75 protein-coding genes, 6 tRNA genes, 1 rRNA gene and 4 pseudogenes (1 of these 86 cut by a window edge) are annotated in these 115,343 nt (G+C 30.3%); 53 read left to right on the top strand and 33 right to left on the bottom strand.

The annotated features are described in order from the left end of the window. The 6 genes from rplL to ECH_RS03870 form a co-directional block, all read left to right on the top strand. Window positions 1–109 carry the 3' portion of a 50S ribosomal protein L7/L12 gene (gene rplL, locus ECH_RS03895; protein WP_006010859.1) on the top strand. Its footprint begins 293 nt before the window's first position, so only the last 109 of its 402 coding nucleotides appear in the window; its start codon lies beyond the left edge, outside the window; its stop codon occupies window positions 107–109. A 48-nt stretch (window positions 110–157) separates the two neighbouring features. Further along, the gene (gene rpoB / locus ECH_RS03890; protein ID WP_011452916.1) at window positions 158–4,300 is read left to right on the top strand and encodes a DNA-directed RNA polymerase subunit beta; all 4,143 of its coding nucleotides are present in this window, start codon (window positions 158–160) and stop codon (window positions 4,298–4,300) included. A gap of 19 nt (window positions 4,301–4,319) precedes the next feature. Then, window positions 4,320–8,552 carry a DNA-directed RNA polymerase subunit beta' gene (gene rpoC, locus ECH_RS03885; RefSeq protein WP_011452915.1) on the top strand — a complete coding sequence of 1,411 codons (4,233 nt, stop codon included), beginning with the start codon at window positions 4,320–4,322 and terminating at the stop codon, window positions 8,550–8,552. A gap of 259 nt (window positions 8,553–8,811) precedes the next feature. Beyond that, window positions 8,812–9,915 carry an aminotransferase class I/II-fold pyridoxal phosphate-dependent enzyme gene (locus ECH_RS03880; RefSeq protein ID WP_011452914.1) on the top strand — a complete coding sequence of 368 codons (1,104 nt, stop codon included), beginning with the start codon at window positions 8,812–8,814 and terminating at the stop codon, window positions 9,913–9,915. Window positions 9,916–10,647: 732 nt separating this feature from the next. Continuing rightward, window positions 10,648–10,721: transfer RNA gene (locus tag ECH_RS03875), tRNA-Arg, on the top strand. A gap of 26 nt (window positions 10,722–10,747) precedes the next feature. Next, window positions 10,748–11,164 carry a hypothetical protein gene (locus ECH_RS03870; protein WP_011452912.1) on the top strand — a complete coding sequence of 139 codons (417 nt, stop codon included), beginning with the start codon at window positions 10,748–10,750 and terminating at the stop codon, window positions 11,162–11,164. A gap of 123 nt (window positions 11,165–11,287) precedes the next feature. Here ECH_RS03870 and ECH_RS03865 read toward each other — a convergent pair whose 3' ends face one another. Continuing rightward, entirely contained in the window at window positions 11,288–11,917 is a 630-nt protein-coding gene (locus ECH_RS03865; RefSeq protein ID WP_011452911.1) for a ribonuclease HII, read from the bottom strand. A gap of 689 nt (window positions 11,918–12,606) precedes the next feature. On the opposite strand from ECH_RS03865, the gene ECH_RS03860 reads away from it, so the two are divergent. Next, window positions 12,607–16,656 (top strand): polymer-forming cytoskeletal protein, encoded by a 4,050-nt coding sequence (locus ECH_RS03860; RefSeq protein WP_011452910.1) that lies wholly within the window; start codon window positions 12,607–12,609, stop codon window positions 16,654–16,656. A 98-nt stretch (window positions 16,657–16,754) separates the two neighbouring features. Here ECH_RS03860 and ECH_RS03855 read toward each other — a convergent pair whose 3' ends face one another. Then, a complete protein-coding gene (locus tag ECH_RS03855) occupies window positions 16,755–17,246 on the bottom strand; it encodes a Na+/H+ antiporter subunit E (protein WP_006011325.1) in 492 nt (163 codons plus the stop codon). A 90-nt stretch (window positions 17,247–17,336) separates the two neighbouring features. Between ECH_RS03855 and ECH_RS03850 the strand changes: the two genes are divergently transcribed. Further along, on the top strand, window positions 17,337–18,014 hold the full coding sequence (locus ECH_RS03850) for a MotE family protein (protein WP_006011324.1): 678 nt from the start codon (window positions 17,337–17,339) through the stop codon (window positions 18,012–18,014). A gap of 255 nt (window positions 18,015–18,269) precedes the next feature. Here the strand turns inward: ECH_RS03850 and ECH_RS04905 are convergent. From ECH_RS04905 to ECH_RS03840, 3 genes and pseudogenes are all read right to left on the bottom strand, one after another. Continuing rightward, window positions 18,270–18,409 (bottom strand): annotated as a pseudogene (locus tag ECH_RS04905) (pantothenate kinase); the annotation flags it as partial. A gap of 61 nt (window positions 18,410–18,470) precedes the next feature. Further along, window positions 18,471–19,241: a type III pantothenate kinase gene (locus tag ECH_RS03845; protein ID WP_006011322.1), complete on the bottom strand. Its 771-nt coding sequence runs from the start codon at window positions 19,239–19,241 to the stop codon at window positions 18,471–18,473. Between the two features lie 10 nt (window positions 19,242–19,251). Then, window positions 19,252–20,304 (bottom strand): quinone-dependent dihydroorotate dehydrogenase, encoded by a 1,053-nt coding sequence (locus ECH_RS03840; RefSeq protein ID WP_011452908.1) that lies wholly within the window; start codon window positions 20,302–20,304, stop codon window positions 19,252–19,254. A 163-nt stretch (window positions 20,305–20,467) separates the two neighbouring features. Between ECH_RS03840 and ECH_RS03835 the strand changes: the two genes are divergently transcribed. Further along, a complete protein-coding gene (locus ECH_RS03835; protein ID WP_006010567.1) occupies window positions 20,468–21,052 on the top strand; it encodes a peptide deformylase in 585 nt (194 codons plus the stop codon). Window positions 21,053–21,495: 443 nt separating this feature from the next. On the opposite strand, the gene argH is transcribed toward ECH_RS03835, so the two are convergent. After that, window positions 21,496–22,908 carry an argininosuccinate lyase gene (gene argH, locus ECH_RS03830; RefSeq protein ID WP_011452906.1) on the bottom strand — a complete coding sequence of 471 codons (1,413 nt, stop codon included), beginning with the start codon at window positions 22,906–22,908 and terminating at the stop codon, window positions 21,496–21,498. A 1,004-nt stretch (window positions 22,909–23,912) separates the two neighbouring features. Between argH and ECH_RS03825 the strand changes: the two genes are divergently transcribed. From ECH_RS03825 to pdxH, 4 genes are all read left to right on the top strand, one after another. Further along, entirely contained in the window at window positions 23,913–24,554 is a 642-nt protein-coding gene (locus tag ECH_RS03825) for an alpha/beta hydrolase (protein ID WP_011452904.1), read from the top strand. A 365-nt stretch (window positions 24,555–24,919) separates the two neighbouring features. Continuing rightward, entirely contained in the window at window positions 24,920–25,474 is a 555-nt protein-coding gene (locus tag ECH_RS05035) for a patatin-like phospholipase family protein (protein ID WP_226988397.1), read from the top strand. Next, window positions 25,467–25,883, top strand: coding sequence for a hypothetical protein (locus tag ECH_RS05030; RefSeq protein ID WP_226988396.1), 417 nt, complete (start codon window positions 25,467–25,469; stop codon window positions 25,881–25,883). The genes ECH_RS05035 and ECH_RS05030 overlap by 8 nt, the downstream gene beginning before the upstream one ends. A 460-nt stretch (window positions 25,884–26,343) precedes the next feature. After that, on the top strand, window positions 26,344–26,943 hold the full coding sequence (gene pdxH / locus ECH_RS03815) for a pyridoxamine 5'-phosphate oxidase (RefSeq protein ID WP_006010577.1): 600 nt from the start codon (window positions 26,344–26,346) through the stop codon (window positions 26,941–26,943). 401 nt (window positions 26,944–27,344) lie between these two features. Here the strand turns inward: pdxH and ECH_RS03810 are convergent, their stop codons facing one another. Then, window positions 27,345–27,623, bottom strand: coding sequence for a BolA family protein (locus ECH_RS03810; protein ID WP_043881619.1), 279 nt, complete (start codon window positions 27,621–27,623; stop codon window positions 27,345–27,347). A 179-nt stretch (window positions 27,624–27,802) separates the two neighbouring features. Here ECH_RS03810 and ECH_RS03805 point away from each other — a divergent pair, with 179 nt between their 5' ends. The 9 genes from ECH_RS03805 (at window position 27,803) to ECH_RS03770 (ending at window position 40,594) form a co-directional block, all read left to right on the top strand. Then, entirely contained in the window at window positions 27,803–28,621 is an 819-nt protein-coding gene (locus tag ECH_RS03805) for an EndoU domain-containing protein (RefSeq protein ID WP_006010579.1), read from the top strand. A 1,028-nt stretch (window positions 28,622–29,649) separates the two neighbouring features. Then, window positions 29,650–29,784: a hypothetical protein gene (locus tag ECH_RS05085; RefSeq protein WP_011452899.1), complete on the top strand. Its 135-nt coding sequence runs from the start codon at window positions 29,650–29,652 to the stop codon at window positions 29,782–29,784. A 353-nt stretch (window positions 29,785–30,137) separates the two neighbouring features. Further along, window positions 30,138–30,374 (top strand): hypothetical protein, encoded by a 237-nt coding sequence (locus ECH_RS04700; protein ID WP_043881620.1) that lies wholly within the window; start codon window positions 30,138–30,140, stop codon window positions 30,372–30,374. 1,070 nt (window positions 30,375–31,444) lie between these two features. After that, the gene (gene dnaE, locus ECH_RS03795; protein ID WP_011452896.1) at window positions 31,445–34,807 is read left to right on the top strand and encodes a DNA polymerase III subunit alpha; all 3,363 of its coding nucleotides are present in this window, start codon (window positions 31,445–31,447) and stop codon (window positions 34,805–34,807) included. Window positions 34,808–35,172: 365 nt separating this feature from the next. Then, complete coding sequence (locus ECH_RS03790) at window positions 35,173–36,459, top strand: 3-phosphoshikimate 1-carboxyvinyltransferase (RefSeq protein ID WP_011452894.1); 1,287 nt, start codon at window positions 35,173–35,175, stop codon at window positions 36,457–36,459. Between the two features lie 230 nt (window positions 36,460–36,689). Beyond that, window positions 36,690–38,197: ribosomal RNA gene (locus ECH_RS03785) — 16S ribosomal RNA — on the top strand. 163 nt (window positions 38,198–38,360) lie between these two features. Next, window positions 38,361–38,747: a succinate dehydrogenase, cytochrome b556 subunit gene (sdhC, locus tag ECH_RS03780; RefSeq protein ID WP_006010731.1), complete on the top strand. Its 387-nt coding sequence runs from the start codon at window positions 38,361–38,363 to the stop codon at window positions 38,745–38,747. A 12-nt stretch (window positions 38,748–38,759) separates the two neighbouring features. After that, window positions 38,760–39,116, top strand: coding sequence for a succinate dehydrogenase, hydrophobic membrane anchor protein (gene sdhD / locus ECH_RS03775; RefSeq protein ID WP_006010742.1), 357 nt, complete (start codon window positions 38,760–38,762; stop codon window positions 39,114–39,116). A 215-nt stretch (window positions 39,117–39,331) separates the two neighbouring features. Then, the gene (locus ECH_RS03770; protein WP_011452893.1) at window positions 39,332–40,594 is read left to right on the top strand and encodes a hypothetical protein; all 1,263 of its coding nucleotides are present in this window, start codon (window positions 39,332–39,334) and stop codon (window positions 40,592–40,594) included. A 678-nt stretch (window positions 40,595–41,272) separates the two neighbouring features. Here the strand turns inward: ECH_RS03770 and thiD are convergent. Both thiD and ECH_RS03760 read right to left on the bottom strand, forming a co-directional pair. After that, a complete protein-coding gene (gene thiD / locus ECH_RS03765; RefSeq protein WP_006010735.1) occupies window positions 41,273–42,082 on the bottom strand; it encodes a bifunctional hydroxymethylpyrimidine kinase/phosphomethylpyrimidine kinase in 810 nt (269 codons plus the stop codon). After that, window positions 42,075–42,731: a DnaA ATPase domain-containing protein gene (locus ECH_RS03760; protein WP_006010737.1), complete on the bottom strand. Its 657-nt coding sequence runs from the start codon at window positions 42,729–42,731 to the stop codon at window positions 42,075–42,077. The genes thiD and ECH_RS03760 overlap by 8 nt, the downstream gene beginning before the upstream one ends. Before the next feature lie 328 nt (window positions 42,732–43,059). On the opposite strand from ECH_RS03760, the gene rpsD reads away from it, so the two are divergent. The 4 genes from rpsD (at window position 43,060) to iscX (ending at window position 46,197) form a co-directional block, all read left to right on the top strand. Next, entirely contained in the window at window positions 43,060–43,668 is a 609-nt protein-coding gene (gene rpsD, locus ECH_RS03755) for a 30S ribosomal protein S4 (RefSeq protein WP_006010739.1), read from the top strand. Window positions 43,669–43,675: 7 nt separating this feature from the next. Beyond that, window positions 43,676–43,764 (top strand) — tRNA-Leu (locus ECH_RS03750). 422 nt (window positions 43,765–44,186) lie between these two features. Continuing rightward, window positions 44,187–45,308, top strand: coding sequence for an AI-2E family transporter (locus ECH_RS03745; RefSeq protein ID WP_044148133.1), 1,122 nt, complete (start codon window positions 44,187–44,189; stop codon window positions 45,306–45,308). A gap of 688 nt (window positions 45,309–45,996) precedes the next feature. Further along, entirely contained in the window at window positions 45,997–46,197 is a 201-nt protein-coding gene (gene iscX / locus ECH_RS03740) for a Fe-S cluster assembly protein IscX (protein WP_006011805.1), read from the top strand. A 35-nt stretch (window positions 46,198–46,232) separates the two neighbouring features. Here iscX and ECH_RS03735 read toward each other — a convergent pair whose 3' ends face one another. From ECH_RS03735 to ECH_RS03725, 3 genes are all read right to left on the bottom strand, one after another. Continuing rightward, a complete protein-coding gene (locus ECH_RS03735) occupies window positions 46,233–47,354 on the bottom strand; it encodes a hypothetical protein (RefSeq protein ID WP_226988395.1) in 1,122 nt (373 codons plus the stop codon). A 65-nt stretch (window positions 47,355–47,419) separates the two neighbouring features. Next, on the bottom strand, window positions 47,420–48,208 hold the full coding sequence (locus tag ECH_RS03730) for a GNAT family N-acetyltransferase (protein ID WP_044147686.1): 789 nt from the start codon (window positions 48,206–48,208) through the stop codon (window positions 47,420–47,422). 1 nt (window position 48,209) lies between these two features. Beyond that, window positions 48,210–48,716, bottom strand: a complete 507-nt coding sequence (locus tag ECH_RS03725; protein ID WP_011452888.1) for a phosphatidylglycerophosphatase A family protein — start codon at window positions 48,714–48,716, stop codon at window positions 48,210–48,212. A gap of 499 nt (window positions 48,717–49,215) precedes the next feature. On the opposite strand from ECH_RS03725, the gene ECH_RS03720 reads away from it, so the two are divergent. The 13 genes and pseudogenes from ECH_RS03720 (at window position 49,216) to thiE (ending at window position 61,748) form a co-directional block, all read left to right on the top strand. After that, window positions 49,216–49,288: transfer RNA gene (locus tag ECH_RS03720), tRNA-Lys, on the top strand. Between the two features lie 181 nt (window positions 49,289–49,469). Then, window positions 49,470–49,551, top strand: a tRNA-Leu gene (locus ECH_RS03715). 28 nt (window positions 49,552–49,579) lie between these two features. Further along, on the top strand, window positions 49,580–50,899 hold the full coding sequence (gene tig, locus ECH_RS03710; RefSeq protein ID WP_011452887.1) for a trigger factor: 1,320 nt from the start codon (window positions 49,580–49,582) through the stop codon (window positions 50,897–50,899). Window positions 50,900–50,969: 70 nt separating this feature from the next. Then, window positions 50,970–51,569, top strand: coding sequence for an ATP-dependent Clp endopeptidase proteolytic subunit ClpP (gene clpP / locus ECH_RS03705; protein ID WP_011452886.1), 600 nt, complete (start codon window positions 50,970–50,972; stop codon window positions 51,567–51,569). Between the two features lie 16 nt (window positions 51,570–51,585). Continuing rightward, window positions 51,586–52,806, top strand: coding sequence for an ATP-dependent Clp protease ATP-binding subunit ClpX (gene clpX / locus ECH_RS03700; protein ID WP_011452885.1), 1,221 nt, complete (start codon window positions 51,586–51,588; stop codon window positions 52,804–52,806). A gap of 9 nt (window positions 52,807–52,815) precedes the next feature. Then, window positions 52,816–55,224 (top strand): endopeptidase La, encoded by a 2,409-nt coding sequence (lon, locus tag ECH_RS03695; protein ID WP_011452884.1) that lies wholly within the window; start codon window positions 52,816–52,818, stop codon window positions 55,222–55,224. Between the two features lie 887 nt (window positions 55,225–56,111). After that, window positions 56,112–56,185, top strand: a tRNA-Ile gene (locus ECH_RS03690). 299 nt (window positions 56,186–56,484) lie between these two features. Then, window positions 56,485–57,396, top strand: a complete 912-nt coding sequence (fmt, locus tag ECH_RS03685; protein ID WP_011452883.1) for a methionyl-tRNA formyltransferase — start codon at window positions 56,485–56,487, stop codon at window positions 57,394–57,396. 406 nt (window positions 57,397–57,802) lie between these two features. Then, complete coding sequence (locus ECH_RS03680; RefSeq protein ID WP_006010486.1) at window positions 57,803–58,630, top strand: rhodanese-related sulfurtransferase; 828 nt, start codon at window positions 57,803–57,805, stop codon at window positions 58,628–58,630. 474 nt (window positions 58,631–59,104) lie between these two features. Beyond that, the gene (locus ECH_RS03675; protein ID WP_006010485.1) at window positions 59,105–59,926 is read left to right on the top strand and encodes a pyruvate, water dikinase regulatory protein; all 822 of its coding nucleotides are present in this window, start codon (window positions 59,105–59,107) and stop codon (window positions 59,924–59,926) included. Window positions 59,927–59,980: 54 nt separating this feature from the next. Beyond that, window positions 59,981–60,132 (top strand): annotated as a pseudogene (locus ECH_RS04900) (kinase/pyrophosphorylase); the annotation flags it as partial. 54 nt (window positions 60,133–60,186) lie between these two features. Next, window positions 60,187–60,339, top strand: a pseudogene (locus ECH_RS04790) (kinase/pyrophosphorylase); the annotation flags it as partial. A 362-nt stretch (window positions 60,340–60,701) separates the two neighbouring features. Beyond that, window positions 60,702–61,748: a thiamine phosphate synthase gene (thiE, locus tag ECH_RS03670; protein WP_044147695.1), complete on the top strand. Its 1,047-nt coding sequence runs from the start codon at window positions 60,702–60,704 to the stop codon at window positions 61,746–61,748. A gap of 55 nt (window positions 61,749–61,803) precedes the next feature. On the opposite strand, the gene ECH_RS03665 is transcribed toward thiE, so the two are convergent. Then, window positions 61,804–63,105 carry an HlyC/CorC family transporter gene (locus ECH_RS03665; RefSeq protein ID WP_006010481.1) on the bottom strand — a complete coding sequence of 434 codons (1,302 nt, stop codon included), beginning with the start codon at window positions 63,103–63,105 and terminating at the stop codon, window positions 61,804–61,806. 148 nt (window positions 63,106–63,253) lie between these two features. Here ECH_RS03665 and ECH_RS03660 point away from each other — a divergent pair, with 148 nt between their 5' ends. Then, complete coding sequence (locus ECH_RS03660; RefSeq protein WP_011452880.1) at window positions 63,254–63,538, top strand: YggT family protein; 285 nt, start codon at window positions 63,254–63,256, stop codon at window positions 63,536–63,538. Continuing rightward, window positions 63,513–65,996, top strand: coding sequence for an FtsK/SpoIIIE family DNA translocase (locus ECH_RS03655; RefSeq protein WP_006010479.1), 2,484 nt, complete (start codon window positions 63,513–63,515; stop codon window positions 65,994–65,996). Before ECH_RS03660 ends, ECH_RS03655 begins: the two co-directional genes overlap by 26 nt. 399 nt (window positions 65,997–66,395) lie before the next feature. Here the strand turns inward: ECH_RS03655 and ECH_RS03650 are convergent, their stop codons facing one another. Then, window positions 66,396–67,457, bottom strand: a complete 1,062-nt coding sequence (locus ECH_RS03650) for a hypothetical protein (RefSeq protein WP_226988394.1) — start codon at window positions 67,455–67,457, stop codon at window positions 66,396–66,398. Between the two features lie 1,012 nt (window positions 67,458–68,469). Continuing rightward, window positions 68,470–69,648, bottom strand: a complete 1,179-nt coding sequence (locus tag ECH_RS03645) for an aspartate aminotransferase family protein (protein WP_011452876.1) — start codon at window positions 69,646–69,648, stop codon at window positions 68,470–68,472. Between the two features lie 146 nt (window positions 69,649–69,794). Here ECH_RS03645 and ECH_RS03640 point away from each other — a divergent pair, with 146 nt between their 5' ends. Both ECH_RS03640 and mutL read left to right on the top strand, forming a co-directional pair. Next, entirely contained in the window at window positions 69,795–71,207 is a 1,413-nt protein-coding gene (locus ECH_RS03640; protein ID WP_011452875.1) for a sensor histidine kinase, read from the top strand. Window positions 71,208–71,458: 251 nt separating this feature from the next. Beyond that, window positions 71,459–73,480: a DNA mismatch repair endonuclease MutL gene (gene mutL / locus ECH_RS03635; protein ID WP_011452874.1), complete on the top strand. Its 2,022-nt coding sequence runs from the start codon at window positions 71,459–71,461 to the stop codon at window positions 73,478–73,480. A 565-nt stretch (window positions 73,481–74,045) separates the two neighbouring features. Here mutL and dprA read toward each other — a convergent pair. The 5 genes from dprA to ECH_RS03610 form a co-directional block, all read right to left on the bottom strand. After that, window positions 74,046–75,173, bottom strand: coding sequence for a DNA-processing protein DprA (gene dprA, locus ECH_RS03630; protein ID WP_011452873.1), 1,128 nt, complete (start codon window positions 75,171–75,173; stop codon window positions 74,046–74,048). Window positions 75,174–75,512: 339 nt separating this feature from the next. Next, a complete protein-coding gene (gene fabF, locus ECH_RS03625) occupies window positions 75,513–76,781 on the bottom strand; it encodes a beta-ketoacyl-ACP synthase II (RefSeq protein ID WP_006010809.1) in 1,269 nt (422 codons plus the stop codon). Between the two features lie 14 nt (window positions 76,782–76,795). Then, on the bottom strand, window positions 76,796–77,071 hold the full coding sequence (locus tag ECH_RS03620) for an acyl carrier protein (RefSeq protein WP_006010807.1): 276 nt from the start codon (window positions 77,069–77,071) through the stop codon (window positions 76,796–76,798). 591 nt (window positions 77,072–77,662) lie between these two features. Then, entirely contained in the window at window positions 77,663–80,110 is a 2,448-nt protein-coding gene (locus ECH_RS03615) for a hypothetical protein (RefSeq protein WP_011452871.1), read from the bottom strand. 716 nt (window positions 80,111–80,826) lie between these two features. Next, window positions 80,827–82,059, bottom strand: coding sequence for an ECH_0878 family protein (locus ECH_RS03610; RefSeq protein ID WP_006010803.1), 1,233 nt, complete (start codon window positions 82,057–82,059; stop codon window positions 80,827–80,829). A 320-nt stretch (window positions 82,060–82,379) separates the two neighbouring features. Here ECH_RS03610 and ECH_RS03605 point away from each other — a divergent pair, with 320 nt between their 5' ends. Then, complete coding sequence (locus ECH_RS03605; protein ID WP_011452869.1) at window positions 82,380–85,004, top strand: ankyrin repeat domain-containing protein; 2,625 nt, start codon at window positions 82,380–82,382, stop codon at window positions 85,002–85,004. On the opposite strand, the gene rpmG is transcribed toward ECH_RS03605, so the two are convergent. After that, window positions 84,982–85,152 (bottom strand): 50S ribosomal protein L33, encoded by a 171-nt coding sequence (rpmG, locus tag ECH_RS03600; protein ID WP_006010047.1) that lies wholly within the window; start codon window positions 85,150–85,152, stop codon window positions 84,982–84,984. The two genes, ECH_RS03605 and rpmG, sit on opposite strands and share 23 nt — an antisense overlap. Window positions 85,153–85,345: 193 nt before the next feature. Between rpmG and ECH_RS03595 the strand changes: the two genes are divergently transcribed. Genes ECH_RS03595 through ECH_RS03585 form a run of 3 tightly spaced genes read left to right on the top strand, consistent with a single transcriptional unit; the run spans window position 85,346 to window position 87,033 of the window. Next, window positions 85,346–86,053, top strand: a complete 708-nt coding sequence (locus tag ECH_RS03595) for a phosphatidylglycerophosphatase (RefSeq protein ID WP_193327829.1) — start codon at window positions 85,346–85,348, stop codon at window positions 86,051–86,053. Window positions 86,054–86,063: 10 nt separating this feature from the next. Beyond that, complete coding sequence (locus ECH_RS03590; protein ID WP_011452868.1) at window positions 86,064–86,537, top strand: disulfide bond formation protein B; 474 nt, start codon at window positions 86,064–86,066, stop codon at window positions 86,535–86,537. Then, window positions 86,521–87,033 (top strand): demethoxyubiquinone hydroxylase family protein, encoded by a 513-nt coding sequence (locus ECH_RS03585; RefSeq protein WP_006010054.1) that lies wholly within the window; start codon window positions 86,521–86,523, stop codon window positions 87,031–87,033. Before ECH_RS03590 ends, ECH_RS03585 begins: the two co-directional genes overlap by 17 nt. Window positions 87,034–87,675: 642 nt before the next feature. Here ECH_RS03585 and mnmA read toward each other — a convergent pair. The 7 genes from mnmA to ECH_RS03550 all read right to left on the bottom strand — a co-directional run bounded on the left by mnmA (window position 87,676) and on the right by ECH_RS03550 (window position 98,899). Next, window positions 87,676–88,779, bottom strand: coding sequence for a tRNA 2-thiouridine(34) synthase MnmA (mnmA, locus tag ECH_RS03580; RefSeq protein ID WP_006010056.1), 1,104 nt, complete (start codon window positions 88,777–88,779; stop codon window positions 87,676–87,678). A gap of 304 nt (window positions 88,780–89,083) precedes the next feature. Continuing rightward, window positions 89,084–90,097, bottom strand: coding sequence for a hypothetical protein (locus ECH_RS03575; protein ID WP_006010058.1), 1,014 nt, complete (start codon window positions 90,095–90,097; stop codon window positions 89,084–89,086). 1,308 nt (window positions 90,098–91,405) lie between these two features. Beyond that, complete coding sequence (locus tag ECH_RS03570; RefSeq protein ID WP_011452863.1) at window positions 91,406–92,398, bottom strand: ECH_0866 family protein; 993 nt, start codon at window positions 92,396–92,398, stop codon at window positions 91,406–91,408. Between the two features lie 205 nt (window positions 92,399–92,603). Beyond that, window positions 92,604–93,659, bottom strand: coding sequence for a hypothetical protein (locus ECH_RS03565; protein WP_044147713.1), 1,056 nt, complete (start codon window positions 93,657–93,659; stop codon window positions 92,604–92,606). 484 nt (window positions 93,660–94,143) lie between these two features. Next, complete coding sequence (locus tag ECH_RS03560) at window positions 94,144–95,136, bottom strand: hypothetical protein (RefSeq protein WP_006010062.1); 993 nt, start codon at window positions 95,134–95,136, stop codon at window positions 94,144–94,146. 408 nt (window positions 95,137–95,544) lie between these two features. Continuing rightward, window positions 95,545–96,756 (bottom strand): hypothetical protein, encoded by a 1,212-nt coding sequence (locus ECH_RS03555; protein WP_011452860.1) that lies wholly within the window; start codon window positions 96,754–96,756, stop codon window positions 95,545–95,547. A gap of 223 nt (window positions 96,757–96,979) precedes the next feature. After that, complete coding sequence (locus tag ECH_RS03550) at window positions 96,980–98,899, bottom strand: ATP-dependent helicase (RefSeq protein ID WP_006010066.1); 1,920 nt, start codon at window positions 98,897–98,899, stop codon at window positions 96,980–96,982. Window positions 98,900–99,393: 494 nt separating this feature from the next. Between ECH_RS03550 and gyrA the strand changes: the two genes are divergently transcribed. The 5 genes from gyrA (at window position 99,394) to htpG (ending at window position 105,869) form a co-directional block, all read left to right on the top strand. Next, on the top strand, window positions 99,394–102,090 hold the full coding sequence (gene gyrA / locus ECH_RS03545; protein WP_006010068.1) for a DNA topoisomerase (ATP-hydrolyzing) subunit A: 2,697 nt from the start codon (window positions 99,394–99,396) through the stop codon (window positions 102,088–102,090). 17 nt (window positions 102,091–102,107) lie between these two features. Next, on the top strand, window positions 102,108–102,740 hold the full coding sequence (gene nth / locus ECH_RS03540; protein ID WP_006010070.1) for an endonuclease III: 633 nt from the start codon (window positions 102,108–102,110) through the stop codon (window positions 102,738–102,740). After that, window positions 102,737–102,874 carry an endonuclease III gene (locus ECH_RS04785; RefSeq protein ID WP_011452857.1) on the top strand — a complete coding sequence of 46 codons (138 nt, stop codon included), beginning with the start codon at window positions 102,737–102,739 and terminating at the stop codon, window positions 102,872–102,874. Before nth ends, ECH_RS04785 begins: the two co-directional genes overlap by 4 nt. A 407-nt stretch (window positions 102,875–103,281) precedes the next feature. Beyond that, on the top strand, window positions 103,282–103,884 hold the full coding sequence (locus ECH_RS03535; protein ID WP_006010072.1) for a hypothetical protein: 603 nt from the start codon (window positions 103,282–103,284) through the stop codon (window positions 103,882–103,884). Between the two features lie 71 nt (window positions 103,885–103,955). Next, a complete protein-coding gene (gene htpG, locus ECH_RS03530) occupies window positions 103,956–105,869 on the top strand; it encodes a molecular chaperone HtpG (protein ID WP_011452854.1) in 1,914 nt (637 codons plus the stop codon). Between the two features lie 148 nt (window positions 105,870–106,017). Here htpG and ECH_RS04895 read toward each other — a convergent pair. Together ECH_RS04895 and purB are read right to left on the bottom strand one after the other, a co-directional pair. Further along, window positions 106,018–106,125: pseudogene (locus ECH_RS04895) on the bottom strand (tRNA pseudouridine(38-40) synthase TruA); the annotation flags it as partial. A gap of 570 nt (window positions 106,126–106,695) precedes the next feature. Then, window positions 106,696–107,994 (bottom strand): adenylosuccinate lyase, encoded by a 1,299-nt coding sequence (gene purB, locus ECH_RS03525; RefSeq protein WP_006011170.1) that lies wholly within the window; start codon window positions 107,992–107,994, stop codon window positions 106,696–106,698. Between the two features lie 262 nt (window positions 107,995–108,256). On the opposite strand from purB, the gene ECH_RS03520 reads away from it, so the two are divergent. Beyond that, window positions 108,257–108,332 (top strand) — tRNA-Gly (locus tag ECH_RS03520). 1,217 nt (window positions 108,333–109,549) lie between these two features. Here the strand turns inward: ECH_RS03520 and ECH_RS03515 are convergent. The 3 genes from ECH_RS03515 to ECH_RS03505 form a co-directional block, all read right to left on the bottom strand. After that, the gene (locus ECH_RS03515; protein ID WP_011452852.1) at window positions 109,550–112,759 is read right to left on the bottom strand and encodes a Cpg1 family polymorphic protein; all 3,210 of its coding nucleotides are present in this window, start codon (window positions 112,757–112,759) and stop codon (window positions 109,550–109,552) included. Window positions 112,760–113,532: 773 nt separating this feature from the next. Then, entirely contained in the window at window positions 113,533–114,288 is a 756-nt protein-coding gene (locus ECH_RS03510; protein WP_011452851.1) for a biotin--[acetyl-CoA-carboxylase] ligase, read from the bottom strand. 138 nt (window positions 114,289–114,426) lie between these two features. Further along, window positions 114,427–115,104 (bottom strand): glutathione S-transferase family protein, encoded by a 678-nt coding sequence (locus tag ECH_RS03505; RefSeq protein ID WP_080502268.1) that lies wholly within the window; start codon window positions 115,102–115,104, stop codon window positions 114,427–114,429. Window positions 115,105–115,343: the final 239 nt, after the last annotated feature.

Genomic DNA, 115,343 nt, shown 5'->3' with positions numbered 1-115,343 from the left:
AAAAGAAGGTGCAAAAGAATTGATAGAAGGTAAAAAGTATAAGAAAGAAGAAGCTGAAGAAATCAAGAAAAAGCTAGAAGATGCTGGAGCAAAAGTTAGTATCAAATAGTTTTTAATGTAGCTTTTATTTGTAATTTATTAATCTTGAGGGATTTTAATGTCTTCTTCTGTAACTTCTACTAAATATGTATTAAATTCTTTTAATTCAGTGCCTAGATTATCTTATGCAAAGTCAATAGATATAAAAGATTCGTTAACTGATTTAATAAAAATACAGAGGGATTCATACAATGCATTTATTGGGATAGATCAAAATACTGAAAGTGGAATAAAGAATATTTTCCAATCTATGTTTCCTATACAAGACTTATTAGGTCGGGCTGTTCTTGAGTTTGTAAGTTATAGTATTGGTGAGCCACAGTATGATGAGTATGAATGTATAAAAAGGGGTATTACTTTTTCTGTACCTATACGTATAGTTCTGCGTTTTATAGTATGGAAGGTTCAGGAAGTATCTTTCAAGGAAGTAAAATATGTAGTAGATGAAGAAACATCAGAAAAGAGTATAAAATATATAAAAGAGCAAGAGGTTTCCATAGGAGATCTTCCTACCATGACTTCTCATGGGACGTTTATCATAAATGGAATAGAAAGAGTGATAGTATCACAAATGCATCGTTCTCCTGGTGTATTTTTTGATAGTGATAAAGGAAAAACTTATAGTTCTGGGAAATTAATTTATTCGGCCAGAATTATTCCTTATAGAGGTTCATGGTTAGACTTTGAATTTGACATAAAAGATATACTTTATTTTCGCATTGATAGGAAGAGGAAGCTACCAGTCTCTTTACTTTTAAGAGCTTTAGGTTTATCTAATAATGATATTTTGGATACTTTCTATGATAAAATACGTTATGTAAAATCTGAAAAAGGATGGGTTGTTCCATTTGTTGCTGATAGATTTAGGGGTGTTAGATTATCTCATGATCTTATGGATTCAGATGGTAATGTATTGGTGAAAGCTAATACCAGAATTACTTTAAGAATGGCTAGAAAATTAGCTAATGATGGGCTTACGAAGTATTTAGTTCCATTTAATGAAATTCAAGGATTATTTATTGCTAATGATTTATTAGATTCAACTGGAAATGCTTTAATTATATCTGCAGGAGAAAATATTACTAGCGAGCATATAAACAAACTAGAATTGTTTAATATAGAGGAAATCTTTGTTTTAAATATAGATTTTCTAACAGTTGGTCCATATATTTTAAATACCTTATTTTTAGATAAAAATGTATCTTATGAAGATGCGCTGTTTGAAATATATAAAGTTTTACGTTCTGGTGAATCACCTAGTTTAGATACTATAAAAGCCTTTTTTGATGGGTTATTTTTTGAAAAAGAAAGATATGACCTATCTACTGTTGGAAGAATAAAGTTAAATGATCATCTTGGGTTAAATGTTAGTGAAGATATTACGGTACTAACTAAAGATGATATAATTCATGTCATAAAGAAATTAGTGTTATTGCGGGATGGTGAAGGTTCTGTTGATGATATCGATCATCTTGGTAATCGTAGAGTAAGATCTGTTGGTGAGTTTATTGAGAATCAGTTTAGGATTGGTATATTGCGACTTGAAAGAATGATCATGGATTATATGTCTTCGGTCAATTTTGATAATGCAATGCCATGTGATTTTGTAAATCCTAAGGTTTTGGCTACTGTTTTGAAAGATTTCTTTAGCTCTTCTCAGCTTTCCCAATTTATGGATCAGACTAATCCATTATCTGAAGTTACTCATAAACGTAGATTATCTGCTTTAGGTCCAGGTGGTTTAACTAGGGAAAGAGCAGGTTTTGAGGTTAGAGACGTACATCCAACACATTATGGAAGGATTTGTCCAATTGAAACTCCAGAAGGCCAAAATATTGGATTGATCAGTAGCTTGGCTATTTATGCCCGTATTAATAAGCATGGGTTTATTGAGAGTCCTTATAGAAAAGTGGATAAAGGAGTTGTTACTGATAAAGTAGAATACCTGTTAGCTATGCAGGAAAGTAATTATTATATAGCTGATGCTAGTGCTACTCTTGATGAGAATAATCAGTTTGTTGATGATATGCTTTATTGTAGGCATGATGGAAATTTTGTAATGGTTAAGAGGGAAGAAGTTGATTATATAGATGTTTCTCCAAAGCAAATAGTTTCAGTTGCTGCGTCTTTAATACCTTTCTTAGAGAATAATGATGCAAACCGTGCCTTAATGGGTTCTAATATGCAACGTCAAGCAGTACCTTTATTAAAAGCAGATGCTCCTTTGATTGGTACTGGTATGGAATCAATAGTTGCTGCAGGATCAGGAACAGTTGTTTTAGCTAAACGTGGAGGTATTGTTCATAGGGTAGATGGACTGTATATAGTTATTCGTGCGTTTGATCAGGAAAAAAATGAATATTTAGGTGTTGATATTTATAACTTAAGGAAATTCCAACGTTCTAATCATAATACTTGTATTAATCAGCGACCTTTAGTTAAACCTGGAGATTATGTAAAAGCAAATGATGTTATAGCTGATGGATCAGCAATTGATCAAGGTGAGCTTGCTTTGGGTAAGAATGTGTTGGTTGCGTTTATGTCTTGGCAGGGATATAACTTTGAAGATTCAATAGTTATTTCAAGTGAAGTTGTAAAGAAAGATGTATTTACTTCAATACATATAGAAGAATTTGAATGTGTAGTTAGAGATACAACGCTTGGTCCGGAAAAGATTATGAGGTCTGTTCCTGATATCAATGAGGATAGTTTATCTCATTTGGATGATGTTGGAATTGTTAATGTTGGAGCTGAAGTTTCTGCAGGAGATATTTTGGTTGGTAAAGTGACACCTAGACCACCAGTTTCTTTACCTCCAGAAACAAAATTGTTAGTTACTATTTTTGGTGAAAAAGTATTTGATTGTGTAGATTCTTCACTATATTTGCCACTTGATGTTGAAGGGACAGTAGTTGATGTGCATGTTTTTGTGCGTCGTGGTGTTGAAGAAAATGATAGATCTCTTTTAATTAAACAAAATGAAATCAATGGTTTTATAAAAGAAAGGGATTATGAAATAGATGTAGTTAGTGAGTATTTCTATGATGAATTGAAAAGAGTTTTGGTGAGTTCTGGTGTACAGTATAATAATCAGAATATAGATGATTATTTAGCATCTATTCCAAAGAAGGAATGGTGGGATATTAACTTATCTGATGAAGCTATGTTGCTTCAAGTTAAGGACTTGAAAGAAAAATTTGATTCAATGATTCAAAATGCTCATAGTAAGTTTGATCAAAAGATAGATAAATTAAACTATGGATATGATTTACCTCAAGGTGTTTTGTGTATAGTTAAAGTTTTTGTTGCAGTAAAACATAATTTACAGCCAGGAGATAAAATGGCTGGTAGACATGGTAATAAGGGGGTGATTTCTCGTATTGTACCTGTTGAAGATATGCCATACTTAGAGGATGGCACTCCTGTTGATATTATACTGAACTCTTTGGGTGTACCTTCTCGTATGAATGTTGGGCAGATTTTAGAGACGCATTTAGGATGGGCATCTGTTAATTTAGGGAAAAAGATAGGGCATATATTAGATAACCTTGATGAATTGACGGTATCTCATTTAAGAAACTTTTTATATCAAGTATATGATGGGCAAGATTTAAAAGATAATATTCAGTCTATGAGTGATGAGGATCTTTTGGTTTTTGCAGAAAGATTGCGTGATGGCGTGCCTATGGCTGCACCAGTATTTGAAGGGCCAAAAGATAGTCAAATTTCTAACTTATTAAGATTAGCTGATTTAGATGTTTCAGGGCAAGTAGATCTTTATGATGGAAGAATTGGTGAAAAATTTGATCGTAAGGTTACTGTAGGATACATATACATGTTAAAGTTACATCACTTAGTGGATGATAAAATACATGCAAGATCTGTTGGTCCATATGGGTTGGTAACTCAGCAACCATTAGGTGGAAAATCTCATTTTGGTGGTCAACGTTTTGGAGAAATGGAATGTTGGGCATTGCAAGCTTATGGAGCTGCTTATACCTTACAAGAAATGCTTACAGTAAAATCTGATGATATTGTTGGAAGAGTTAAGATTTATGAATCTATCATTAAGGGTGATAGTAATTTTGAATGTGGAATACCAGAATCCTTTAATGTAATGGTAAAAGAGTTAAGATCATTGTGTTTAGATGTTGCTTTAAAGCAAGATAAGGATTTCTTAAGTAATGAAGTGAAAGATTAATAATTAAAGGTAGTAGTATATGAAGATGTTGGATTTGTATGGCTATACTAGTATTGCGCAATCGTTTGATAAGATTTGCATATCTATAGCTAGTCCTGAAAGCATTAGAGCAATGTCGTATGGTGAAATTAAAGATATTTCTACTACTAATTACCGTACGTTTAAAGTGGAAAAGGGAGGTCTTTTTTGTCCTAAAATTTTTGGGCCAGTTAATGATGATGAATGTTTGTGCGGTAAGTATCGAAAAAAGCGTTATAGAGGCGTAGTTTGTGAAAAGTGTGGAGTTGAAGTTACATCATCTAAGGTGCGTAGAGAAAGAATGGGACATATAGAACTTGTATCTCCTGTAGCACATGTTTGGTTTTTGAAATCTCTGCCTTCGCGTATAGGTGCATTACTTGATATGCCGCTTAAGTTGATAGAAAATATTTTATATAGTGGTGATTTTGTAGTTATTGATCCAATTGCAACTCCATTGTCTAAGGGTGAAGTTATTAGTGAAAGTGCTTACAATCAAGCAAAAGATAATTATGGAGAAGATAGTTTTCTTGCTTTAACTGGAGCTGAAGCTATTAGGGAGTTGTTAGTGCGGTTGGATTTGCATGCAATTAATGCAAATCTTAGAGTAGAGTTGGAATCTACAACTTCAGAAATGAAGAGAAAAAAAATAGTAAAAAGATTGCGTATTGTTGAGAATTTTATAAATTCTGGTAACAAACCTGAGTGGATGATATTAACAGTTATACCAATTTTGCCACCTGATTTAAGACCACTTGTTTCTTTAGAAAATGGAAGACCAGCAGTTTCTGATTTAAACCATCATTATCGGACAATTATTAACCGTAATAATAGATTGGGTAAGTTATTAAAATTAAATCCACCTGCGATTATGATCCGTAATGAAAAGAGAATGCTACAAGAAGCAGTAGATGCTCTTTTTGATAGTACACGTCGTAGCTATGTTTCTAATAAGGCAGGGAGTGTAGGGTACAAGAAATCATTAAGTGATATGTTAAAGGGCAAGCAAGGGCGTTTTAGACAAAACTTGCTAGGAAAAAGGGTAGATTATTCTGGTAGATCAGTAATAGTTGTTGGTCCTAACTTAAAATTGCACCAATGTGGATTACCTAAGAAAATGGCGTTAGAATTGTTTAAACCGTTTATTTGTTCAAAGTTAAAAATGTATGGTATTGTGCCAACAGTAAAATTGGCAAATAAAATGATACAAAATGAAAAGCCAGAAGTTTGGGATATCTTAGATGAAGTAATACATGAACATCCAATATTATTAAATAGAGCACCTACTTTGCATAGATTAGGTATACAAGCATTTGATCCAGTTTTGATAGAAGGTAAAGCAATACAATTACATCCTTTAGTGTGTAGTGCTTTTAATGCTGATTTTGATGGTGACCAAATGGCAGTACATATTCCATTATCATTGGAAGCTCAACTTGAAGCTAGGATATTAATGATGTCTACTAATAATATCTTAAGTCCTTCTAATGGTAAGCCAATAATTGTTCCTTCAAAGGACATAGTGCTTGGAATATATTACTTAACTTTACAAGATCAAGTTCAATCTGAAGATGAGATATTATTCTTTGGTGATTTTAGTCATGTGGAATACGCTTTACATAACAAAGATGTGCATTTATGTAGTCAAATTAAGTATAGAATGACTTATTGTAATTATGATACATCGGATGGGAAGCCTTCATATTATTCTAAAATAATTGAAACAACTCCTGGTAGGTTGATATTATGGCAGATATTTCCACAACATAAAAATTTGACTTTTGATTTAATAAATCAAGTTTTAACTGTAAAAGAGATTACATCTATAGTTGATTTGGTATATCGTAGTTGTGGTCAAAGTGAGACTGTTGAATTTTCAGATAAGTTGATGTCTCTTGGTTTTAAATATGCTTCGCAGTCTGGTATTTCATTTGGATGTAAAGATATGATTATTCCAGATACAAAGACAATGCATGTAGATAATGCTAGTGAAAAAATCAAAGAATTTGCTGTTCAATATCAAGATGGTTTAATTACAAGAAGTGAAAGATACAATAAAGTAATAGATGAATGGTCTAAGTGTACTGACTTGATAGCTAAAGATATGATGAAAGCTATTTCTGTATATGATGTAGAAAGTAAATTAAATTCCATTTACATGATGGCTCATTCTGGTGCTAGAGGATCTGCATCACAGATGAAACAATTAGCAGGAATGAGAGGATTAATGGCTAAACCATCAGGTGAAATTATTGAAACTCCTATAATATCTAATTTCCGTGAAGGGTTGAATGTATTTGAATATTTCAATTCGACTCACGGAGCAAGAAAAGGTTTAGCAGATACCGCTTTGAAAACTGCGAATTCCGGATATTTAACTCGTAGGCTTGTTGATGTTGCTCAGGATTGTATAGTTGTTGAGTACGATTGTAAAACACACAATGGATTTGCAATAAGGTCTGTTGTTGAAGGTGGGACTGTAGTTGAAACATTAGATAATATAATACTTGGAAGAGTTGCTGCTGTTGATGTTTATAATCCTATTACTGAAGAGTTACTTGTTAAAGCTGGAGAGTTAATAGATGAAGCTAAAGTTGAAAAAATAAAAATAGCAGGATTAGATGCTGTAAAAGTGAGATCTCCTCTTACTTGTGAAGCGAAGAAAGGTATTTGTGCTTTGTGCTATGGTAGAGATCTTGCTATTGGTGATGTTGTATCAATAGGTGAAGCTGTTGGTGTAATAGCAGCTCAGTCTGTTGGTGAACCTGGAACACAGTTGACTATGCGTACTTTCCATGTAGGTGGTACTGCAATGAGAGGTGTTGAAACTTCAAACTTAATAGCGTTATTAGATGCTAAGGTAAAGTTAGTAAACAGTAATATCGTTGAAGACAAGCATGGTAATAAGATTGTCATGAGTAGATCTTGTGAAGTAGTGTTACTTGATAGTGTAGGCAATGAAAAAATGCGTCATAATGTACCTTATGGAGCAAGACTTTATGTTGATGATGGTCAGTTAGTAAAAATTACAGAAAAAATTGCTGAGTGGGATCCATATACAATGCCTATTATTACAGAAAAAACAGGTATCATTAAGTATATGGATTTAATAGATGGTGTGTCTATCAATGAAGTCTTGGATGAATCTACTGGTATTTCTAACAGAGTAGTAGTTGATTGGAAATTACATTTACAGGGTGCTAACCTCAGACCTAGGTTAGTTCTAATTGATGATAATGATAATATAATAACATTATCCAATGGTTTGGAGGCAAATTATTTCATACCAATAGGGGCAGTGTTAAATGTTCAGGATGGACAAAAAGTTCATGCTGGAGATGTAATAACAAGAATTCCAAGAGATTCTATAAAAACTAGAGATATTACAGGGGGGTTACCAAGAGTAATTGAATTGTTTGAAGCACGTCGTCCAAAAGAACATGCTATAGTAAGTGATATTGATGGTTATGTTGAATTTGGAAAAGATTATTATAGATCTAAAAGACGTATATTTATTAAGCCAGTCAGTGATACCTTATCACCTGTTGAGTATTTAGTACCTAAAGGTAAGCATACTATTGTAAATGAGGGAGATTTTGTACATAAAGGGGATTTATTAATGGATGGTGATCCTGATCCTCATGATATATTACGTGTTTTAGGAGTTGAAGCATTAGCAAATTATATGATTTCTGAAATTCAGCAGGTTTATAGGTTACAGGGTGTGCGTATTGATAATAAACACATAGAAATAATCTTAAGACAAATGTTGCAAAAAGTTGAAATATTTGAACCAGGAGACACTATGTATTTGGTTGGTGAAAATATAGACATGGAAGAAGTAATAAAGACTAATGATAATATGGTAAAAATGGGTAAATCTCCTGCTAAATATGCTCCAATACTTCAAGGTATTACTAGAGCGAGTCTTGATACTAACTCATTTGTTTCTGCAGCGTCATTCCAGGAAACAACAAAAGTATTAACAGAAGCAGCCTTTTCTGGTAAGGAAGACTCTTTATATGGGTTAAAAGAGAATGTAATAGTAGGTCGATTAATACCTGCAGGTACAGGGTTCTTAATGAATAAGATAAAGAAGTTGTCTTTATTAAATAAAGAGGACTATTCTATGTATTATAATAATGAATATCAAGATTCAGCATTACTCCAAAATGATAATAATGCTTTTAACCAGGAACTGCATAAAGATACTGGAAATATTGTTGATTATTAAAGCATCTAAGTCTTAATTATTGATGGGTGGAGAGGTGGTTCTTCTTCTTGTGAAGAGATGTAAATTATATGGTAGTGTTTCTTTCTGTTTGTGGGTGCATCTCAATTAAAAGGATGATATGTAAAGTAAATTATTACTTCTTACTATGTTTCGATAGGGTTTTTTTGTAGTGAGAACTTGTATTTGAGTGTATTTTGTCAAAAGTCCAAAATAGGGGTAGCTGATAAATATTAAGTTACAGTGCTGTGGAGTTTTTCATATGTTGGATGAAATATTAAATCAAGAACTTATTAAATTAAAGGTTGATAATTTATATAGAGAACCTTCTACTGTAACTAGATCTGAAGTAGGTTGTTTGGTTTGTCAAAATAACGAGAGATTAGTTTCCTTCTCTTGTAATGATTATTTAGGGTTAATAGGTCATCCTTTATTAAAAGAGTCAGCTATAAATGCGATAAATAATTATGGTGTAGGTGCTGGTGCCTCACGCATGGTTACAGGGAATAATATCCTTTATCAATGCTTAGAAGATAAATTAGCAAAGTTATATCATACAGAAATGGCTTTAGTATTTAGTAGTGGTTATTTAACAAATGTAGGTGTTATTTCTGCTTTAGTGCATAGACATGATATGATCATTTCTGACAAATTAGTACATTCTTCTATTATAGATGGTATTAAACTTTCTTCTGCTAAGCATTATAGGTTTGAGCATAATGATTATGGACATTGTGAAGATATATTAAAAAAATATAGGAGGTTACATAAGTACTGTTTTATTGTAGTTGAGCAAGTGTATAGTATGAATGGTGATATTGCTCCAATTGATCAGTTAAAAAAATTGGCGGAAAAATATAGTGCGTGGCTTATTGTGGATTGTGCTCATGGATTTGGATTAATACCTTGTGCTAATTCAGATATATACATTGGTACTTTATCTAAAGCAGTTGGTGTTTTAGGTGGATATGTATGTGCATCGGAGGTTGTTATAAAGTATATACAGAATAAAGCTAAAACTTTTATATATACGACTGCTCTACCTCCGATGGTTATTGCTGCTGCGAATGCTGCGTTGGATATTATAAGTGCATCTGTTAATGATATACCTATTAAATTGGCTAAATTTTTTTGTAAAAATCTGAATCTTGCTGAACCTAGTAGTCATATAGTACCATTAATTATGAAAAATATGAATAGCGTTTTACATGCACAGCAAGTGTTAAGGGAAGCAGGTTTTCTTGTTGTGGCAATACGTCCTCCTACTGTACCGACTCCAAGACTGAGATTTGTATTTAGTGTGAATCATAGCTTATCAGATATAGAGAAATTGTGTGAAGTTATAAAACGAAATAAGTTAGCCTAAACAACTGCTATTGCATGAAAACATAATATTAGTATTTATCTTAGTATAAAAGTGATAAGTGGACCTGTTTATTATCATTAAAAAGTAAAGCATGTTACTTTGTATTAATTGTGAAGTTATAAAATGAAATAAGTTAGCCTAAACAACTGCTATTGCATGAAAATATAATATTAATATTTATCTTAGTATAACAGTGATAAGTGGACCTGTTTGTTATCATTAAAAAGTAAAGCATGTTATGTTTGTATTAATTGTGAAGTTATAAAATGAAATAAGTTAGCCTAAACAACTGCTATTGCATGAAAATATAATATTAATATTTATCTTAGTATAACAGTGATAAGTAGATCTGTTTATTATCACTTAAAAGTAAAGCATGTTACTGTTTATATTAATATTGAAGAAGGTTTAAGTGGTGTTACTCATATTTAATTACATGTTATATAGAATATTTTTGTAGATTTAAAATCGTAGCATATTTTTGGCTAATATTGGAATGAGGATTGTTTTGTTATTTGAATAATAATATTAGAGTCTGTTGATAATTTAGGAATATTAATAATAGATGCTAAAGAGACTTTAGGAATTCTCTGTAAAATTTGTGTTATGACATTAATAAAATAAAAGGAAGTGCAAAGTGCCTATTATATGAAATATCTGCTGTGGATTTGGAATGAAGAGTTGAAAATTTGTTTACATTGTATAGATAATCTATATGATTGAAAGTGTGTTGGGGCTGTAGCTCAGTAGGATAGAGCGTTGGATTCCTAATCCGAAGGCCGTGCGTTCAAATCGCACCAGTCCCGTGGAATATGTGATAGTGTATCTATAGATGATAGAAATTTATAGTTTATTATTCGTTGATAGTTTTGTAGCTGCTCTTATTTTACCATTAAATAAAATATTGATATTTAAAATAATGGCTTATTTTGGGGGTTATAGTTATCCTTTGATGCTTTTAGTATCAACGTTAGGTGCAGTTATAGGAGGGGTGATTAACTGGGTATTGGGTAGAATGATAATTTTTGCACGTGTGGAGTATCATAAAGTGCAGGATGATTATGGAAAATTAGGTGTTTATATAAAGTTAGCCTTAATGTTGTTAACATTGCTATGTTCTTGGATTCCAGTATGGGGAGGCATAGTTAATGTATTATCAGGATATTTCAGAGTAGAAATGTTGAAACTAGTAGTATTACTTTTTTTATCATATTTAGGGTATCTTACTTATTGTATAATAACTTTATAAATAGCTGGTGTTAAGGAAATTAGAAGTTGAGTACTTTTATACAGTGTTGATTAAATAGGTGGTATTTAGAGTATAGTGTGAATTTATAGAGTGTGTTTTAAATCAATAGTAGTGAGGTTTTTATCATTTATTGTAAAGTTTAGTTATCCCTGATGCTGGGGCAAATGTATTTCTGTGGTGTATAGTTTTACCATACTTATGTAAAGACTCTAAATGATGTTTAGTACCATACCCTTTATTTTTGTTCCAGTTGTATTGTGGGAATTGTATGTGTAGTGTTTCCATTAGTTTATCTCGTGTGACTTTTGCAATTATAGATGCTGCTGCAATTGATATACTTATGTTATCTCCATCTACAACGGCTTTTGCATTCCATGGTAGCTCTGGAACTTTATTTCCATCTACTATTACATAATCTATATTAGAATTTAACCCTCTAAGTGCCCTTTGCATAGCAATATGTGTAGCATTTAGTATATTATACTGGTCAATTTCATGCACTTCAGCAAGCCCTATACTCCATTTTACCATAGGAGTGATTATATTATAAATTTCTAGCCTTTTTTTTGGAGTGAGTTTTTTTGAATCTTGAATATTGTATGTGATGTGATTGTCATGTTTTGGAAAAAAAACAGCAGCTGATACTACAGGGCCAGCTAATGAACCATATCCTACTTCGTCAACTCCTACTATAGTACAGTGTTTATTATTTATTAATTTTGATATTTCATTTTCTATAGAAAAATCTGGCATAAAGCTTATTTTAGGTTTTAGTAAGGATTAGTTGTAAAGTATATTTATACTTTAGATTTGCTTGTGAAGAAAGTTTTTTAGCGTTTAAAGGTAGAGGATTATGTATTAATACATATTATAGAAAGTTGTAGTTTAAATGAAAGCTACAAAGTGATATTAATATTTTTACTTATTATATTAATTTTTATATTGACCATTATCTTTTCTTATTCATATAATAGCATGCTTATATGTTAATTAGTGTAAAGGTAGAAAAATTTGTGTAAATAATGTTGTATAAAGAAAATTGATATAACGGTTTTTTTAAATATGGTAGCATATTTTTGATTAATATTGAAGAATGTACTGTTTTGTTGTTTGAAGGATGATATTAGAGTCTGTTGATAATTTAGTTCTAGATTCTAACTATGGCTTTATCTAACTTTATAATGACAAGGGCTTTTTTAAGAGTTTTGATCTGTAGTGTACTGTTTAGTGAGCTAATTAAGTAGTGTTCAATATACTTGTGTTTATTTGAGCACAGCTTTGTATTGCGTAAGTTTTTACCAATCAATTTTATAAGTTTAATGCGGATGTGTAAGTAAGAGCTGACAATTGTTTAATGGAAAATAGATGAGGGAACTTTTGTATAAAAATAGTAAAGATATTAATTATCATAGTAAAATTTTTGATAATTTGAGTTTGTGCTGATGTTAAAATATTGTGTTACTGATAGTAGTAGAGAACGTTCTATCCCGCAATGTACTACTCAATGTGATAAAACAAGCCGTACTATTACTGATTTTAATGGTCGAAAGCCGTATATGATAAAAAGATATTTTGTTCAATTTGGTTCTCATAAAGAGATTATAAAAGACTTAAATGATAGGGTAAGACACGTATATATTGAAATGTGTGATCTTATTAATCAGTTGTCTAAAGAAGATAGTAGGGCTTTCTTTTCTACTTTGTGCTCTTCTTGTATGACAAGTTTTTTTTATGACTTGAGCTATCTTCAATATGACTTGAGTATTTTTCTTGGATGTCAATCGCGTTTATTGGAAAAGGTACCTAATATTGTAATCAGTGAAGATACGCTGTGTAAATTGTGTGAAGATCTTGTATCGAATTACTTTAGTATTAATAATATTTTGTTATCAGATGCAGCTGTTTCTTCAGAACAAGCAATAGAAAGTGCAGGTAGTGCTACTGCTTCTACTGGGGTAGGCTCTGTAAGTAAACAGCAAGATATGGGTGGTGGTCTTGGTGTTGTTAGTGATGGTAACACATTGTTGATAGGCGGACAGATGGAATCTGTATTATGTGTAATGAGACAGACGCAAAATATTTTACTAAGATTGCAACGGCAATGTCATAGTTCTAATCAATTTATGGCGAGTTCTGTAGATTTTCCTTCTGAACAATTTAGCGATGTAAAAGTAGGGATACATAATTTTCAAATATCTCTGGATAATATGTTTAGGATATTGAAAAGGTTAAATAGTGTGTTGAATATAATATTATTGGAAAATGAAGAAAAAAAGTCGGAATTTTCAGCCATAGAATCAAGCATATGTCAGAATGGTAGTGACCCTAGATTGGTTAAAGTATTGATTCTAAATCATATGTTAAATCAAAAGAGATCTAGATTATCTAGGATGAGTTATCAAAGTGTGTCTAGCTCAAGAGAAAGAGAATCGTGTGATTCTATAGATATGAATGAAACGGTTGAACATGTGGTACTAACGAGTGAAGAATATAGTACTCAATTCTCAGAGATTAGTTATGGTAGTGATGAATGTTTTGAGGAAAATAAATCAGGTAGTGCTAGCAGTGTAGCAGATGGCAGAAGTATAGCAGATGGCTTAAGATATGATATTCCTTTGAAAAAGCCTATACCTGTGAATGTTGTTGATCAGAAGATGAGTGGTACGGATGTTCCATCATGTGGTGGGGAATGCGATATCCATTCTTCAAAAATTAATGATAGTAGTAGTCAACGTTTTGGAAAGTATAAGTTGAATAGTACTAGTAGTGTAGCAGATGGCTTAAGATATGATATTCCTTTGAAAAAGCCTATACCTGTGAATGTTGTTGATCAGAAGATGAGTGGTACGGATGTTCCATCATGTGGTGAGGAATGCGATATCCATTCTTCAAAAATTAATGATAGTAGTAGTCAACGTTTTGGAAAGTATAAATTGAATAGTACTAGTAGTGTAGCAGATGGCTCAAGATATGATGTTCCTTTAAAGATGCCTATGCCTGTGAATATTGTTGATCAGAAGATGAGTGGTATGAATGTTCCATCATGTGGTGAGGAATGCAATATCCATTCTTCAAAAATTGATGATAGTAGTAGTCAACATTTTGGAAAGGACAAATTGAATAGTACTAGCAGTGTAGCAGATGGCTCAAGATATGATGTTCCTTTAAAAAAGCCTATACCTGTGAATGTTGTTGATCAAAGAATAACTGATATGAGTGTTCCATCAACTAGTGGAGAAACTAACGTTGATTTCTTTTCGTCAATAGATGGTCATTTTACTATTACAAGTGAATCTGGTCAGCTGGTGGAGTCTGCAACGTTACACTTTGGTTCAGATGTTAAGGTAGAATGCGGTCAGAGTATCTCAAGTAATATCCAAAGTAGCTTTGTTGTACAAGATGGAGTGACTAGTGAAAGAGATTGTATTTCTGATAAGATGTGTACGCTTGTAAATCATCAAGTATTTCAGTACATGAAAAGTGAAGAAGGTAGGAATGATTTGTTAAAAATATTGATTGATGATGTGGGTGGTATTGATCGATTAGTTAAGGTATTAGTTCCAGAAATAGGTAAGGATGCTCTTATAGATATGTTCCCTACTATGTCTTTATTTGATATTGAAAGTAACCTAAGTGATGTTGTTATGAAAGATGATGAAGGTGTTTTTATAAGGTATTGTAAGGATGGTAAATTGAAGCCAATGCATTTATTACAAGAGTTTATCTCTTATGTGAATACCAGAAATCAGGGGGAAATTGAAGAGACTGTAGTATCAGAACAATTGCATGGTACTATAAGTAAGCATTTGAGATCTAATATAAGAAGCTACAGTAGAAGTAGAGACGTTGTTTTAAGAAGAAGTAATTCGGCTAGAATAAGTGGTGAACAACGTTTTGAAAATATTATGGTTTGTCAAGATATTAATGTCACAGATGATATTGCTGGTCATATAAAATGTAAAAGTTCGGATGTTGTGTTAACAAATAGTGGGACTAGAAAATCACAGTCTTTTAGAGGTGTATCTCAATTGTATTCTAAAGAACGCCCTTTACTTGTTGATTATGCAAGATCATATGACTGTTCAAGTAGACAAGATGTTTCACTTGGTTGTGTTTCAAGTTTGAAGAGATCTATATTTAACAAAGGGAGTAATTTAAGCTGTAGGTATGTAATTTATAATGATGTTATGTTAGGGGATTTTGTAAAAAATACATTTGATAATTTGCGTAAATCTGTCAGCACGGTTTTAAAGTTTACAGATAAACTATCTATGCAAGATGATAGTATCTTATTGCATTGGGTCTTGTTCTGTATAATAAATAACCCAAATTTTGATAAGTGTGAATCTGTTATTATGAACGATTTAAAGTCGTGTCGTTTGTATTATAAAATGATTATTTCAGTATATCATTTGTATTATAACAAAATTACTTCAGTGCCTAATTGTCAAAATTTACTTTTACATGTTAAGAATCTACAAGATATGTGCTGGGTAGGTTCTTATGTGAAACCTATTCATACTTTATTTCATAAAGGAGAAATGAAGGGTGTATATTTTTGTGTTGGTAAGGATTATGTAAAATGTAAAATACAACAATATATAGGTACGATAAATGTAAGTAGTGTTGCTAAGTTAAGAGAGGTCTTTAAGGTTATCGATTTAGAAAGTATTACTCAAGAGAATCTTGATTCATTTGTAGTAAAGGATAATTTAATTGTCTCGTTTAAGTATTTTAAATCTGCTAGTGGTAATTGTCGGTTAGATGCATCTAAATATAGTAATGTAATTATAAAAGGTGACATTCCTGTACATGTGACTTTGCATTGTAATAATGTTTTTGTATATGGTAATGTGAAGGGAAGATTGTTGTCGTGTCGTGATTCAGTAAGAATTGAGGGATCAGTTAGTGGGAGTATTGAAGCTAAACACAGTGGAATAGATACATCTATGGTTTTCATTGCAGGTAATGTAGAAAAATCTTCAATAGTAAAAGTTGAAAACAGTGTAGTGGAAGTTTGTGGCAATGTTTATGGTAATATTGAAGTAAGAAGTAGTAATGTCATACTAAGGGGAAATGTATATAAAGGAAGTTGTGTAGTTGTTATGCTTGGAATGTATTTATATTTTTCTTCCATTGCTAAGGGTAATTTTTTTCTAAGGGGAATAAAGCACGTATTTATTAATGGAATTATTGACACTAGTAATTTATGTGCGCATGAATGTAATTTTTATATTAAAGAAAATAGAATATTTAAACTTAGTAATGCATGTATAGATTGTGAAGTCAAGTTTTTATCTCGTGACCTTGATGTACTAGAGTTACAAAGTGTAATGAATAAAAAAGTGCTTGAGAGAGATACTGAAAGTATACAAACCAAAGCTCTGTGTAATCAAGCAATTAACATAGATCAGGGTAGTCATATGCAGCAAGTTAGTCACTGTGTTCATGATGTCAAAATTAATCACTTGTCAGATTTAATGACAATATGAATTTACAACTTTAGATTATTTCTATGACAATTACTAAATTGTTGTATGAACACCAAAGGATATATTATTGTCTATTATTACGAGTATTTATTGAAGATTTATATACTTGCAATTTTATTATCAATATCTATTACACCAGACATTGACTCTTCATCTATAGCTAAAACTGTTATTTTGTATGGGCTAGAATATTCTGTAACATTTATACTTACTGTGCCAGGAGTAAGTGTAATAGAATTTGCAACTGTTGATATATTTAAGCCGGTAATTTGCTTGGTTTCTATTACTCTAAAAATTGGTGGATTGATTGTTATACTCAAATTCCATATTTTTTTTATTATGTGTATATTAGACAGTACAACCTGTTGCATGATCCAAAAAAAATAACGTAAAAAGTGAAATGTGAAAGGAAGGAATTGTTTTTTTGATATGTAGTAAGTGTAATTCTTATTTGCTGGTATAACATTCTGTAGCATTCTTGCTATGACTAGTGTAATAATACAGCTTGTAATACCTGATGTTATAAAAAATAGATCAAGATACCCTGATAGGGCAAACCAAAATATGAACAATGTGAAAAACGCCTTCATTAATTTTATGTTCTTAAAGTATTTTAGATATAAGCAGTATAAGCAGTGTCAATATAAATACTACTAATTATTTATTGCTAAATCACAATAGTGTTTTATTATAACATACTTGATTCTAAGGCATTGTATAATAGTTTTATTAATAGTATGCAAGTGATTTATATTGTTAATGTGATATTAATATTCTGTATAACTGGGGTTGTATTACATAATTTTTATGGCATTGATAATGATAAAATTGTGGAATTTGGTTTGTTGAATGATGTGGAATTTGTAAAAAGTGATGATTGTTTTTTTAGAGATTCAAATCAAAAAATAAAATTGTTTCCAGTAAATAGTGAGCTTATATCTGTTGTAGATTTGCAGGATTGGTATTATCGCTTGTTGGAGCAAGAAAATAGTTTAAAAGATAAAGAGGCTTTGCTAAAAATTGCTGGGCAGCATAATAATGATCAAATGTTATATTTAGAAGAGATGAAAAAAAATTTAGTATCATTGATTAATATTAGTACTCAAAATTATGATGAAAAAGTGCATGGTTTAGTAAAAATATATGAAAGTATACCTGTAGAATTGGCTGCTGAAGTCTTTGAATTGTTGGATATAGATTCATTAATGTTAATAGCTAATAATATTGATAAGGATATTTTGTCGGATATATTGTTACATGCAAGTACAAATGTAGTTGAAAAGATTAAAGAGATATCTGCAAATATATCTAAGCAGCAATGTAATTATAATAATGGTGTTGTTAAAAATAACGTTTAGTTATTGTACTACATCATATAAGTTAACAATGAGTTATTTGTTCTCAGATTTTGTACCAGATAATACAGTATGTAATTGCATAAGATCCTTTATGGTTAAGTCTACTTCGATGTTGTGAATAGCAGTTTTGTGGTCAAAAAATAAGTTGAATTTCCTCCTATTGCTATTATGTATAAGTCTTTTTCCTCGTCCTTTTTAGTTATTGTACTATATCATATCAGTTAGCAATGAGTTATATTATTTCAGGGTTTGGTATCAAGATAGTACAGTATGTAATTGTATGAGACCCTTTATGGTTAAGTCTACTTCGATGTTGTGAATAGCAATTTTGTGGCAAAGAATAAGTTAGAATTTCCTCCTGTTGCTATTATGTATAAGTCTTTTTCCTCGTCCTTTTTAGTTATTGTACTATATCATATCAGTTAGCAATGAGTTATATTATTTCAGGGTTTGGTATCAAGATAGTACAGTATGTAATTGTATGAGACCCTTTATGGTTAAGTCTACTTCGATGTTGTGAATAGCAGTTTTGTGATTAAAGAATAAGTTAGAATTTCCTCCTGTTGCTATTATATATAAATCTTTTTCCTCTTCCTTTATTATTTTTTCAATCATTCCGTTAATCATGGTAATATATCCCCAGTATATTCCTGATTCCATTGCGTGGTATATATTATCATGTATTACTTTGTCTTGTTTTGAAATTAATACTTCTGGTAATAGGGCAGTGTATTGTCTCATACTTTTTGCTAAAATATGTGCTCCAGGTGCTATAGCTTGTCCATATATGCATTTATCTTTATTTAATAAGTTAAATACTGTTGCAGTTCCCATACCTATTATGAGTAAATCTTTATGGGGATATAAACTGCTTGCTGCAATTATATCTGCTAACCTATCTGATCCTAATACTTTGTTTTGTAAGCTTATCTTAATATTAAAAATGTCTGCATGATGGTTACTCAAAATTGTGGGATCTATATTAAAATAATTTTGACTTAATTCGATAATTGGCTTTGTTATACTTGGAACTACACTTGATATGATAATATTATTTATATTTTTGTAATCAAGGTTTAATTGATTCATTGTAGAATTTAAATATATGAAGTATTCATCAGCTGTTCTCCTAGATTGTGAAGAGATAGTTATCCTTTTTATAATTTTATTGTTTGCACAGATTGCTAATTTTATGTTTGTATTACCTATATCTATTGCTATTAACATGTTAAACCTGCTAGTGATTATGGCCTATTGCATGGCGTACTGTAGGAAACCCATCTGCGGCTAAAAGATCAGCTAACTCTAAGCTTATCTTATTAGCTATATTGAATCCATTGTAAACTATAGCAGTGTATAACTGTACTAATGATGCACCAGCTTTTATTTTTTCATATGCATGATATCCAGTACTTACTCCACCACATCCTATTAGTAAAAGTTTTCCTTGGGAAGCTTGATATATTTCAGACAATACTTGTGTTGATAAATCAAATAGTGGTTTTCCGCTTAATCCTCCATGTATGTTTGTATTCATATTTAATAGTTTGTTATGTTGTGATGAAGTGTTACTGATTATTAAACCGCTAATTTTATATTTTATTGCTAAATCTACAATATCTTGTTTTTTGTTATCATTAATGTCTGGTGAAATTTTGAGCATTATAGGAACAGATTCTGCATAATCTGCTAGCTTTCGAACTTGAGATATAGCTGTTAATAATTCTGAAAGAAGATCTTTTTTTTGAAACTCATCTAATCCTGGGGTATTGGGAGATGATATATTAATTGTAATATAATTACTTAGACCATATACTTTCTTTACTGAATCGAAATAGTCTTGGATAGGATCACTGGATTTTTTGTTAAATCCTATGTTAATTCCAAATATACAATGGTTAAGTTGAATGTTATTTACTTTCTTTATTAAGAAATTTATCCCCTTATTATTAAAGCCTAGACTGTTAATTATTGCTTCTTTACTAATTAATCTATGTACACGTGGTTTTTTATTACCATTTTGAGGGTGTTTTGTTACCGTTCCTACTTCAACAAATCCAAACCCAATAGACAATAAGGGTTGAATTACTTCTGCATTTTTATCAAAACCAGCAGCAACCCCTATAGGGGTTCTGAGAAGCTTATTGAAGACTTGTATATTAAGAGATCTTGGAATTTCAATTTTTTTTGTGGGGATGAAATTGTTCTTTAGTGCAAAAATTACTAGTTTATGTGCAATTTCTGGTGGTATACAAAATAGCGGATTGGTAAATATATGTTGTAGTGACACAATATTTGGTGGTTAGTTTATACTTAATATGCACTGATTATATCAGTTTTTTATAAAAATACTACTTATATAACTAATAAATGTGTATAACAACTGTTAAGATAATGAAATATATAGAATTATACTGTAAATTGCTTATACTAAAAGTTGAGAGGAATATAATATGAATATCTTATCTGTTGATAATGTTCAAGATTTACAAAATTTGCATGCTATATCTCACCCTATTGAAAAGATAGATCAAGAAATTATAGCGTTAGCTAATGATATGATGAAGGTTATGGAACATAGTAAGACTGTAGGGTTATCTGCAGTTCAACTTGGTAATCATAGTAGAATGTTTATCATAAATATGTTTAGTGGTTTATTTGATATTGCACAGGATATAAAAGTTTTATCTGGACATCATTCATTACATGGTAAAAATATGATATGTATAAATCCTGAAGTTCTCAGCTTCTCTGCTGAAACTGTTGATTTATTTGAAGGATGTTCATCTGCTAAATCCTATGGATTGATTAATATTACAAGACCAAAACATATGGATTTGAGGTATACAGATTTGTTAGGGAATGAATGTATAGTGAGGGTCTATGGTTGGCTTTCTAGATGTATACAACATGAACTTGATCACTTAAATGGAATATTATTAGCTAATGTTGTAGATAATATAAAAAATAATTGTGTACATAGTATTTCTCAGGAAGATCATAGTGTAGTACATATATTACTTGTAAATAAAAAATGATGTTCTTATTTATAGGAAATTTATGTAAGTAGTGCTATATTCTCACAGAAAACAGTGAATTATTTAAAAATGCATTATACATATGATAACGGTGCTAAATAGCATTTAATAAAATACTGATGTGTGTGTTACAATCAAAGTAAGATTAATAAGGTGATAGACTGTAAATAGCTTATTGATCTAGTTAATTAGGTCCTCTTATTTAATATAAAGTCTATGTTAGATTATGATATTTGATATTGCATAGACTTCTATATTGAATGTGGCACTTGTACTTAATTATTTAGTTAGAGATATAAGGTCAGTACTCAGGTGTGGTTTGCATGTGTTTAATATAAAAATGAATAGGAGTAGTATTCTTCAAAACAGTAATCTTGCTATATCTAGTTTACATGTACTGCATTTTCTCTAAATGTGTAATAGGTACTGATTGCTAGAAAAAATTACATATTGTTTTCTGAATGTAAAGTAGTAATATTGCTGAGATATAACTTTCCTCTTTTTATTGCTTCGATTACATTTGCAGGAGCAGTTCCTCCATAGCTCGTTCTACTGTCTACTGAGTTTTTTACCGATAATATTGAAAAGACGTCTTCAGTTATAGAAGGGATGATCGTTTTCATTTGTTCTAGAGTTAATTCATGTAGTTTACAGTGGTTTTGCTCTGCTAACTTGACTATTTGTCCAGTAGTTTCATGAGATTCTCTAAATGAAAGATTAAGATTTTTGACTAGCCAGTCTGCAAGATCTGTTGCTGTTGAATAGTCATGCTCTGCTGCTTTTAGCATATTACTTTTGTTAATGGTAATATTGTTTAACATGCTGTTCATTGCTTCTATACATAACATTAAGTTGTTTGCTGCATCAAAGACAGGTTCTTTGTCTTCTTGCATATCTTTGCTATATGCTAGTGGTAGTCCTTTCATGACGACTAATATTTGGTTTAATGATGCAAAAATCCTTCCAGTTTTTCCTCTGATAAGTTCTGCTGCATCTGGGTTTTTCTTTTGTGGCATTATTGAACTTCCGGTTGTGATATTATCGGAAAGTGTTATAAACTTAAAATTGTAGCTGCACCAAAGTATAATTTCTTCTGCTAACCTTGATAAATGCATTATGCATATTGAAGCATTTGATAAAAATTCAATAACATAGTCTCTGTCTGATACTGCATCTATAGAATTTTCTGTTGGGCTGTCAAATTTTAGTTCTTGTGCGATGAAATGTCTGTCTATTGGAAAAGATGTTCCTGCTAATGCTGCAGATCCTGCAGGACATTGATTCATGCGTTTGTGTAAATCTTGCCAGCGTGAACAGTCTCTTTTTAACATTTCAAAATATGCCATTAAATGATGACCTAATGTTACAGGTTGAGCAATTTGTAAGTGTGTAAATCCTGGCATGATAGTATCGTAATTAGCTTCAGCTATATTAAGTATAGTCTGTTGTAATTCATGTAATAGCGTTTCTAATTTTACTATTGATTTCCGTATCCAAAGTTTAAAATCTGTTGCAACTTGATCATTACGAGATCTTGCAGTATGCAACTTTCCTGCAATGTTACCTATCATTTTCTTTAAGTGGTGTTCTATGTTCATGTGTATGTCTTCTAGGTCTGTGCTGAATTCAAAAGTGCCAGATGAAATTTGGTTTTGTATAACTTCTAGTCCATGAATAATAAGTTGACCTTCATATTTGCTAATGATTTTTTGGTTAACTAACATTTTACAGTGTGCTATTGACCCAGATATATCTTCTTCATATAGTATTTTGTCAAACGATATTGATTCATTAATCTTTTTCATAATGTCACTGGGGGATACAGTAAACCTTCCTCCCCATAAAGGATTTTTCATATAGTTGCTTTTTGGTATGGTTTATTGAGATATTATCTTGTAAATAACTAAAAATTACAATGATATTTATTTTATGGTTATTTAATGTCATTGATGTATGTTTTGTATTATAAGGTATTGTAATGTGGAAAAAATTGTTAAAGTTTGTAAAGAGTTACAAAAAACCTTCCTCTCCACCATAAAGGGTTTTTGATATGGTTGCTTTTTATTATGGTTTATTGAGGTATTATCTGTAAATAACTAAAAATTACAATGATATTTATTTTATGGTTATTTAATGTCATTGATGTATGTTTTGTATTATAAGATATTGTAATGGAAAAAATTGTTAAAGTTTGTAAAGAGTTACAAAAACCTTCCTCCCCGTAAAGGGTTTTTGATATGGTTGCTTTTTATTATGGTTTATTGAGGTATTATCGTAAATAGCTAAAAATTACAATAATATTTATTTTATGGTTATTTAATGTCATTGATGTATGTTTTGTATTATAAGATATTGTAATGGAAAAAATTGTTAAAGTTTGTAAAGAGTTACAAAAACCTTCCTCCCCATAAAGGGTTTTTGATATGGTTGCTTTTTATTATGGTTTATTGAGGTATTATCGGTAAATAGCTAAAAATTACAATGATATTTAATAATATGGTTATTTAAGTCATTGATGTATATTTTGTATTATAAGATATTGTAATGGAAAAAATTGTTAGAGTTTGATAAAGAGTTACAAACATGTATAGTGCATAGTAGAAAATAAGTATAAGTAATGGTTTGAATATCTTATGTTGGGTAAAGTAAGATTGTTGTATTAGTTTTGTATTTTACATGCGTATGTTAAAGTGTGATGTAAGTATAAGTATTTTAATTTGTGTGATTTGATTGTAGTGTAGCTATAGTACAAAAATTTTTTGTATTGGTCATGCTATTACTGTTATTTATGCAATAATGTTTTTTGTTCAGTAAGTAGTGACCTATCATTTAAGTTGTTTAATATATAGGGAGAGATATTATGAGTATAGTTATTGATGGACCTAGTTTTACTTCTGGTGACTGTGCTAATGTTTTGGTTGTATTGCTTCATGGAAGAGGAGCAACTGGTAATAGTATACTGTCAGTAGGACGTTTAATGGGTGAACTATTGCCTAATGCTCACTTTATAGCTCCTAATGCTCATATGAAGTATGGAGATGCAGGGTATGCATGGTTTAATGGACGTGATTTTTCTGAAGATGTGATATTTGCTGATATGGAAAAAACAGCTTTGATTGTGAATAATTTTATAGATTTACAATTGAAAAATACTGGATTGAGTGATGATAAGTTAGTTTTAGCTGGGTTTTCTCAAGGAGCAATGTTAGCAGTACATATAGCATTGTTGAGGAAAAGAAAATGTGCTTCTGTAATATCTTATTCAGGGGCTATAATATGTCCAAATTACTTGAAACATAATATAAATGTAAAACCTGATATTTGTATAGTTCATGGTACAGAAGATGATGTAGTGCCGTTCTCATTTTTTAATGATGCAGTTGGATTTTTGTTAGATCATAATGTGCCTTTAGAAAGTCATGCAATTCCTGGTTTAGATCATAGCATAAGTAATGCTTGTATAGAGATAGGAGCAAAATTTATAATGAATAAGATTTCTTGAATCTTTAATCTCTAATTAGTTTTTTAATAAGTTCTTTAATATTTGATATGTGTTTTTACTGATGTATGAAATGCATTCTACATAGTAGTACTTTTCTTGATAAATCTATGTAGAGTCATATTATGTTTTATTAGTATTTTTAGTTAAAAAGTTAATAAGTAATGTAAAAATAGTTAAGAACACAGAAAATACTATAAATGTTACCAAATATATAATCTATTGTATGTTAGGAAATATAGTTTAATTTTTCATAAAAGAAGGGTTATTGTATTGATATGCTCAACAAAAAGTTGTACGTATCAGCTGTATTGTTTTATATTATTTCAAATCTGATATTAGTTTGTATTTATTAACAAGTTAATAATATGGAGGATATAGTTATGACTAGATATATTTTATCGATAGATGGTGGAGGAGTTAGGGGCATAGTAGCAGCAACTATACTACAAGAGATAGAAAAGAGAATAAATAAACCGTTAAGTAAGATATTTGACTTAGTATCAGGTAGTTCAGTTGGTAGTCTTGTAGGTGGAGCGCTTTGCCTTAAGAATGCTGATGGTATGCCAAGATATAATACAAGGGATTTATTAGACTTGATGTTAAAGTATTCTGGTAAAATTTTTTCCAATTCTGCTGCTAGAAATGCTTTTGCATTAATTTTTGGTCCTAAATATTCTGATAAAAATTTGAATTCAGTACTAAAAGAAATATTTGGGGATGTTGCAATGAAGGACTTGATGACAAATTTTATTGTACCAAGTTATGATTTATGTTCTAATCAAACAGTAATGTTTAGAAGTTGGGTAGATAAGTATCATGATATAAAAGTATCTGATGTGACAAGGGGTGCTGTAGCTGCTCCTACTTATTTTACTCCTAAAAAAATAATTGTAGAGGGTAAAAAAAACATTATTGATTGATAGTTCTATTGTATGTAATAACCCTATAATAGCAGCATATGCTGGAGCACAAGTATTATATCCAAATGAAAAGTTATGTTGTTTGTCTGTAGGATGTGGTACTGTAAATAAGGATTTTTCAGATTTGCAAAATTCGTTGTTGTATTGGTCTAGTAAGATACTTTTTGTTATTATTGATGCTGGTTTGGATGCTATAGATTATCAAATGGCTAGACTTGTAAAAGGAGAGGATACGTATTGTAGGATTTCTGGTGATATCATATATTCTACGTGTGATTTTAGTGATGCTTCTCCAGGAAATATACAAAATGTACAAAAAGATGCTCAAAAGATTGTGCAAGAGAATGAGAAAAATATAAATGATTTCTGTGAGGTGCTTTTAAATGATGAAAGAATTCAACGTTTATAGGTTATATGTTGAAGAGTCAATGATGATATGTTGTGTACTTTTGACTGTGTTACATTGTGTCATTATGATATGCTTTTTATAAAATTTTGTAGGCTGAAAATGTCTAAATGATTACATATTTGCTTTAGCAGGTAGATATGTAATCAATAGTTAAGGACATATTTGGTACAGAGTGCTTTTGCCTATTCATATTTTTTATCTTTATTTCAGAGATACGTTGTCAGTGCTGCTGTAAATTAGGAAATACATAAAAAATATCTGAAAGGTGTAAGTGAATATTTTTTATTATTATGTGCTGTAAAATGGCTAACGTGTTATTCTTAAAAATCAATGCTACTAATTTATAATGAGAGTACAATAAATATCTTAGATCATTAAATAAGTAAGATAACCTTATTATGTATTAAATAATTAAGTAGAGTGTGAAAATGTCTGTGTTGGTTGATGTTAAAGGTAGAGTATGATTAAGAAAGATCCTATTGAATTGTTTGATTTATGGTATAATGAGGTATTAGCAGTTTCTTTACAAGATAAAAAAGATCCTACAGCAATGGTGCTTGCTACATGTAGTAAAGATTTGAAACCTTCAGCAAGGGTTGTTCTGTTAAAAAAGTATAGTGATCAAGGTTTTGTATTTTTTACCAATATGAATAGTCGGAAAGGAAAAGAAATGGCAGAAAATCCTTCTGTTGCTCTTGTTTTTGATTGGAGTCGTATTTCAAAGCAGGTTAGAATTGAAGGGAGAATAAAAATGCTACCTTGTAATGATGCAGATGAGTATTATGCATCTAGACCTCGTGGTAGTCAGATAGGTGCTTGGTGTTCTAAGCAGTCAAGTGTTTTAGAAAATAGGGAAGATTTTGTTGAGTTAATAAAAGAAATGACAATAAAATTCCATGAAAAACCAATACCTAGACCAGATTATTGGGTTGGAATAGTAGTGGTTCCAATGTTAATGGAATTTTGGCAGGAAGGTTTAAATAGGATTCACACTAGATATCAATATACTAGGGATAGTAATAATATGGATAAATGGAATGTTGTATCGCTGTATCCATAACTGTAGGGTTAATGATGAATATGTTTACAGTAAAACTTAAGTGAAATTTTTATAGTGAATAGAATTTGTTTGAATAATTAATACATCTTGGATAATGTTCATAAATAAAGAGTATAGTTGCTTGTGTTCATGGTGTAAAATTAATATGATATGATTTTATAAGTTTACCTAAAGTTATAAATTTATATACAACAATTAATTGCTTTTAAAGCTTTATATGATAATCTGTTAGTGTTAGTATTGTTTTGGTTTACTTCGAAAACTTAAGTGTTAAAATTCTGATTATACTAGCTACTAGAATAGCTTATTTACTATATAGGGGATGAAATAAGTAAATATTTATTGGTTTTATCAATGTTGTTTATTGATGCATGACTGATATAGCAATACTTATCTGCTTGTTATAAGAGCTTGTTGTACTCTACTTCTGTATAAAGTAAAAACGAAATTGAGTGTATTAATTTTATTTCATTCTCTAAAACTTTGTGTAGTAACTTGTGTCTATTGATTTGGCTTACTTCTAAAAAATCATTAGATACTACCTGTATTTTTAGATGTGAAATATTGGAGATGGAATGGAAATTATGACCCTTATGTTTTTGGGACTCATCTGTTATTTCGAGTTTTAATACGTTTAATGATGATGTAATTTTATTCCCTATTTTTTGAATGATATCCATTAGTTTTTGCAATGTTAACTTTGTTGTATTGTAACATTTTTATTTTGCGTAGTTAATGGTTTTTTAAATAATAGCAAATTTACTATTAATAAAAATTTTAATGAATAATATGATATTTGGCATTTTTATGCTAATAAGAGATATGTTAATTTTTTTTTTGTTATGTGAGGAATAATATTATGAGATTGTATAAGTATATATATGTATGTTTTTTTCTATTGCCATTTAGCCTAATGGCATGTGTGACTGTTGTTGATACGCCTGATGAATGTGTGAATAATTCATCTGGTATAAATCCTTTTTTCAAAACAGAGGAATATTCTAAGTGTGGTACTCTGCCTAGTCCTCCTCTGCTTAATGAATTTGATAAAGCTGTCTTAGATGTTTGTGGTGATTGGGGTAGTACTCCAGGAGTAGAGGATTTTAAAAATATATTAAATGAAGAAAAATATAAAGAATATGTTGATGAGTTATATCAAAAATTAGATCATCAAGTGTTTACTCCAAATGCGGATCTTGAGACATTTAAAAATGAGTTAGCAGAGTTGTGGTTTAATAGAGATGGATTTACTCATATAATGTGTGGACAGCCTAAACTAGGTAGATTAGGTGGTATGCATTTCTTTGGACGTTACTTGCAGGCTCAAGAGAATAAGTGGGTTGGTAGATATTATGATGATGATTTGACTGATGAAGTTAGTGATAAAGTATTTACTATTGGAGTTATGTTTAAAAATGTTAATGGGCAATTAGTAGTTGATCCTAGAAAGGGTTATGATTTCTTACATGCTAATGAAATTATATTACATGCTACAAGTGCTTACAAGGGGTTGTCTCAAAATTCTCAATTAGCGGAACAAAGAAATAGGCATTGTCTTTATGGTAATGAAGATGTTACTTATGTATTTGTAGCTCGTAAAAATTCTATTGTTACATTTTTTGCAGATTTAACTCCAAATTGTAGAAGAGGTGAAACAGAATGTAGCTGTATCAAATAGTCAGTATCAATTTATTGTGCTACTGTACGTTAATTATGTAGTAAACTGTACAGTAGCGCATTATTATTGGTTTTGTTTTTACTGAAGAGATATTAATTGCTTAGCTATTACTTGCTAAAGTAGTTTTTAGTGTGTATGTAACATAGGTAAAATTTTAAGTATTGTTTAGCCATTTTATTTTGTAACTTTTGATTGTGTTTTACTAATGAATAATAGTACTAATATAGTTTTATGTAATACAATGGTGTATATCTGTTCATGTAGCAGAGGTGTTAGTTTTGTTTTCTAGTAGATGGTTTTATGATTAAGGGTTATTGAGTACCACTGTTACTTGTAAGATTATGGGTTTTTTATATTGTTGTAGTTATATCTTAATTATAAGGTTTAGTACGTTATACAATATTATGAAATAAGTATATAGGATGTTTTTTTAAATGAGTGGTTATCTTGCAATGATAGTTTTGCATGCTGAATCTTATGTTTGTTATGTATGTTTAAGGTAGTGTTATGGAAGTTTTCAGATATATTTGGGTTCTTTTGTTACAGTAAGTTTTATTGTTTGTTCATGCACTAGTGTTCCTGATGAAAGCTTAAAAAAACATCAAGTAAAATATTCTGGATATTTAAGGAATGAATCATAATGAATACTATTTTTGAATCTGCTGGTGGGAATATTAACTGTAATTTTCCTTGTTCCTCCAGAACTTAATGAATTTGTTGATAGGGAAATCCTAAATGTTTGTAGGAACTAGGTTAATACTCCTAAAGCAGGCCTTTTTAGAATTATGTTAGATAATACAGAATATATTGATAAGCTTTATGAGAATTTGCACCATCAAATATTTACTCCTAGCACAAATGTTGCACATGGGTTAATACTTCTAGAGTAAACCTTTTTAGAATTATGTTAGATAATACAGAAAGAGAATATATTGATAGGTTTTATGAGAATTTGCACATCAAATATTTGCTCCTAATGCGAGTATTACACATGGGTTAATACTTCTAGAGCAGGCCTTTTTAGAATTATGCTAGATAATACAGAATGTAAGGAATATATTGATAAGCTTTATGAGAATTTGCACCATCAAATATTTACTCCTAGCACAAATGTTGCACATGGGTTAATACTTCTAGAGCAAACCTTTTTAGAATTATGTTAGATAATACAGAATATATTGATAGGTTTATGAGAATTTGCACCATCAAGTATTTACTCCTAGCACAAATGTTGCACATGGGTTAATACTTCTAGAGCAAACCTTTTTAGAATTATGTTAGATAATACAGAATATATTGATAGGTTTATGAGAATTTGCACCATCAAATATTTACTCCTAGCACAAATGTTGCACATGGGTTAATACTTCTAGAGTAAACCTTTTTAGAATTATGTTAGATAATACAGAAAGAGAATATATTGATAGGTTTTATGAGAATTTGCACATCAAATATTTGCTCCTAATGCGAGTATTACACATGGGTTAATACTTCTAGAGCAGGCCTTTTTAGAATTATGCTAGATAATACAGAATGTAAGGAATATATTGATAAGCTTTATGAGAATTTACACCATCAAGTATTTACTACTAATGCAAATATTGCACAATTTAAATATGAACTAACAGAATTATGGTTTAATCAACAAGCTTTTGTCCATGTTGTTTGTGGACAACCCGAAAAACTTAAATTGGGTTGGTGTAAACTTTTTAGCTGTTATGTTCAAGCTCAGGGGAATCATTGTGCTTGGTAGGGATTATGATAGTGCTATTGTTGATGTTACAAATTGGGGTAATATTTAGAATAATCACTTAACTATTGATTATAAGAAAAATTATGATTTTTTACGTGCTGATGAAATTATATTGAATGCAGTAAAAGCTTATAAAGCGTTTTCTAAGCGTGCGAAGTTGAGTGATTAGGATATGAAAATGTCTGTATAATAATGGTATAACTTATGTTTTTGTAATAAAGAACGGTGGTATTTTTTGCTTTTTATTCAACCTTAACGCCAAAATGTGATCTAGGGGGAAACGAAATGTAATTGTATAAAAAGAGAATACAGTATTTAAAGTGTCTTTGTTGTTTATTACTAAAAATAGTAATTGCATATATTAATTTATATATAATTTTTGTAGTGAATTAAGTTATTCATTAATAGATGTTTAATGATTTTGGAATGTTAATGCTTGATGGGAAAGATATAGTGTAAAAATACTGCATTATTGATGTTACTATTAATCATATATCAAGTGTTTAATGCAGGTAACATGATTGTTTTTTCTGATCATTTAATTTGTGTATTGGTATAGCACTCTAAAGTGTAAATAATTTGTACAAATCCCATGTTTTTAAACAAAATAAAAAGCTCTAAAATACCTATAGTTTATCAAACTCACCAACATTCATTCTTAAATTCATAGTTGTTTGCATTTGTATAATAACTTAAGTTATTGTTTTTGATAAATATTTAATCGTTTTAAATTTGGACTGCTTAATGAAAAACACGGTGGTGTTGAGGATACTACTTTATTGATTTTAGTGGAGTTATGTATTGTTAATGTAGAGTAAGCTGTTGATTTCCTAGTTATTAAAAGTAAGCGTTCGACAATTTTGTAACACTTTGGTTATAGTCATTTTTATTACCAATTTTGCTTTTTAATTTGTTGTTACAAATTATTATTGTATATCTGTCTATTAAATGTAAATTAAGTATTGCTTAGCATACAATAGTTTTGAGGGTGATTACATAAATTTATAACTCTCGCGAAAATATGTTTGTGTTATTTACACTATAAAGGTTGCTTATTAAATTTGGTGATTATGAGTCAAATATTTGTTCATCTTAGGTCTCATAGTGATTATTCCTTACTTCATGGAATGATAAAAATAGATTCTTTGGTGAACTTATGTGTGCAGTATAATATGCCTGCATTAGCATTAACAGATTCAGGTAATTTATTTGGATCTTTGGAATTTTCTGATTATGCATCGAGTTTAGGTGTACAGCCTATTATAGGCTGTAACATAATGATGAGCTATAATGGTGATAGTATTGGAGAACTGGTATTATTAGTAAAAGATCAAATAGGATATAATAATATCGTTAATCTTGTTAGTAATTCATTTAAGGATAGCCAGTCCAACAAAGTTAATAGAGTAGATTTAGAAAAACTTATTGATCTGAAAGATGGTATTATTGTTTTAACAGGAGGTCATGATGGATTTTTATCCCAACTTTTGTTAGGTAATGTTATTGACTATGGCATTATAGATAAGTTGTTACTTGCTTTTAATGGGAATCTTTATGTTGAACTTCAACGTCATGGAATGGAAGAGGAAAAAATCATAGAAAAAACACTTGTTAATTTTGCTTATGAGAAAGATTTGCCATTGGTTGCCACGAATGATGTGTTGTTTGCTAAGAAAAATGATTTTTTAGCGCATGATGTTTTATCTTGTATATCAGATGGTAATTATATTGCACAGGAAGGCCGAAAGATGTTCACAGAAGAGCATTATTTTAAGTCTTCTGATGAGATGTATAGGTTGTTTAAGGATATTCCTGAAGCAGTTTCTAATACTGTGTTAATAGCACAGCGTTGTTCTTTTATGCCAGAAACCAGGAAACCTATGTTACCTCATTTTCCTTGTTCAAGTGGTAAAAATGAGAGTCAAGAATTAATAAGTCAAGCTATTAATGGATTGGATAATCGTTTAAAAAGTAAAAGTTTATCTACAGAACAAGTTTCCAAGTACTATGAAAGACTGCATTATGAATTAGATATTATTATCTCAATGGATTATGCTGGGTATTTTTTGATAGTATCGGATTTTATATGTTGGAGTAAAAGAAATGATATAATGGTAGGTCCTGGTAGAGGATCTGGAGCTGGTTCTCTTGTTGCTTGGTCTTTGCAAATTACTGATCTTGACCCTATAGAATTTGGTTTAATTTTTGAAAGATTTTTAAATCCTGACCGTATTTCAATGCCAGATTTTGATATTGATTTTTGTCAGGAAAAGAGAGATTACGTTATAGAGTATGTAAGAAAGAAATATGGTTACGTTGCTCACATTATAACTTTTGGAAAATTACAAGCTAAGGCTGTGCTTCGTGATGTGGGTAGAGTTATGCAGATGCCTTATTTCCAGGTGGATAGAATCTGTAAAATGATTCCTCACAACCCAGTTAAGCCTGTTACTTTATCTGAAGCAATAGAGATGGATAAAAATTTGCAGAAAGAGCAGGATGATGATGAAACAGTTGCTAAATTATTAGAAATATCATTAAAGCTTGAAGGGCTGTATAGACATGTTTCGATACATGCTGCAGGTATTGTAATTTGTGATAGAGAATTGGAAGAATTACTGCCTTTATATTATGATAGCACGTCTTCTCTTCCTATTACACAGTATAATATGAAATATACTGAGAAAGCAGGATTAGTGAAATTTGATTTTTTGGGATTGCGGACTTTAACTGTAATAAATCAAATTTGTCATTTAGTTAATAGGGGAGGTCACAGTGTTGATATATCACGTATTCCTTTAAATGATAGAAAAACATATGAAATGTTGTCTGCAGGTGATTCTGTTGGTGTATTCCAGCTTGAAAGTTCGGGTATGAGGGAAGTAATTAGTAAGCTGAAGCCAGATAATATAAATGATATTATAGCATTGATTTCTCTGTATAGGCCAGGTCCTATGGATAACATTTCTATATATATAGCACGCAAGCATGGGTTTGAAAAACCAGATTATATACATCCAATTTTAGAAGATGTCCTTAGAGAAACTTTTGGGGTTATAATTTATCAAGAGCAAGTAATGGAAATTGCCAAGATTATGGCTGGATATAGTTTAGGTGAAGCAGATTTGTTAAGGCGTGCTATGGGAAAAAAGATTAAGGAGGAGATGGATAATCAACGCAGAACTTTTATAAATGGTGCTGTTAGCAATGGAATAGAGGAAGAGAAGGCAAGCTATATTTTTGATTTAGTAGCAAAATTTGCGGGATATGGGTTTAATAAATCACATGCTGCAGCTTATGCTTTGATCAGTTATCAGACAGCTTATTTGAAAGCTAATTATACGTTGGAATTTTTTACTGCTTCGATGAATTTAGATATAATGGATAAGGATAAGTTAGAAATGTTGTGTCATCAAGCAAAGTTGCATGGTATTGAAATATTACCTCCGGATATTAACTCTTCTAAAGTATTGTTTACTATTGAGGGTGCATCGTCTATTAGATATGCCCTTGGAGCTCTTAAGAATGTAGGACAGCATTCAGCAAAAGAGATAGTAGACGATGTTGCTTATAAAGACATATGGGATTTTATTGACAGAGTAAGTACTAAATGTGTGCACAAGAGAATACTGGAAAGTATTATTAAAGCGGGGGTTCTGGATAGTATTCATAGCAATAGAAAGCAGCTTTTTGAATCAGTATTTTTATTTTTAGATATTATTGAATATAATAAGTATAATGCTAATTTTAACCAATTTAGTTTGTTTAATGATAAAAATCATTATAAGTTATCAGAAACTGATGATTGGACTAAAGAAGAAAAGCTGAATAATGAGTTTTCCTCTATAGGTTTTTATCTTAATCATCATCCCATGGAAAACTATAAGTATCTTTTAGACAAATTGAATATAGGTTTTATTCACTACGATGATAAATCTTCTTATAATAATGTGATTGTAGGTATAATTTCTAATGTTAAAGTGCGTTCTACAAATAAGGATAAGTTTGCAGTTGTAACTCTTTCTGATCCTTTTAACATTCATGAAATAGTTTTTTATAATGGAAATATAATAGAAGATAATAAAGACTTATTTACTACTGGTGCATCTGTAATTATTGAGATGGATAATACTTTTTATAGTGCCTCAGTACGATTACTTGGTAAAAATATCTATAGTTTTGAAAACAAAATTTCTTCTATTATAAAAACTATGGTTATACATGTTAATGCTAAGAATAGTGTTGTAATAAAAGAGCTATCTAGTTTGTTGCAGAATAGGGGATCTACTGTTGTATTAATTGATCTGGTTCTTCCAAATGATCATGTGACAATTCAATTGCCAAATAGCTTTTTAGTTACTCCTTTAATTTTTGCACAAATTTTTAAGTTAAATTGGGTAAAGGATATTGAGATTAATAGCATTTTAGTTTAATGTTGCTTTAATTTATGGTGAGTTGTATTTAAAAATAGATAGCGTATTTCTTTTTAAATGTTTGATAACACAAAATATTTTACCTAAATAATTGTTGTATTAATTGGTAATTGTAATGTTTAGAAATGTATTATATGTATTCAGATGTATCGCTGGTAGTACTTTTCGTGTTTATGATTGGGTGAGTGTATAAGATATAACTTTGTATTTAATAATGTATTTTAGATTTTCTGATGTGTTGTACACTTTTAATATAATTTATTGATGATATCTCTAATGCTATTATATCTTTTTAATATATAGTTTGGAATATAGAGATCTAGAAATTTTATGATAATTATATCCTGATAGTAGGGGTAATATTTATGGTGATAATATCTGAGAGAATATATCGTATATCTGGCCATGTGAGCGTGCTGAAAGATAGTTTGCTTTCACATGCAACATTAATCTTAGCATCTCAGGTAATAGGTGTCACTAAAATTTATGATATTGTCTTTAACAGCGATATAGCACTTACTATTAAATCTTTAAATTCGCTTGGTATTAAAATTAAATATAATAAAAATAGTAAGATTTGTACTGTAGAAGGAATGGGTGTAGGAGGTTTCCTTTGTTCAAAAGATATATTATGTTTTAATGATCCATCTATTTATATGATAATAGGAAGTTTATCTAATTGTCCTTTTACATCTTTTCTACATGGAGAGGTTAATTTAAATATTAGCAATGTAATGAAGCCATTATTCTTAATGGGTGCGAGATTTATTTCAAATAATAATAAATTACCCGCTGCTTTAGTTGGCTGTATAGACATGTTACCTATAAAATATACGACTAGGGAAGATAGTGTAAAGATGGCAATAATGTTTGCTGCTTTAAATACGTATGGTACCACAACTATAGTTGGTACTACTGCTCAAGATAGCATTGTAAATATGTTACAACGTTTTAATGTTGCGATAGAATGTTTGGTGGATAAAAATTCGGTAATCAGTATATCTGGTCAACGTGAGTTATACTCCAAGAATGTATGTATTCCTAACGATTTTTTTTGTATGTTATCTTTTATAACTGTAGCATTGATTTTAAAGGGGTCAGAAATCACTATATTGGATGTTTTGTTCAATGATAAAATGAAAAATTTTTATAAAATTTTAGTGAAAATGGGGGGAAATCTTTTCTTTCTAAATCAGAGAAAAAATGCAGTGGGAGAAGAAGTTGTAGATCTTGTGGTTAAGGGGAGTGTTCTACAAGGAATTGAGTGGCTGTTCAATGAAAATTTTGATATTGATGAATATTTATTTATAGTGATGATAGCTGCATGTGCTGAAGGTATAACAGTTTTAAGTGGTGTATTAAATAGAACACTTACAGATAAAAGGTTAAGAGTGGTTATTAAGCAATTGATGAAATGTGGGGTAATGATAGAAATAGAAGCAGATCGCTTAATTATTTATGGTCATTCTAATAATATTTTTGATTGTGGTACAGTAGACGCATGTTACGATTTTAAAATTACAGTGTTATTTTTGACCATGGGTATGATTTCTAATAATTTTATTAAAATAAAAAATGCGAGAAAAACAAATGATTTGTTTGCAATAATTGAGTTATTTAATAAACATGGAGCGAAAATTAGAATTGCCTAATTTTTTATTTTAAAATTAATGTTAAAAAATGTATTGACATTAATCATATATTAATTGATAATTCAACCCATGGCTAAGTGTCATAATTGATGAAGTTGTTTGAATAGTTTAAGTTTATAGAATAGAAATAAAGGCGGCGGTGCATATAGCTATATTTATTTATATCATGCATTGACGTATTTTATTTATTTGTTTGCATGAGTCCAAGCCATAATTAATTATGGTTTGTCAAACTTGAGAGTTTGATCCTGGCTCAGAACGAACGCTGGCGGCAAGCCTAACACATGCAAGTCGAACGGACAATTGCTTATAACCTTTTGGTTATAAATAATTGTTAGTGGCAGACGGGTGAGTAATGCGTAGGAATCTACCTAGTAGTATGGAATAGCCATTAGAAATGATGGGTAATACTGTATAATCCCTGCGGGGGAAAGATTTATCGCTATTAGATGAGCCTACGTTAGATTAGCTAGTTGGTAAGGTAATGGCTTACCAAGGCTATGATCTATAGCTGGTCTGAGAGGACGATCAGCCACACTGGAACTGAGATACGGTCCAGACTCCTACGGGAGGCAGCAGTGGGGAATATTGGACAATGGGCGAAAGCCTGATCCAGCTATGCCGCGTGAGTGAAGAAGGCCTTCGGGTTGTAAAACTCTTTCAATAGGGAAGATAATGACGGTACCTATAGAAGAAGTCCCGGCAAACTCTGTGCCAGCAGCCGCGGTAATACGGAGGGGGCAAGCGTTGTTCGGAATTATTGGGCGTAAAGGGCACGTAGGTGGACTAGTAAGTTAAAAGTGAAATACCAAGGCTTAACTTTGGAGCGGCTTTTAATACTGCTAGACTAGAGGTCGAAAGAGGATAGCGGAATTCCTAGTGTAGAGGTGAAATTCGTAGATATTAGGAGGAACACCAGTGGCGAAAGCGGCTATCTGGTTCGATACTGACACTGAGGTGCGAAAGCGTGGGGAGCAAACAGGATTAGATACCCTGGTAGTCCACGCTGTAAACGATGAGTGCTAAATGTGAGGATTTTATCTTTGTATTGTAGCTAACGCGTTAAGCACTCCGCCTGGGGACTACGGTCGCAAGACTAAAACTCAAAGGAATTGACGGGGACCCGCACAAGCGGTGGAGCATGTGGTTTAATTCGATGCAACGCGAAAAACCTTACCACTTTTTGACATGAAGGTCGTATCCCTCCTAATAGGGGGAGTCAGTTCGGCTGGACCTTACACAGGTGCTGCATGGCTGTCGTCAGCTCGTGTCGTGAGATGTTGGGTTAAGTCCCGCAACGAGCGCAACCCTCATCCTTAGTTACCAACAGGTAATGCTGGGCACTCTAAGGAAACTGCCAGTGATAAACTGGAGGAAGGTGGGGATGATGTCAAGTCAGCACGGCCCTTATAAGGTGGGCTACACACGTGCTACAATGGCAACTACAATAGGTCGCGAGACCGCAAGGTTTAGCTAATCCATAAAAGTTGTCTCAGTTCGGATTGTTCTCTGCAACTCGAGAGCATGAAGTCGGAATCGCTAGTAATCGTGGATCATCATGCCACGGTGAATACGTTCTCGGGTCTTGTACACACTGCCCGTCACGCCATGGGAATTGGCTTAACTCGAAGCTGGTGTGCTAACCGCAAGGAAGCAGCCATTTAAGGTTGGGTTAGTGACTAGGGTGAAGTCGTAACAAGGTAGCTGTAGGTGAACCTGCGGCTGGATTACCTCCTTTTAGGCTTTCTTATCTAATGTTATTTTTTAGTAATGTTTTGATAAGCTGCTACGCCGTCTTTATTTCTATTTTGTCTAATTGTTTTGTCTAAATGGTTAAGGGTGTAGTTAATCTTTATCCTGTAATTAGGCATAAATTTCTTTTATTTTTATGAAATTTGATAATGTCAAAAGTTAGGCCTTTATCACCGCATTTACAAATATACAAAGTTGTATATAAGCTTTCTATTATGCATAGGTTTACTGGTATGATACTATTTTTAGGTCTGCTGGTTCTATCATGGGGTTTTATTCTTTCTTTTTTATGTCCTCAAGTAGTATATAGAATTTGTAGTTTTTTTTGTAATTCTTATGTTTCATTATATTCTCTAAAGTTAATAACTTTTATTTGGTTGAATGTATTGTGCTACCATTATATGAATGGTATAAGGCATATTTTCTGGGATTTAGGATTGGGTTTGAGTAAATCTGCGGTGAGAACTACGGGAGTGGTAGTTGTTTTTTTATGTCTAGTCTCATCTTTTATACTTTATAGTTTTTTCTTAAGTTAATGATATAAAATTATGGTTAGTCATTCAGTTTATCATTGGTTAATTCAAAGGGTTACGGCTTTTGTTTTAATTCCTCTTTCTCTGTGGTTTTTATTTAAGGTTCTTGGTGTTATTTCTATAATACTTAAATCTTTTCCAGAACTTCATTTGTCTATTTCAAATATAAGTAATACTGATCTTATTATTTTATTATGCTTTTTTATCTCTGCATTTTATCATGCGGTTCTAGGTGTACAGGTTATATTAGAAGATTATATACATTCTGTTGTGTTAAGAGCATCTGTATTTCTTGTTATTAAAGGAATTGTGATTTTAACTGTGTTGTTTTTAACATTTATAATTTTATATAGTGTACTGTTAGGATATTAATTCTGTTCATTTTTTATATTTAGATGAATAAGGGTTTTGATAGATAATTTCCCTGTGTGTTGTAAGCTAAATATTTTTTATTAGTTTTTATATAATATTTCAATTGTTTTTTATCTTCTTTATGTTCTTTATATTAAATATTTTTGATATTAATTTTTTTACTATTGTATAATATAGTTAAGTAGGTGTTTTTGTAATATTAGTGTTGATAAGATATGTTTAGTAATATTTTTAGGGCTATTAGGGGTGGTGTTAGAGCTATACCATCTACTCCATTGAAGATATTTAATGGTGTACGTACAGTATATGGTTTTTTTGGTGTTATACCAATACTTAGAGCATTTCCTACGTTTGGGGTTAATCAAAAAGTTAAGTGCAGAGCGCTACTACCAGCTTTACATAGAAGTCAAACATGTAAATATATACCAAGTAAATGTCATAATGTAGGATTAAAGATTGAAGGAGATTATTTAATATATAAAGGAAAAAGATATCCAGTTACTCCGTTAACAGGGCCTGACAAAATGCCAATTTTTAATGTGCAAGGACATATGTTATATGCAATAAATACTGCTGGGCTTAGTAATTATGAGGATTTTGAATCTAAAGAAGAGGAAAATAAAGTATTAGTTGTAGCTTTTGATGGAAGTAAATGTGTTGATCCTGTAGGGAAACGTAATAATAGAGATGTCATGTTGAGTAGTGAACATGAAGTTTATCCTTATTCATTTTCTGTTTGTAAATATGAGAATAAAAAGACTAACTTACCACTTTCTTTGCTTATGTTACCCTTTAATTTAGCTGGGTTAGCAATTGGGTGTACAGGTAGAACATTTGGTGCAATATTGTTAGGTGTAGCACGATGTTGTGATAATGTGTCTGCATATATTGCTCAAAGAGTAGATAAAAAAATAATACATACAAGTTCTGGGGTTTTACCAGGTAGGTATAGACCATATGCTGCTACATTATTTATGTTTTTCTTGTCTATTGTTAGTAATAGTTTAACATGTTGTTCATCTTTTGTCAGACATTCTGCTAGTTTGTGCGAAGGTATAATAAGATTCCCTAGTGCCATCACGAATGGTATACATAATCGTAATATGAGATGTTTACCAGTAATGGCGGGGATGTCTGCTATCAGTGATTCAGCTAGGTTATTGTGTTTAGGTATCAGGGATTCAGGTGTAAATTTTGTTAAAACAAGTTTACTATGTAAAGCTAGGTTAGGTGGAGATGAAAAATTTTTGAGAAGTCATGTAAGCGGACAATATGGTTTTATAGTAGATTCTGAGAGAGGTATAGAAGAGCCAAAACAGGAAGAACAGCAGAGTCAGAAGAAGAAAATTAGTCGTAGAGATTTGGAAGCAATAAGTAGACTTGGTGGTGAACTGAGTGAGCAAATTATATGTGGTACGAGTGAGGATATTAATAAAGAATTAAGTAAACAAAAAAGAACATCTGCAAAAACTGTATAACAATCAGATATTATCATAATAAAATTAACTGAATGATAGAATAAGGGTATTATTTATTTTCTGATAACGCTAATAGATTTGCGTATATGTGATTATTAAAAGTATTTGCAACAAAATATTATCACGTAAAACATTTTTTAAACAGGTGTGTAATATTAACAACATAATAAAATATTCTACTTCTGAATCTTTAATATATTTTTTTGCTTTATAGTTTAATGGTTAGACTGTTTATATGCATTAATTAATCTTAAAGTGTGTATGTGGAGGATATTAGTAAAGAACTAAGTAAACAAAAAAGAACATCTACTAGGCTGTATAAAACAGATATTATCATAATAAAATTAACTGAATGATAGAATAAGGGTATTATTTATTTCCTGATAACGGTAATAGATTTGCGTATATGTGATTATTAAAAGTATTTACAACATATTATCACGTAAAACATTTTTAAACAGGTGTGTAATATTAACAACATAATAAAATATTCTACTTCTGAATCTTCAATATATTTTTTTGCTTGATAGTTTAATGGTTGGACTGTTTGTATGTATTATTAATCTTAAAGTGTGTATGTGACAGATAAGACCTGAGTTATTTCGTTAAATTAAGAGCTATAAACTGACAGTGTAAAAATGAAATTTTCTCTATATAAAAGTTATAGATTTTTTTAAATTAAAGGTCACTACTGATTGTATTGTAGTTATGGAAGACAGGATTATTGCCTTTTCCTATTTGTGGTACTATCTTTATGGTATTGAGGATATATTGGATTGCTAGATTTACACTTTCTTGTATTGACATCTTCTGTGCTATAAAACTTGCAATGGCTGACGATAGAGTACAACCTGTGCCATGTAATTCCTTCTTAGATATTCTTTTATGTGAGAAATTTATAATTTGATTTTCTTCTGTTAGTAAAATGTTATTTATAATCTCTTGATTGATGTGTCCTCCTTTAATCAGAACGTGTTTAGTCCCAAGTGATTTTATTATCTTACTTGCTTTTGTCATGTCATTTTGATCTTTTATCTCAATTTGAGCTAAAGCTTCTGCTTCTGGTATATTTGGTGTAATTATTGTTGTTTTTGGAATTATATATTCTATAAAGTCAGAAATTGCACTACTGTCCATTAATCTAAAATTTGATGCCGATACCATTACTGGATCTACAATAATAGGGATATCTGGCAAGGATTGTGCTACTGCTTTTATTGCTTTAGAGGAAGGTAACATACCAATTTTAATGGTGTCTATATTAATGTCAGATAAAACAACTTCTATTTGTTGCTGGATAATATGTTGTGGCATATTATATACACTGTAAACTTGAGTTGTATTCTGTGCTGTTACTGATGTAATACAACTTGCAGCATAACATCCCAATGCTGATATAGTTTTGATATCTGCTTGGATACCAGCACCACCTCCTGAATCAGAACCGGCTATAGTTAATACTCGACCTTTATATTGATGTTTAGTCATTTTTTTCTATTATAGATTTTACAAATGGTATAGTGACGCCATTATTATAGTAAGGTAGGTTTCTGTCTATGCATTTTACTATATTGCTCAAATTTTGAAAAGAACGTTCTGTGTTATTGAGAATATAGTTTATAACTTTTAGTTCTATGTGTATTTGTTTATCAGCAAATAGTTTTATAAGCATAATTTTTAATAATTCTTCATCTGGGTTAGCTAATTTGGCACTCATAGTATGTAATATACGGGATTTTAAATCTTTTGTATGATAGTTGAGTAATGTTGGAGCTATAGAAGAAGTCATTAGTAATAATTTTTTGTTTTCTTTTATATAGTTGTAGTGATGTAACATTGATAGTTCATTATCTATGTTATCTATATTTTCAATTATAAAGGCGTTACCATTTGATATTGTGTCTCCTATATCTTTTTTAGTGTTGATTAGATGTTGGTCAATAAAAATGGCATTTTTAAGTTTTTGCCATATGTGTGCAAGATGGGTTTTACCTGATCCTGATTTTCCATATAGAATGAAGGAGTTCCATTCTTGATTCATTAGCATATTGTATGTTGTTCTGTTTTGCTCTAACAGTATGTAGTCGTGGTAATGGTATGAATAACTATCTTCAAGATCAAATAATGTTAGTTGCATTTATCAATTACCATGTATGAATTTATTTTCATTATAATAGTAATATTGTTGCTGCTGCCATGCTAGTAAATTTAACATATAGGGTAGTTGAATAACTGGTAAGTGGTATAAATTGTGAGAGGGATTATAAATACATTAATTGTGTAAGTACTATGTCATAAATGTATAGTTATGAATTCGTAAAAATACGTTGACATGTATTGATAAAGTTATGATACTAAAATCTATGCAGTTTTGTATTTGCAAGACTGATATGTTTACATCATGTTATATTAAGAGTATTTTTAGTACTCGTGTATTGTTTTAAGTTGTTTATAAATAAGGGTATATGGTAATACAGAGAAAATATAGAGCAAGTCGTAGGTTAGGTGTAAATCTTTGGGGTAGATCTAAGGATCCATTTAATACAAGGAATTATCCTCCTGGTCAGCATGGCGGTATGGGTTATAAGAAACCTTCTGACTTTGGTAAGCAGTTTGCAGCGCATAAGAAATTTAAGTTTTATTATGCTATAAATAGTAAGCAAATGCGTAATATTTTCTTGAAAGCTTATAAGAAAAGAGGCGATACTGGTGATAATTTTGTTGGATTATTGGAATCTAGGTTATCGAGTGTTTTGTATAATTCTGGGCTTGTACCAACTATTTTTTCTGCAAGGCAGCTAATATCCCATAAACATGTTTTGGTTAACGGTAAAACAGTAAATATATCTAGCTATGTTGTGAAAGTAGGTGATGTAGTTACACTAAAAGAAAAAGCAAAAAATTTACCTGCAGTTGTTTTTGCAGTGCAATCTCAAGAGCAAAAGGTACCTGACTACTTAGAAGTCGATACTCAAGAAAAATCTATAAGATATTTGAGGGTACCTAAGTATTGTGAAGTACCGTATCCAGCAACTATGGAAGTTAATTTGGTAATAGAGTTCTACTCTAGGTAGTCTGTAGGCCCACGTGGCGGAATCGGTAGACGTTGCGGACTTAAAATCCGTTGATCAATTAAGATCGTGGGAGTTCAAGTCTCCCCGTGGGCACCATTTTTACTAATGTTCTTCATACATCGAGTTGGGTTTTGATCTGGTGGTATTTACTAAACTGATTCCCACTTCAACTTATCATTTGAAACTTCTTTAACTATATAACTATTCAGCATATTACAATACTCTTACTGATACTTAAAGTGTGGATAGATGGACTTAAACCCCTAGAAGTTTCCTTACTAGGACTTAAACCTAGCACGTCTACCAATTTTGCTGTATCCGCACAAAAATCATCTCTAAAGTAATGTCAGAAAGCATTTTTTTTTCTTATTACGATATTTGTATAGTGAGCAAGAGTTAGAGTAATAATTGTTAAATGTGGTAGAGTTTTTTAATAACCCAGGCTAGTAAGTGGATAATATATCTATGCAAAAAATACTAAAATAGTATAATACCTAAAAATGCATGTGCATAGACTAATGAGCGATCAATTTTGCAAGCTAATTAATAGGTATGTAACACGTAGTGTTATTGTACTAGCAATTGTTTTGGTGATGTTTGTTATTAAACCTGTACTTGCTCCGTGTTGTACTGCTATGATAATGGCTTATCTTCTTAATCCATTGGTGGATAAGTTACAAAGATTTAAACTATCAAGGCAACTATCTGTTGCTATAATTTTGCTATCTTCGTTGTGTGTAATTATAGCATTTTTGGTCAGTTTTATTCCCCTTGCTTATTCTCAGTTGTTATCACTTATAAAGTTTCTTATGGAAAAAGTGCCATTGATTCATAAAGACAGTATCATTTCTCTCCTTCAGAAATATAATATGATTGATTATGAAGAAGTATCGGATGCAATAAAGTTGCCGCAAGCGTCTTTAAAAAGTTTGTTGCATTACGAAAACATTAAACCTCTTGTAAGTATTTTTGGAAATTTTCTAAAAAATTTAGATGGTATATTGTTTAGTGCAATAAATTCTAGTATAAGCATTAGTTATACAATTTCTATAATATTAATAACTCCTCTATTATTATTTTATATATTATGTAACTGGCCATCGATTGTTGAATCTGCTGATGCACTAGTTCCTGTAAAATATCAAAGTATTGCTAGATTATATACAAAAAAAATAGACCAAGTAATTTCAGCTTATATTAGAGGCCAATTAAGTGTATGTTTTATCATGGCTGTATACTACATTATATGTTTTAGTTTGGTGAAGTTAAAGTATTTTTTAATTATAGGTTTTGTATCGGGAATCATGACTTTTATTCCATATATAGGACCTATTTCATGTGCAATATTGAGTTCCATTACAACAATGTTACAGTTTAATGATTGGACGATGTGTGGAGTGGTAGTGACAATGTTCATTGTTGGACAGTTAGTTGAGTCGAATATTATTACTCCATTATTAATAGGAAAACGGGTAGATATACATCCTATATGGATAATTATTGGAATGATAACATGTGGATCACAAATTGGATTTACAGGGGTATTATTGTCAATTCCTATAACAGCAATAGTTGGTGTATTTGTAAGAGCACTTATAGCCCACTATATGGGTAGTAAATTTTATAATAATGCTGATTGAGAAACCATTGTGATAAATATAGTTAAAGGATAAGAAAACCTATAAATATTAGTAGCTATAGTTTTATAGAGATGTGTGTTTATAATTATCTAAAGTTATGTATAGTGTTCATATGAAGAAAAGTTAGATTGTTTATTTTGTATACCTGAAATGATGTGTCAGTTTGTTATAGGGTTATTGTTTTGTTATTTGTATGTTTGTTTTAGGTATTTGGGATGTATATGATGATATTTTTCTTAGATTAAGCATGAACGTTTGATTTGAGTGATTTTACAATAAATGCTCTATTATGTTTAGTTAGAACACGAAGTTGTATATTATTATATAATGCTGAAGTGGGGTATTATTGTGAGGTTTAATAATCTAATTAATGAATCTATATAGTTATAATTCATCATGCAAGTTATTCCTTAAATATTACTTAAATGCTCTGTTATGTTTAGTTAGAACACGAGGTTGTATGTTATTATGTAATGCTGAAGTGGGGTATTATTGTGAGGTTTAATAATCTAATTAATGAATCTATACAGTGTAATTCATCATGCGAGATGTTTTTAAATATTACTTACTTGCTATTTTTACCTTTATCGAAATATATTTTGTGTTTTAGTATATTGCAGTGTAGTTTACTTTATATTTTTGTAGTATATAATGCAATGATTGTTATAATCTCAGGTAGAGTGTTTATATGAAATGGAATAATGTTGATAGTATTGCTATATCTTTAGAGGACCATTACCCGGAACATGATATATTCAATACTAGATTTACAGAGTTGCGTTTAATGATTTTAGGGTTACCAGGTTTTGATGACGATGATAATGGGTGTAACGAAAAGATTCTTGAATCTATACAGTTGTCTTGGTATGAGGAGCGTCAAAATAAATAAAGGATTGGAAGCGTTGGTTTCAAAATAAAGCAATATTATTTGTTGTATATAAAGGTTAATTCTTGTTTAAAGTTTGGGATTACTATAATTTTTAAAGTAGTATTGTCTTTTAATACCATAGTTCCGTGGTATGGTTCAGTAATTTGTTTAAATATTTCATATTGTTGTTGGTTTATTAAGTCAAATTTTTCTTTGTCTAAGAGGTTACTATCTTCGTATATTTTTTGCAAAATACTTGAGTAGTTTGGATGAGTATCTAGCCATGAAGAATTTAACTGCCAAAATTTTGTGAAAATTCTGTTGTAAAATATAATTGATCCATCTCTATTGTATATTGCCACGGCATTTGGAAGGTTGTTTAATAAGTTTTTTTGTAGGGTAGTATAATTTTTTAGTTCTTGAGCAAAATAATTAAGTCGTGTGATATCTTCTCCATATCCAATAAATTCATTTGAGTTTTTAATTGGGATTTCTACCATGTTGTATAGCTTTCTTTCATTATTGATGATAGCGTATTGTATTTTTTGACTAATTTTGTTGTTCTTTTTATTGATAAGTCGTGTATTGTGGGCTGTGTCTATGTTTAAGTTGTGTTGTACAAGTTCAGAATAAAATAGATTCTTAGTCTTAATTTTGGAATCTTTCCCTCTTTTCCATAGTGGATATGGTAAGTTGTTTAATATGTCAGTGTAGTTTAGTAGGTTCTCTTTTAATTTTGTATTTTCATATTCTAAGCTTGTTATTGATAATTTATAGTTTGTTATATTTTGTACCCACAGCAAGACTCCTATGATTTGTCCATTAGTGTCGACTATACTTTGCCCATAACAAGAACAATAAATTTCTGTATCTTGTCCTTTTAAGTCTATAGTAAAAGATTTGTTAACTTTTTTAGCTTCAGTAAACTTTTTTTGTAGTTCTTTTGATTCTTCAAAAAAGTCAGCAAATTCGTCAAAAGAATAGAATACAGTGTTAAGTAAAATTTGTAGGTTCGGAGAAAATTTTTCTATACGCCGTTTTTCATCCCAAAGGTAGAACCCATCTCCTAAAGTTGATAATAAACTGTTAATAAGATTATTATTATGTTTTAGAGCACAAATGTTGATGTTAGCACGATAATAAGCATTGATTAATAAACCTAAAACAAATATTAACAAAAAAATGGTAATGTAAGTAAACATAATAATGTATCTTCTTAATCTGTTATAATTCTAGTAAATTCCTACACCAAAGATGTGTATAAAGACAAACTACCAAGCATTTTGAATCCTAATCTTTTATATAGATTTACAGAAGGTTTCATACATTGAGCTACTGCATAAGAACAATTGTATTGGTTTTTTGCTATTTTTATTCTTTCTAATACCATTTGGCTTGCTATCCCTTTATTACGATATTCGGGAAGTACACCATCACTATAAAATCCCACAACTTTATCTTGTACATACATTCCACATATACCTACTTTAATGTTATCACACTTTGTTAAGAAAAACTTTAATTTAGAATTATTGATATCATGATGGTTAGCTAACCCTCTTAAGAAAGTTGCCACTTCATTTTTTTGACTATAAAATACTCTTAAGGCAATGTCATCTAGTTCTAATAACTTTTCTTTATTATTTACAATATCTAGCGTAATGTTTGGGCCTTTTGTGGGCGGCATAATGTAATTTTCTATGTTTGCAAGAGCTTTTTTAGGAAGACTGACGCTTATTAAGCCTAGTTTTTCAAGAGTCATTTTTAATTTTTTCATGTGAGAGTCTACTGGCCATGTTGCGTCTATGTTTCTCTTTTTTAAAAATTGTATAACTTCTTTTACAGCCTCTTCATTACATTCATTTGTTGTACTATCGTGAAAAGCAAAGTTAAGTAAGGAACTCTTACTGTTATTGATGGTTAACGTAATGTTTTGAAAGTAATGAATCTCTAGACTTGATGTTTGCATTGTATGTATCATGTAATCTTTTAAGTTACTTGTTACCAAGGAAGAAATATGTTCATTTTCCACTCTAAGTACCTATTTTAGCAATAATAAATATAGTGCATATAGAGGACATAATACCTGCAAGTACGTCATCTAGTATTATGCCGGTAGTGCCAGATATTCTTTCAAGAATATTTATTGGCCATATTTTTGTTATATCGAATATCCTGAATAATATAAAACTTGTAATGAGTATTTTAATATAAAATAATAAATACAAAGTGTTAAATGTCTGAGGTACGTATTGATAATATCTGAAGAAGACTATAGGGATAGAAAATGCTATTAATTGCCCGATGACTTCGTCTATAACAATCTCTTTAGGGTCAACTATATTAGGGTGGTCCAGTAAATATTTTGGAATTGCAAATAAACCCATGATGCCTGTTAATACGATAATTAATATGCCAAATAAATTATTTAATATAATAGCAGGAGAAAGTAGCATTGTAGCAAAACTAGCAATAGTTCCTGGAGCTCTAGTTATATTTCCACATCCAAACCATGTAGCTACTATTGTATATAATTGCATACTACCTCTACATGAAAAAAATAAAAATACTTAAACTATTAAAATAAGCCTAACTTCTTATACAAGAAGTATTAATATGCTAATTACTGATGTTTTAACCAATGATCGTTTACACGGTACTTATAACAATCTGAACTACTGTCTACTGAATTGATGCATGGGCTCTTAATTCTGCGCTCTCTTTTTGAAAAAGTACCACAACTAGATATAGTGCACATTAATATCATAAGAAAAAGAATTTGTAATAATCTCATGTGATGTAACCTTGCAGCATGAAAACTCCGTAATTATGCTAATCTAGCATCCACTTATTGTATAATTTATAGTGTTAATAGTCAAGATTACCGTATTGAAAAAAATATTAAATTAGTTTAATGAAAAATAGGTATTTTATGTTAATACAATGTTAATCAAATAATAAAGTAAAAGGTTACGTGTTTGAATTTGACAAAAGTGTTATCAAAGTTTAGTCTAATTACTTAAGGGTGGTAAATTATAAGATCCCGTAGCTCAGTTGGTAGAGCGATTGACTCTTAATCAGTATGTCGTGTGTTCGAATCACACCGGGATCACTTATTGAAAGTTGTGAATGTTTTATAATGTAGTTAAGTGATCGTTATAATAGGGCTGGTATAATAAAATTATCTCGTATTGTAAAGTCTACTACTTGATTATAAAATCTTGAGAATTATCTGATAAGTGTCTATAATTTGGTGCTTGATAGTTTGTTAATATTGTAGCGATGATTTTTGTGCGGATATGGCGGAATTGGTAGACGTGCTAGGTTTAGGTCCTAGTAAGGAAACTTGTGGGGGTTCAAGTCCCTCTATCCGCACTTTATATATCAGTAAGGGTATTGTAATATGCTGAATAGTTATGTAGTTAGAGAAGTTTCAAATGATAAATTGAAGTGGGAATATGAATTTGCTGTTGATAAAAAGTATTTTTTAGACCAGTTAGATTCTAAGTTGTCAGAGATTGCTATGAATGTAAAGGTACCTGGCTTTAGAGTAGGAAAGGCTTCAATTGATTTAGTAAGGAAAGAATATTTAAATGAAGCTATGACTAGTGTAGTGAAGAAGACTATTGAAAGTACGTCTTCTGATTTTGTTAAAAATAGTAAATTTGGAGAGATAATATCATCGAATATTGATATTGTTTCTTATCCTAGCTATTACTCTGATAATGATAAAGAAGAAGATTTAGTCTATAAACTGAGTTTTGAGGTTATGCCTGAAGCTCCATTAATGGATATTGATAATATAGTTTTAAGCGATATAGAAGTTGATATACAAGAGTGTGATGTCAATGAATTTATAGAAAATTTAAAAAAACAAAGACCTGATTTTGTTATAGTGGATGATCCGGAATATGTAATTCAAGGCAGTGATAAATTAGTTATTGATTATCAAAATAAAATAAAAGGTAAAATCTTGAGAGGCGGTTCTGCCAAGGACTTTGTGTTGGTGTTAGGTAAAGGTGTAGCTTTAAGAGAATTTGAAGATCAGTTGATAGGTATGAAAGTTGGGGAATCTAAAACTTTTCCTCTAACTTTCCCTAACGATTATGGTATGGTACATCTTGCTGGAAAAACTACAGATATGTCAGTTACTGTTAAAAGTGTATATGTTATGAAAGGTATGCGAGATAGTGAAGCTATAGCAAAAGATTATGGCTTTAAAGATGTAGGTCATATGGAAGATTTTGCTAGGAAAAGAATAAAGCAACAATTTGATCAAATGGTTTTCACTATAGTGAAGAAAGAATTATTTGATTATATGGATGCTAACTATGTTATAGATGTACCAGAGTGTGTTGTTACTCAAGAAATTGCAAAAATAAACAAGGAAATACGTGATTCTGGAGAAGATATACAAATTGATGTAGAGAAGGAAGCAATAAAGCGAGTTAAGCTTGGTATGTTACTGATAAAGATGTCTCGTCATAATAATATTACTATTAAAAATGAAGATGTTTTTAGCTTCATACAGAGCAATTATGCTGATTATGGAGTAGATATTGGTAATGTGTTGAAAATGCTGCAATCTAATAAAAATTTTGCTAATTATATTAGTGGGAAAGTACTTGAAGAAAAGGTCATTAACTATATAATAGGGCTGGCCAAAAAGGACAAGAAGGTTATGACAGCTAAAGATATAAGCCTTATGTTTGAGAATATATAGTTGTAAAATTATATTAAATGGATTAGTTTAAGACAGCATTTATAGTGATTGTAAAGAAAAGGAGATGGCTATGACTTTAGTCCCCATGGTAGTTGAACAGACTAGTAGAGGCGAGCGTGCATATGATATATATTCACGATTGTTAAAGGAAAGGATAATCTTCATAACTGGACCGATAGAAGATCAAATGGCAAGTCTAATAGTTGCGCAGCTTATATTTTTAGAATCTGAAAATCCAGAAAAAGAAATATGTATGTATATTAATTCTCCAGGTGGTGTTGTTACAGCTGGGTTATCAATATATGACACTATGCAGTATATAAAACCTAAGGTTTCTACATTATGTTTAGGGCAAGCTGCTTCTATGGGATCTTTGTTATTGGCTGCTGGAGAACCAGGAATGCGTTATGCACTTCCTAATTCTAGGATCATGATCCATCAACCTTCAGGTGGTTTCCAAGGACAAGCAACTGATATAGAAATACATGCTAAAGAGATCTTGGATATTAAGGGTAGGCTTAATGATATTTATGTAAAGCATACAGGAAGAGATTTATCAGAAGTTGTTGCAAATATGGAACGCGATAATTTTATGAGAGCTGAGAAAGCTAAAGATTTTGGTATTATTGATAAAGTTATTGAGAAGCGTCTCGATATTGGGGTAGAGTAATTAAAATTGGAGAGATATGGCAGATAATGAAAAAAATTCTTGTAGCTGTTCTTTCTGCGGAAAGATTCATAGTGAAGTACGTAAGTTAATTGCTGGGCCATCAGTTTTTATTTGTAATGAGTGTATTGATTTATGTAGTGGTATATTACAAGAAGAAAGTAGATCTTATAAAAAGACGGATACTCTTAAGTTAAAACCAAAGGAAATAAAGAAAGTTCTTGATGAGTATGTTATAGGGCAAGAGCACTCAAAAAAAGTTTTATCAGTTGCTGTGTATAATCATTATAAACGTTTATCGAATTTAAGTGTTATTAGTGAAGTTGAGATTTCTAAGTCAAATGTTTTGTTGATTGGACCTACTGGTTCTGGAAAAACATTATTAGCTCGTACTTTAGCTAGAGTTTTACAAGTTCCTTTTGCGATGGCTGATGCTACTACTTTAACGGAAGCAGGGTATGTTGGAGAGGATGTAGAGAATATATTGTTAAAATTATTGCAGGCAGCTAATTTTAATGTTGATGCAGCACAACGTGGCATAATTTATATTGATGAAGTAGATAAAATTTCTAGAAAGTCTGAAAATACTTCTATTACTCGTGATGTATCTGGCGAAGGTGTTCAACAAGCTTTATTGAAAGTTATTGAAGGCACAGTTTCTTCTGTCCCACCTCAAGGTGGTAGGAAGCATCCACATCAAGAGTTTATACAAATAAATACTGATAATATTTTATTTATATTTGGTGGTGCGTTTGATGGTTTAGATAAAATTATAGAATCTCGTCATAGAGGTAGTAGTATGGGGTTTGAAGCGAATGTACAAAAAGTATCAAAGAATAAAGATATTTTTTGTTACACTGAGCCAGAAGATTTAGTGAAGTTTGGTTTAATTCCGGAGTTTGTTGGTAGAATTCCTGTTATTACATCTTTAGGTGAGCTTGATGAGAGTACTTTATGTCGTATTTTAGTTGAACCAAAAAATTCTTTGGTTAAACAATACAAGAAACTTTTTGAAATGGATAATATTAATCTTCAGTTTGATGATAGTGCATTATCAGTAATTGCAAAAAAGGCTGCTGTCAGGAAAACTGGTGCTAGAGGTTTAAGGGCTATTTTAGAAGCATTATTACTTGATTTAATGTTTGAAAGCCCTGGAAGTTCTGATGTGAATCAAGTAGTAATTAGTAAGGAGATGGTTGAAGAGTTGATGGTAAGCTCGCACTTATTTTTAAAACATTAAAGGTATTATATGAAAAATAAAACTTTACTACCAGTACTCACGCTACGTGATACTATAGTATTTCCTCAAGTAGTAATACCGTTATTTGTTGGAAGAGAAAGATCTATTAATGCTTTAGAGTATGCTGCTCAGCATAATAATTGTAAAATTTTATTATTAACTCAAATTGATGGGTCTGTTGATAATCCTACTGCTGATGATTTATATAAAGTAGGAATAGTAGCAGAGGTTGTTCAATTGTTAAGGCTTCCTGATGGTGCTGTCAAAATTTTAATCAAAGGAGAAAGTAGAGCTAAAGCGCTAGAAATTATTGAAGATAATCTGTTTTTTAAAGCATATGTATCTGTTGTACGTGAGGATACAGATTTAGTAATTGATGATAAACTTGAGGCATTAAAAAGATCAGTATTAAGTGAATTTGATAATTGGAATAAATTGAGCAAAAAAATACAAGCAGAAGCTGCAGCATCAATTTATGATATGAAAGAATTAAGTCACTTAGCAGATATTATAGCTTCACATCTAAGTATAAAGATTTCAGATAAACAGATAGTTCTTGAAACTTTCAATGTGACTAAAAGATTAGAGAAAATATATGACTTCTTAAAGCTAGAAATTAGTGTATTAAATGTTCAAAAGAAAATCCGTAACCGTGTTAAATCTCAGTTTGAAACGACTCAAAAAGTGTATTATTTAAATGAGCAGTTAAAAGCTATACAAAAAGAACTAGAGGAAAGTGATAGTTCTAGCGTAGACATAGACTCTGCTAGCGAATTTGAGAAGAGAATAAATTCTACACCACTATCTGATGAAGCTAAAGAACGTCTTATGACCGATTTAAAGAGATATAAAAAGATGAATTTTATGTCTCCTGAAGCTAATATAATATCTAGCTATCTTCATTGGGTTCTTGATTTGCCATGGGGTAAATATTCAAATTCAAAAATTAACATGAGTAATTCCATAAAAATTTTAGATAATAATCATTATGGAATGGATAAAATAAAAGAAAGAATTTTGGAATTTTTAGCTGTTTTAAAGCGTCTTAAAAAGCCTAAAGGCCCTATATTATGTTTAGTTGGACCTCCTGGTGTGGGTAAAACATCGCTTGCTAGGTCAATTGCTGAGGCAACGGGTAGAAATTTTATACATATGTCTTTAGGGGGAATACATGATGAATCAGAAATAAGGGGACATCGTAGAACTTACGTAGGGGCGATGCCAGGTAAGATTATTAAAGAAATGAAGAAAGCAAAAACATGTAATCCCTTATTCCTTTTAGATGAAATAGATAAAATAGGTTCTGATTTCCGAGGAGATCCTACAGCTGCATTGCTTGAGGTATTAGATCCTGAGCATAATAAGCATTTTGTTGATCACTACATAGAGGTAGAGTTTGATCTTTCGAATGTTATGTTTATTGCGACAGCAAATACTTTAAACTTAAGTAAGCCGTTAATTGACCGTATGGAGATAATCAATATATCTGGATATACGGAGAATGAGAAGTTAGAAATTGCTAAAACGCATCTAATACCAAAGTTATATAAAGATCATGGGTTACAGGAAAAAGAATGGAGCATTTCTGATAATGCAATATATCATCTTATAAGGATGTATACTAGAGAAAGTGGTGTACGAAGTTTTAAGAGAGAGATTGCTAGCCTTATGAGGAAAGCAGTAAAGGAAATATTAGTTAATAAGGAAGTAAAAAGTATCTGTGTAGATATGGATAATATCGAAAAGTATGCAGGTGTGCGAAAATTTTCTTTCGGTGTAATAGAAGAAGAAGATCTAGTAGGTATGGTTACAGGGTTAGCCTATACTGATTCAGGAGGGGATATATTAACAATAGAATCGGTGTTAATGTCTGGTAAAGGTGAAGTAAAATATACTGGTAAGTTAGGTGAAATAATGCAGGAATCTGTCAAAGCTGCATATAGTTATGTACGTTCTAGATGCTTAAATTTTGGAATAAATCCTAAGAAGTTTTTAGAAAATGATATACATGTTCATGTTCCTGAGGGTGCTGTTCCTAAAGATGGTCCATCAGCAGGGATAGCTATGTGTACTTCTATTGTATCATTGATGACTAATATTCCAGTAAAGAATACTGTTGCTATGACTGGTGAAGTAACTTTAAGGGGAAGAGTTCTTCCTATTGGTGGTTTACGTGAAAAGTTATTAGCTGCATTAAGAAGTGGTATCAAAACTGTTATATTACCATCTAGAAATGAAAAAGATATTGTAGAGATTCCAGATAATATTAAGGAAGGATTAGAACTAGTTTTTGTATCTAATGTTGATGAAGTAATTAGTGCAGCCTTAACGCGGCAGATTGTTGATATTGTAAAGCAAGATCACATTGTAACGCAGGATATGGTTGAAATTGATGATTTAGATGCAGTGCAACATTAGAGTGCATGTATATTTTGCTTATGAATATTGATTTTGATTGTCGTTTTAGTATTGTAATAAGTAACTTATAAGTTAAATGATAAGTAGTGATATCATACAATGATAGAGTTGAGAATTTGAGGCAACAACATATATTTTTGTGGTCTATACGATGTGAAATATTCAATGTAATGACCTGCTATTAATAGGTTTGTGTGTTGTTGTTTAGTGCAGTATTGGATAATTTTGTAAGTTAAAGTAATTGGTGTAATATAAATCCATATTGGCCCAACATAGTGGTTTTTCGTTCAACAAATTATAATTATTGTTTAGTATAGAAAATGGCTATTATAAGTGTAATGACCTATTTATCTAATTTATTGTTATAGTTAAAATATGCGTTTTAACAAGTGCTGTTAGTAGGTTTGTGGGCTATTGTTTGTGCAGTATTGGATAGTTTTATAAATTAAAGTAATTGGTATAATATAAATCCATATAGTTTCGACATAGTAATTTTTCGTTCAACAAACTATAATTATGTTTAGTATAGAAATAGCTATTATAATTGAGAATATTGAAATCTGATTAAAACTTGAATTGCTGTTTATAATAGTAGGTGGCTTTGTAAGTTAAGTTTATAAGTATTTAATGTGGAAAGTGTTGTGGATATATTATAAAACTACAATTAGTAAATTTACTTAGTTTACTATGTTTGTGTAGGTATAAATAGTGTATAGTCTGATAAGGTATATTTAAATTGTTTTATTCTTGATGGTATAACAGTTAAGTATGTTAGGATTGCTTAATAATATTTTTAGTAATAGTTTTAAAGTGTTACAGCGTTAATTTTTTATTGTAAATTACTGTTGTATATGATACAAGATACATTGTCTGTATTTAATAATTATGGGGCTGTAGCTCAGTTGGTTGGAGCGGATCGCTCATAACGATATGGCCGTAGGTTCAAGTCCTACCAGCCCTACTTGTAAATTTCTTTTAAAAATATTCTAAATATGTACTGTATTATCCTTCAATAGTGAGATGTTGATAATTAGTGTCATTTCTTACAAATTGTATATTTGGGTATATCTAACAGCAGTTACAGTATAAATTTATCTTTATGGTTCTCTTAATGTTACATGTGTAGTTTTATGAGTGGGAAGATTGGTACAATTGTGTATATAATTTTTTTTTGTATCAAGTGAAAGATTAGGTGGGACAAGCTTGCCTTATTTATATATTTAATATAAATAGGCTGTATATAACTGAATGTATTTTGCTATGAAAATAATATTTATGGGTTCTCCCGAATTTTCTGTACCGGCTCTATGTGCTCTTCTAGAAGAAAAAGATCACGAAGTTATTGCTGTGTATACAAGGCTTCCTAAACCTGCTGGAAGGAGAGGAAAGGTGCTTACTAAAACACCTATACATATTATTGCAGAGCAAAATAATATAGAGGTCAATACTCCAAAATCTTTAAAGCATGATTATGAGCAAGAAAAAATTTTTGCATTAAATCCAGATGTCATTGTAGTAGTTGCATATGGGTTAATTATTCCAGAGGCTGTGTTATCGATACCTAAGTACGGATGCATAAATATACATCCATCCTTGTTGCCAAGATGGCGTGGAGCAGCACCTATACATTATGCAATTCTGTCAGGTGACGAACAAACTGGAGTTACCATTATGCAAATGAATGAGCTATGGGATGAAGGAGATATTCTGCTGCAAAGGGATATTCCTATAGATGAACAAGATAACATTGATACTTTAAGCCAAAAACTATCTAACTTAGGAAGTTCAATGTTAATTGAAGTGCTTAATAATATTGATCATTTGGTTCCTATTAAACAAAATGCTAATGATGCTACATATACGAATAAAATAATAGATTTTCATATAGACTGTAATGAGGAAGCTCAGGTTATATGTAGAAAAATTAGAGCTTTGTATCCTAAAGCTTTTTTATTTTTCAATGATAAAAGACTCAGAATATTAAAGGCTAATTATTGTCCTGATAGTGATTTGCAAAATTTAAAGCCTGGGACAGTGATTAATTCTCATATGCATATTAAATGTAAAAACGGTGTTTTAATTCCACTTATAGTGCAATTGGAAGGGAAAAATCCATGTAGCATTAATGATTTTATACATGGTTATAGTATTTCAAATAGTTCTATTACTTGATTGGCTATTGATATGGGTTTGTATGTATTAATATATGATACGGTATGTTAAATATAATGTTTTATGTGTTTTCTTCTTAAAAATATTAATTAAATAGTTGTTAAATCATTAGAGCTATGTATTAATAATATTTATTAAATGCATTTGTGCAGTAAGATATACTGTACTAACACATCTATCCTAGTTAATATAAAATAGAGACTTAGAGATTTTACTTGTCGAAGATATATTATAGGTACTTATGTTATATACTAATAGTTCTCTATTAATAGAATATGCAAATACCATGTGGTATTTTTTTTAATGTATAATAGTAAACATGTATGGTTGATTGTTAAGCTTAATTGACAGTATTGCCTTTATAAAATATATTAGAGTGTGTTGGAGGATTAAAGAGAAACATAATATGGGGTACGTAGTTTCAACTTTTTATCGTTTTGTACATTTGTCTAACTATTATGATATTCAACCTGTATTAAAGGAGTTTTGTGTACAACATAGTATAAAGGGTACTATAATTTTAGCTGAACAGGGAATTAATGCTACAATAGCAGCTGATAAACAGAGCTCTTTAGATGAGTTTTTCTCTTTTTTGAATCTAGATGATAGGTTAAAAGATATTCGATATCATAAAAGTTTTGCTATGCATAATCCTTTCTCCAAAATGAAAGTCAAGTTAAGAAAGGAGTTAGTATGTCTAGGTATTGAAGATTTTGATAATTCTGTTTGTGGGGAATATGTAAGTCCGCAGGATTGGGATGATTTAATTTCTAGATCTGATGTTTATACTATAGATACTAGAAATACTTATGAGATAAATTTTGGAAAGTTTAAGAATGCAATAAATCCTCAGACAAAGTGTTTCCGTGATTTTCCAGAATGGGCTATTTCTTGGGCATCTAATAAAGTAGATCAAGACCCTATTATAGCTATGTATTGTACAGGTGGTATTAGATGTGAAAAATCTACTGCTTTTATGAAAGATTTAGGTTTCAGTAAGGTATATCATTTAAAAGGAGGAATATTAGAGTATTTTAAGAGTACTCAAAATAAAAATAGTCTTTGGGAAGGTGATTGTTTTACTTTTGATGATAGAATTGCAGTTGATAATAAATTAGTTCCTGCTCATGTGAAATGTGTATCATGTGATGTTTGTGTGACTCCAGAAGAAATGAAATCGATAACTCGAGGACATGTATTATGTTTTAACTGTAAGGAAAATGTAAAAATATAAGTTTTTGTTTAAGTAAGTTTGCTATAGTTAGATGTTGCTTTCCTATGTTCCGTATTGAAAGATATGTATAGTTAGATAGGTGACTAAATATAAGATAGTAAGTTGTGTAGGTTCGTTTAGAAAGAAAATGCAGTTGATTGATATTTGTCTGAGTTCTTAGATATCACTAAAATTTATTTATAGTTCTTCTTATAAGGTTAATAGTAAATTATATAGTTGTTGTTAATGTAAATGTTAGTATTAAATTTTTATGTGTGTGGCTATGTTCTGTTAATTTTGGGTATTGAAACTAGTCTATATCAATAATGATTTTAATATTAAAATGTATTATGTGAGTTATGAACCAGGATTTTTATAAGAAATTTATATTTAAAATTACTTACTTTTATTCCTTTTATGTATGTATACTAAATAAGAATAAATTTTTTTGGGAGTGGTTGTCAATTTTTATATTGTATTAGTAATCTATTTTATATGAGCACTTCTGTTACTTTAAATCTGCACTTAATTTCTGATTCTACATGCGAGACTGTTGCATCAGTAGCCAGGTCTGCACTAGAGCATTTTAGATCTGTAGAGGTTAATGAATTTGTCTGGTCGTTTATTAATAATAATGAGCAGATAGATAAAATAATGTCATTAATTGAAAAGGATAAATATAATTTTATTATGTATACGATGTTTGATGATGAATTAAGAAGATATTTAAAGCAGAAAGCTGGTGCACAAGAAATACCATGTATTCCTGTATTGTCACATGTTATTAGGGAAATTTCTTGTTATTTGCATATTAAGAAAGATCCATATATTAGTACTAACATTGGATTAGATGATGAGTATTTTACACGTATAGATGCAATTAATTATACCATTGCACATGATGATGGGCAAAATCTTTGGGATATAGACCAAGCTGATATAATTATTTTAGGTGTTTCTAGGACTTCAAAATCTCCTACCAGTATATACTTAGCTTATCGTGGATATAGGGTAGTAAATATACCATTAGTACACTCTATTAATTTATCTGTGGACTTATCAAATATGAAAAATAAGCTTATTGTTGGTTTAACTATTGATATTGACCGATTAATAGAGATAAGGAGGACTAGGTTAGTTTCTATGAAGAATCAAAATAATTATCAGTATGTTGATTACGAGCATGTATTGATGGAAATTAAAGAAACAAAAAGGATATGTGTTCAAAATGGCTGGCCTATTATAGATGTTACACAAAAGTCTGTTGAAGAAATAGCAGCGACAATTATTCAGTATTTTAATAAGATGCAACATTAATAATAGAGGTACATTGTTCATGATCTGCCTGTGGAATATCTAATTTAACTTATTCAGTGTGTTGATTACGAGCATGTATTGATGGAATTAAAGAAACAAAAAGGATATGTGTTCAAAATGGCTGGCCTATTATAGATGTTACACAAAAGTTTGTTGAAGAAATATCAGCAACAATTATTCAGTATTTTAATAAAATGCAACCTTAATAATAGAGGTACATTGTTCATGATCTGCCTGTGGAATATCTAATTTAACTTATTCAGTATATTGATTACGAGCATGTATTGGTGAAATTAAAGAACAAAAAAGATATGTGTTCACGAAATGGCTGGCCTATTATAGATGTTACACAAAAGTTTGTTGAAGAAATATCAGCAACAATTATTCAGTATTTTAATAAAATGCAACCTTAATAATAGAGGTATATTGTTTGTTATCTGCCTGTGGAATATCTAATTTAACTTATGGAGTATTAATGCAAGTTGTGTTTTAGTGATTTTGTAGTGAGATATATGTTTTTAGTACAATAATGTTGATTTTAGTAGGGATAGAATGTGTAACAATAAGCTAATATGTATTTATTGTGTAGTGATTCTCTATTTTGGATATAATCAAGTTTATCTAATTTATTGTTATGGTTAAAATATGCGTTTTAGCAAGTTATGAATTCAGTAATTCTTTAAAATATGTTATGTCGTATATTGTGTTTTTAGTGATTTTATGTAATTTTTCATTATATCCTAATGTGGATTTGATATTATAGCTTTTGAATTTTATGTCTGAAAATGATTTTAGTGAAGTCTGCATTGTAGATAAAAGAGATTTAATACAATACTGTTGTACTACTCAATTAGAAGATCTTGATGATATTGTTAGAAGTGTCAACTCTCTATACTCTATAAAAAAAAAGAGCATATATGTTATTAATGTTGCAAGTCAGAAATATGGCAGATGTTGGGACTATTACTTTAATGGTATGGAAGGCTTATGGTTTTTATATAACGGAGTGTCATGTAATGGTAAAGAAAATTTCTTGTCTGCATATAAAGCATCTGTGTTAGTAAGTAAGTGTTTAAATGCTGCTGACTTGCAAAAGGATGCTTTAATTATAGCAAGAGCTTCTGCTAATCAATCTGTTGAAGATGCTAGTTTTTTAGATGAAAGGTATTTCCCTATTATTACGCTTAATAAAGATTATTATTTTGATAAAAATTTTCATCCTATGCTTGATCCTGTAGGTTTTTACCAAATAGTGCCAGATCTATTTTGGTTGAAGTATGTAATTAATTTAGGGGTTAAAGTAGTACAGCTGAGAATTAAAAATGAACCAATAGAAGAAGTAGAGTATAAAATAAAGGAAGGTGTACATATTGCAAATCAAAATGGTGTAAAATTGTTTGTGAATGATTATTGGCAGTTTGCAGTAAAGTATAAAGCTTATGGAGTGCATTTAGGACAGGAGGACTTGAGGAGTGCAAACTTTAATGAAATATATAATGCAGGATTGAGACTAGGTATTAGTACCCATTGTTATCATGAATTAGCAATAGCGAAATATATACGTCCTTCATATATTGCTTTTGGCCCTATTTTTCCTACTACATTAAAAAACATGAATTTTATGCCACAGGGTACAGATTTACTTAATTATTGGGTTAAGAATTTACCTTATAAAATTGTGGCTATTGGTGGCATTAATTTGTCAAATGTGGATTCAGTAATTGGAACTGGTGTTGACGGCATAGCTGTTATATCTGCTGTGTTAAATAGTGAATATCCTGATAAAGTGGTACATGAGTTTATACAAAAATGCCAAATCTAGCTCGCAGTTATAAGTAATTTGGTTATAACGGTCTTATTATTGAACGTGTACTCGGTTAAGTTTGTTGTTCTGTCTTGTGTTTTATAGTAGATGTATCTTTTGGAGATGTATCAACTTGAATACTAGAAATGGTATGACCACTTTTCTTTAATATTTTAAATGACAATCCGTATAGTAAAAATTCCTCGCCTTCTTCAGGTATACGTTCAACTTCATACACAATTGCTCCTGCCAATGTTGATGCTTCTTCATCAGGTAAGTTCCAACGTAACTGCCTATTAATATCTCTAATGGAAGTAGAACCATTAATATGATATATATTTTCGCAAATTTGTTTTATTGGAGCTTCTGTTGTAATATCATGTTCATCTGTAATATCTCCAACTATTTCTTCAATAACATCTTCTAATGTTACTATTCCTTGTAATGCTCCGTACTCATCTATTACTAAAGCAAGATGTCTTCTATTTTTTAAGAAGTTATGAAGCTGAACACTCAACAGAGTTGTATCTGGAACAAACCATGGTTTTGTCATTACTTTATGAAGATCTTCTTGAGTAATATTTTTGCCTTTTTCCCGTATTAGCGTTATTACATCTTTAACATGTACTACTCCTACGATTTGATCTTCTTGATTTTTCCATAATGGTATTCTACTATGAGAGCTTGCTAATATTTTTTTTATTAGATCATTTATATTTGTATCTATATTAAAAGCTAATATGTTTTTCCTGTGGGTCATTACTTGTGAAATTTCTGTTTCTGCTAAATCTAATATGCTACTCAACATGTCTAAATCTTGTTTTAGCATGGTTCCTTTACTATCATGTAGTGAGATTAAATTTCTCATAGCTTCTGCTGCTGAAATGATTTCTTTATCTTTATGCATGTCTAGAATTTTTAAAATACAATCTATCATATATTGTATTGATAGTGTTATGGGGGATAAAATGAGTACGCAACATGATAAGGGACACGATATCATTAAAGCAATTTTTTCTGGATTGAGTATTGCATAGCTTTTTGGTAATGCTTCAGAAAATATCAGTATAAACAATGTCATAATGACGGTTGAAAATAATATCCCCTGTGGTCCTAAAATTTCAATAGAAATTGCTGTTGCAATAGAAGAAGCAGTGATGTTTATAATAGTATTGCCTATTAATACAGTATTTATAACAAGCTTTTTCTTTTGACTGAGTGTGTTAATGATTTGGGCTCTTTTATTACCCTGTAGCATTAATTTATGGATAAGTGAACTACTAATTGAAGTTATACTTGTTTCTGCAGCAGAAAAAAATGCAGATAAAATTAGTAGTATAAGTATACTAAATACTGAAGTTACTAATAAACCCATTGAGGATCAAACATTAAAGTAAACTTTACATCATAAATAATACTCTTGAGTTTTTCAAGTTGAATTTTTCTCTTTGTGATTGACTATGATTTTAGTGTACTATACACTAAACATTTAATATTTATGTTAATTAGAGAGCTATTACTTTATGCATCCTTTGGTGTATTTACTTGATACATTGTTAAGTATTTATAATTTCTCTTTGATGCTATGGATAATATTAAGCTGGTTAATAGTATTGAATATTGTAAATAGGTATAATGAGATTGTTAATAATGTTTTTTTATTGTTATCTAAATTGATGTCTCCTGCCTTGAATTTTATCAGGAAGATTCTGCCTTTTACTATTTCCTATAATTTTGATCTTTCACCACTTGTATTGTTGATATTTATTAATTTTATAAGATATGCTTTGCGTTACTATTTTGGGTAAGATAGTTGTGAGTATAAAATCTGTCCTTAATAAAACTTTTGTTTCCTTTAAGATATTTTTACTATCTTTTGTGGTAGCATTTGTTTCTTTGTCAATTCTTACTTATCATGAAAATGATTTATCTTTCAATCTGGCGACTGACTCTCCTGTGAGAAATTTAGGTGGCGTTGTTGGGTCGCATCTAGCTGATATTTTTGTACAAATATTTGGTATATCTAGCCTTATAGCAATTCCTTTAATGGTCTTTTGCGTTGTTAATATACTATGTCGTGTCAATAGGAATATTTACCTGTACCTTGGTAGCAGTTTGATGATTATGGTTGGAATAAGTGGATTGGTATCGAATGTTTCTCTAAAGGTCATCCATAAATACTATTATGGTGGTGTTCTAGGTATCTATTTTCAAAGCTGTCCAATTATTGTATTGCTTGCTATAGTATTGTTGGGTACTGCTGGAATTATTGGTTGGAAAAAAATTGTATATCTTTATGATATCTTATTAAAAATGTTTAGTAGGATAATTCATAAATCTAACAATATTAGTGATACTGTTATAAGAGAAGAAATCTCTCAAAATGTAGGACAAGCTCAAGAGTATTATAATATAGAAGATTCATTGGATGAGAGAGAATTTACAGAGGAAGAAGAGGAAATAGAGGAAGACGAATTAACGAAAGAGTTAATAGAAGAAGAAATAGAAGAGGAAGAATCAATAGAAGAGTTTATGGAAGAGGAGGTGGAAGGAGAGGAATTAGCAGAAGAATTAGATTTTCCAGATGAAGAAGAAGGGTTAGAATTTCAAGTTGAAGAAGATGATGATGAATGTGAAGAAGAAGATGAGGAAAGTAATTACGATGAAGAATGTCATGATAAATATGATGATAAAGACGATTATATTGATGACAGTAATGAAAAAGAGATAGTAGTTTATAAGAGACCTCAGGCAACTCCTCAAGTAGTTCAAGAAAAAAAAAAGTATAAAGAATTTGTCCTACCTAGTGTTGATTATTTATCAAAACCTAATCCAGTAGATAAAAGAGAGTTTCATCCAGATGATAATGTTGTCAATTTGCTTAATAAAGTACTTAAGGATTTTTCTATACATGGAAACATAGTTAATATTAGGTATGGTCCAGTAGTAACATTATATGAGTTTGAACCATCTGCTGGTACTAAATCATCAAGGGTTATAGGATTGTCTGATGATATTGCTCGTTCAATGAGTGCTTTGTCAACACGTATATCAGTTATTCCTGGAAGAAATGTTATGGGTATAGAACTACCAAATCACTATAGGGAAATAGTGATGTTACGTGATTTATTTGAAAGTGAACAGTATAGGGATTCTAGGCTTAAATTACCCATAGCTTTAGGAAAGGGTATAGATGGGGAAGTAGTTATTGCTGATTTAGTAAAAATGCCGCATCTTCTTATTGCTGGTACTACAGGGTCTGGAAAATCTGTAGCAATTAATACTATGATTTTATCTCTGATCTACAGTTTAACTCCAGATCAATGCAAAATGATTATGATTGATCCTAAAGTACTAGAATTGTCAGTCTATAATTCTATTCCACATTTGTTAACTCCAGTAGTGACTGAATCCAAAAAGGCTATTGCTGCTTTAAAGTGGGTAGTAAGTGAAATGGAAAATCGTTACCGGTTAATGTCTGATATTGGAGTACGTAATATTGTTAGTTATAATGATAAAATTAAAGAAGCAATTGATGAGAATAGAACTCTAGAAAAAGTATTACAGACAGGGTTTGATAAAGAGACAGGGGAGGCAATTTTCGAAAGAATTGCAATAGAGCCTAGTGTTTTTCCTTACATTGTAGTGATAGTAGATGAAATGGCAGATTTAATGCTTGTAGCTGGGAAAGAAATTGAATCTTCGATACAAAGATTATCTCAGATGGCAAGGGCTGCTGGAATTCATATAATTATGGCAACTCAGCGTCCTTCTGTTGATATAATCACAGGGGTAGTAAAAGCAAATTTCCCAACAAGAATTAGCTTTGCCGTAACATCGAAGATAGATAGTAGAACTATCCTTGGTGAACAAGGAGCAGAGCAGTTACTTGGTATGGGTGACATGCTGTATATGGTATCTGGTGGTAGAATAATACGTGTGCATGGAGCTTTTGTTAGCGATGATGAAATACAGAATATAGTTGAATATTTGAGGTCTCAAGGAACTCCAGATTATATAGAAGGTATTACACGGATCCAACAAGATTATGATTATTGTATAGATGATAATATTCCTGAACGGGATGATGAATTGTATAAACAAGCAGTGTCGATAGTAATAAGGGATCGAAGAACTTCTATTAGCTATATCCAGAGACAATTAAGAATAGGATATAATAGAGCTGCAAATTTAGTAGAGCGTATGGAAAGAGATGGTGTTATTGGAGTTGCAAGTGCTGGAAAGCGAGAAATATTGCTTGAATAGTATCGAATATGTAAACAATGATGATTATTACTACCTTAGATTATTAAAAAATTACATCAGCATTTAAAAGTTGTAAGTTAGTTGTACAGTTATACATTTTATATACTATGTTAATGCTGCTATGGAATTAGCGTTATTGTTCCACATATCATAGATGACGTTAAACTGATTGTCCTTGTGCTGTGTGGTAACTATAAGTCTGGCAATACTATCACCACTATCATCAGCTAATGCGCTGCTAGGAGGATTATTATTACTGCAACAAGCGGCAACATCAGATTATTAAAAATTACATCAGCGTTTAAAAGTTGTAAGTTGGTTGTACGGTTATACATTTTCTATACTATGTTAATACTGCTATGAAATTAGCGTTATTGTTCCACATATTATAGATGAACGTTAAGCTGATAGTTCTTGTGCTACTATAAGTCTGGCAATATTACCACCACTATCATCAGCTAATAAGCTACTAGGATGGAGATTATCACCGCAACAAGCGGCAGCGGCAACACCATCATCATTGGTCTGGTGCTTTCCTCCTTTACTTTTAATGCACTGTTCTATGAAGAATGATGCAATAAACATAGCTACTGTTATCAGTTCGAAACAGAGTATAGGAATATTCTGAAAGTCATAAAGATTGTGCATTTTTCCACCAAGAGATATTGCTTCTGATATATGGCATGCACAATGAATTATCTCAAAAGCTAAGATGATACCGCAAAAAATTGTGAAACTAAGGTGTTGTTTTTTTTCTTCCTCAGAACCAGATGTCTTACGTGATATATTTGCATCTATTAACCTTATAACACAAGATATAATACCTAAAAGAGATGCAGTAATCGATAAAAACAGGCTCATGTTTTCAAGTATTTGGTTGTCACCCATAGATATCATTACTAGTGATGCAATATAAACAATAAGCCACATCACCTGTGAAATGATAGTAAGAGCATTTTCAGAAACTTGAGCATGAGCCTGTATTTTTTTTAATTTTTTATATTTGGCGTTCTCTTCTACACATTCTTCATTTGATGCATCTGTTGGCATATCGTCAAGATGCTTTTTTTGGTTGAGTGATTTCTTTATTGCAAGTATTGAACTTACAATCATGGAAATTGCAATTAGTATACAGAGAGCATAAAAAGCAGTAGCTACTGCATGTTTAGTGCTAGTAGGAATAAAAACTTGGGTTGATACTAAATTGAATATAGAAGACGCTGCTTCTGCTAATAACCCAATGAAAGAAAAAATTACAAAATATCTATCAAAATCTATCTTATTCAGTATTTCATCATTTGCCTTATCTGGTGTTTCATCTTCTTCTGACCTTAATAGAGGGGAAAACTCATTATATTCTACTGTTGATGTATCGTCATTTGGAAGTGGATCTGTGTTTAGTGGTTGATATTCATCTGATCCTGCGCAAGAACCCCCTTGATTGTTTTGTCCTACTATCATAGCCCTGTACCATGTTAACTTAAAAAGTAGATGAAATAGCCACTGAGTGGTGTACAACACAAAAGTGTGCTTTAATAGTACCATATAAATTATGAAACATCAAGTTGATTTTTAGTAACAGTATTTTCTTTCTGAGTGGTTTTCTAACAACAGTAATCCACTTTACTGATTTCTTGTGAAATGATTATTAGAGATATTGTGCAAATTTATAATATAACTATAAAATCTATGTTACTCAAATGGTAGACTATAAACTTATTAGTTGATAAATTATCGTATAATAACTATTGTTTTGTATTCTTGTAATAGGCTACAAAACTATCTACTACTATAGTAAATAATGGAAATCCAATTGATAGCAAACTTAATACTATAGCTTTAACACTTGTGCTAACAGATAACAAATTTATGGATTGACTATGTATAAAAAACCTTATCTGTAAGACTACCTGTACTAAAACAATATCTATATATTATCGTATAATAATTACTGTTTTGCATTCTTGTAATATAATAGACTACAAAACTATCTACTACTATAGCAAATAATGGAAACTCAATGATAGTAAACTTAAACAGTATAGCTTTAACCACTTGTGTTAACAAATAACAAATTTTATGGATTGACTATATATAAAAACCTTATCTGTAAGACTATCTGTACTAAAACAATATCTATATATTATCGTATAATAATTACTGTTTTGCATTCTTGTAATATAATAGACTACAAAACCATCTACTACTATAGCAAATAATGAAAACTCAATGATAGCAAACTTAAACAGTATAGCTTTAACCACTTGTGTTAACAGATAACAAATTTTATGGATTGACTATATATAAAAACCTTATCTGTAAGACTATCTGTACTAAAACAATACCTATATATTAAATTACTATTAGTAATGTAGCTTTATATTATGTAGCCGATACTACTGAATATTGATAAAATAATGCAATAATACCTGTAAGTAAACCTTATATATTTGATATTAGTAAAGCTTGTTATTTACTGATGATATTTGCTTTGCAGATAACTTTCTAGTATAGCAAGACCTTCATCAATTTCTTGTTGAGTTATGATTAAAGGAGGTACTATCCTTAAAGTATTATTGCTTGCAGTGTTGGTTAGTAACCCACAACTTATTAAATCATGCATTAATTCTCTATTATTAATATTAGTATTGATTTTTAGTCCTATCATGAGCCCTTTACCTTTTACTTCTTCAATTACTGGAAATTTTTTAGCTAAATCTTCCAACCTTTTGTACAGATAATGGCCATTTTTAGTTACATTGTCTAAAAACCCATCTTTTAAAATTTCTTCAACTACAGTCATTCCAATAGTAGTTGCTAAAGGATTTCCTCCAAAAGTAGAACCATGCATGCCAACACCCATAAACTGAGAAGCATTATTGGTTGCTAAAGTTGCTGATATAGGGAAACCACCACCTAATCCTTTTGCAAGACAACATATGTCAGGAGTTACTCCAGTATGCTCATGAGCAAAGAATTTTCCTGTTCTTCCACTTCCACATTGTACACAATCGAAAATTAGCAGTATATCGTTTTGATCACAAATTGTACGTAATTCTTTCAAGAAAGAATCATCAAGTACGTTGATTCCTCCTTCTCCTTGTATAGGTTCTAATAGTATAGCACCTATAGTTTCATTAATTGCATTTTTTATGGATGTGATATCAGGATTTACACAGTCAAACCATTCAACGTATGGTTTAAGAAATGGAGAGAATTTACTTGGATCATTTGCTGAACATGCAGCACATGTTCTTCCATGATAAGACTGCTTCATTGTAATGAATCTATAACGTTGAGTATTACCTTTACCACATTGGTATGACCTTGCTATCTTTAAGCAACATTCTACAGATTCTGCACCTGAATTATTAAAAAACACTTTATCAGCGAAGCTAATATCTACTAATTTTTGTGCTAACTTGATAGCTTCAGGTATTGTATGTACATTTGATATGTGCCATAACTTTTCACCTTGTGTTTTTAATGCATTTACTAATGCTGGATGAGCGTGTCCTAACGAACTAGTTGCAATGCCTGCATGAAAATCTACATATTTTTTATTATTATAGTCGTATAAATAGACTCCTTTCCCATGTGAGAAAGTAACCTTAGATGGTGCATAAACAGGTAAAATTGGCGAACTATTCATTTAACATTTCCTCAAAATTAAAGAACTAAGTAAATAGAATATAATAGTGTGTAACTGTAACACGATATTGTTATATGTCAACTAAGAAAAAGTTTATAAATAGCACCATATACATATTATCATGCTATGGGTGATTGGGTATATATATGAAATATTTTCGAATTTTATTGTTAATGTTTTTAGTAATGACTTTGTGCTTTGCAGTTGGTTATACGCATATATATTTGAGGGATGATTATCTGTATGAAGTTTCAAAAGAAATCAATGTCAATATTAAAGCAATACTTGTTAATTCTGTGATCAATAAATATGCTCAATTATTAGCAAAGGCTCCAAGTCATGTATCAACAAATACGTACTATATGAATTTGTTGATAAAGTTACGTGCTGAATTTCTCAAAGCTTTAGGTGGGGTTAAAGATTTTCATGTTATTTTATATAATGTAGATGGAAATGTAATATTTTCTAATAGAAGTAGTGAAGATATTGCAGATCAGGACCTGCTGTTACGTTCTGAAGATATGAATTCATTATTAAGAGGAAAATATGTAGACCATAGAGTAAGTAATGGAGCAACTACTGTGTCTATATTTCCTATATTTTCATTAGATGGTCAAGATAGTTCTCCTTTAATGTTTTTAAAGATAATTAAAAATTCAGAAAATTTATCCAGTTTTATTGTAAATTTCTATACTGTGTTTTTAATGATAGTCATATTAGTCATTATTATATTTATTGTTGTAACTTGGTGTATATATTATAAAAATGCAAAAATGCTAAGTAAGCAGTATAACGCAAATCTAAAATTAAAAGAAGCAAAGGAAGTAGCAGAACAAGAGAATGTAAGTAAATCACAATTTCTTGCAAATGTTAGTCATGAGTTACGTACTCCATTGAACTCTATTATTGGGTTTTCGGAAATGATGAAGGCTGAGTCCATGGGGGCTATAGAGAATGTTCATTATAAGGAGTATATAAATGATATTCACAATGCTGGTGTCCATCTATTAAGCTTAATTAATGATATTTTAGATTTCTCTAAGGCTGAGGCTGATAAATTAGTTGTAGAATTTGTAAAATTTGATTTAGGAAAAGTTATTTCTTCCTGCTTTAATATGATACTTCCAAGAGCTGAGGAAGCAAAAGTAAGACTTGAACAAGTATTACCATCTAATCAAATTATAATGGTTGCAGATCCTAAAAGAATGAAACAAGTTATCATCAACTTATTATCCAATTCAATAAAATTTACTCCTGAAAATGGATGTGTAAAATTAGTGGTAGAATATGATCTCGAAAATAGCATGATTGTTATTGAAGTTATTGATAATGGTATAGGTATAGCACAGCAAGATTTGTATAAGGTTATGTCTGTTTTTGGGCAGGTAGATAGTAGACATGCTCGTAAATATGAAGGTACAGGGTTAGGTTTACCTTTAAGTAAGAAATTAGTTGAACTGATGGATGGGGTATTTAAAATAAAGAGTGAACCTAATTTAGGTACTATAGTAACCTTAATGTTCCCGTATACTAATACCCTTGAAGAAAAAGGCTTCTAATAGTTTGTGGTTCTATTTATAAAAGGGTGAATTATTTATTAGTATGCATGTGTTTTATAAGTCTATTTTTAATTGTAGTAAGTAGCTTGAATTGATAAAATTAGGTTTATAGATGTTTTGAAAACATTATTAAATTATAGTAGTAAATTACTTAAGGTAATTTATACTGGATGTTTAGTGGTTGTACTACTAAGAAATAGTTGTTATTTCTGTATGTCTATAAATGTTGTTTCAATTATCAGTGTTAGCATATGTCAATTATACTATTAGATCCTAGAACAATTAATAGAATTGCTGCAGGGGAAGTAATAGAATGTCCAGCTAGTGTGGTTAAAGAATTAGTTGAAAATTCAATAGATGCTAAAGCTACTGCCATAAGTATTACAATAGAACGTGGAGGACGTAATTTAATAATTGTTAGTGATAATGGTATTGGAATAAAAAAAGAAGATATGGAAATTGCATTTGCTCGTCATGCAACGTCTAAGCTTCCTGATGGTGATTTAACAAAAGTTAGATCCTTGGGGTTTCGAGGAGAAGGATTAACTTCTATTGCAGCTGTTGGAAAAGTAAAAATGGTTTCAAAATATAGAGATTCTGATACTGCATGGTTAATGGTATTTGAAGGTGGAGAAAAAACACAAGAATTGACACCAGATGCACTTTCTTGTGGTACTTATATTGAAGTGAGAGATTTGTTTTTTGCTACACCTAATAGGTTAAAGTTTCTTAGGACAGAAAAAGCAGAGGTTCAATCTATTATTGATATGATGAACAAACTAGCTATGGTAAATCATAATGTAATGTTTTCATTATTTGTTGATAATAAACAGGTATTTAAATATTTAACACAACAATCAAATATTGATAGATTATCTGAAATAAAAACTTTGGGAATGGAATTTTGTAAAAATTCTTTACCAGTGAATGTAAAAGAAGAGCAGATTCAATTATCAGGTTATATTGGATCTCCTACATTAAGTCGTGGTAAGTCAAGTCTTATATATACTTTTGTTAATAGTCGACCTGTTTATGATAATTTACTGATAGGTGCAGTTAGATATGCTTATAGTGATTTTATAGAAAAGGATAAATATCCAGTTGTTGTATTATATCTTGATATTCCATGTGATCAAGTTGACGCTAATGTTCATCCGAATAAATCTGAGGTAAGATTTCAAGATAAAAAGTTAGTATATAGAACTGTAGTTAATGCAATTAAAGAAGTGTTATCGATCAACCTAAATACTAAATTAAAGTCTATAAGTGAATTTGAAAATGATCATTTTGTACATGCTAGTATGGTAAATTCAAGAAACATAGGTAATAGCGTTTCTTCCGAGTTTTTTAAATGTTTTCAAAATAGAAAACCATTACTTAACAATGACGTGCAAAAATATAGTTCTAAAAATGTAGAAACAGATGACCAATCTTTGTTAGATACTAATGTCTCCTTTTGTACAGATTCAAAAATGATAACGAATAAATTAAAAGAAGAGAGAGTTTATGAAAATTCTAGAGAGCATATTAATAAGGGAGATTCTAAAATAGAGGTTAGTAATTTTGATATATTAGGAGAGAAAAAAAATTTTGTTAATTTAGCTAATAATCTTCTACAGGAGTCACCTAGTATAGATAGTGGTAAGTTTAATACTAGTAAAAAAGTACCAAGTGATTCATTAATTGATACTTATCCATTAGGCTATGCTTTATGTCAAATACACAGTAGATATATCATCTCTCAAACACAGGATTCTATTGTTATTATTGATCAGCATGCAGCTCATGAGAGATTAACTTATGAATATATGAAACAAGTTATGGCAAAAGAGGGGATAAAGCGTCAGATACTATTGATACCTGAGATTATTGAAATGAATAACCATCTTGATTTGGAGTTACTTGTTGAATATAAGGAAAAGTTATTAAAACTTGGATTACTCATTGAACCACTTGGTAATTTATCGGTAATAGTAAGGGAAGTTCCAGCACTTTTTGGAAGTTTTGATGTTAAATCGCTTATTATTAATATAGTTGATAGTATTATGGAAGTAGGTGATACTTTATTCTTAGATGATAAGATTAAGGATATATGTGGGACTATAGCATGTTATAGTTCTATTAGAAGTGGTAGAAAATTAAAGATTGAAGAAATGAATGCTATTTTAAGGAATATGGAAAATACTGCACATTCTGGACAATGTAATCATGGTAGGCCAACTTATGTAGAGCTAAATTTAGTTGAGATAGATAGGCTTTTTTCAAGAAGATAGTGAAATAATTTGGATATGTTGACAATATAAAACTACATATTTAATGTCATCTAGTATATGTAGTTTTGTTGATTTTAAGTGTGATTTTCAAAGTTTGTGTGGTGAATACATATTCGTAGACATTAATATGTGTTTTTGTATGTCTCTATATTTATATTAAAGTAGCTTACTTATTGTGAAATGCTTAAAAAAGTATTTTATAAAAAAATTTTTAGATTTTAAGAGATTATGATATCCAAAAAACTTTATTATTATGGAATCTTTCTATTCTTGCCTAATTATTGCAATGACGTAATTAACTGAAAGATAATTTTATAAAAAATATTAATTTTTAAGTCTAGTAGTGCATTAAAGCTACTTTATTGTTATGGAATCTTTCTATTCTTGCCTAATTATTGCAATGACGTAATTAACTAAAAGATAATTTTATAAAAAGTATTAATTTTTAAGTCTAGTAGTGCATTAAAGCTACTTTATTGTTATGGAATCTTTCTATTCTTGTCTAATTATTGAAGTGACTTAATTAACTAAAAGATAATTTTATAAAAAGTATTAATTTTTAAGTCTAGTAGTGCATTAAAGCTACTTTATTGTTAGGAAATCTTTCTATTTTTTGTGCTGCTTCTAGCTCAATTAAGGCTATTAATATACTACTGATGTTCAAATTAGTAGACGCAATGATTTCTTCAATTTCGGTTGGACTATGGGTTATGTATTGCAGAATAGTATCTTTTGCATTATTGATTTCAAAAAGGTTATTATCACTTTTTGTTGTATTATCGAATATTGATTGTTGTATGTAAGGTTTATTATTGTTAAATTGTAAACTTTCTGTGATATCGTGTGTAAATTCTACTAATTTTGCTCCGTTTTTTATTAGACTGTTACTTCCTCTACACCTATGGTCAAGTGGTGACCCAGGAACTGCAAATACTTCTCTATTTTGTTCTAAAGCGAAATTTGCTGTAATAAGTGATCCTGATTGTATAGATGCTTCGACAATTACTACTCCAAGTGATAATCCAGAAATTATACGATTACGTTGTGGAAATAATTGAGCCCTTGGTAATGTAGAAAAAGGAAATTCCGTGATTATTAATCCTCCTTTATCTACTATGGTGTTATATAAATGTATATTTTCCTGCGGGTATACTATGTTGACTCCGCTGGCCATGACAGCAATTGTTGGTAATTGTTGGTAAATTATACTATGTGCAGATTTATCTATTCCTCTTGCTAATCCGGACGCTATAACAAAACCAGAGTTAGCTAATTCGTATGATAACTTATAAGCAAAATTTTTTCCATTGATGGAAGGGTTCCTGCTTCCTACTATTCCTATTGTTTTTTCTTTTAACAGTGATGAGTCTCCTAGTACTGTTATAACTGGTGGATAATCGTGAATATTACGTAAAATTTCTGGGTAGTCTTCATCAAATACAGTAATTATTTTTCCACCAATCTTAGTAGTATTTTCAATTTCTAGTTCTGCTGCTTCAATAGAGCATATGTTGTGAATTTTATTATTAATTTTAGATTTTTTTATTAAGTTTGGTAGAACTTCCAGTATATGTTGACAAGTTTTATATAGCTTAATTAATGCATGAAATGTTGATGGACCTATGTTTGGTGTTCTTATTACTCTAAGACATGATATCAGTTCTTGGTGGGATAATTCTTTATTGATTTTCATAATTAACTTTTTTTGTATCTAATAATATAAGTTAAGATATTAACTTATATTAATCAAATAATTAGTAATAATAAATAGTATTTATTGTTAAGAACTCTATTGAAATTAGTGTTACCTACTGCACGTTTTTTATGAATCTGAGATATTTATTAATACACTTGTGTAGTAGAAATATTAAAATCCCTGTGCTTTTGTTTATACAAGGATAGAAGGCAACTATAATGTATAATGTTTAAGTATAAATTATCATATTAGTAAAAGTAGACGATAATGTTTTAACTAGTATTACAGAACAAAATATGTGAAGATTATATACTAAGATATGTAACCAAAATAACTCTACACCTTACCAAATACTAAAGATACATTTACTCCACCAAACCCAAAAGAGTTAGAAAGACAATAATTGATCTTATGTTCCTGTGCATTAAGTGGAACAAGATTTAATTTTGGATCTTCAGAAGACTCATGTAAATTTAATGTAGGAGGGGCAATTCCTGTATTCATAGCAAGTATACAGAATATAGCTTCAACGCTTCCTGCTGCTCCAAGTAAATGGCCTATGGAGGATTTTGTTGATGATATTGGTACTTTATATACGCTTTCCTTAAATACATTCTTTATTGCTTGGATTTCTATACTATCTCCTATAGGAGTGGAAGTACCATGTGCATTTATGTAATTTATAGATTCTGGGTTTAATTGTGCGTTAGATAGTGCGAGCTCAATAGATTTTATTCCACCTTTCCCTTCTGGATGAGGTGCTGACATATGATATGCATCTGAGGTCATGCCATACCCTAACAGTTCCCCGTATATTCTTGCTCCACGTTTTTTAGCATGTTCGTAGTCTTCTAATATAACTACTCCTGAACCTTCTCCCATAACAAATCCGTCTCTTTGCTTATCCCAGGGACGTGATGCTAACTCTGGAGTATCATTAAATTTTGTTGAGAGTGCTTTCATAGCTGCAAATCCTGCAATTCCTATACGGCAGATTGCACTTTCTGTTCCACCAGCTATTATTACATCTGCTTCACCAGATTGAATGACTCTTGCTGCATTACCTATAGCTTGTGCTCCTGTTGAACATGCGGTTACTACTGCATCATTTAATCCTGTGAACCCATACTTCATGGATATGTGACCAGATGTTAAATTAATTAAACTTGCAGGAATAAAAAAGGGACTAATTCTCTTCGGACCACGCTCTTTCAAACATATAACAGTTTTTTCGATAAATTGGAGACCACCTATTCCTGATCCCACTATTACTCCTACTCTACTATAGTCAAGATCTTTATAATCAAGTAAATTAGAGTCATTAATTGCTTGGGTAGCAGATGCTATACCAAAATGAATAAAAGTATCCATTTTTTTTAAATCTTTTTCTGGTATATAATCTCCGGCATCAAAAATATATTCTTCAGATTCAGGTTTTGTTGTTACCTGACCAGCTACTTTACAGTCAAGGTCAGATGTATCAAATCTATCAATTTTTCTTATACCTGAAATTCCTTTAGATAAAGAGTCCCATACTGTTTTTAAATCGCTACCTAGAGAAGTGACTAACCCTAGCCCGGTAATAACAACTCTCTTTTTTGCCATATAAGCTACTCCAATCAATTCTTACTTGATAACTTATTACGTATATACTCTTCTATTTTATCTATAGTTTCAAGTTCTTGTGCTTCTTCATCGGAAATTTCTATGGAGAAATGGTCTTCTAAGCACATTACCAAATCTACGAAATCAAGGCTATCAAGATTCAAGTCTTTTGCTAAATTAGTGCTACCGGATAGAGTAGCTTTTTGTTCGTCTTTTAGTTTTAAACAATCAATCACAATTTTAGTCACAGTATCTTTGACAGATTCTAACTTTTCGTCATTACTTTCCATAATTTATCCATTAAAAATTGAAATTATACACATCATTAAATAATAAGCTTGCAAAAAACGAATGCCGTAAACACAACCTTAACATACGCAATATTAAATTTACAATAATCATTAAAAGCTTAGTAGGGTAAGATTTCTGTAGTGGTTTATTAATTGAAACAAAAACCATACCTATCGCTACGTAATATATAACATACGACTACAAGAATCAACTTATTTAATTTCTAATTATTATGCTGTTAATTTGATATTTTATGATACATGTCTTAGTATATATGTTACACTTGTCAAGTGCTTAATATGTTAAATAAAGAATATTTGTAAGTTTTTTTGATCACTGTTTTATTCTAAACATAAGAAATGTTATTATTTTTTGTGTACTGAATGTTATGTTTTTAATATAAGACTGTAATTAAAAGTCATAACCCTAATGAGCAATGGAACGTCTGAAAACTTGTAATTTTATCTATTGGTGTATCATTATGATTAAAATGGTCTTAGACTAATTGTAGTTAATGATGTGATACTTGCTTTTACATTATTTACTTTCTAGTTTTTACTATTATCTACATTGTGTTTATTTGTGCTTAGTTAAATGTTCTGTATATTTAAACTTTTTGCCGGTCTATAAGATTGAATGTTAGTTACAAATAGATCATTATTAGTTTTAATTTTTTTATCATTGCCTAAAGTTTGAGTAGTGTGTAGATCATGTATGTCATCAGTAACTTGCATTAGTAAATCATCATCAGTTCCAAAATCGTATATGTCATCTGTGATTTGGGTTAGTGAATCATTACCATCTGTAATATCATTGTTATTGTCTGCATTTGGAGTGCTATGTTGATTATATATACTGTCTATGATTTCTATTAATGAGTTAGTTTTGGTAGTGCTTTCGTTATTTGGGATCTCAATACTGTTTTGAGCATGTGTGTCATCGATGATTTGCATTAATAAATCATCATCAGTGCTAATATTATGAATTGAATTTTGAGTACTGTGTTGGTTGTATATATCGTTAATAATTTGTATTAGCAGATTATCATCAGTTTTAAAGTCATGTATGTCATCAGTAACTTGCATTGATAAATCATCATCAGTTTTGGTATTATCCTTGGTATCTAAATTGTGAAGACTATTTTGATCATATATGTCATCTGTGATTTGGGTTAGTGAATCATTACCATCTGTAATATCATTGTTATTGTCTGCATTTGAAGTGCTATGTTGATTATATATACTGTCTATGATTTCTATTAATGAATTAGTTTTGGTAGTACTTTCGTTATTTGGGATCTCAATACTGTTTTGAGCATGTGTGTCATCGATGAGTTGCATTAGTAAATCATCATCAGTGCTAATATTATGAATTGAATTTTGAGTACTGTGTTGGTTGTATATATCGTTAATAATTTGTATTAGCAGATTATCATCAGTTTTAAAGTCATGTATGTCATCAGTAACTTGCATTGATAAATCATCATCAGTTTTGGTATTATCCTTGGTATCTAAATTGTGAAGACTATTTTGATCATATATGTCATCTATGATTTGTGTTAGTAAAACGTCATCAATTTTAAAGTCATATATGTCATTTATAACTTGTATTGGTGAGTCAATACTAATGGTGCTTTCATTATTTGAACTTTCAATACTGTTTTGATTATATGTGTCATCAATGATTTGTGTGAATAAATCGTCATCAGTTCTAGTAGAATTTCCATTGTCTAAAATTTGAGTACTATGTTGATTATATCTGCAGTCAACAGTATGTTTTATTAATTCAGGAGTAAAGTTTATTGATGAAGAGTCGACAAATTCTGTCTGGTTAATATTGTGTCCTGTTATAATATAAGGTGTGTCTATTATATTAGTTACGTTTGATAGATTTTTAGTGCTGGGATCATATATGTAATTGATATATTGTATTAATGATTTGTCAGGTGATAAAGCAATGTTACCTGTTTTATTATGTTCCATGAGAGTGTTGGGAGAAATCTCTCCTTTAATAGAAATGTTTATATTATATGTGTTATATATGTTATTTCTTGTAAGTATTTTTGTAAATTCATTAGATAAGTGTAAAGTTCTGTCATTATTGTTATATAGAAATTGATAAGCAGTGTCGTTTGGTGGTTGATAACTTGAGTTTCTATTGCCATATATCATTATGTGATGTTTTTTATTACTTATGTATTTTTGTACTTTGATATTTGTTAATGAGAGTATTGTTGATACGTTGTGGTACTTTTGACTAGGATATATAGCTTCATTATTTTCAATTTTTGCGTTAACTAACACTAGACGTTCTAACATGTTAAAATTGGGGTGAAAATATTTGAACAATTTTATTTTGTATGTTGTTGTTGTGTATGGTTGTATTATGATTTGTAAGAATTTAAGCTTAGGGAAGCAGCCTATAATGGAGAGTGGATAATTTTCTAAAAATAAATACTCTATTTGGTTGGAAGTGAATTTGAATGTAGGTTTATCATGTTTAATTTGATTACTAACTTTTAGGCAATTGGTAGTTCTGTTGTTGAGAATTAGTATTCTTAAGTTATTTTGTGCGTTTAGGTAGCGTGTAAAATGGCAAGTCCTGATTTTCCATTTAGGTTCTGCGTTAAGTTGTAAAAATACTAAGTTTTTTAAGTGTAGTTTTGTGAGATGTAATATATCATGAAGGTGGTTATTATAAAATTTGAAACATTTGGTTTCTATTACTCCTATTACTAACAGTTGAAACTTTTCTTGCTTTCTTATACAGCAACGAATCTTTTCTTCGATAAAATTTAGCAATAATAAATTTACTAAACATTCTGTGTTGATGATTTGTATTTGATAGTGTTCTCTGGTAGCATTTTTGTAGCGATTGTAATCTGATAACTTCTCAATGTTTTCTTCTATGAAAGTTTGATATGACTTATTTTGGCTTGATTCGTATGGTAGAAGGTTAAGATGTGGTATTTCTGGTATCTCCAATATTTTTTTTAAAACTGTTTCTAAATTATTGTATTTAATAGCTTCAAATGGCATGGTAACTCTTGGTGCTGTAATTTTTACAGGGTGTCATGAAATATAAATAAATTCAATATATTTATTTATATTTCAATATAAAATAGTTAAAAACATTATTTTTTAGTGCGAATAAGTATAATATCTTAAAAAGTTCTTATTGTTTTCATTGATGTAATTTTAAGATTTAAAATAGTATTTAATATATAGTGAGTATTTTATTTGTTATATTGAAAAATGTGCAGAATTTGTAGTGTTTGATTGACTATTATATGAGGTTATTATATGTGTGCGAGGTTATTGTACATATGAGTAATGGGGTTCTATAATTTCTTGTATAACTTGATGATCTGATGGTGATGTAATTATATAAATCAGTGATTTATTATTTATAAGTTGCTGTTAAGGAAGATTATAGAGATTGACTTCCTTGTAAAAGTATATTTTGCAGTGAAACTGCTGATTAATTTTTATTTGTATAATACTGGCGACGTTATTTCAGATAAGATGATTAAAATCAATGGCCGAGTGTATTAAACTTATTAGTTCATACAAATGTGATATTAACTTGTTTAGACTACTATGTTAAATGAAGTAATTTTTATATATTAACTTAGAGCAATATCGCGAGTTTTGACAGTCATTTTATACTTATTAAGTACATTAATGCTGCTATTTTGCAAGGTTTCAATATACTAACTATACGTTTGTATAATTAGTATATTGATTTTTTAATGTTATTTTTGAAAAGTGTGTTTGTGTAGATTTGTCTGCGAAATGTGACAATGTTCTAATCGTTCATTGATATTTTGTGTATTAGCAGTTGTATTTACGTTATCCAACTCTTCATTAACTTGTGCCTCTCTAGCCTCATTGGTATTATTGTCTGAAATATGGTTATCTTGTACTTCAGCATTACCGTCTATGTTGTGGTCATCTATAGCGTAGTCATCTAGAGAATAATTATACAATACTTCTCTAATTTCATTAGCGTTATTTTCTGCAGCATGAGCAGCTAGTGCTTCTCTAGTCTCATTGGTATTATTGTCTGAAATATGGTTATCTTGTACTTCAGCATTACCGTCTATGTTGTGGTCATCTATAGCGTAGTCATCTAGAGAATAATTATACAATACTTCTCTAATTTCATTAGCGTTATTTTCTGCAGCATGAGCAGCTAATGCTTCTCTAGTCTCATTGGTATTATTGTCTGAAATATGGTTATCTTGTACTTCAGCATTACCGCCTATGTTGTAGTCATCTATAGCATAATCATCTAAAGAATAGTTATCTTGTGCTTCAGCATTACCGCCTATATTGTAGTCATCTATAGCATAATCATCTAAAGAATAGTCATCTTGTGCTTCAGCATTACCGCCTATGTTGTGGTCATCTATGGCATAATCATCTAGAGAATAGTCATATAATACTTCTCTAATTTCATTAGCGTTATTTTCTGCAGCATGAGCAAGTAGTACTTCTCTAGCCTCATTGGTATTATTGTCTGAAATATGGTTATCTTGTACTTCAGCATTACCATCTATATTGTGGTCATCTATGGCATAATCATCTAGAGAATAGTCATATAATACTTCTCTAATTTCATTAGCGTTATTTTCTGCAGCATGAGCAAGTAGTACTTCTCTAGCCTCATTGGTATTATTGTCTGAAATATGGTTATCTTGTACTTCAGCATTACCGCCTATATTGTAGTCATCTATAGCATAATCATCTAAAGAATAGTCATCTTGTGCTTCAGCATTACCGCCTATGTTGTGGTCATCTATAGCGTAGTCATCTAGAGAATAGTCATGTAATACTTCTCTAATTTCATTAGCGTTATTTTCTGCAGCATGAGCAGCTAGTACTTCTCTAGCCTCGTTGGCATTATTGTCTGAAATATGGTTATCTTGTGCTATGTCTTGCACTTGATTTACAACGTTATTTGTATTGTGTGTGTTATTCATCATAATGTTTCTTCATTTGTGTAGTTATATAGTTAATAATTATTAAAAAAAATAATATATTGTTATATTAATACTTCCTAATATATAAGTCAATAATATTAAATAAATTAACTATATTAATATTTTATAAATCTATTGATATTTTCATATTTTTTTAATTTTTTATAAAATAACTTTTACATTTTTTATGAAAATTACAAGTAAGTATTAATTTGTTGGATTATTTAAAATTGATGATTTGTGCTTTAGCACAATTGTTAATATATATTTCATAGTATTAACTTATAGAACTTTAATCGAAACAAGTGATAAAGATAGTTAATATGTTTAATAATAATGGTGATATGCAACACCAAGGCAATGATGGTGTGATATTATATGGAACTCAGTTAGATTCAAATAATTTTAATGACAATATTGTGTTATCTGAGGAAGATATTACAGCATTAAGTCAGATGAGAACTCAGGGTATACCTCCTGAGCGCCTTGTTCCCATAAACAGATTATTAGCAAATGCATCAAGGGAAGGAAATTTTTCTGCTTTTTTTTCAGAGATTTTGGCATTCTTAAAGTGTGGAAAAAAGAAAAAAATTAAACAAAATTGCCAGTTTCTTGTATATCAAGATAAAGTAGGATGTTATAGTATTGTAGAGAATATTAAATCAATATATTCCTGTCATGCTATAGAAGGAGAAGTTTTAGAAGGGCATCTTTACGTATGTGATCTTGGTAGTTTAGGTTTAGTATTTCCTGATGATTCTATTGACAAAGAAGGATTTCTTAAGTCAATTTTTAGTAGTACGTTTGGTAAACAAGAAAGCAGAATAAGTAAATTTGCGATCACATGCTTTAGTGATGGAAATATAAATTATCAAGTAGTAGATTACAAGAAGACATCACTGCAATATGCATTAGAATGTGAAGATGTTCATGCAATTAATATTATATATCATTCTTTCACTAAATTGAAAGAACATGATGATGTATTACAAAAAGTAACAGAGAGTGCATTGCTTAAAGTAATACAACAACAAGATATTGTTTCTAATGCATTTTTAGAATGTGTTAATTGTTTGCTAGGTTTCAAAACAGAAGGTTTTGATTTAAATGCTGAGAAAAATAAATCTCTAGTAGAAAATTTAAAGAATTTTACTCGTGTTATACGCAATAACGATAAGTTATTGTCTAGGGTATGTAAGGGATCATATGAAAACATAGTCAAATTTATATGCTTAATTGGATTGGAAGAATTAAAAAGAGCAGATCAAGATTACTCTGGAGATGGTGCGTTGAGAATCCATCACAGACGTATGCTAGGAATGAGTTTTGGTCCCGATCATGATAGTATTTTATCTATATTGGTACAATCAGATAGTGTACATTTATTGAAGGATGTGTTAAGTCAACATAGATTTAACATTAATGCTACTAATGCATATGGCTATACAGTACTACATTTTGCAGCAATATATAATGCAAAAAAATGTGCAAAGTTTTTGTTAGGAAGTAGGTCAAAGATTATTCCGAAACCTGCAAAATCTGGATTAACACCATTACATTTGGCTGCAGGTAGTAATGATTCATTGGATGTGTTAAAATTGTTGATTCAGTATGATCCATTTGCGATACATGCTAGAGATAATATGGGTAGAACCATTATGCATCATGCTGCTCTGGGTGGTAGTATAGATAATTTACTACTCTGTATTAATCTTGGTATGGATGTTAATCTTCAAGCAACTGTGTTTAATGATGATGGTGAAATTGATGAACTTACAAATACTGGTAGGAGTTGTGCTCCTATACACCTTGCAATTGAAGAAGGGAAATTAGGAATAGTAAGTTGTTTATTATCGTGTTGTGATATCAATTTATCAGTTGTAAATAGTGACGGATGTACTCCAATTACTACTGTAGATCATCGTGGTAATAACTTATTACATCAATGTGTTATTGCTGGTAATGTAGAGTTATTGTCAAGAGCTTTGTATTTAGGTTGGCAGGATGTTATTTTACAGGAGAACTGTGAAGGTAAAACAGCTTTTGATATTGCCATTCAGGATAATAAGATAGCATGTGCTGAACTATTGTTACCGGTTTTGCGTAATAAACTTAAATATACCGAGTATGGATTGCAAAAAATTTTTGAGAATATAGATTCTAATGGTAATAATCTATTACATCAAGCTGTGGCAACACGTAGAATTAGTTTAGTGAAAAAGATACTGTCTTGTTATAACATTAATTTAATGAGCGTCAATGCAAATAAGGAAACAGCATTAGATATCGCTATAAAAACTGGTAGTGCAGAGATAGTGGCTCTTCTACTTGCAGATAGTAGACAAAGTTTAGTTTCCAGAAATGGCAGTAGCTATGTCATGAAATTAATGAATAAAAATTTAATGACAAAAGAGGTTTGTCATATTGTTAAAAAAAGAGGTGTAAATAGAGAAAACAGTAAATATGCTAAATTGTTTGTATCATTAATGACAGTTTTCGTACTAATTACGTTTATTGTTATAGCAACGATAATTGAATGTGAGAAAATTATATATGAGATACTTAATGCAATTGGTAAAAATGGATATACAAGCATTTGTCTTATTGCTATTGCTGTCTTCATATTATCTATAATTTGTATCAGCTGCTGTTTATGTGCTAAGTTGCGTGTTAAATTATCGGAATCTGGAAAGCTTCTAAAGATAGAAGAGAGCAGTGCATGTACTATTATCCCCTCGGAAAGTTCAGATTCTGCTAGCGAATATATAGACACATGTGAAGAACATACACCTTCAGCTTCGCTTCCGTCAATTGAATGTGAAGAGCAAACACTACCACCAAGCATAGGAGACGACAAACCCACTATACCAAAACCAAGAAAATTAACTCGTATTATGTCTCTAGAAGAATGCTGTGTGCCCAAACCTACCTTAGCTTTTCCTCAGTGAATAATACATGTTTTTTTACTATAGGATCATACTTTCGAAAAGAGAGCTTATTAATTAATTTTTTAGGATTACGCTTCTTTACATAAAAAAAACCAGTTTTTGCACTGCTTGCTAATTTTACAAGTAAAGTAGAACCTTTTTTAGCCATAAACAACAATGTAACTAAGTAATAACCTACCAAGCATAGTAACAAATTGCTAACAAGTCAAGTAACTATTTGTTCTTCATAATATGATTTGTATGTTTTAGATAGTGTTGGTTATATTTTATATTTTCTTTTTATAAGTTAAAGAGTAAGATTTATTTTTTACTGGTTTGTAATGTTCAATTAGTATAGGCGTATGTTAGTTTCTTGGTTGCAAATTTTAATGAAAATTATAGGTAAAATATTACCTACTAGGTTAATAAGCACGTTTTTAGGTACTGGATATTTACCAGCATGGCAGAATCATTGGGCTGCGGTCTTGTCTTTAATATTGGGTTATGTATTATTCTACTTAATATACGGAATGTCCTATGTATCATATGGTATATTAGTAACAGGAGCTGTAGTAGCATCATTATTTTTAAAGATATCGTTAGGGCTGATTGTAATATCTATTATATCAATTTTTGTATTTCAATCTAATAACTCTGCTGATGATAGAAGTGATATAATAGTAGTACAAATAGCATTAGGACAGCTTTTAGTAGTTGCATTGTCTATGCCTGCAATACTTGCAATATATAACTACTTGGCAATATTTTATAGTAAAATATGTCAAAATATTTTTATGTGTCCTTCTTGGTTTAATGATTTTATGCATTTTTTAATGTTCTTTTTGATCCCTTTTGTGTTTTTTAATATTCTTGACATAATAAAACCTTGGCCTATCTCTAGTTTGCAGATATTATATAACAATTGCTTTTCAATAGTTTTTGAAGGACTAGTGTTAGTCATTTATACATTGATAGTTATGTATCTTGTAGCATTTATATGTTTTGACTTAACTATTCGTGATGCAGTGGCTCTTAATAGTTATATTTTTACTTTGCTAAAATTCAGGTAAAGTGATGAAGATGGTAAAAAATTACAGTGTAATTTTGTTATTTATAGCAAGTATTGTTGCATTGGGTGTAGCCTATATAGCTCAATATTTGTTTGGAATGCTTCCTTGTAAGTTATGTATATATGAACGCATACCATATTTTATTACTGTTGGATTGTTTATCTTATATTTATTTAAATCATCTAAAGTAATTTTTTTTATAATGTGCTTATGTTATATATGCAATATATGCATCTCAGGTTATCATGTTGCTCTTGAACATAGTTGGGTAGCGGATATTATAGGATGTACAGATAGTATAAAATCTTTAAATTTTGATGACCTGAAAAATGCTTTACTAGATGTAAATGTGGTAATATCTTGTAATCGTCCTAGTATTGTATTTATAGGATTATCTATGGCAGAATGCAATCTTATATATTGTGTGCTATGTTTAGTATTAAGTGTCTATTTATTTGTAAAACAATATGTTACAAAAAGATAATCTATTGCAACAAGCTATTCGAGTAAATCATGCTGGAGAGTATGGAGCAGTGTGTATATATTCTGGTCAAGAATTGATTTTTCGTAAAATGTCTGTTGGTGAGAAAATTCTTGAAATGAAGAAACAAGAACAGAAGCATTTTCGTTATTTTGATTCTGTAATGAAAGATAAAAAAATACGTCCTACAGTTTTTTTACCAGTATGGCATGTTATGGGAGTTATGTTAGGTATTACAACGGCTTTAATGGGTGAGGATGCAGCTATGGCTTGTACTGTTGCTGTGGAAGATGTAATAAGTGATCATTATCAAGATCAAATAGCAATGTTGGATGAAGGTGAATTAAAAGATAAGGTTATTCAGTTTCGTAATGAAGAGCTGGAACATCATGATACTGCTATGTGTTATAATTCTGGTAATGCTGCTAACTATAGTATCTTGTCTTTTTTTATAAAAAAGGCATGCAAAGCTGCTATCTGTCTTTCTAAAGTTATGTGATGATTCATCTTCTACAAAAAGTAAGTGTACGTTTCATTTATCTAGTATGGTATTATTTTACTAGGAGTGTCACAAGTATACAGTGGATATTAATATCGTTTTGTGTTGACTTGATGTATTATCGTTTGCAGTGTTGTCGTCTTAATTTAAAGTGTCAATAATACAAAAACCTATGCCAATATTCACAAGAGGAGTGGTCAAATATCTATAAAACAATAGGTTGAAATTTCGATGTTTGAAAACATTGTACTTTATGTAAGATTACTATTTTAAATAGGTGTAGCGTTCGTTATTGTGTGTATCTTTATAGAATGTAATAGTTTTGTAAATATAGGTGGATATAGTTATTGATAACGTTTTTATTAAAATAAAGTTTTGATTTCGTATCCTAATGAATTAGTGTTATTATAATGTTATCAAACCCTAGTTTAATAATAATTGTAAAATTTCAGTTTGTGATTTTCTAGTAAATATTAAAAAATATTGTAAAAGTTCAATAAAAGACTAACATGTTTAAAAAATGTTAAATTAGGTTATTTAACACTCGATCGTGAATCAGGAACATTATCTGAAGGAGAAAGTCGAAGAATAAAACTAGTATCACAAATTGGATCCGGATTAACAGGAATAATTAAGATGGGTTTAACATATCCATCCTCCTCCTAACATTCTATCTCCGTCATAAATAACACATGCTTGTCCAGGAGTTACTGTGCAATATGTGTCTTGTAATAGTACAGTTGCTTTATTGTTATCGTTTGGATAAACTATAGCTGTGCTACCTGAATGGGATGATCTTAGTTTTACTTTAACATTTAGTCCAGTGTGTGGAATTTTGTCCTTAACTAACCAATTTATTTTTTCTATGTGTAGCTTATTTTGCAATAGTGCAGATTTGTGGCCCACTGTAACTTCATTAGTATCTGGATTTAATTTGATAACATATAATGGTTCCTTTGAAGATAATCCTATACCTCTTCTTTGTCCAATAGTAAAATTGACTATACCATCATGTTGTCCCAATATGTTTCCACTAGTATCTATAATATTACCTTTTTTTATTGCGTTAGGTCTTAGTTGTGCTATTGTATTTTTATATGTATCTGCAACGAAACATATATTTTGGCTATCTGGTTTATTCGCTATTGGTAGATTAAAATGTTCTGCTAATTTTCTTATGTTATCTTTATGAAAATTTCCTAGTGGGAATCTAAGAAATTTTAGCTGTTCTATTGTAGTTGCAAATAGAAAATAACTCTGATCTTTTTTTGTATCTTTGCTTGAATATACGTATATATCATCATCTTGTTCTATTTTTCTAATATAATGACCGGTAACTAGGATATCTGCATCAAGTGATTTTGTTGCATTAAGTAGATCTCTAAATTTTACAACTTGATTGCATTTTATACATGGTATAGGAGTTTTGCCCTGCATGTATGTGTCTATAAAATCATCTATGACTTCTTCTTTAAATACTTTTTCATAGTTGAGAGTATAATGAGGGAACCCCATAATTGATGCTACTTGTTTTGCATCTTGCGTATCCAGACTACCACAGCATGCACCTTTTCCAGTAGTATTATTATATAGTTGTAGAGTGATGCCGATAACTTTGTACCCTAATTTGTGTAACAATGCTGCTGCTACTGAACTATCAACACCGCCGGACATAGCAACAACTGCAGTTGTTGCTGAGGGTGATTTATTTTTAACTAGTGGGTCTATTTTAAAGTCATTAAGCATTGTTTATTAAAGTATTTTTTAGCATTGTAACATGTAAATTTGATACATGAAATATGTAATAATTTATAAAATAAGAGTTGTTTTAGGTGCTGTTGTAAAATATTTATATACTTATTACTGTATCACTACAAACTTATATGTATAGGTATTTGGTATTGCATGTGAATGACGCTGCCTTGTCATTAAAATTAGATTCTATTGTATTGATGAATCCTGATTGATATCTACTGATATAATAATTAAATATGAATATTACTTTGAGAGTTATTAGTATAGAATTTTAGACTTAGATGTTCAATAGTGATTAAAAAAGATCATTGTGATTAGGCTCAGTGTATGGTTGGTTAGTATCTGATAGGTTTTTTAATATATTTGCTACATCATGGTAATGTACTTGATGTTTTTCTATAAGCTGGTTTATTTTTTTAATCATACCTAAGTTTTTGATTTCTGATAAATTATCTTCTCTAATGTATTGTTGTACTGTGGTATCGCATTCTATTATGTCATATAAATATAAGTTATCAGACGATACTCTAATAAAGACTTGTGTTATTATAGCTATTAAATGTGTTGATAGTATTTTTAAAATAGATTTTTTGTGTGGAAATAATATTGCAATATTTTCTAGTGCGCATAAGCATGAAATTGTGTCAGTAAATGCTATAACGAGTAGACCCATATTGATACATGTAATGGCTGTGCGTACTAAATTAGCATTATTAAAATTACTGAAACATACAATATCTGCTGCTTGGTTTTTAATAAATGTAGGTTCAGCTTGTGGTAAATTGTGTATACTAATTAATGCTTTGTTGGATTTTGGGACAGGTATTGTATCATTACTGAAGATTAGTACGTGCTTTTTTTGGTTATCATTAATTTGATTCAATATAAATAATGCGGTGTTGTCATTACATATGTTTCCAGTAAATAATAGTAATCCTTTTGAACATATACTAATTATTCTGTGTAATTCTTTTTCAAACTCTGGTGTTACTATGAGTTCATTTTGTATAATATTAACTATAATTTTAAAAGACTGGGTAGCAGTATATAAAATATGTATATGTAATTGGTAAGAATCATCAAAAGCAAGTGTAGTATTAGAAAATCCTTGTGTCATGCATTTTTGATACTCTTCTGCTTTTAATATTGATTTTATAATTTCTTCTATCTCTTGTGTAGACAAACTTTTTATTTGAAGAAATTCTATATTGTTGTATCGTCTGATAGCTGGTGGGTTATTTGGTGTTAAGTATAGATAATCAGAAGAATACCCTATAGAAGATTGTATTAATTGATTAAAAAATAACATATATTATTGTTTAGTGTTATTAAAATTGCAGTATTAATTATAAATGTTATTATAATATTGCTAATTTTATCTTTATAAAGTATTACGGTGTCACTATGTAAGGTGTGTATAGGTGATTTTAGTGATGGTAATGTGATTACACAACATGTGAAAAATATATGTTGTGCTAAATGTTTCTCTTAACATTATTAATAAAAAAACTGCATTGATATTTTGTATTGGTTGTAACTCATTATTTCAAGTATGTATTTTAGTGTTTGGAATGATTTTGTTAGATACTGTGGAATAAATTATTAAGTAGTAACTATGTCTTCTTTTTTTGAAAATGTTGCAGTTTATAGATGTAGTGTAAATAACCTTGATGTTTCTATATATCTTAATAAGTTTAATCATTTTTATTAATTATCTAATTATAGAAAATATGTACATATTAATGTGTATTTCTTGGTGATATAAATGCTATTGATTTTTGTCAGAACTGATAACAATGTTATGTAGGGTATTGTTGAATGTACACTTTGATTACTGATGTACTAACAGTTACTGCTTTGTTTATTAGTTGGCTGTTATATGTTATAAAAATGTCTGTGTGTTATGATGTAAATATTTTTGTTGTTTGTGTATACTCTCTGCATTTTTATTAGTTATCTAATTATAGAAAATATGTACATATTAATGTGTATTTCTTGGTGATATAAATGCTATTGATTTTTGTCAGAACTGATAACAATGTTATGTAGGGTATTGTTGAATGTACACTTTGATTACTGATGTACTAACAGTTGCTGCTTTGTTTATTAGTTGGCTGTTATATGTTATAAAAATGTTTGTGTGTTAATGATGTAAATGTTTTTGTTGTTTGTATGATCTCTGCATTTTTATTAGTTATCTAATTATAGAAAATATGTACATATTAATGTGTATTTGTTGGTGATAAGGTGCTATTGATTTTTGTCAGAACTGATAACAATGTTATGTAGGGTATTGTTGAATGTACATTTTGATTACTGATGTAACAGTTGCTGCTTTGTTTGTTAGTTGGCTGTTATATGTTATAAAAATGTTTGTGTGTTAATGATGTAAATGTTTTTGTTGTTTGTATGATCTCTGCATTTTTATTAGTTATCTAATTATAGAAAATATGTACATATTAATGTGTATTTGTTGGTGATAAGGTGCTATTGATTTTTGTCAGAACTGATAACAATGTTATGTAGGGTATTGTTGAATGTACATTTTGATTACTGATGTAACAGTTGCTGCTTTGTTTGTTAGTTGGCTGTTGTATGTTATAAGAATGTCTGTGTGTTAATGATGTAAATGTTCTAGTGGTTGTATACTCTCTGCATTTTGTAGAAGTTTGTTGTAATATTCTAGTAGTATGCTGTTAGATGTAAAGCTTGGTAGTTGATATACTAATGTGTTCCTGCTTTTTTTTACTAAGACAGCATGAGGTAAATTTTCTTGTACGTTCCTTACTGGTTTTTCACTTGTGATGTATTGTCTCATGTTTTTAGGAAAGTGTAATGTTAATTTTATATCTTTGTATGAAATAGGACTGTAACTGTTCTTTGGATTTGATGATATTGAAAAAGTTAGTTTGCTTGTAAGTATATATTTTGCTGTATCAACATTACCTTTATCATTTATAAGTATATCATTTTTAATGTCACAAATTATTATATGACTGTTTTTTATTTTAATTGATGTGTTAGTGTTTCTGCCTCGTACAATATAGTTTGGATCTTCTTCTGAACCTTTATTAAAAATGCTATTGATTATTTTGTACGAAATGCTGAAAAAACATCCTTGATGTAAACAGCTGATTAACTCGTGTATAATGCTTTCTTTTATTACTATATTAGGTTTTACATTTGAGCACATTTGTTCTAAAATTGCAGCTGCAAGAGTTCTATTACGAAGATTTGTATTACTTATATTTGATAAGTATGATGAATGTTTATCTGTTAATTTAGTACTTTGTTGTGTGTTAATGTAACCTGAAAGTATATTTTTTATTCTATCGCGGTTAATTTTGGTATTCTGAATAGTGATATCAGTGCGGCAGATATCAGTAAGAAATGCGTTACAATTAATGATGTCAGTATTTATTGTTTGCTTGGTAGTAGGGAACATAACTTGTAATACATTTTCTTGTGACATAGAAGTCAAGTGCTGTTGAAAAATTTCTATTGTGTCAATTTTACTATCTTTAAAAATACGAAGTGCTATAATTAGTATTACTATAAAAACTATAATTAATAATATTAAAGTTATTGCTATGCTACTAAGGTAGTCCATAATATTGTACTTCTATAGTATTTCTTAGAGTTATAAAACATTAATCATTTAACTATAATATTTAAGTATATTAAAATAATGAAAAAAAACAATAATAATTCTTTATAATTAATATAGCAAATGTAAATTCAATTATAATTATGTAGTAGAAAACTTGTATTGTGTAAAAAAGTACAGGCTACTTTGGAAATTTGAATACAAGTGTTTAATGATGTGTTTGATGCTGTACTACTGGTGAGCAACTTTCAACAGATTCATAGTTATGCTTTACTATAGCACCGAAACTTGATTTATTAATTAATGAAGGAATTTTTAAATTTGGTAAAGAATATGTAAGGTGTGTATTACCTTCTGAATTTCTGCACATATTAGTTAATGTGATTCTGTTACTCTCAATTTTACTACTAGTAGTGTTGTTTGTAATATACTTTTGTATTGTGTCAGGTACTGTTACTTCTAAAGTAATGTTTTTGTATAACATATCTGAAAAGCTGTGACTATTTTCTGGCATCATCGTAAATGTTAATTTGAATGGTAAAACGTATCCCTGAGTTTGGTTATGCTTGTATATTTTAGTGTGTGTGCTAATAGTACATGTTATTTCATTACTGTTTTCTATTGTAAGTGATGCCTTTAGATCTTTAATCTTTGTTTTAGTAATATTAAATTCTTTACATGTTTTTAAAATTTTTTCAAAGAACATTGCTGGCATAGCGAAATTTCCTGCTTGATTACAATGGCTTACTATTTCATGTGTTATATTTATGTTGGGAACCACTCCAGTGTTTGTGTCGAAAATTAATTCAAAAATTGTGGCCATTGCTATCCTGTGGTAAAACATGTCGCGACATGTTTTATCATCTATATCTAATGCTTGTTTTATGGCTTCTTTATGTTTGTTTGCTAGCCTAATAACATTACAGTCAGATGTCATATTTCCGGACTTTATGGTTGATTCTAATGTATTATATTGGGTAAAAAATGTTGCAGCATGGACTTTCATACCATTGATAGTATACTGAATACGATGGAAATCTAGGTGTGATGTTTTACCCTGTGTAGCGGCACTATTTGGTCGGTTTTGAATAGGAAGTGCAAAAATTGATTGCTTCATTGTTTCTTCTGACATGGGTATATATTTTTTGAACAATGTTGATTGCTTGTTGCGTAGGTAGTAAAACGTAGCAACTGCTAGAAATATGATTAACATTACAGACAATAATGCTATTACAGCAATTTCTATTGAAAAATTGTGACTCATGTTTTTATACCTAAGTTTTTTATATACTAGACTAATATTTAAATTATTAATAAAATTTATTGTTAAATTATATTACAATATTAAATATTTTACAAGGATAGTTTACAAATATTATTTTTAAAGATTATTTAATTAACTAATAGATTAAAAAAAGTGAATATATTAATTCATAATATTCTTACTAATTTTCCAGGAAATTGATTAATATAGGTTTACTTTTCTTTTTAATATTCCGTAATATTTATATGGGTTTATTTAAAGTAATTAATACAGTACTAAATTTAGTAGTTTATATTGTATTGTTAATGAATATTAAATAGTTGTTTCTGTATCTAATATAGCTGTTATAGTTGTGAGAGTGTTATCATTTTATGTATTATGTTTTAACTAATTTTAATATTGGTGTATAAGTATACATATGTGTTTTATAGCACTTTTTATTGGTTCCTTTTTTATTAGAATGTTTAATTTGTAGTAATATCTATTAGATCTGTATATTATCTCTTCTGTTTTGAAATAATGGTTTGGCTTTTGGGTTTGGTAAGCGATATTCTAAGGTAGAAGTATGAGAATTACTTGTGTTGTAATAATGTAATGTGGCACAATCAGGATCTTGTGTTATAGAAGAAGGTTGCATACATTGTGTGTTACACTTTTCTTTTGTAATGTAATGTTTAATACTATTAGGAATGAATAAAGTAAAGGTTGTTTGATTATATGATATAGAGCTTCTGTTTGTTCGTGGGTTTTTTCTTAATAACATATTGAAATGGAAAACGCTACTAAAAGAATGTACCTTATTAGGCTTTGCAGTGTCGAATAATGACATATTGCTAATTATGCTTATAGTTATTAGATTATAGTTATATACTGCAAATTGTATAATATGGTTTACAGGTTTAATAATATTAGTAGGGTTTTTATCTGTATTAAAAATGTTATTTAATATTTTAATTCCTGCTTGTTCATATACCTCTTGATGGAAATGATTGACAATTTCATGTATTATATCTGGGCTAATTTCTGAGTTATTTAGGACTGTAAACATATTATCTAAGGTTGCAGCTAAAGCAATTTTAGGATGATATGTTTTAAGGTTGTTATAGTTCGTTTTTATACCTAACGATTGTACTATATATTGAAAATGTTGGTTAATGTATGTATTGGATGTATCTTGTGATTGGTAAAATTTTAATATTCTAGGTAACTGTTTAAATAAATTTTCGTCAAGATTAGGCATACTAACCGCTAATTGGTTGCTAAGAATTTTGTGCGATAGATTTGTTATGTTTAGTTGGTTGTTATTTTCTGGGTAAAATATTGTTTGTATAAAATCTCTAGATATGTTGGGTAATTGTTTATCAAAGAATACCTTGTGAGATCTGTTATTAATAGCGCAAAAGATAAATGATAGAAGAACAATCATCAGTATTATTAATGCTATGATGATTATGATTGTTAAAATGGTATTGTTCATATGCCACACTATGTATATTTACGTTTACTTTAGCATATTATTTATAATAAATTAATCTTTTTATTTAAATTTTATATATTTTATATAATGTAAGTGGTAATGAGATATATTGGTGTTATTTTGATGAGTGTTTTTGAATAAAATATGTATTATTATTTTTGGAGTATATGGAGTTTTAGCTTGGGTATAGTTTTATATAGTTTTGTACTTGTGGATGAACATAAATGTTTATTTTACTATTTTGTGATGAGTGAATTATAGGTATTTCACGGTTTTCATGATAGAAGTATTGGGGATTAGTTCGATTTTTGCGACAAATAAAGGAGTAAATTTATCTGTAGGTTTTAAGTGAAGTCAGGATTTTGAAAGTGTAGAAGAGATTATACATTTTATATTAGAGAACTATTGTTATACAGAGCGAGAAGAGGTAGGTGTATTATTGTTTTGTTGTGGTGCATGTACAATTGCGGAAACAGTAATTTTGTTGCTGACATTTTGTTTACTGTTTTTTGAATTTGTATTATCTGCTTGCATGTTCTGAGATGTATTGTGTTGAGCTTGTTGTTGTATCTGCTCCTCCTGATTTTCTTCTTTTTGATCTTCTGTATCCAGTGGAATGTCCTCAAATATATCGTATTGAGCTTGTTGTTGTGTCTGTTGCTCCTGATTTTCTTCTTTTTGATCTTCTGTGTCCAGTGGAATGTCCTCAAACATATCGTGTTGAGCTTGTTGTTGTATCTGCTTCTCCTGATTTTCTTCTTTTTGATCTTGTATTTCCATTGATACTGGTAAGCATGCGTAATTTTGTAAACTATATTCTATCCTAGCTATATCGTTACCACGTGTTATCTTGTATGGAGTTGTTTTCTGAAAAGGAGTATTAGTAAAAAATGCATTTATCCTACCTACTATATTACTTAGAGGAGTGAACATGTTACTCATGAAAACCCTGCCCCTAGGAACTAGGGCTGATGATATTTGTGCTGGTAATTGCAGTGATATTTTAGGAGAATTATATAATATGTGACCGTGTTCATTTGCGCTGACATAGAATGACAGTTTCCCCTTAACAGTGCATACAGTATCTCCTGATGCTATGTCTCTAAAGTTTATTGTTTCCTGATACTGTACCTTTAATGTTGAGTTTGAAATTACTTTGATTTTAGTATCATAACATTGTGGGGCCGGTATAATACTGTTATTAGGATATATTCTGTGCTGTATATCTTTTCCAGCACTATGCATTATCTGTGTATATAGTGAACCATGCAAAGATGTTTGATTTAACATTGTTATACATTCGTCACGAAGAGCAGGGTTAATCTTTTGTCCAGAGTACCGATAAAACGTCGAATTAAGCATTGAATGTAAGATTGTACGATATTCATTGCCTTGTGGTCGTGGATTCTCTTTGTTATACCGATCAATTAGTTGATTAATGTTAGTATTCTGTCCATTTATTGATATGTCGTTTCTTGACATATCCTTCCAGGCTTGTTCACCACTTGTACATTCAGTATATTTTGTATTTCTAATACCCTGAACACTGAAGCCTTTTAAGGATTGCATAAATGATGGCATAGTTAATCTGCGCATCGCGGATCTTAATTGATTTAGCATTGGAGATTCTTTATAATAAATACTGTAAGTAGTATAGATGTAATTCTTTAACAATTAATGAATGTATTATCGTGTATATATTAAATGACGCGAAAGGATTATAAATTATGTATAAAAATGTGGTTAGTGTTGCACATCATACCCTATGTGTTGAAATGGTAAAGAATTCTATACTGTTACATAATGCTGTTATTAGCATTAACCGATTCACAAAACTTAATAATTAATAATAGCTAGAAATATTTTTTATAACTTGTACATGTTCTGCAGGTAATTCCTTTATAAATCTTGATATTTTCATTTGCTGGCGCCAGTTGTTAATATCTCTTACTGCTACGCATGATATAAATAGTTGTTCACGTGCTCGTGTAATCCCAACATAGGCGAGTCTTCTCTCTTCTTCTAGTGCTTCTCCTGTTCTGTCTTGTAAAGATTTTTCATGTGGAAATACTCCTTCTTCCCATCCAGGTAGAAAAACTATAGGGAATTCTAATCCTTTTGCTGCATGTAATGTCATAATATATGTGTAGTTGTCATTGTAATTTAATGAGTCTGTTTCTGTTACAAGGCTGATGTGTTCTAAAAATTCATTTACATCATTAAAACTTAATAATGCAGAAAAAAGTTCTTTTATGTTTTCTATTCTTGCTAAACCATTTTCACCTTCGTTTTCTAACATGTCTACATATCCTGAGTCGTAAGCTATCATTTTAACAGTGTTTGATATTGAATCAGATGATAAAGATTCTTTCCAAGAGTCAATCTTATTTAATAAGTTATTTAAAGATCGGGATGCTTTGTCAGGTAGTTGATTATTTGAAATTAGAATTTTTGCTGCGTTCAAAAAATATGTATTATTTTGTTTAGCACATAAGTATATTTTATTAAGAGTTGATGCTCCTATATGTCGTTTAGGTTTATTAATTATTCTTTCAAAAGCGATGTCATTATTAGGGTTAACTGTAATTTTTAAATAGGCGATGATATCACGAATTTCTTGTCTATCGTAGAATCTTGTACCACCAATTATCTTATATGGTATGCTATATTTAATGAAGTATTCCTCGAATATTCTTGTTTGAAATCCTGCCCTTACTAAAATAGCTGTCTCGTTAAATTGGTAGTCATGTAAATTTTTAATATATTCACATATATACTGTGCTTCTGCTTTACTATCCCAAAATTTCATTAAATTAACTTTTTGTCCTTTCTCGTTTGTTGTCCATAGCTTTTTTCCTAACCTTGATTTATTGTTATTTATTATCGCTGTGGCAACGTCTAATATATTAGATGTTGATCTGTAGTTACATTCTAATCGAACAATTTTTGCATTTGGAAAATCATCAGAAAATTTTAAAATATTTCCTACTTCTGCTCCCCGCCAACTATATATTGATTGGTCATCATCTCCAACACAGCATAGATTTTTGTATTTTTGAGCTAATAATCTTAACCATAAATATTGAATTGTATTTATGTCCTGATATTCATCAACCATTATGTATTTAAATTGTTCTTGGTAATGGGATAAGACATTATGTTGTGTAGTGAATATTTGAATGTTGTATAGTAGTAAGTCTCCAAAATCAACGCAGTTTAAAAATTTTAATCTTTCTTGATAAATGTGATATGTACTCAATGCTACTGTATTAATAGGTTTATATAACTCTGTTTCAGTAATATTGCTTGGTATAAGTCCTCTATCTTTCCATCTTTGTATTTTATTTAAGATAATTTTATGGGCATCTGATGCATATTCGGGATGCATGTCATTGACAATATTTTTTATTACTTGTAGTTGGTCGTCTGTGTTAATGATTGTAAAATCGTTTTTTAATCCAACTACTTCAGCATGCTGTCTTAAGATTTTTGCTGCTATTGCATGAAAAGTTCCTAACCAGATATTATATACAGGTGTTAATTCACTAATTCTAGATAGCATTTCGTTTGCTGCTTTATTAGTAAATGTTACTGCTAAAATTTGGCTAGGTAATGCAAAATTGTTATTAATGATGTATGCTATTCTTGAAGTAATAGTTCTAGTTTTACCTGTACCTGCTCCGGCTAATATTAAAATAGGACCATTTATATTAATGACAGCTTCCCTCTGGTCTTCATTAAGTGAAGTTATATAATCTTCCATAATGCAATAAATTCATCATTATCTGGAGTATATTATATTTTTTTTCTGGTACAGTCAAAGTAAGATCTTAATATTATATTTTTGAGAACGGTTTGTTAATGTGATGAAATATAGCGTGACAATAGTATATTGGTGTATATTTGTTAAAAAATAGTAGTAATTAAATTTAGATATTTTTATGCAATAATGACACATTATTAATTTGTAATACCTGTGTTTTTTAATGTGGTTACGCTTTTAATATAGAATAGACCTCATCACAAAATAATAAATATGTTTTGTCTGTTTTAGTTTAAATTTTAAGTTGAAGTAATAATGGTTGTGCAATACAAATACTTGGTGTGGTTGTATAGCAGGAGGAACAGCTCATTTTGGGTTATATGATGTTTTTAGTAGCAATGTTAGTTGGTTGTTTTTGGAAACAATTACTTGACCTTGATGTGCTTGGGAATTAAGATGTGTGATATATTTTAAGGTTAGTTAATAAGTATTAGATGAGTGATGTCAATAATGTCATACCGGTTTCTATAGAACAAGAATTAGAAGATTCTTACTTATCTTACGCAATGAGCGTTATAGTTAGTAGGGCGATTCCTGATATACGAGATGGATTAAAACCTGTGCATAGAAGGATTTTGTATTCTATGTATAAGTCTGGTTATGATTATGGTAAGCCGTATAAAAAAGCAGCACGTGTTGTTGGTGATGTTATGGGGAAATATCATCCTCATGCAGATGCGGCAATTTATGATTCATTAGTAAGAATGGCGCAGGATTTTTCTTTGCTATTGCCGTTAATTGATAGTCAGGGTAATTTTGGTTCAATAGATGGTGATCCTCCAGCTTCTATGCGTTATACAGAAGCTAGATTGGCGAAGGCAGCACATTTTTTATTAAATGACATAGATGAAGATACTGTAGATTTTCGGCCTAATTATGATGAGAATGAAGTAGAGCCTGTAGTATTACCAGCAGAATTTCCTAATATACTGGTTAATGGAGCTGGTGGTGTTGCTGTTGGTATGTCAACCAATATTCCTTCTCACAATTTAGGGGAAGTAATAGATGCTTGTATAGCTTACATAGATAATCCTGAAATTACTTTTGATGAGTTAATTAATATAGTTCGTGGTCCTGATTTTCCTACTGGTGGTACTATTTTAGGGGATGCTGGTATACGTTCTGCATTTATGACAGGTAAAGGAACAATTATTATTCAGGGGAAAACTCATTTAGAAGATTTACCGTCTGGAAAGCAAGCAATAATTATTGATGAAATTCCTTATCAGGTAAATAAGGCAAAACTTATTGAGCGTATCCATGAACTGATCAAAGAAAAAAAGATAGAAGGGATATTAGATTTACGAGATGAATCTAACAAAATGGGGATACGAGTTGCAATTGAATTAAAGAAACAGGTGTCTCATCAGGTTATCTTAAATCAAATTTTAGGATTAACTCCATTGAGAACGAGCTTTAGTATTAATACGCTTGTATTAGATAATAATAAACCAAAAGTGATGTCTTTACCAGACATTATATCTACGTTTGTTGAGTATAGAAAGGAAGTTTTAACACGTCGTACCCAGTTTAGATTAAGAAAGGTTCGGGAAAGAGCTCATTTATATATAGGCATGTACATTGCTGTGTTAAATATTGACAAAGTTATTGCTATTATTAGATCATCTCGTGACACAGCAGAGGCTACTAAGCGGTTACTTGAATGTAAGTGGGATGCTCTAACATCTGTTAGAGAGATGATAGAACTTGTTGCCGATAGTAAAAGCATTGTCATTGACAATGTATGTCAATTAACAGGTGTACAAGTAAAATCGATACTGGAAATGAAATTACAGCGTCTCACAAACCTGGAAAAGGAAAAATTGGAACTTGACTTAAAGTCAATGGTATCGATGATTAAACAGTATACTGAGCTTCTTAAAAACAAAGAGTCTTTATTACAATTGATTAAGGATGGGTTTAAAGAGATTAAAGCAAAATTAGCTGTTCCTAGGAGAACTACTATAGATTATTCACATTTTGAGACCGATATTGAAGATCTTATACCAAAAGAAGATATGGTAGTTACTGTCACTATGAGTGGTTATATTAAACGTGCTAAGCTTTCAAATTATCGAGCTCAGAAAAGAGGTGGAAAGGGGAGAATAGGACAGGCTATTAAGGAAGAAGATGTAATAACTAATCTTTTTGTAGTTAATACTCATACTAGTGTATTGTTCTTTTCTAATATTGGTAGAGTATATAAGTTGAAGGTTTATAAGCTTCCATTAGGTGAACCTACATCACGTGGAAGATCATTAGTAAATATTTTTCCGCTGAGTGAGAATGAATCTATAACTAGTGTTATGCCTTTACCTGATAATGTAGAAGATGCGGAAATATTGAATATTGTTTTTGCAACTGCATCAGGTAATTTAAGACGTAATGCACTTTCAGATTTTCAATATGTACCTAGTAACGGTAAAATAGCTATGGTACTTGATACAGGAGATACTTTGATATCTGTGAAGGTATGTAAGGAAGAGGATCATGTTTTATTGTCTACAAGGTTAGGGAAAAGTATTAGGTTTTCTGTAAGTAATGTTCGTCAGTTTAAGGGCAGAATGTCTGATGGGGTAAGAGCTATTAAGCTATCTTCAGATGATAATGTCATTTCTATGTCTGTATTGCTAGCTATGGATATAGATTCTGAGAAAAAGGATCTGTATTTAAAAGTTCCTTTAGACAAGCGTATGTGTGTTAAAGAGGAAGGTGTTGTTAATGGAGGTATAGCTAAGATATTATGTGATCTTGGATTAGAACAAGACATATTTGTTACTATGGTACAAAATGAACAATTTATTTTAACAGTAACTGAAAATGGCTTTGGAAAAAGAACTTCTGCATATGAATATCGCACTACTTTGAGAGGGGGAGTAGGTGTTGTTAATATTTTGACAACTGCAAGGAATGGCAATGTGGTAGCTAGTTTTCCTGTAGAATCTAATGATCATATAATGTTAATTACAGATAAAGGTAAGCTAATTCGTATTGCTGTAAGTGATATCAGAATTATTGGTAGAAGTACTCAAGGTGTTACTTTATTTAAGACTGAGAAACGTGAAAAAGTTGTTTCAGTAGCAAAGATAATTGATGCTAAGGATAATTCTGATATTGATGGTAATATATAAGTTGTGTATGCAGATTAATGAATCGAAGGAATATAAATTTACTCTTTACTAAATTTAAGGAGCATAATCCTCACCCCAGAATAGAACTGAAGTATACTAATAGTTTTACTTTACTAATAGCAATAGTTTTATCTGCACGTACTACTGATGTTAGTGTAAATAAGATTACAGATAAACTATTTGAAGTTGCTGATACTCCAAGAAAAATGTTAGATCTTGGAGAAAAAGGACTAAAAAATTATATAAATACAATAGGATTATATAATTCTAAATCTAAGAATATTATTGCACTTAGCGGAATTATTATAAATCAACACAATAGTAATGTACCTTTAGATTTTAATACTCTTGTTGCATTACCGGGTGTAGGTAGAAAAAGTGCTAATGTTTTTTTAAATACATGGTTAAATTTACCAACTGTTGCTGTTGATACTCATGTGTTTAGAGTAAGTAATAGGATAGGATTAGTTAAGGAAAGTAATGTATTAAAGACAGAGGACGCGTTGTTAAATGTAATACCAAAAAAGTGGTTATTATATGCGCATCATTGGTTAGTATTACATGGTAGGTATGTGTGTAAGTCAAGAAAGCCATTGTGTAGTCAGTGTGTTGTTCAAGATTTATGTGAATATGAAAGTAAAAGTTTATGAACTTGCTAGAGTGTGATGTTAAGTGTATTACTTGGTTAATATTGCATGATAGACATGTGTGTAAGTCAAGAAAGCCATTGTGTAGTCAGTGTGTTGTTCAAGATTTATGTGAATATGAAAGTAAAAGTTTATGAACTTGCTAGAGTGTGATGTTAAGTGTATTATTTGATTAATATTGCATGATAGATATGTGTGTAAGTCAAGAAAGCCGTTGTGTAGTTAGTGTGTTGTTCAAGATTTATGTAAATATGAAAGTAAAAGTTTATGAACTTGCTAAAGTGTTACGCTAAGTGTATTACATTGCTGATTAATATTGCATAACGAGTATGTTGATCAAGAAAGGTATTGTGTAATTTGCTTAAGTCAAAGTTTGTCTGGGTATAAATGGTTTATACATATACTTTTGCTAGTATTAAAATGAATATATGTACATCAAAAGGATATGTGTTATACAGTGTTTATGATAACTTCCTAAAATGCATTGACTATGCACATTTATTTTTTTACATTGATATTATCTTGTTAGTTGATTGGACATTTTATGGGGTTAAACATAGTTAAAGTTGTTCCAAATATGAAGTGGATATGTGGTATTATAGTTGTCTTATTAGTAGTGTTTGCAGGGATGGTTTCATGGGTAAATAACCGTCATGAGAAGTTATCACAACGTATGGGTGATATGATGTATGATGCTTTAATGGGTGAAGTTAGTGAACATGAAATGATAAAAATATTGAATGATGTTGCTAAAGTTGATGGTTCTAACTACCAGTACTTAGCTAAGTTTAAGTTAGCAGGTATGTATGGGGAGAATGAAGTAGCAAAAGCACAGTCAATATATGCTGATTTAGCTGCTGATAAAAGACTCATGCCTGAGTTGAGGGAGTTAGCAGAGTATTTGGAGATTATAGCATTGCTTAAAGGAGAGGATTTAGATTTATTGAAAAGTAAAGTTCAGAAATTTTTGTCTACAAAATCTGAAGTTTATAAGTCATCTATTAAAGAAGCAATAGCAGTGTATATGCTAAAAAATAATAATATAGATGGTGCTATCGAGGTAATAAAAGAGATAGTTGGTAATGCAGATTCTGAGCTTATGGTGTATAAGCATGCTATGGATTTACTACAAATTTATGAGAATTAGTAATTTAATAACTTGAAAATTGTTGCTGTAGTTATTACTTATTTATTTAATACTAGTTTAAGAGGGTTAATATGCAAGATGTTATAAATTCTGAGAAATTGAAGTTTGATGCCGAAGTAGGTAAGGTGTTAAAGCTTGTTATACACTCTCTTTATACAAATAAGGATATTTTTTTAAGAGAATTAGTTTCTAATGCTTCAGATGCATGTGATAAGTTACGTTATGAATCTCTATCTAATCAAGATTTAATAGACCAAGATTCTGATTTTAAAATAGTTATCAGTGTAGACCAAGATAAAAATAGATTATATATATCTGATAATGGTATTGGAATGAATAGGCAAGACCTAATAGATAATTTAGGTACCATAGCGCATTCTGGTACACAAAGGTTTTTGGATGAAATTAATAATGGAACTTCTTCTCAAGGTGTTGTTGAACTAATAGGTAAATTTGGTGTAGGTTTTTATTCTGCATTTATGGTGGCAAGTGAGGTTATAGTTGAGTCTCGTAAAGCTGGAGAATCTATAGGGTATCAGTGGAAATCTCATGGAGATGGAGAATTTACTATTTCTCAACTGGAGGATAATCAAATTTCCCGTGGAACTAAGATTACTTTAATATTAAAGCCTGAAGAATCTGAATTTACTGATAGGTTTCGTATAGAACATATTATTACTACATATTCTTACCATATTAATTATCCAGTTTATTTCTTAAATGATAAGGGAGAAGAAGAGAAGTTAAATAGTGATGCTGCTATTTGGACAAAATCTAAAGGTGAAATATCTGCAGAAGAACATCAAAATTTTTTCCGTACAGTAGCTCATGTTGGTGGTGAACCTTGGATGATATTACATAATAAAAATGAAGGGGTAGTAGAGTACACTAATTTATTGTATATACCATCTATTAAACCATTTGATTTATTTCATCCTGATAGGAAATGTTCAGTAAAATTATATGTGAATAAAGTATTCATTACTGAAGATAATGTACAAATTATACCTCAGTATTTGAGATTTTTAAAAGGTATAATAGATTCTTCAGACCTACCTTTAAATATCAGCCGTGAAACTTTACAAAATAACAAAATTATTGAGAAGATAAAACAATCTATAGTTAATAGAGTACTATCTGAACTTAAGAAAAAAGCTGAGAGTGATATTAAAGATTATAAAAAATTTTGGGAAAATTTTGGCTCAGTATTGAAGGAAGGATTGTGTGAATCGATGAACACAGAGTTTCGTGAAGAGTTAATGTCAGCATGTCGTTTTTATAGTACATACAGTGATGATTCGTTAATTAGCTTGGAAGATTATATTGAAAGAATGAAAGCAGGGCAGGATAATATTTATTATTTAACTGGTAATGATTTAGATTCTGTGAAAAAGAGTCCTCAACTGGAAGGGTTTATAAGTCGCGGGATAGAAGTTATACTGTTAGTTGATCCTGTAGATGATTTTTGGACGAATGTGGTAACTGATTATCAAAAGGTGCCTTTAAAATCAGTTATACGAGCGGATGAAGATTTAGAAAAACTTGCTCATCTTGATAAGAGTGAAGAAATTAAGGAAAATGAAGATGAGAGCGTTGATTCTAAAGAAAAAGTAGACACATTTGTTAAGTATGCAGCTCAAGTACTTGATAAATTAGTCAGTAGCGTTAGGGTATCGAAAAAATTAACAAATAGCCCAGTATGTTTAGCTGTAGCGGATGGTTCCATGGATATTAGAATGGAAAGATTTTTAAGGGAACAGAAGCAATTGAATTATAAGAGCACAAAGATTTTGGAGATCAATCCTAAACATCCTATTGTTACTAAAATGATAGATGAACATGCTAATGCTGGGGAAAGTGTTACATTAGAAAACATGTTGCATTTATTATTGAATCAAGCATGTATTCTTGAAGGAGAAGAGCTACAGGATGTTAGTGATTTTGCTGAAAGAATGAATAATATATTGGCTAAGGTTTATCAATAGCTCTTAGATATGGCTTAATCTGACTATAGTATTATATACATGACTATTTGTAGGTAACTAGATATGTGTTTTTGAAGAGGTATGTCAGAGATGGGTTTATACTAAAGATATATCGTATTTAGAGAGTGATTTTAGGCATGTATTGGTACTGTATTAGAAATAGGTACGCAATACGTACTTGATGATGTGAAAATGGTATAGCAGAAATATGAATGTTAATAGATTGATTATTGTGAATGGTTTTTAAATCATCTATTATTAAATTCAGTGTATATACTTCTTGAAAAGAAGCTGGGTAATCTTAGTGATTTTTGTTAAAAAGGAAAGGTTGTTTGTAATAAGTTGCGTAGGGTTTAAGTAGTAACAACAACTTTCTTTATAATTGTTTAATTCTTTTGGTTATAACTTTTGGTTGTATAAAAACCACTTGCAATAAACTGTAGAAATGTATAAAATTAGGCATGTGTGTAGTTAAACTAGTTTGTGTCTAAATTAGATAGAGGCCCTACCTTACCTTTGTAAGATAAAGTGTGTGTTACCTAATGGTTATGCATTGATAGTAAGGTAGGACCGTATTTATTAATCTTTTAAATTAATATAATAGGATTGTAATCAGAAAATGATAAATAGTCAATAACAATTATTTATTATTTTAATATAAAATTACATTATTCATATTTTATTTAATTGTTTTTTTAACTAATTAACAATTTGCTTAACTAAAGATCTTATATTTTTTAATATTTAGTTTAAAAATTAATAACTTAGTAGCTTCATAATGACTTTATATATTAATTAACATTAAAAACTGAACTTAATTAATTATTTATTCTTTAAAAACCTTATCGAATATTGTGTCTATATGTTGTGTATAATAATCAAAGTTAAATAAAGATTCTAAACTTTCGTTACTTATACATTTTAATACTTGTGGATCTTTTTTTAGTTCATCTAGAAAATGGCTATCGTTATTCCATGTTTTTAATGCCCGTTCTTGAATTATTTGATAAGCTGTTTCTCTTTTTAACCCATATTTTACTAATTCAAGAAGTACCCGTTGAGAGAATACTAAACCTTTTGATTGTGCTAGATTCTTATCCATATTATTAGGATATATGATCATGTTATTGAGCAAATTTGCTAACCTTGCTAATGCAAAATCTGTAACAATACAAGCATCTGGTGCAATACATCTTTCTACAGAGGAATGTGATATATCTCTTTCGTGCCATAAAGCAACATTTTCTAGAGCAGGAATTACGTAACTTCGTATCATTCTGGCAAGGCCTGTAAGATTTTCACTTAATATGGGGTTTTTCTTGTGAGGCATTGCAGAACTTCCTTTCTGTCCAGCTGAAAAATATTCTGTGACTTCTAGTGTTTCAGTTTTTTGAAGGTGACGAATTTCTATTGCTATGTTTTCTATGGAAGATGCAATAACTCCTAAAGTTGCAAAAAACATAGCATGGCGATCTCTTGGTATTACTTGTGATGATATAGATTCTGGTCTAAGATTTAATGCATTTGCTACATAATTTTCAACAAATGGATCAATGTTGGCAAAGTTACCCATAGCTCCAGAAATCTTACATACTGATATTTCATCTTGAGCCATTTTTAATCTGTTGTAATTACGCTTAAATTCTGCGTAAAATCTTGCAAGTTTTAATCCAAATGTTACTGGTTCTGCATGTACGCCATGACTACGTCCCATGCATAATATATATTTTGTTTCTATAGATTTTTGTTTTAAAATGTTTAATATGATTTCTATGTTATCTAATAATAAATTACAAGATTGCTTTAATTGTATGGATAAGCAAGTATCTAATACATCAGAGCTTGTCATACCGTAGTGTAAGTATCTTATATCTGCATTGGTAGATTCTGATATATATGTTAAAAATGCTATTACGTCGTGTTTTACTACTGACTCGATTTCATTTATGCGGTTAATATCAAAATGTTCAATTTTGTTTTTTAAATTATTGAGTATGTGATCAGGTATAACACCTAATTTTGCTTGTGCTTCGCATGCGTAGTATTCTATGTCCATCCATATTTTGAACTTATTATTGTCTTCCCAAATTGATGACATTTCAGGTCTACTGTAACGTTTGATCATTTGTTTGTCTCCGAGGTTTTAATATATTTTTATTGTAAATGTTTAGATGTTATTTGATATATAATATCTAATAACACTTGAAGTATGATGGTGGTAATATTATACCAATTTGTACTTTTAGGCATTATTTTCTTATTATCGTAGTAAATTTTAAGTTTTGCAGTTTTTATTGTGAGATATTATGGAAGGGTTATTATAATTTTCTTGCACTGTTACAGTTATTATTTTATCATTAAACTCCAAAATAATACTTGAAGATTGTGCGGGAGTAGCTTAGTTGGTAGAGCGTTACCTTGCCAAGGTAAAGGTCGAGGGTTCGAACCCCTTTTCCCGCTCCATTTCTGTAACGAAGAAGTTACTTTGTTGTTTTTATTTATTCTGAAGTTCTAAATCTTTATATTGTGGTCCAGAAATTAATGTTAACTATAGTTGATTAGTGTGTTATGTGTAAAAGGTTATTTTACTTATGTTATTATCTGTTGTTAAAATTGGTAAAGTGTTACCTTGCCAAAATAAAGGTCGAGGATTCGAATCCCTTTTCTTGATCCATTTCTGTAACGAAGAAGTTACTTTGTTGTTTTTATTTATTCTGAAGTTCTAAATCTTTATATTGTGGTCCAGAAATTAATGTTAACTATAGTTGATTAGTGTGTTATGTGTAAAAGGTTATTTTACTTATGTTATTATCTGTTGTTAAAATTGGTAAAGTGTTACCTTGCCAAAATAAAGGTCGAGGATTCGAATCCCTTTTCTTGATCCATTTCTGTAACGAAGAAGTTACTTTGTTGTTTTTATTTATTCTGAAGTTCTAAATCTTTATGTTGTGGTCCAGAGAAATTAATGTTAACTGTAGTTTATTAGTATGTGATGTGTAAAAGGTTATTTTATCTTATATTATCATCTGTTGTTAAAAATTGATAGACTTAAAAATGTAATGAAAAAATATAAAATTTAATAATTTCATTGAAGTCTTTTTCAATATTATAGCTAGAGTATTTTTACTATCTTGATAATAAAGAATTTGACAGTTTGTAAAGAGAGTTAAATCATAGGATTTATGTTTACTCAGGTATTTTAATATAGTCATTAATACCTTTTTACTGTTTTAATAGTATTGATAACAATGTTATGTGGGATATTGTTGAATGTACAATTTGATTACTGTGTACCAAGATGTTACTACTTTGTTTATTAGTTGGTTGTTATAAAAATATCTGTGTGTTAATGATGTAAATGTTCCTATTGTTGTATGCTCTCTGCATTTTTATTGGTTGTCCAATTATAGAAAATATGTACTTATTATGTGTATTTCTTGGTGGTATACATGCTATTGATTTTTGTAAGAATTGATAACAATGTTATGTAGGATAATGAGGAGTGCAGTACTTTACAAAAAGACTTGAATCATCTACTTAGACTTTATACTTTCATTCAGGACTTTTTCAGAGAAAGTAAGTACCTTTATGCTATCTTAATAAAGAAGAGTTAAGAGATTTAGGAAACCTGAATGAACTTGGTTTTACAATTTCATTCAGGCCTTCTATGTTGTATAACATTATCTTGATAAAGGAGCACCGTGGTGTGTAGCAGAAGAGACGTGAAGTGTTGAACTTGGTAATGTATTATCATCATCATCTGCGCCTCCGATAGGAGTTGCAGTAGCTCCAGCTGCTTGCTGTGTTGAGGTATCACTTTCTTCAGTTATGATTTCTGTAATACTGCATGTAGGAATGTTTCTACCAAATAGTAATGGAGGATCCTCTTCTGGATCTAGAAGTATCTCTGCTTGCATCATACTTTCTGGTATTATATCCTGTAATGGATCACCTGATCTTCTTCTTGGATGTAGTTGAGAGAAAAAGGCTTGTCTTATCTGAGAGTCTGGTAATGGTTCATTTAAGGCACTTCTACCTGATCTTCTTGATCTTCCTTGATTAGAAGATGTAGTGCCGGAATGTCTTGTATAAGATGTTAACTGTCCTTCATTTTGTTCTTCAAGATATATATCTGCATTCAGCATATTTACTGGTGCCCGCACATGATATACACCTGGTGTTGTGCTTGTTTCAGTATCCCTCCTTGGATGCAGTATATTTTGTTGATAGAAATATGTTGCTCTTAGATTAATGATGTCACTATCTGTAGGATGAGGACCTCTATCTGGATCTTGTTGTTCTACAATTACTTGTTGTAATTCACATTCTTCTTCTGTAAGTGTGATACTAGAACATCTTCTGTAAGATGTTAACCTTTCTCCTTCTTGTTCTTCAAGATATATACTTTCATTCAGCATACCTGTTGGTGCCCGCGCAGGAGATACACCTGGTGGTATGCTTGTTTCAGTATTCCTTCTTGGATGCAGTATATTTTGTTGATAGAAATATGCTGCTCTTAGTTCAGGAGTTTCAGGCTGATCATCTACATCTGACTCTTGTTGTTCTACAAACACTACAGGTTGTTCTTGTGAAATGTCTACACTAGAACGTCTTGTATGAGAAATTAATATTACTGGATTTTGTGCTTCAAGATATATGTCTGAATTCAGTAGATTTTTTGATGCCACATGATGTGTACCTGGTTGTGTTCTTGTTTCAATATTCCTGTTTGGATGCAATATATTTTGTTCATAAAAATATGCTGCTCTTTCCTCAGGGCCTATTATTGGTTCTTCTATAGTGCTGCTGCTGTGACGTCTCCTATAGGATAATAGAGGTATTCCGTCCCGCATTGTACCAGGTACTTCCTGATGTAATACACGTCTTGCTCCCCTTAACCTGTAGATTATTTCTGTACTGTTGTGCTCTCTAGTTGCATGTCGACGAGTTTGTAACTCCTCTTCATCTTCTTCTAAGATTTCACTAATAGTTATTCGATTTCTTGAGTCAGTAAATCTTATTTCCATGCTTGGGGCAAGTAATGCTAGGCTTCCTCTATTGGTGAATATAATATTTTCTACTGTATCTTCAATAATCATGATGTGTTGTTCTAATACATCAGCTTCGTATAAAATACTAGATGATACTGCATCAACATTTACGGTTGCCATTACATCAAATGCTGTTAATAAACTCACGTAACGTATTGAATTACCGATTAGGTCAAAACCTGTTAATACAAGAGGTGAAGATCCTGTTCTTAACATGTTTGCAAGTATAAACCTTCTGAATCTTGGGTTATAAGTTATATTATCACGTAATCTGTTTACTAATACTGGAAGTACCACTGACGCAATTCTTGTTCCTTTTAATATTGCTGAACATATTGGGAACGGAAATCCGAGCGCTACATCTAAATATTCAAAGGCCAGTATTGCTAAACTAGCACTATTCATAATCCTGTTACTTATCTGGAGCTCTCTTTCTTGATTTCGGTAACATTTCCTGGTAAGACGAGCATAAAGGCCTCGCATTTTTAATGGTTCTTCAATTGGTGCAAGTGGTGTAAAGAACCTAAAGATAGTCCATCTGAAAAAGGCATCTTTAAGTTCAGAATCTACGCAATCAACAGGCTGTATAATGACATTTCCGAACCAGCGAAATATTACTGTAGCTAAGAACTTATTATCATTTCTTCGATCTTCTTGTGTAGGTCTATATTTTTTTAAATGCTTGAGAATAAACGTTCTTTTTTTTTGTCCTAGAATTATATTAGGCAGTGTCCAAGTAAGCTGTAGTGTAGACATTAGAGTTGTTGCATAAGAAGGAGCCCCATTTAGAACGCCTTGGTGTTCTGGGAATTGTTCAGAAGGGTGTCTGGGGGCATAAACAACTGTGTTATTTCCGGTGGTATGATTTGGGTTAATATTTAAATCAGGCTGATAGATGCGGGTATGATTAAAAGTAACATTATGACGTGCTTGTAATAATGCAGATTGTATATCTGATTCTGCTCTACTGCTAGCATATCCAGCATACATACGTGTTACGAATACTGAGAGTATACTACCAATATATGTCCATGAAATGGTACTACTAAGGTATGTATTAAAATAATTAGCTGCTCTAATAATTTTATCTTGTACTGGATGTTCATGAGCAAATGCTTCATTAGCTAGAGATACTTGAGTTTCTCTTGTAAGTTGTGTTGCAGCTGTTGTATGTAATAAAATAGATGTTTTAGCTTCTATAACAAGCTGTTCATCATGATTTATTTCTGAGTGAGGGTTTGTACGTTTTATAATTGCATGTGATAAACCTCTCATTATTAGAATATAAGGAGTTAGTGGAGCTACTATATTAAGTACTTTTTGTGCTTCTTCATATAGAACGTCTTTATTACTGGCATTTAATATGCTATCTACGAAATCACTATAACAGTCAATGTCTGCTGGATTGAAATTAATTGGTAATGGTGTATTTTGGTTTAACAGCCTTTCAATATCACATAAAGGTATTGCTCCTACACCACTATCCCTTACTTGTTTAGCAATGTGTTTTGTTAATTGTAAGCGAAGACCAGATAAAAATAGTATTCCTTGTGCATCACATTGCTCTTGAAAATCTGCATCAAGTTTTTCTGATACTAATGCAAAGCTTTGAAAGTCTATTGAATTTAAAATGATTGTATTAAGGCATTCCTCAGTGATTATAACACACTTTTCATGAGGAGTATTTTGGACAGCAAAAAGCCACTGATCAAACTTATGTGAAAGATAACCTATTGGTTGTCTAATAGTTGGATTCACAACTTGATTTTTTTGTATATGCTTCAGTATGTCTTTGTAAAATTTCCTTTGAGTATTGTTAAATGTCCATCCCCCTTGCATGTTCTCATCTCCCTGTTAATTGAAAAATGTTCTATTAATAACTACACTATGCATTTATAGTTAATGGGTTATACAGCTACTTTAAAAGTGCAAACATAATACCTGTGCACTTTTTATAAAATAATAGGCATTTTGACTATTTAACCAAAATAAATAAAGGTGATGAAGAAAAAAGAACGCAGCTACACACGCATTGAAATCTATACATGGCAGATGAATAAAACCTCACCAAGTTATTGTATTACTTGGATAATAAACAACAACCAGTAAAACACCTACAAGTAACTAGCTTAGTATTTAAGCACTCACGCGCCACGTTAACATATTTATATTTAATTAAAACCTTGAATATAATACCTTCATTCTATATTGAATATATTATTCAGTCAATAATATTTTTATTTTTTAGTGTGTTACTATCTATTAGTATCACATTTTTATTGTTTGTAAAAAAGTATATAAGTTTTCTAATTAAGTATAGTAGGAAATTATTTGTTAGATTAGCCATTGTATCATGCATTTTCGTAATGTTGTGTTTGTAGTTGTAAAAGTACTCTTTAATTAGGCATTGCATCAGTATTTTTTATCAGTACATATGTAAATAAAATTACTTTGCTATCCAATATTGTGGAAAAATTTATTATATATTTGTTCATATTACTTGATATATTGTAATTTTATGTTACATTAAGTATAACTAGCTTAGCGTTTTTTATATTATAAATGGTGTGTTACATATGTCTTATTATTAGATTGTTATAAATCATCTAGGTTTAGATATTAAATATTTCTCCTGAGGTGATGCATATTGTTTTATCGTTTTGTTTCATTAACATGTTACCTTGTGTATCTATTGTAATGAATTGACCAGTGTAAGTGTGTTTGTAGCTTTTAACAGTTATTTCTCTGTTTAAATGACATGTTTGTTTGAGCCATAGGTTCCTTATATCTGCAAACCCGTGATAAATATAATGCTTTCTGAAGTTGTAAAAATTATTTATTACTTTTTCCAGTAATTCTAAGTTAGATAGGGTGAAATTTTGATTATGCTCCTTGATTGTTGTTGCATATGTTGGTGCTTTATACATATTGATGCCTATGCCGACTACTATCCATTTTTGTAGTGTGTTATTCAATGTTTTACTTTCTAACAATATACCTGATATTTTTTTACTATTTACTAATATATCATTGGGCCATTTATATTCTACTTTTGATGTTGTGTTGTTGTTATTTATTAATATTTCTTCCAGTGTTTTTCCAACAGATAATGCTGCAATAAATGGTAAAGGGAACGTTTCTTTGAATTTTGTTATAATAATACTGAAATATAAATTGCCTGTGGGGGAGTACCATGTGCGCTCATATCTTCCTCTACCTTTAATTTGTTTATCGGATATGATTATTGTACCATCTTCAGCTCCGCATTCTGCAAGTTTGATTGCTTCGTAATTTGTACTATATAAAATTTTGTGATGTTCTAAAGTATATCCGTTTGGTAGATTTATATTAGATAGGTTTAGTTTCATATTAATAAAGTTTTATAGTGCTTATAAAATTACAGACTATTGTATGTTATACATTTTATTTTGTAATTGCATAAATTTATAATATTTTTATTAATACCTAGTGTACTTCACCTAGTTAAAAAATAAGAAAAGCATAGTTTAGAAATCCAGTTGATTGTAATGTACAGGAGGTGTTATACCTATTACTTTGTCATTTAATATATCGCTAAATGATGGTTTAGACTTTATTACGGAATACCATTCTTTTAATATGGCTGTTGAATGCCATGGAAAAATATTCATGAAATCTAAAACTGATATGTGTGCAGCTAATGTTATATCTGCTAAAGTAAATTCATTGCAAGCAATCCAACTATTATTATTGAGTAATCTTTCTATGTACCTTATATGAGGCAATAAATTTTGTCTTGCTGCTTGGATAAACCTAGAATCTGGACTAGCATTTTTTATATAATACTTTGATACTTTTTCATTTATGATATATCTTGTAATTTCATGATAAAATTTATAGTCAATCCAGTATATTAACTTGCGCACTGTTGACCTTATGTATAGTGAATTCCCAAGTAGTGATATACTATCATATAATTCTTCAATGTATTCACAAATTGCTTGGCTATCTGCAATCACATGTTGTCCACTGATTAATACGGGGACCTGACATACAGGGTTGATTTTTATAAACTCTTCACGTTTTTTCCAGGGGTTTTCTTCTATCTGATGAAAGTTAAATTTTTTTTCTTTGAGAAAGATGCGTACTTTTCTGGAAAAAGGACATAGTGGAAAATGATACAATGTATCCATAGTAAATTTCATGCATACGAATGGTTTAATTTATAACAGACTTGGTAACCTTGTGCAATGTAATATTTTTAGACTTATCTTATAGAATTACAGATAGATAACCTGTTAATATTAAAATTAATAATTATGGTTGTGTTTTTAATATATATCTATTCTTTTGTATATAGAATTTACTACGGTAATTATTTATTATATTTACTAGCAATGTAATTCTGAATCTTTATAGTTTTTATATTACATTCCTGATTAAA

It is taken from the genome of Ehrlichia chaffeensis str. Arkansas, assembly GCF_000013145.1.
Classification (GTDB): Bacteria; Pseudomonadota; Alphaproteobacteria; order Rickettsiales; family Anaplasmataceae; genus Ehrlichia; species Ehrlichia chaffeensis.
The sequence above is the reverse complement of the archived record's forward strand: the minus strand, read 5'-3'. Positions and strand labels throughout refer to the sequence as shown.

Coding starts and splice junctions, on each gene's coding strand:
- ECH_RS03595 (WP_193327829.1), top strand. CDS start 85,346: ATGTTAGTTTCTTGGTTGCAAATTTTAATGAAAATTATAGGTAAAATA.
- sdhD (WP_006010742.1), top strand. CDS start 38,760: ATGGTTAGTCATTCAGTTTATCATTGGTTAATTCAAAGGGTTACGGCT.
- ECH_RS03680 (WP_006010486.1), top strand. CDS start 57,803: ATGGGGTACGTAGTTTCAACTTTTTATCGTTTTGTACATTTGTCTAAC.
- ECH_RS03745 (WP_044148133.1), top strand. CDS start 44,187: ATGAGCGATCAATTTTGCAAGCTAATTAATAGGTATGTAACACGTAGT.
- ECH_RS03835 (WP_006010567.1), top strand. CDS start 20,468: ATGAATATCTTATCTGTTGATAATGTTCAAGATTTACAAAATTTGCAT.
- htpG (WP_011452854.1), top strand. CDS start 103,956: ATGCAAGATGTTATAAATTCTGAGAAATTGAAGTTTGATGCCGAAGTA.
- argH (WP_011452906.1), bottom strand. CDS start 22,908: ATGAAAAATCCTTTATGGGGAGGAAGGTTTACTGTATCCCCCAGTGAC.
- ECH_RS03510 (WP_011452851.1), bottom strand. CDS start 114,288: ATGAAACTAAACCTATCTAATATAAATCTACCAAACGGATATACTTTA.
- nth (WP_006010070.1), top strand. CDS start 102,108: ATGAATCGAAGGAATATAAATTTACTCTTTACTAAATTTAAGGAGCAT.
- thiD (WP_006010735.1), bottom strand. CDS start 42,082: ATGACTAAACATCAATATAAAGGTCGAGTATTAACTATAGCCGGTTCT.
- ECH_RS03590 (WP_011452868.1), top strand. CDS start 86,064: ATGGTAAAAAATTACAGTGTAATTTTGTTATTTATAGCAAGTATTGTT.
- ECH_RS04785 (WP_011452857.1), top strand. CDS start 102,737: ATGAACTTGCTAGAGTGTGATGTTAAGTGTATTACTTGGTTAATATTG.
- gyrA (WP_006010068.1), top strand. CDS start 99,394: ATGAGTGATGTCAATAATGTCATACCGGTTTCTATAGAACAAGAATTA.
- fmt (WP_011452883.1), top strand. CDS start 56,485: ATGAAAATAATATTTATGGGTTCTCCCGAATTTTCTGTACCGGCTCTA.
- ECH_RS03650 (WP_226988394.1), bottom strand. CDS start 67,457: ATGATAGTAGGACAAAACAATCAAGGGGGTTCTTGCGCAGGATCAGAT.
- ECH_RS03640 (WP_011452875.1), top strand. CDS start 69,795: ATGAAATATTTTCGAATTTTATTGTTAATGTTTTTAGTAATGACTTTG.
- ECH_RS03575 (WP_006010058.1), bottom strand. CDS start 90,097: ATGTTATTTTTTAATCAATTAATACAATCTTCTATAGGGTATTCTTCT.
- ECH_RS03610 (WP_006010803.1), bottom strand. CDS start 82,059: ATGATGAATAACACACACAATACAAATAACGTTGTAAATCAAGTGCAA.
- ECH_RS03550 (WP_006010066.1), bottom strand. CDS start 98,899: ATGGAAGATTATATAACTTCACTTAATGAAGACCAGAGGGAAGCTGTC.
- dprA (WP_011452873.1), bottom strand. CDS start 75,173: ATGAAAATCAATAAAGAATTATCCCACCAAGAACTGATATCATGTCTT.
- ECH_RS05085 (WP_011452899.1), top strand. CDS start 29,650: ATGCTAGATAATACAGAATGTAAGGAATATATTGATAAGCTTTATGAG.
- ECH_RS03585 (WP_006010054.1), top strand. CDS start 86,521: ATGTTACAAAAAGATAATCTATTGCAACAAGCTATTCGAGTAAATCAT.
- ECH_RS03560 (WP_006010062.1), bottom strand. CDS start 95,136: ATGAACAATACCATTTTAACAATCATAATCATCATAGCATTAATAATA.
- ECH_RS03805 (WP_006010579.1), top strand. CDS start 27,803: ATGAGATTGTATAAGTATATATATGTATGTTTTTTTCTATTGCCATTT.
- ECH_RS03505 (WP_080502268.1), bottom strand. CDS start 115,104: ATGAAATTTACTATGGATACATTGTATCATTTTCCACTATGTCCTTTT.
- fabF (WP_006010809.1), bottom strand. CDS start 76,781: ATGGCAAAAAAGAGAGTTGTTATTACCGGGCTAGGGTTAGTCACTTCT.
- ECH_RS03855 (WP_006011325.1), bottom strand. CDS start 17,246: ATGAAGGCGTTTTTCACATTGTTCATATTTTGGTTTGCCCTATCAGGG.
- dnaE (WP_011452896.1), top strand. CDS start 31,445: ATGAGTCAAATATTTGTTCATCTTAGGTCTCATAGTGATTATTCCTTA.
- tig (WP_011452887.1), top strand. CDS start 49,580: ATGCTGAATAGTTATGTAGTTAGAGAAGTTTCAAATGATAAATTGAAG.
- thiE (WP_044147695.1), top strand. CDS start 60,702: ATGTCTGAAAATGATTTTAGTGAAGTCTGCATTGTAGATAAAAGAGAT.
- ECH_RS03790 (WP_011452894.1), top strand. CDS start 35,173: ATGGTGATAATATCTGAGAGAATATATCGTATATCTGGCCATGTGAGC.
- ECH_RS03870 (WP_011452912.1), top strand. CDS start 10,748: ATGATAGAAATTTATAGTTTATTATTCGTTGATAGTTTTGTAGCTGCT.
- ECH_RS03620 (WP_006010807.1), bottom strand. CDS start 77,071: ATGGAAAGTAATGACGAAAAGTTAGAATCTGTCAAAGATACTGTGACT.
- rpoC (WP_011452915.1), top strand. CDS start 4,320: ATGAAGATGTTGGATTTGTATGGCTATACTAGTATTGCGCAATCGTTT.
- ECH_RS03570 (WP_011452863.1), bottom strand. CDS start 92,398: ATGGACTACCTTAGTAGCATAGCAATAACTTTAATATTATTAATTATA.
- purB (WP_006011170.1), bottom strand. CDS start 107,994: ATGATCAAACGTTACAGTAGACCTGAAATGTCATCAATTTGGGAAGAC.
- clpX (WP_011452885.1), top strand. CDS start 51,586: ATGGCAGATAATGAAAAAAATTCTTGTAGCTGTTCTTTCTGCGGAAAG.
- ECH_RS03860 (WP_011452910.1), top strand. CDS start 12,607: ATGTTAAAATATTGTGTTACTGATAGTAGTAGAGAACGTTCTATCCCG.
- ECH_RS03665 (WP_006010481.1), bottom strand. CDS start 63,105: ATGGGTTTATTAGTAACTTCAGTATTTAGTATACTTATACTACTAATT.
- ECH_RS03645 (WP_011452876.1), bottom strand. CDS start 69,648: ATGAATAGTTCGCCAATTTTACCTGTTTATGCACCATCTAAGGTTACT.
- rpoB (WP_011452916.1), top strand. CDS start 158: ATGTCTTCTTCTGTAACTTCTACTAAATATGTATTAAATTCTTTTAAT.
- mnmA (WP_006010056.1), bottom strand. CDS start 88,779: ATGCTTAATGACTTTAAAATAGACCCACTAGTTAAAAATAAATCACCC.
- ECH_RS03615 (WP_011452871.1), bottom strand. CDS start 80,110: ATGCCATTTGAAGCTATTAAATACAATAATTTAGAAACAGTTTTAAAA.
- ECH_RS03845 (WP_006011322.1), bottom strand. CDS start 19,241: ATGTTAATAGCAATAGATATAGGTAATACAAACATAAAATTAGCAATC.
- pdxH (WP_006010577.1), top strand. CDS start 26,344: ATGATTAAGAAAGATCCTATTGAATTGTTTGATTTATGGTATAATGAG.
- mutL (WP_011452874.1), top strand. CDS start 71,459: ATGTCAATTATACTATTAGATCCTAGAACAATTAATAGAATTGCTGCA.
- ECH_RS03725 (WP_011452888.1), bottom strand. CDS start 48,716: ATGCAATTATATACAATAGTAGCTACATGGTTTGGATGTGGAAATATA.
- ECH_RS03810 (WP_043881619.1), bottom strand. CDS start 27,623: ATGGATATCATTCAAAAAATAGGGAATAAAATTACATCATCATTAAAC.
- ECH_RS03760 (WP_006010737.1), bottom strand. CDS start 42,731: ATGCAACTAACATTATTTGATCTTGAAGATAGTTATTCATACCATTAC.
- ECH_RS03565 (WP_044147713.1), bottom strand. CDS start 93,659: ATGAGTCACAATTTTTCAATAGAAATTGCTGTAATAGCATTATTGTCT.
- rpmG (WP_006010047.1), bottom strand. CDS start 85,152: ATGGCTAAAAAAGGTTCTACTTTACTTGTAAAATTAGCAAGCAGTGCA.
- sdhC (WP_006010731.1), top strand. CDS start 38,361: ATGTCAAAAGTTAGGCCTTTATCACCGCATTTACAAATATACAAAGTT.
- ECH_RS03825 (WP_011452904.1), top strand. CDS start 23,913: ATGAGTATAGTTATTGATGGACCTAGTTTTACTTCTGGTGACTGTGCT.
- ECH_RS03535 (WP_006010072.1), top strand. CDS start 103,282: ATGGGGTTAAACATAGTTAAAGTTGTTCCAAATATGAAGTGGATATGT.
- clpP (WP_011452886.1), top strand. CDS start 50,970: ATGACTTTAGTCCCCATGGTAGTTGAACAGACTAGTAGAGGCGAGCGT.
- iscX (WP_006011805.1), top strand. CDS start 45,997: ATGAAATGGAATAATGTTGATAGTATTGCTATATCTTTAGAGGACCAT.
- ECH_RS03660 (WP_011452880.1), top strand. CDS start 63,254: ATGCATCCTTTGGTGTATTTACTTGATACATTGTTAAGTATTTATAAT.
- ECH_RS05035 (WP_226988397.1), top strand. CDS start 24,920: ATGGAGGATATAGTTATGACTAGATATATTTTATCGATAGATGGTGGA.
- ECH_RS03605 (WP_011452869.1), top strand. CDS start 82,380: ATGTTTAATAATAATGGTGATATGCAACACCAAGGCAATGATGGTGTG.
- ECH_RS03880 (WP_011452914.1), top strand. CDS start 8,812: ATGTTGGATGAAATATTAAATCAAGAACTTATTAAATTAAAGGTTGAT.
- ECH_RS03555 (WP_011452860.1), bottom strand. CDS start 96,756: ATGCTAAATCAATTAAGATCCGCGATGCGCAGATTAACTATGCCATCA.
- ECH_RS03770 (WP_011452893.1), top strand. CDS start 39,332: ATGTTTAGTAATATTTTTAGGGCTATTAGGGGTGGTGTTAGAGCTATA.
- ECH_RS03515 (WP_011452852.1), bottom strand. CDS start 112,759: ATGCAAGGGGGATGGACATTTAACAATACTCAAAGGAAATTTTACAAA.
- ECH_RS03675 (WP_006010485.1), top strand. CDS start 59,105: ATGAGCACTTCTGTTACTTTAAATCTGCACTTAATTTCTGATTCTACA.
- ECH_RS03865 (WP_011452911.1), bottom strand. CDS start 11,917: ATGCCAGATTTTTCTATAGAAAATGAAATATCAAAATTAATAAATAAT.
- ECH_RS03655 (WP_006010479.1), top strand. CDS start 63,513: ATGCTTTGCGTTACTATTTTGGGTAAGATAGTTGTGAGTATAAAATCT.
- ECH_RS04700 (WP_043881620.1), top strand. CDS start 30,138: ATGCTAGATAATACAGAATGTAAGGAATATATTGATAAGCTTTATGAG.
- lon (WP_011452884.1), top strand. CDS start 52,816: ATGAAAAATAAAACTTTACTACCAGTACTCACGCTACGTGATACTATA.
- rpsD (WP_006010739.1), top strand. CDS start 43,060: ATGGTAATACAGAGAAAATATAGAGCAAGTCGTAGGTTAGGTGTAAAT.